This is a genomic window from Tropicibacter sp. S64, from assembly GCF_049803835.1.
Lineage (GTDB): Bacteria > Pseudomonadota > Alphaproteobacteria > Rhodobacterales > Rhodobacteraceae > Pacificoceanicola.
Genome location: NZ_JBNAGK010000007.1, coordinates 1 through 112775, shown reverse-complemented (window position 1 = coordinate 112775; position 112775 = coordinate 1). Strand labels below are relative to the sequence as shown.

The following is a 112775-nucleotide window of genomic DNA, read 5'->3' as shown; positions in this document are numbered from 1 at the left end:
CCCGAAACGCCTGCCGCCCCGCCGCCGCAGGCGGTCTCCGCGCCCGAAGATGCGGTCATGGCGCCCAAGGCGCCTCCGCCGCTGGTCATGGAGGAACCAGTCGTGCCCGCGGTCCCGGCGCTGGCCCCGGCGCGCGGAGGGCGTGTCAAGACGCGGCTGCTCGGCTTCCACACGGACGCGGCGGAACCCGACGTCTTTGCCGCGGAGAAGGTCACGCCGGCAGGCCGGTCCATCACCTGCCCGATCGGCTGGCTGGTCATCGTAGACGGCCCGGGACGCGGGCAGGCCTTCACCCTGGCGCAAGGGCTTTCGACCATCGGGCGCGGCACGGACCAGAGCATCCCGCTCGACTTCGGCGACGATGCCATCTCGCGCGACAACCACGCCGCCATTGCCTATGACGAGGAGGAAAACACCATCCTGATCGGCCACGGCGGCAAGTCCAACCTTGTCCGTCTCAACGGCAAGCCGCTGGTCTCGACCACCGAGCTTGCCACCGGCGACCTGATCCGCGTCGGCAAGACCACGCTGCGATTCACCGCGCTGTGCGGTCCGGATTTCAGCTGGGCCGAGAGCGCGGGCGAGGGGGGCACCGATGGCTGACGTCCCCGCCGATGTCGCCACGGCCATCGCCCTCGGACGGCGCGACCGCCAGGAGGACGCGGTGCTGGCGCAGTTCGCCGACGGTGCCGAGACCGGCTTTGCGGTGCTGTCCGATGGCATGGGCGGCCACGACGACGGCGACCTGGCGTCGCGGGTCATCGTCTCGGAGGTGTTCCGGGCCATGAGCCTCACCGGGCGCGAGGCCGCGCCGGACCAGCTGACGCTGCGCAGCCGGTTGCGGCAGGCCATCCTCGCCGCCAACCGCTCCCTGCGTGACGCGGTCGAGGCAGGGACCGGGCAGGAGGGCATGGGCGGCACGGTCGTGGCGGCGTTCGTGCAGGAGGACCGGCTCAGCTGGATCTCCATCGGCGATTCCGCACTCTACCTTTACCGGGACGGGACCCTGACGCGGCTGAACGAGATCCACTCGCTGGCGCCGCAGATCGACCTGATGTTGAGCCGTGGCGAGATCGACGCGGAAACCGCGCGCGCCCATCCGCAGCGCAGCTGCCTGACCTCGGCCCTCGTGGGCGGTGCGATCAACCGGATCGACTGCCCGGAGGCCGCGCTGGATCTGGAACCCGGCGACGTCGTGCTGCTCGCCAGCGACGGGCTGGAGGCGCTGCGCCCCGAGGCGCTCCGCGACCTTCTGGAGCGGCACCGGGCCGCGCCGAGCCAGGCCATCGCGCGCGCGCTGATGCAAGCGGTGGAGCGCCACGATGCCCCCGAGCAGGACAACACCGCGCTGATCGTGATCAAGCCGAGGATCGTGCATGCGGAGCCCGCCACCAGTCCGGTCGCCCTGCGTGCCGCGACCCCGGCGGGGGCCGCCTCGATGTTCGCCGGCCTGTCCGGCCTGTGCCACGCCATCATCGCGCAGCTGACACGGGGGTCCGCGCTATGAACGCCCAGCCGTCTCCGCTTGCGCAGTTGCAGGCCATCGCCGCGCTGGACAGCCTGCCGGCGCGTGCCGCCGCCCGCTGTGCGGCGCTGATCGAACGGTTGCAGACCCCGGTCCGCGTGGCCGTCTTCGGCCTGCCGGGCTCCGGCAAGACGGCGGTGGTCCACGCGCTGGCACAGACCGCCGTATTCCGCCCGGGCACGCTCACCGCGCCGGTCCTGCTGCGGTTTGCCAGCCGGAACGATCTGTCACTGACCTATGCCGATGGACACAACGAGACCTCGCCCGTGACGCTGCCGGTCCGGATCACACCGGAGGCGGCCTTTGCCGAGGTCGCCCTGTCGCTCGAACCGCTGCGCGTCATGTCGCTGCTTTGCGTGGTTTCCGACGGCTCGCCCGCGGACATGGCGGCCGGATTGGCCTGGGCCGCAAGGCGCTGCGATATCGCGATCTGGTGCACCAGGGACTGGAGCCGCGCCGAGCAGGCGCTCTGGCGCGGTGCGCCGGACAACCTGAAGAACCATGGCTTCATCGTGGCCACGGGGCAGTCCGCCACCGTCCCGGAGCCTCCCGAAGGCGTGCCGCTGCTTCGGTGCCCCACCCTGTCGGATGCCCCCGGTGCGGCGCTGCTGATCCCGTCCGCGGACGCGCTTCGGCGGCACCTTGGCGAGATCATCGGCGAGGCGCGGGCGGAGGACAAGGACGCGGCCGCCTGGCTCATCGAAAAATACGGCACTCTCCCGGTCGCGCGCCCTGTCACCCGGACCGACCCTGCGCCCGTTCAGGCCCCGGTCGAAACCCCGGCGCATCCCGATTTGTGCGGACCTGCCGACCCGGCACCCCAGGTTGTGCCCGCCGAAGCCCGGGCTGTCCTGTCGCGGTTGTTTCACCGCACCCGGCAAGCCGCCCGTTTGGTGCTAACGGATGGCACCGGGAATGTGAGCGCGGATGCGCTTCTGCCTGCGGTTCAGCAGACCTTCGACGACTTGCTGGACCTGGCCGAGGACGAACCGGCCTTTGTCGAAAGCTGGCCCGGGCTCCACACGAGCCTGCGTGACGCGGGGGAGCTGACCCTGCTCATGGGCATGGAAGGCGGCACCGCAGCGGGCACCGACGCCGCGGCGCTGCTGGCTCAGGTGCGCCAGGACATTGAAACGGCCTTGGCCGCGTGATCAGGGGGAAAACGCAATGCAGGACCTGCAGGACGACACCGCCGCCCTTCTGGCAGCCACCTACAGTGGCTTTCGCCCGCTGGCAGACCGACTGTCGGCGCTCGATGCGCGGCTGAAGGCCATCGGCGCGTCCGAGACCGCCGCCATCGCCTCCAAGGCCCGCGCCCTGCGCCGCCGCATCCACGCTTTCGAGCCAAGCGTGACGATGATCGGGCAGGTCAAGGCCGGCAAGACCACGCTGGTCAACGCCATGACGGGATGGCAGGATCTTCTGCCCGCCGACGTGAACCCCTGGACCTCGGTGGTCACCGCGCTTCACCTGCACAAAGGCGCGCGCCGCCGCACCCGCAACGCCCGTTTCCAGTTCTTCACCGAGGAGGAATGGAGCCACCTCGTGCAACGCGGCGGGCGCATGGGCGAGCTGGCGAGCCGCGCCGGTGCGGATGACGAGCTTGGCAAGGTGCGGGCCCAGCTCGAGGCGATGCGCGAGAAGTCCCGCGAACGTCTGGGCAATCGTTTCGAGCTGCTGCTCGGTCAGTCGCACGACTACGACAACTTCGACGCGGAGCTGATCGAGCGGTACGTCTGTCTCGGCGATGACTTCTGGGACAGCGCCGGGAGCGACGACAAGAAGGGCCGCTTCGCCGACATCACCCGCACCGCCGATCTGTGGTTCGAGCAGCCCGGCCTGCCGGTCAACCTGTGCATCCGCGATACGCCGGGGGTGAACGATACCTTCATGATCCGCGAGCAGATCACCATCAACGCGCTGCGCGGCAGCCGGCTTTGCGTGATGGTGCTGTCGGCGACGCAGGCGCTGACCTCCGTCGACCTGGCGCTGATCCGGATGATTTCCAACGTCGCGTCGCGGGACGTGATCATCTTCGTCAACCGAATGGACGAATTGCGCGATCCGACCCGCGAGGTGCCGGAGATCCGCGCCAGCATCGTCGAGACCCTGCGCAAGCACGGCGGTCCTTCGGACGCGCAGATCATCTTCGGGTGCGGCCGATGGGCCAGCGAGGCGCTGAGCGGCGGCATAGAGGGGCTGGGCCAGGCCAGCGCGGAATCGCTGCTGAACTGGGCCGAGTCCCAGGTGGGTGAGGAGAACCCTTTCGACACGCTGGAGGACATGGTCTGGCACCTGTCCGGCGTCGGGGCGCTTGGCGTCGCCATCGCCGAGCGGGTGGCCGAAGGCGCCGGGGCGCAGATCCTGCAGGAGATCGAGGCCGAGGCCGGGAACCTCGACCAGAGCCGCACCGCCGCCGCGACCATCGCCCGCAAGGCCCGGACCGGCGGCGGGTGCCGGATGGATGCGGCGACCCTGGCGGCGCGCCTCGACGCCATCGAGCAGGCGGCCCGATCGCGGCTGGTTTCCGGTCTGGTGCCGGTGCAGGAGTCCCTGGTCGAGCGCATATCCGCATCGCGACAGACCTTCGTCGCCCGTGCCGCGGAGGCGGCGGTCAAGCATCTGGAAACCTACGGCGAAATGGAAGTCTGGACCTACGATCCCTGCGGTCTGCGCGTCCTGCTGCGCTCCAGCTATCAGCGCTATGTCCATGCCGTGGCCAAACATGGCACCGCCAGCATGGCCGAGGCCGCCGCCGGGATCAGCGCCCTCTATGACGAGGCCTTCGACCTCGAGGGCGCGAAGCCCGAGATGGCCCCGCCGCCGCTGCCGCAGCCCGATCCGCCGGTCGTGCTGGGCCAGACCATCGCGCTCGACCTGCGCGGCACCTGGTGGTCGCGGTTCTGGCGGCGCCGCAAGGGCCACGCCGCCCGCGCCGACGACTTCGCCCAGCTGATCCAGAGCGAGACCCAGCCGATCCTGAACCGGCTGGTCTCCGAGAACGCGCAGCAGTTCGAGGACGCCATGATCGAGACCCTCGCCGGCTTCCTCGCCTCGCACCGGCGCATCCTGCTCGACATGGCCGGGACCGCGAGCCCGGCCGAGACCGAGACACCGCCGCTGACGTTGCCGCAATCCGCCCGAATCCTGTCCCGCCCCGCACCACAGGCGGGCTTCTGAATGGAGATCAGCCGATGAACGCTGCCCCCTCGCCCCAGCAGGACTGCTCCAACGCAAACCGCCGCCCGCGCATCGCGCTCATGGGAGAGTTCAGCGCGGGCAAGAGCACCCTCGCCAACCTCCTGCTCGGCCAGACCGTCTCGCCGGTCAAGGTCACCGCCACGCAGTTGCCGCCGGTCTGGTACGCCCATGGCCCGCAATGCGTGATGCGGGTGGACAATTCCGGCGCGGAGGAAGTCATCGACCCAGAGGACCTGACCCGGGTTTCGCATCAGCAGACGCAGGCCGTGCGCATCCTCCTCGATGCCGAGGTGCTGGAGTTTTGCGACGTGATCGACATGCCCGGCACCTCCGATCCGAACATGCCGCAGGACATCTGGGACCGGATGCTGGCGCGAATCGACGGCGTGGTCTGGTGCACCCCCGCGACGCAGGCCTGGCGGCAGTCCGAGGCGGCCCTCTGGGAGAGCCTGCCCGCACGCCTGCATGACAACAGCCTGCTGCTGATCACCCGCATGGACACGCTGCAATCCGCCACCGATCGCGACCGGGTCACCGCCCGGGTACGGCGCGAGACGCAGGGGTTGTTCCGCAAGGCACTGCCGATCTCGTTGACCGAGGCCATGGCCGATCCCGAGAACCCCGAGGTTCTGGAACGCTGCGGTGCCGATCTGTTCGTGGAAAGCCTCGTGGAGCTGGTCGAAGGACTCGGCCTGCGCCGCTGCGACGCGGATCCCGTCCGCTTCGACGCGGTCGACACAACCGGCGCGCCTGGAAGGCAGGCGGCGCCGCGTCCGCAGGTGCAGCCTCCCTCCGAGCCTGAAACCGACAGCGTCGTGCCCCGCCGCGTTGTTCCCCGGCGGGTGCGGCGCGTGTCCGTACGGCCTGAAGCCTCCGCCTGAGAAACCACGCGAAACGCCAAATTAACGACTGATCTGGCAAGACTGTCCCGGACAACCTTCGAGGACCGATGACAGTCGCGGCGCTTTCAACCTTCAGGCAGGCTCTCTCCGGATGCGAGATCGCGGTGCTTGCGGATATCTCCGCGGGCTCGGTCCTCGCCTGGGATTCGGCGCTGAAATGGCCGCAGGAGCAACTCGACGCCCTGTGCGACCTCGCTAGCCGGGCGTTGTCGATTGGCGCCCCCCTGCCCACCACCGCCGTTGTCGCGGATGCGCTCGGATGCCAGGTGTTCATCCGGATTGCGGCAAACTCGGACGAGGTTCTGTGCGGCGTCTTCGCCCCGGACCAGGACCTTGACGATGTCCTCATGGAGGGCCGCAGGTTCTGCACGGTTCTCGACGCGCAGGACACAAGTGAGGGGCCGACATGAGCAGCGCCGCCCTGAGGCGCGCCGCGGCCTTCGGAGTCGGGGCATCGGGCCATCGCAAGGTGCGCGGCCCGGGTGATGCGCTGCGCTTCCTCCACGACCAGATCGCCATCACCGTGCTCCCCCGCCAGTTGGAGTTCTTCCGGGACGGCGCGCCCTGGCTGACCTGCACCGCCGCCGCGCGGCGGCTTTCCGGATACCGGACCGAAGCGGGCGAAACCGGCTTTCCCTCCACCCCGGATGAAGCCACGGCGCGGCAGGCGCTCGATGCCGTGAAGGATTTCGTCGCGCGGACCTGTCCGACCGGCAGCGTTATCTCGGTCCGCAGCATGCCGCCCGATCCGCCCCCCGCGCCGGGGCAAGGCGGCGTGCCGGTCGACTGGATCGCCGCCGCCTTTGGCCTGACCCGTGGCCAGCCCGCCTCAGCCAGCCTGCTGGAGACCTTCGCGACCACGGCGGGCGATGTCGTCACCGCCGCCGCGCTGCTGGAGGGCGAGCTGCTGTTTCCCTTGGCGGGCGAGGACGCGCAGATCGACGGGCTCACGATGCTTCTCGAAGCCCTGTTGCCCCAGCTCGACGCCCTGCCCCGGTTCCCGCAGGACAGCGCCGCAGGGCCAAGGCTGGTTCTGCTCGCTGCCGCCGAGCACGGCGAGCCCGTCATCGCCGCCGCCACGAACGCAGACCGGACCCTGCTGGTGACCGGCACCCCCGGCTCTGCCGGTGCGCTTCTGCGGCATTGGCAAGCCTTGATCGGCTGACAGGGGGCGGATCGGCACCGGTCCATCGCGCACGGCACGCAGAATGACCATCGCTAGCCGGTCACGTTTGCCGCCTGTCTCTTGTGGAGTCCTGCCGTTGCATGGCATGACGTGCCCCAAGTTCAGCGAAAGGAAGCAGACCCATGCCCCGTTTACGTTCCTTCACCACGACCCATGGCCGCAACATGGCCGGGGCGCGCGGCCTGTGGCGGGCCACCGGCATGACCGACAGCGACTTCGGCAAGCCGATCGTCGCCATCGTCAACAGCTTCACCCAGTTCGTGCCCGGCCACGTCCACCTCAAGGACCTCGGCCAGATGGTCGCCCGCGAGGTCGAGGCGGCCGGCGGCGTGGCCAAGGAATTCAACACCATCGCGGTCGATGACGGCATCGCCATGGGCCACGACGGCATGCTCTACTCCCTGCCCTCGCGCGAAATCATCGCCGATAGCGTCGAGTACATGGTCAATGCCCATTGCGCCGATGCCATGGTCTGCATCTCCAACTGCGACAAGATCACCCCCGGCATGCTGATGGCCGCGATGCGGCTCAACATCCCCGTCGTCTTCGTCTCCGGCGGACCGATGGAAGCGGGCAAGGTGGTCTGGGAGGACAAGGAAAAGGCGCTCGACCTGGTCGACGCCATGGTTGCCGCCGCCGATGACAAATACTCGGACGAACAGGTTCAGGCCATCGAAGAGGCCGCCTGCCCGACCTGCGGCTCCTGCTCCGGTATGTTCACCGCCAACTCGATGAACTGCCTGACCGAGGCGCTCGGCCTGTCGCTGCCCGGCAATGGCTCGACCCTGGCCACCCATGCGGACCGCAAGCGGCTGTTCATCGAGGCGGGCCACCTGATCGTCGATCTGGCCCGGCGCTACTACGAGCAGGACGACACCTCTGTCCTGCCGCGCTCCATCGCCAGTTTCGAGGCCTTCGAAAACGCCATGTCGCTGGACATCGCAATGGGCGGGTCGACCAACACCGTGCTGCACCTGCTCGCCGCCTCGCACGAGGGCGAAGTCGGCTTCACCATGGAAGACATCGACCGGCTGAGCCGCAAGGTGCCTTGCCTGTGCAAGGTCGCCCCGGCGAAGAACGACGTCCATATGGAAGATGTGCACCGCGCGGGCGGCATCATGGGCATCCTCGGCGAGTTGGACCGGGCGGGTCTGCTGCACCGCGACCTGCCGACGGTGCACGCGCCAACCATGGGCGAGGCGCTGGCCCGCTGGGACGTCAAGCAGACCGATGCCAACTCCGTGCACGAGTTTTTCTCCGCGGCGCCGGGCGGCGTGCGCACCACGCAGGCCTTCTCGACCGACCGCCGCTATCCCGAACTGGACCTCGACCGCGAAAAGGGCGTGATCCGTTCGAAGGATCATGCCTTCAGCCAGGACGGCGGTCTCGCCGTGCTGTTTGGCAACCTCGCCGAGCAGGGCTGCATCGTGAAGACGGCGGGCGTGGATGACAGCATCCTGAAGTTCTCCGGCCCGGCCTATGTGGTCGAGAGCCAGGACGACGCGGTGAACGACATCCTCACCGGCAAGGTGAAGGCGGGCGATGTGGTCATCATCCGCTACGAGGGGCCGCGCGGTGGTCCGGGGATGCAGGAGATGCTCTACCCGACCTCCTACCTCAAGTCCAAGGGCCTCGGCGCGGCCTGTGCGCTTGTCACCGATGGCCGCTTCTCCGGCGGCACATCGGGTCTGTCGATCGGACACGTCTCGCCGGAAGCGGCGGAGGGCGGCACCATCGGCCTCGTCGAGCATGGCGACCTGATCGAGATCGACATCCCGAACCGGATCATCAACCTGGCCGTCGATGACGCCACTCTCGCCGCCCGCCGGGCGGCGCAGGAGGCGAAGGGGTGGACCCCGGCCAAGCCGCGCAAGCGCAAGATCACCACCGCGCTCAAGGCCTACGCCGCGCTGACCACCAGCGCCGCACAGGGCGCGGTCCGGCAAGTCTGAACCGGCGAACCCCGAACAATTGGAAAAGCCCGCGGTTGCCGCGGGCTTTTTTTGTTGCGCCCGGGGTGATTCAGATCACAGCGCGGATTTAGCCGAACCTGATACCGATTGATCAACCTTTGCGATTTTTTCTATATGGATCGCAACACAAACGATACCATTTAAGGCAAGGCGCGGCAGAATATTGATTTCAAACGTCTAATTTTGATTTCTGCCATTGGTGGCCGGATAATTCAGGCAGGGAATTGCGAAGATTTTCCGGTGCCATGGCCTTTTTACCGCAAAAGGAGTTGCCTTAACGTCAACTTCAACTCAGAATAGAGAAACAGGAGCGAGGAAATTTTATGGACCGAAGACGCTTCATCCTGACTGCCGGCGCGATGACCTCCGCCGGGACGCAGGCTCTTTGTGCGTATCTTCCGGCCCCGCCCCCGGCCCCGCCGCTGATGGCGTTGCTTGCCGCTTCGGTCCGGGCTGACTTCGGTCCCGGTTTCTCAGTGTGCGCCGCCGACATCACGGGCGCCCTAACCCGCGCCACAATCGAAAATCACGGCAATCGCTACGTGATCGAACGCACCGGCACAGCAGACTGGATCATTCGACACAGCTCGGACCTCTGAGCACCGCGCAGGCCCTGACCCAACCCCTTGGGAGACGACCATGGCAGGCAGCATCACCCGGATCAGGATCTATCCCGGTATCGGAATCGCGCGCCTTGGCGACAGCGACGACTATTTCATCGGCCCGGAGGCCCCCGGACAGGTGGTCGACCCCGGTCTGCCGCCCGAAGGCCCGCCGGGTCCCGGCCCCGATGGCGGCACCTACCGCGATCCGCAGATGCGGCTGAAACGGCAGGCGCAGCGGTATCGCATCTATGGCTATGACGAGACCGGCGCGGTGGTGGCCGAACTGACGTCCGACCTGTGCCAGGATATGCGCTGGCGGGTGCATGTGCGCAACATGAAGGCGGCGAATTACGCGTTCCAGGGCGCGTATCTGTTCGATCCGACGCAATTACGAAATCCCAACATCCAGGGCGACAAGACCGATCCCATCGACAGGACGGACCTCATCATCGACCCCGGCCCGCAGACCATCGCGCTCAGCGAGAATACCAATCAGGTGATCCTTGCCGGGGACTGTTTCACCAATGTCGGGGAAAGCCAGCTGCCCGGGTATCTGGATTATGACGATGCCGCGCTGTGTACCCGCGACCCGGCAAAGCCGGTCGACGTGACCTATACCCCCGCGACGGATATCGAGATCGGGCGTCTGAGGCTTGATGATCTGGGGCGTCTGGTCTTCCTCGCCGGGCCGGGCAAGGCGGCGTGCGTGACCACGCCGAAGATCAAGCTGTCGAACCCCTCCGAACGCTACATGCCGCCCAATGGTCCGGTGATCGACCACGCCTATCAGCCGCTGGTCAACCAGTTTGCCTATTTCAACGTGCCGGGCTGGTGGGATGACACCTGTGGCGGCGAGATCGACGTGACGGTGACGTTGAAGGACGGCACCGTGCTCAGCACCCGGGACGGGGTGACAACGCCCTCGGACGAGGGCACACGGAACGCGGCCAACGGCGGCTGGATCGTCACCGCTCCGCCAAAATATGCCCCCTACATGTACCACGTCGTCAGCATCAAGGACCGGGTGTTCGAGGCGTTCCCGGAGGCCGACCCGAACCACGGCAAACCGACCGAGTTCTACCGCGACGTCTACCCGATCCTCGCCCGTGCAGTGAATTACGGCTGGGTCAGCGCGGAGGCGGCGGGGGTGACACCGCAGAACCGCAACCTCGCGCATGGGCCGAAGCAGGCGGGCAACATGCTGAGCGCGGCCAATCTGTCCGTCTTCGAGGACCCCTCGGAGGCCGCGAAGCCGGTGCGCACGCAGATCTACCGGCTGATGCGCGTGGCAGAGGGGGGCAAGCTCATCGACACGCTCCCCCCCGCGCCCCCGGCCCCCGCCGGACCGCCCCGCGTCGCCACCCGCACCGCGCGGGGCAACAAGATGCCGAAGCTCTGGGGCACGGCGGGCAAACCCCTGCAGAACCAGCAGCTTGGCAACGACCTGCCGAACCAGTACCTCAGCCTGACCGCCAATGACCTCGCCCGTCTGAAGGACTGGGCCGAGGGCAAGTTCACCACCGGCACGCCGTTCGTGCCACAGCCGCTCGACGCCTATCCGCTGGCGGAGCAGCCCACCGCCATGGACATCGCAGCGCTGGAGCCGACCATCGGCGGCGGCTTTCACCCGGGTATCGAGTTTCCCTACCTGATCTGCTACCCAGAGCTCTTCGCCGAGGGGTTCCGGGTGAAGGCGGGCACGGAGCCCGGCTCCGTCGCGGCCTACATGTCGAGCCCCTGGCACGGCGATTACTGGTCCTGCAACACCGCCTGGTGGCCGGTGCAGCGTCCGGAGATCGTATTCAAGTTCGACGCCGAGACCGGCACCCGCACCTACCGCGAATGGTTTCGGGGCTATGATCAGTACGGGCAACCGCTGTCCGGAACCGATGGCTATGACCAGATGGTCTATGCCTGGCCCAAGCTTGGCATGGTGCTGCCAAAGAAGGACGCCTCCGGCAATCCGGTCGTGCAGAACGGCTCGACCGTCTACGAAGAGTTCGAACGCGACCCGAGTCTGAACGCGCCGCCGTCAAACCTGCTCCCGGTCGCCTGCGGCAAGAGCGACAGTGATGCGTGACGTCGACGTTCTCATCGCCGGGGCCGGTCCGGCGGGCTGTGCTGCCGCGATCCCGCTGGCGCGGGCGGGCCTCTCGGTGCGCCTGCTCGAACACCGGGTTAACCCGGGTTTCTGCATCGGCGAGACACTGCCGCCGAAATCCGTCGATCTGGCGCAGGACCTGCTGGGCGATGCGCTGCTGCCGGTCTCCTACCCGTCGCGCGGCGTGACTTCGGCCTGGGGCGAGTCGGCGAGCCATGTCCTGGATTACTTCTACACGCCGAAAGGTTACGGTCTGTGCCTGGATCGCTGCGGTTTCAACAAGGCGTTGCGGCGGGTTGCGCGGGACGCCGGCGCGACAGTGACCGCCGGTGCGCGGATCACGGCCATCGACCGAAGGTCCGACGGTCTTTGGGGCGTGGCCTGCGAGACCGAATACAGGAGCGAGCCGCTCTCCGCCCAGGTGCTGATCGACGCCACCGGACGCAGCGCGGCACTTGCCCGGCTGCTCTCGTTGCCGCGGCAGGCCGACGATCCGATGTTTGCCTACGCTCTGGCCTTCATCACCGCCGACGCCGACGCCAATGACAGATTCACCCGCATCGAGGCCGCGCCGTTCGGATACTGGTACAGCAACGCCGTACCCGGCACCCCCGAACACCGGGTCGTCGTCCTGCACACCGACCGGGACCTGCCCGAGGCCTGGCTGGCGCGGGAACCCGCCGGGTTCCTCTCCCTGCTGCGGCAAAGCACGCTGATCCGCCCACATCTGGAGCGGCATGGTTACGAGGCGACGGGCAGCATCCGCGGGGCGCAGGCCGGTGAGACGCAGTTGAGACCACACGGGCTTCCCGGCCTCCTCGCCATCGGCGACTCCGCACAAAGTTTCGATCCGTTGTCCTCCCAGGGAGTCACCGAAGCGCTGACAAGCGGCGCGCAGGCGGCCGCGCTGCTGATCGAGGCCTTCGCGGACGACGACCGCGCGGCAGCGCTTGCCGGCGCCCGGCAGACCCTGGCCGCGCTGCAGGCCCAGGCATATGGCCAGTACCGTCACAGCTACGCCCGCATCTACGCGATGGAGACCCGCTGGCCCGAGGCGCCGTTCTGGGCGCGCAGGCACGCGCGGGGACTGTCCGCACCACCGTTCACACAAGGAGCGCATTGGCATGACACGGGTATTCGGCAAGGCACTTCTCACCGCGCTGCTTCTCATCGGGACGTCAGCTCGGGCCAATGACGGGCTGACCGTCCCGCCGCCGGTGTTCCAGACCGGCGACACCCCGAGTGTGCCCTTGCCCGAGGGCGGCGCGGCGGCGCAGGGGTTCGTCGACTTCTTCAACCGCACCTATCTCAAGGACGCCCCGCAGATCCCGCTTCTGAGCAAGGATCAGGTGGTCTGGTTCCCGCCGCAGAGCGCCGGGGACACCTCGCTGGAACTGGTGGTCCGCGCCACGCCGGGCAATCCGCCGAACTGCAACCCCGGTGATGAGGGCTACCCGCCGCAGGGCTATCCCATCGTCTGCCGCGACGATTTCTCGACCGGACAGTTCTGCCAGGCCTGCCATGACAGCGCCCTTTTCGTCGAAGGCGGCGGCCTGCCAGAGATGATGTATTCGACCTCCAGGGAGGATCACGACGTCTGGCTCGCCAACTGGTCGCAATACGGCGACTGGAACGCCAATATCATGCGCCTCGCCACGCGCGATCCGATCTGGCAGGCGCAGATCGAGACGGAGACGAACACGCATCCGTGGGCCGACCCGCATGTCATTCAGGACGTTTGCTTTTCCTGTCACGGCGAGATGGGTGAGCGGCAGGTTGAGTATGATTTTGGCACGGAGCAGCCGTTCTGCACCGATCTGTTCTACGCCACCCTGCCCGGCATCCTCTCCGACCATGAACGCGGCAAGCCGTTTCCGCCGGATCTGAGTTGCGCGCCTATCCCCGGCAAACCGGTGGCGGAGAACCCGGAGCTTTACGCCAAATACGGCAGCCTTGCCCGCGATGGCGTCTCCTGCGAGACTTGTCACCGCATCGGACTGCCGAACGAGAACGGCCAATGGACGCCGACGCCCGATCCGACGAGTTATGACGTCTTCTACGGGCCGAACAAGTACGACGTGGACATGCGCCAGCCCTCCGAACAGAAGCGCCCGCTGCAACACGAGTTCACCGCCACCTTTGCCTATGACATGGAAACCATCATGACGCCGGACCCGGTGGAGACATTGGACCCAGCGCCGATGTGGGACGACGACCGCCTTGCCATCGCGCAGGCGTTCAATACCGGCACAAAGACCAGTTACCTGCGGCAGGCGGTGCTCTGCGGGGCTTGCCATGTGCTGATCGTCCCGGAAATCCCCACCAGCTACAAGCCCGGCGGCCCGCTGCCCGACAGCACCCCGGAGCTGAAGGCGCAATATCCCTATTACGACCGTCCCGCCGCCTGCACCGCCGACCGGACCACCTTCGCCCCTGCGACGCGGGACCAGTTCGGCAATCCGCTGACCGATCCTTGCGTGACGCTTGGATATGAACAGGCGACCTATCTCGAATGGATCAACAGCGCCTTCGCCAGCGAGGAGGACAACGGCAACACCTGTCAGGGCTGTCACATGCCGCTGGTGACGAACCCGGCGAATGGCAGCGACCATGGCGCGATCATGGCGCAATCGACCGCCGGGCTGACGGCCAAGACCTACCGCCGCCACCGGCTGATGGGCATCAACCTGCCGGTCTTCGAGATGTTCGTGCAGTTCCCGGATGTGCTCGGCGTGGACATGCATGACGACAACGTGCCGGACTTCGCCACGACGCCCATGGGCGAGGAGATGGCGGTCATCCAGAACTACCTGCTGAACGGCCAGATGGCGATTGTCGAGCAAGCCACGAGCCAGGCCAACGGCACCGGCCTGCCCGAAGGCACCACCACGGTGGAGCCGCAAGCCGCCATCGAAATTGCCATCGACGGCGTGGAGATGCGCGGCACCGTGGTGCAGGCGGACCTGCTGATCACCAACAACGCCGGGCACAAGTTCCCCTCCGGCGCGGGCTTCCGGCGCGGCTTCCTTCGGGTCGAGGTGCTGGACGCGGCGGGTAAGACCCTCTGGATTTCCGGCGACACCAACCCCTACGGCGCGATCTGTGACGGCGCCTGCATGCAGGCGGCGGACGGGTCGTGGAACCTGCTCCCCAGCGAGACACCGGACGGCAACCCCGCCAACCTGCAACCGCACCGGGAGACTGTGACCAAGGAGAGCGAGGTGCAGATCTACGAGGTGCAGGCGGTGGACGACACCGGCACGCTGACCTCGCGCACGCTTGCCCTGTTCCACGATGCGAAGGACAACCGCATCCTGCCACGTGGGTACATGTCGGTTGCGGCGCTCGGCTGCGGCGATGCCATCGTCCAGGACAGCATTTTCGGCATCGAGAAATGCACCGCCGCCTATGCCACCGAGCCTCAATTCGACAGCCTCGTCCCCGGCAGCGCGATCAAGGCCGACCCGCATTACAGCGACGACACCCTCGCCGGGTCCGACGCCATCAGCTACGTCATCGACCTGCCCGAGGGCAGCGCCCCGGCCTCCGTGCGGGTGGCGATGCTGTACCAGACCATCCCGCCCGGCTTCCTCGCCGGACGGTTCAAGGACGGCCATGACGGCACCGCTTTCCTGCCCGCGACGGAACGGGCGATCTACCTGACCAGCCACCTGAACACGAACCTGGACCTCAGGAGCGAGCATCCGGACAACACGGATGTGCTGTTCAGCAAGGACTGGACCACGACGATCTTCACGGCGACGGCGGCGCTGGAGTGAGGCTCAACTCCCGGTGAGGCCGGGTGAAACATCTGGACGCGGGGGCGGGCCATGCCTACGCCCGCGGCCATGACACAGTATCATTTCATTCGCCTGACCGAGGTCGCCCCGGAGGCGATCCTCGCTCATATGTCGGACCCGCGCGTGGCGGACCACATGCCCCTGCTCACGGCGGCGTGGGACGCGGCGATGGTCCGGCAGTTCATCGCCTTGAAGGAAGCCACATGGGCCCGCGACGGCCTCGGGCATTGGGCAATCCTTGCGGATGGGGAGTACATCGGCTGGGGCGGCTTCCAGCGCGAAGGGGAGGAATGGGACTTCGGCCTCGTGCTGCGCCCCGACCGCTTCGGCCATGGCCTCGCCCTCGCCCGAAGGATGCTGGACATCGCCCGGACCGATCCACGCATCCCCTTCGTGACCTTCCTGCTGCCGCCGTCCCGCCGCCACCTCGGGGCGCTGAGGCGCATGGGCGCGCAGCAGATCGCGGATATCGACTATGACGGCGAACGCTTCCTCAAATTTCGGCTGGAGACGAATTCTTGAAAAGAATTCGACCCGGAAACTTTGAAAGTTTCCGGGCCGCTCAATTCGCAAGACAGTCTGCTTATCAGACCGAGTCCACCCGCACCGGCGCACCGCCACTCTTCGCCGATGCCGTCGCCGCCTCGGCCATCGCCAACGCATCGACGCCATCGCGCAGGGTCACCGGCATCGAGCCGCCGCCCTTGACCGCCTCCACGAAGGCCGCCCATTCCGCCGCATAGGCGGGCATGTAGCGTTCGAGGAAGAAATAGGTCGGCTTCGCCCCGGTCACGCCGTCGGCCGTCGATTTCACAACGGTGTTTTCCAGCATGTTCTGTGCCTGCAACAAGCCCCTGGAGCCGAGCAGTTCAACCCGCTGGTCATAGCCATAGACGGCGCGGCGGGAGTTCTTGATTACCGCGATGCGGCCATCGGCGTAGGTCATGCTCACCACGGCGGTGTCGAAGTCGCCGACCGAGCCGATCTCCGGATCGACGATGGAGGAGGCGGTCGCGGCAACCGTGACCGGCGCTGCGCCCATCAGGAAGTTCGCCATGTCGAAGTCATGGATCATCATGTCGCGGAAGATGCCGCCCGAAACCTTGACATAGGCCACCGGCGGCGGCGCGGGGTCGAAGGAGGTGATGGAGAGCAGTTCGGCCTTGCCGATCTCGCCCGCTTCCAGGGCCTTCTTCAAGGCACCGAAATTCGGATCGAAGCGGCGGTTGAAGCCGATCATCACCGGCTTGCCGGTCTTGTCCGCATGGGCGAGGCAGGCGCAGGCGCGCTCCAGCGACAGGTCCACCGGCTTTTCGCAGAGCACGACCTTGCCCGCGCTGGTGGCGGCTTCGATCAGGCCGGAGTGGGTGTCGGTCGACGTCGCGATCAACACCGCGTCGATCGACGGATCGGCGATGATCTCCTCTGTGCTCCGCGCCGCGCAGCCGTATTGCGCCGCGATCTTCTCGGCATTGGCCGGGAGATAGTCGGAGACGGCGACCAGCGTGCTGCCGGGGTGCGCCGTGATTGCGGTGGCATGCACACCGGCGATGCGCCCGGCGCCAAGAAGGCCAACTTTCAGCATGGGGTCTGTCCTGTAGAGGGATCGGGTCCGATCCGGGGTTGAGGTCTGGTAGCGTGCTGCCCTGGCAGCTCTGCCGTGCCGCCTTCGGATCCGCAAGGGGTTTCGCGCCCTGCCCGGCGCTGTCCGCAGCCCGGGCTGTCCCATGCAAACCGCGGCGTCGAAGGGCCGCCTCCTGTTACGTTCGCTCGTAAAATGCGGGCCGGGCAATCAGATCGACGCTCTTGCGGACACCTTCGGTCAGCGCCGCCGCGCCCGTCGCGGCGATCACGGACGCGCAATAGCCGTCCCAACTGTCCGCCGCCAGCGCAGGATAGGCGCCACCGCTTGCCCAGGACACAAAAGCCTTGTTCTGTTGGCGATAGGCCTGCGCATAGCGATCCCGCCAGTCCGGATCATGGCCGACGGACTTCCGGGCGTTCTGGTCCATCAGCGTGTAGGAGACATGGTTGGTGGCGATGCTGCCGGTCTCGCCCACCAGTTCCGCCTTCACGTCATAACCGTAGGCGGCGTTGTTGTTCACCTCGATAGTGACAAGCTGATCGTCCGTGGTCTCGATGACCATGACCACCGGGGCGACCTTGGAATCCGAACGCTTCGGCTGGCTGGCGCTGATCGTGCGCACCTCGGAGCCAAGCACATAGCGCAGCACGTCGAATTCATGCGGCGCGGAATTGGTGATCGCCATGGCGCCGGTGAAATCCGCCGCCGGGGTCACCGCGTTGCGATGCCAGTTGTGCATCATCAGCGCGCGACCGATGCGGCCCTCGTCCAGGGCGGCCTTCATCTGGATGTAAGCCGGGTCATAGCGGCGCATGAAGCCCACCATGACGAACCGTTCGCCCGCCGCTTCTTCGGCCTTCATCACGTCGAGGCACTCCCCGGCCTCTTGCGACAGCGGTTTCTCGCACAGCACCTTCTTGCCTGCCGCGATGCAGGCGAGGCTCAGCGGCGCATGGGTGAAATCGGGGCTGGCCAGGATCACCGCGTCCACGTCCTCGCGGGCGATGGTGACTTCGGGATCGGTGGCAGAGTCGGCACCGTATTTGTCGGCAATAGCCCGGGCCCGGGCCGCGTCCATGTCGCAGACCACCTGCAAGTTTGCGCCCGGCAGATCCTCGGCGACGATCCGGGCGTGGTCCGCCCCCATGATACCAGCGCCGATCACGGCAATTCGAAGAGTCATCTCGGTTTCACCTGTCCAAGGTATTTCTGTCATGGCAAGGCGGCTCGGCCCGCGAGAGGACCGGACAGCCGCCCGTTCGCTCCGACACCATGCGCTGGCGAGGCGGCGCTTGTACAGTCGGCGGCGCGGTGACGTGGGCGCCGGACGGTGCAACCCCATCCGGCGCGCGCGAGAGAGTTGACAGTGCGCAAGCCCGCGCAGGACGGCGAGGCGATGGAGTCAGCGCGCCCCGAGTCTTACGCCTTCGAGCGCACGTTCGACGTTCGTGGCGTCGACAATGGCCGGGCCGGTCAGCACCGGATCGGTAGCCAACTCGGTGCCGAATTTGAGGTGCGCGAACAGCAAGGACGTTGCGAGAAACCCCTGCAGGTAAGGCTGCTGGTCGATCGCCATGGTCTGGCTGCCGTTGGCGATCCGCTCCAGAACCGACGGGCTCAGATCGAATGTGCCGATCATCTGCTTGCCCCCGATCCGGGACACGGCGCTGGCGGAGGCGTCGGAGGCCCAGGCCGCCAGGTTGATCACCGCGTCGATGGACGGATCGCCCATCAGTGCGGCCTGGATCACCTCAGCCGTGCCCGCCACATCCCCATCGAGGCTGGCGGGAACGCGCAGCGTGGTCACACTCGCACCGGCTTCGGCGGCCCCGTCGATCACCCCCTGGCACCGGGTCTCGTGGTTGACGGCACCGGGAACCTGGATGTGGCACAGGATGTGCGTGGCTCCCTTGCCGGCCATGTACTTGCCGGCGGCAACACCCGCGACATATTCGTCGGAGCCGATATAGTTGATCGCACCGAGGTCATCCTTGACGGACTGACCGGCGTTGTACTGCATGATGACGACACCTGCCGCCGCGGCCGCCTGCAGCGCCGGGACCTGCGCCTCCGGGACCCAGACCGGGATCGCAATCCCCTCGGCGCCCTGCGCCACGGCCTGGTCGATCAGGGTCACGAGGTCCGGACCGAAGTTGTCGTAGTTTGGTGTTTGCAGGTAGGTCACGGTGCCGCCGTTGGCCTCGACCATCAGGGTTGCATCCTCGACCCCCATCCGGATGAGGTCGAAGAAGCCGTCTTCGATGGAGCCGGCAATCACCGCAATGTCCTGCGCCAGAACGCCGGAGGCCAGCGTGGCGAGGGTTCCGAAGGTGGCGAGCAGGGGTTTCATGGACGTCATTCGGTTTCCTCCCTTGAACCCGCTTCGGCAGCAGGAATGACACGCGATGCGGTATTACGCCCGGAGGCACGTATAGTATAAGTAGCAGACCCCGGGGTGGCTTTCGAGGGGCGGACCCTCGGAAATCCCGATCCTGTCCGGGCAGGCCTGGTTGCCCGTTGCGCCATCCTTTTTGATCCTTCCGGAGGCTGAACACGACCGCGCCGCGAAGTGGCCGTCGAAAAGAGCGCAATATTGGAACCCGAGACTCATCACATCGCGGTCTGGCAGGAAGCCCGACGACCTTGATCTCGAAACTCATGACGCATCGCGCCCGGCGGCACGATGGAACAGACCCCTGTCAGTAGGAACCAGAGCGCGATCTGGCCAATCTGACGGGTGATTTGCCACGCCACGGGCCCTGTCCCGTTTCGACGGCGTGGTTGGCTTGAGCCTGCATTCAGCCTCACATGGAATCGCTAATTATGGGTGAAACTTCGGCATTAAATGCGCCGGGACGGATTACGACACCCCGGTCAGACGTGTGCCACCGCAGGGCATCGAACGTGTTCGAATGACCCGCAGACAGGGCGCAGAAGCGCCAGGCCTCGCAAGTGCCAAGGGTTCAATCTCTATCCGGCGCACGGCGGACGCCCCGGCCCTTGCGCGGTTTTGCCAAACCGCGCACGTTGCAAATTACTGCAACCCTTGGCCCGGATCGCCCTTGGTGCTCTCTGTGCCGCCGGTCTCACCATCGACAGGCATGTCGAGATCCGCGGTGATTTCCCCCGGTGGCAGCAGGATAGTCCGGTCTCCGGTCTGCGGCACCAGGGTGACCGGATCGACGATCACCGGATCGATGATCTCCTCCCCGTCCTGACCGAAGGTTTCGGGAGTTTCCGTCGCAGGCACCGCGGCGGCGGCCATCGACCCATCCTGCGGCCCGGCGGCGGCTTTCGTCGCGCCGATCTTCGGATAAGCCGTAATCAGCGCCGTATCCTGCGTTTCGAGGAATTTAATCAATCGATTGATCGGCGGGTCTTCGCGTTCGATGAAGGCTTTCGCCTTGCGCATAGACTGCTGCCGTGCCGCGACCGGGACATGATCCAGCGTCAGGCTCGTCTCCCAGCGCGGCCCGCCCAGCCAGACCGCTGCGAACATCAGCTTGGCCACCCCCGGCGCGGCCCCCCCGACGACCAGCCCGTCATAGAACATCTTGTGCACGTCCTGCCACCGCGCCTTGTGGAACATCCCGCCTGTCTCGTTGCCGATGCCGCAATAGGCATCGTGCATGGCCGCCGCATTGCGGAACTCGGGGCTGGTCGGATCGCCGACGATGGAGATGAAGATCTGCGGCACGGAGGCGCCATCCGTCAGGGTCCGCCGCGGCGCAATCCACGTCGTGCCGTCCGCATCCACGAAATTCAACTGGCTCGCTGTCGGAAAGAACTGGTACGGTCGCCCGCCGATCGTCACCGGCTCCGGCAAGACCCGCAGCGGCGCCTTGTCGAACGTGCAGCGCGGCCCGCTGTAGCGGTCGCAACTGGCCACCGGCGCGTCCACCTCGCGCGCCTTCTCCAGCACCGCAAGCGGCGAGCAGGCCGGGAGCAGGGCCGCGCAAAGGCCCGCGATCAGGGTCAATCGAGTCATCGTCTATCCGTTCACATGAATGCGTGGCCCCGTCTTACCCGAGCCCGATCACAACCATCAAGAGATTCGCCCCCGATCCGTCTTGCGGCGCCGGATCGTGATGCAGATCAAGGCAGACACATCAGAAATATCATATGTATCCGGAATACCCGAAGACAGGAGGACCCTATGCTGCGTCTCGCCGGACTACTTTACTCGCTGATTTCGACAACCCTCGCGGGCACCTTCATCATCGCTGTTCTGGTCATGGGCTATGGCACCCTGATGCCGATCCTCTGGGCCGCCGTCGCGGGATTTGCCGTTTCCTTGCCGGCCGCCTGGCTGGTGGCCAAGGCACTTTACAGCTGATCGAGAAGCCCCGCCGCGCAGGTTTCGACAACGTCCAGCGTCCCGTCGAAATCGCGGGTGTAATAGGGGTCCGGCACCCCGGCGATGCCGAGGTCCGGCGCGAAATCCGTAAACAGTTCCAGCGCAGCCCGAGAGCCCTTCGGCTGCATCCGCCGCAGATCGGCAAGGTTGCCTGAATCCATGGCAACGATCCGGTCGAACCGGGAGAAATCCGCCGGGGTCACCCTGCGTGCCCGCTGCGCCGACAGATCGTAGCCCCGCGCCTTCGCGGCGGTCTGCATCGGCGCATAGGGCGGCTCGCCCACGTGCCACGGCCCTGTGCCCGCGCTGTCGAGCGTCAGCTCAAGCCCCCGCGCCGCCGCCATCTGCCGCACCACCCCCTCGGCACTCGGGGAGCGACAGATATTGCCGAGACAGACGAAGAGGATACTTTGTGCCATGCCCCCGGCCTACCTTTCCGGCCGGGCCGGGACAAGAGGACACCCTGCCATGGACAAGATCGTCATCCTCACCGGCGCCGGCCTGTCCGCCGAAAGCGGCCTTGGCACATTCCGCGACGAGGGCGGTCTGTGGGCGCAACATCGCATCGAGGACGTGGCCACTCCCGAAGGCTATGCCCGCGATCCCGCGTTGGTCCATCGCTTCTATACCGCCCGCCGGATTCAGGCGTCGGAAGCCCGGCCCAACGCCGCCCATGACGCCCTTGCCCGTCTGCAAAGGGCGTTCGGCGGGGAGGTCGTGCTGATCACGCAGAACGTCGACGGGCTGCACGAAAAGGCAGGGTCCGAGGCCATCCACATGCACGGCACCCTCGCCGGGGCGCTCTGCGCCGCCTGCGGCCATCGCTGGACCGCGCCACTCGACATGACGCCGGACACAGCCTGCCCCGCCTGTCACGGCACGACCGCACGGCCGGACGTGGTCTGGTTCGGCGAGATGCCCTATTTCATGGAGGAGATCGCGGACCACCTGGCCGATTGCACCCTCTTCGCCGCCATCGGCACGTCAGGGCAGGTCTATCCTGCCGCGGGCTTCGTGCAGGAGGCGCGGCAGGCCGGAGCCCAGACCATCGAGTTGAACCTCGAACCGACCGACCTGTCCCGGCTGTTCCACAGCCGCCGCATTGGCCCAGCCACCCGTGTCGTGCCGGAGTGGGTGGCGAGTCTGCTCGGCTGAGGGGACACCGCCCGGACGGACCCGGGCGGCGCGATCCTGTAGGGCGGGGCTGCGCCCCGCTCCCCTGTGTCAGTTCGATGGCGTCATGCCGTGCTGCATCATGCCATGGCTTTCCTGCCTATCGAGGTCGACGGGAATCTCCACGACCCGCTCGCCCGCCTTCTCGAACACCAGCGTGACCGTCACCGTCTCGCCCTGCACCAGCGGCTGCTTCAGCCCCATGAACATCACGTGATCGCCGCCCCGCGCCAGCCTGTGGACGTCACCAGCCGGAAGGGCAAAGCCTTCCTCCACGTGCACCATCTTCATCACACCGCCGCCCTGATCGAGATGCGTGTGCAGTTCCACCTTTGCCGCCACGTCCGAACGCACGTCGATCAGCCGGTCCGGCTCCGGGCCGGTGTTCTCGATCACCATGAAGGCCGCGCCGGTCGGTGCCCCGGGCATGGCGGAGCGCACATAGGCATCCGTCACGGTGATCTCCGCCATCGCGGGAGCAGCCAGCATCAGGGCCGCGAAGCCCGCAAACATCATCGTCTGTGTCATTGTCTTGTCCTTTATGGCCGGTGTTCGGCCGCGCGGGCCTGCTCCACCGGGCAGATGTCCTTGCAGTCTCAGGGAATCAGGACAGGACAGGTGGCCCCCGCGCCTGCTGCACCGGCGCATCGCGCCCGGCGCTGCGCGGTTCGGAGAGATCACGCGCCAGCGTGACAACGATCGCCACCGGCTCCACCGGCTGGAACCCTCCCCCCGCGTCAACGAAGAGCGACAGTGCAATATCAGGGCAGAGGTGCGCGTCACCCTCGGTGGGCTGGCCGTCGGCATCCACCGCGACGGTCATCACCGTCTGGCCAATGCAGATCACCATTGTCCCGACGGCGGGCGATTCCCCCCGCGCCGCCGCCACCTGCACCGAGGTGAAGGCCAGCAGCAGGGCAAGGCCGAGGCCGAACCATCTGGACATGAGTCGCGTCATACGCTCCGGAATAGCCCCTCGCCGGGCCCGAGGTAAGCCCCCGCACACGCGGCCTTTCGCCTCGCAGCAGGACGCCGCTCCCGGACCAAACGGAAACAGCCCCCGGCCATGGGCCGGAGGCTGTCTGAAAACTCTCTGGAAACAGATCAGGCGGAGGCGGCCTGCGCCTTCGCGATCTCTTTCTTGACCTTCAGTGCGCGGTCGGACAGTTCGACGTCCTTCGCCTTTGCAAGGAACTTGTCGAGACCGCCACGGTGGTCCACCGAACGCAGCGCGCTTGCGGAGATGCGCAGCTTGACGCCACGGCCGAGGGTCTCGGACTGCAGGGTCACGTCGTTCAGGTTCGGCAGGAAGCGCCGACGGGTCTTGTTGTTGGCGTGGCTGACATTGTTGCCAGTCATCGGGCCTTTTCCAGTCAGTTCGCAAACACGCGACATGGGTCTATCCTCATCTTCTTATGGGCGCGGCCCGCCGATCCCGGTGGATACGCCAATATCAAAGGGCGCCACCCCGGCGCCCTGAATCTGGTTCGGTGTCTTTAGGCACATCGCCTTCCCGCGTCAAGCGTGAATCCCGCGCCTTGTCCCCTACATCATCAGGTATTCGCGCATCAGCTGATCCGCCGCCGCCGCCGGGCTGAGATGACCGTCCTCGACCTGCCCGGCCAGCGCCGTCATCGCGCCTTTCACCGGCTCGCGCTTGAGCCTTGCGAGAATCGCCTCACGCACTTCCGCCTCGAACCAGTACCGCGCCTGAGCCGCCCTGCGTTGCGTGAAATGGCCGTGCTCCCGCCGCCAGTCCGCCAGCGCCTGCATCTCGCCCCAGGCTTGCTCCAGTCCGGACTGTTCGACCGCCGAAACCGTCATCGCCTTGGGGAAGCCCTGTGGGTCCTGCGGACGCTTCCTGAGCAGACGCAGCGCCCCGGCATAATCGGCACAGGTCCGGATCGCCGTGGACTTCAGATCACCGTCCGCCTTGTTGACAAGAAGGATGTCCGCCATCTCCATGATGCCCCGCTTCACCCCCTGCAGCTCGTCGCCGCCCGCAGGCGCAAGCAGAAGCAGGAACAGGTCCGCCATCTCCGCGACCATCGTTTCCGACTGGCCCACGCCGACCGTCTCGATCAGCACCGCGTCGAAGCCCGCCGCCTCGCAAAGGTCGATTGCCTCGCGCGTCCGCCGCGCCACACCGCCGAGTTGGGATTGCGACGGCGAGGGACGGATGAAGGCATTCGGATCGCGTGCCAGCCGCTCCATCCGCGTCTTGTCGCCCAGGATCGACCCGCCCGACCGCGCCGAACTCGGATCGACCGCCAGAACGGCGACCTTCAGGCCCTGCCCGGTCAACAGGCAGCCAAACGCCTCGATGAAGGTCGACTTGCCCACCCCGGGCGTTCCCGAAAGCCCGATCCGCAAAGCCTCGCGCCCATGCCCGCGCAAGTGCTCCAGCAAGGCCGTCGCCTGCGCCCGATGATCCGCGCGTCCCGATTCGACCAGCGTGATCGCCCGCGCCAGCGCGCGCCGCTCCCCGGCCAGGATCCGCTGTGACATCTCTTCCATATCCATGGCCGGACTCTTCCCCCGCGCGAAACGGAATGTCCAGAAGCCGCGGCCGATGTTCGCGCAACCACCGCTTCTTTGGTCCCCAAATACCTCCGTGCGGAGCACCGGGGGTGGGGGGGGCGGGGCCCCCCCCCCCCCCAAAAACCCCCCCGCCCCCCCCCCGGGGCGGCCGCGCCGCGGGCGCCCCCCCCCCCCCCCCCCCCCCCCCTTTCCAAAGCGCCCGCCCCTGACGCATAAGCGCCGCATGACCCAAGCCTTGCCCATCGACGCCGCCCTGCCGGATCTCATCGCAGCCCTGCGCAGCCACGGCCGTGCCGTCCTGCAAGCACCTCCCGGCGCGGGCAAGACGACGCGCGTGCCGCTCGCGATGCTCGATGCGGGGTTGACCAAGGGCAGGATCCTCATGCTCGAGCCCCGCCGCCTCGCCGCCCGCGCCGCCGCGCAGCGCATGGCCGAGACGCTGGGCGAGGAGCCGGGGCAGACCGTGGGCTACCGCATCCGCGGCGAATCCAAGGTCGGCAAGACAACCCGGATCGAAGTCGTCACCGAAGGCATCCTGACCCGCATGATCCAGTCTGACGCCGAACTGCCCGGCGTCGGCGCGGTGATCTTCGACGAATTTCACGAGCGCAGCCTGAACGCCGATCTCGGCCTTGCCCTCTGCCTCGAAATCGCAGGCGCGCTGCGCGACGACCTGATCCTGCTCGCCATGTCCGCGACGCTGGACGCCCAGCCCGTCGCCGACCTCATGCAGGCCCCGATCCTCACCTCCGAAGGCCGCGCTTTCCCGGTGGAGACCCGCTGGCTCGACAAGCCCCTGCCAAAGACCACCCGCTTCGATCACGCCATGGCGGACCTCATCGCGCAGGCCTATTCGGAGACCGAAGGCGGCCTTCTCGCCTTCCTCCCCGGCGAAGGCGAGATCCGCCGCACCGAGGCGCTCCTAAAAAACCGCCTGCCAATGGACGCCGTCCTGCGCCCGCTCTTCGGCGCCATGCCCTTCGCCGACCAGCGCGCCGCGATCCGCCCCGAAACCACCGGGCGCAAGGTCGTCCTCGCGACCTCAATCGCCGAAACCTCCCTCACCATCGAGGACATCCGCGTCGTCGTCGATGGCGGCAAATCCCGCCGCGCCCGCTTCGATCCCGGCTCCGGCATGTCCCGCCTCGTGACCGAACGCGTGACCAAGGCCGAAGCGACCCAACGCGCGGGCCGCGCCGGACGCGTCGCCGAAGGCACGGCCTACCGACTTTGGACGAAAGGTGAAGAAGGCGCGCTAAGTCCCTATCCTCCAGCAGAAATAGAGGCGGCGGACCTCTCCGGCTTGGCGCTCGAACTGGCGCAATGGGGCGCCGATCCCTCAGAGCTTCCGTTCCTCACAAAACCGCCCTCCGGCGCGTTTTCCGAGGCTCAGGCGCTCCTGCGCATGCTCGGCGCTTTGGACGAAAACCACCGGATTACCGCCCACGGAAGGGACCTCGCGCGGATTCCTCTTCACGCCCGCCTTGCCCATATGCTGCAAACTTCCGGTTCAAAAGCAGCTATATTGGCAAGTCTCTTGTCCGAACGCGATCCACTTACGAAAGCATCCACAGACATTGCCTTCCGACTGGAAGCGATCCGCGATCCACGTGCCTTCGCGGAACGCCGCCCGTGGCCCGTGAATCGAAATGTCGTTCAAAACATCAAGACAGAGGCGAAACGCCTTGAAAAACTTGTAAAATCTCATGGCGGGAATTTTAGCCCCGCGGAAATGGCCGCCTTGGCTTATCCGGACCGCATTGGCCTGCGCCGCAAAGGGGATGCCCCACGCTATCAGTTGTCAGGCGGAAAGGGCGCGGTCATGGACGAGTCCGACAGCCTCGCAAACGCCCGCCTCATCGTCGTCACCGACACCGACGGCAACCCCCGCGAGGCAAAGATCCGACAGGCCATCGAGATCACGGAAAGCGCCCTGCGCGGGCTCTTTTCCGATCAGATCCGATGGCAAGACACCATCGAATGGTCGAAACGCGAACGCCGCGTCGTCGCGCGCCAGCAGGAGCGCCTCGGGGCCATCGCCCTGGGGGACCGCCTCTGGAAAGACGCGCCGGACGCGGCCTTGTCCCGCGCCATGCTGGACGGCGTGCGCGATCTGGGCCTGAACCTGACGGATGCCGCCCGCCGCTTCACCGCCCGCGTCGCCCTCGCCCGCGACGCGGGTCACGATCTGCCGGACATGGGCCCGGAGGCGCTCATGGAGACGCTGGAAGACTGGCTCCTGCCCTACCTGTCCGGCGTCCGCACCGCCGCTGACTGGAAGAAGTTCGACCCGTTGCCCGCGCTCCGCGCTATGCTGGACTGGGACCAGATGCAGGCACTCGACCGCGCCGTTCCAGCCCATTTCACCACACCGCTCGGGCGGCAGATCCCCATCGACTACGCCGGCGAGCACCCGGAAATCGAACTGCGGCTTCAGGAACTCTTCGGCCAGACCACCCACCCGATGGTTGGAAAGACGCCCCTGAAAGTCACCCTGCTCTCCCCCGCGCATCGCCCGGTGCAGACCACCATGGACCTGCCCGGGTTCTGGGACGGCTCTTATGCCGACGTGCGCAAGGACATGCGCGCGCGTTACCCGCGCCACCCCTGGCCCGAAGACCCGCGCGAGGCTGATCCGACGCTGCGGGCCAAGCCTCGGGGAACGTAGACTATTTCCACCAAGGTCCGTGGAAATCGCCGTCCTGGTCGGTCCTTTCAAACCCGTGACGGCCGAAGAAATCGCGCTGTGCCTGGATCAGGGACGCCGTCCCGCGCCCCTGCCGCAGGACATCCCAAAACGTCAAGGCCGCGGAGAGCACCGGCGTGGCATAGCCCGCCTCCGCTGCCCGCGTCACCACCTCCCGCAGGGCCGGGATGCCCTGCATCAGCACACCGGAAAAGCGCGGCGCGAGGAAGAGTTGCCCTTCCGGCGGCTCCTCCGCCAAGGCCTCCGCAATGTCATCCAGAAGACGCGCCCGGATGATGCACCCTGCCCGCCAGATCTGCGCGATGCGCACCGGATCGAGGCCCCAGTCGTATTCCTGCGAGGCCGCCGCCAGAATGCGGAACCCCTGCGCATACTCCAACACCCGCGCCGCCAGCATCGCCTGCTCCAGAAGCCCCACGTCGAGGTCCAGATCCGCCCGATCCGCGCCGAACGTCTCCTCCACCACGCCGCGCAGGGCCTTCTCCGCAGACCACGCCCGCGCGGCGACCGCCGCCTCGATCATCGACGCGCTCTGACCGAGCCGTACCGCCTCAATCACGGTCCAGCGCCCGGTGCCTTTCTGCCCCGCCTTGTCCTCGATCAGGTCGATGAACGGCAGGTTGGTCGGCGCATCGGCATAGGAGAGCACCTCGCCGGTGGTCTCCATCAGGTAGCTCTCCAGCCGCCCCGCGTTCCAGTCCTTGAATATCGCACTGACGTCCCGTACATCGCGTCCGCCCCCAAACCGCAGGAGATCATAAACCTCTGCGATCATTTGCATATCCGCGTATTCGATGCCGTTGTGCACGGTCTTGACGAAATGCCCTGCCCCATCGGGACCACAGCGCACCACACAGGGATCCTCCCCATGCTTCGCCGCGATGCGCGTCAGGATCGGCTCCAGCCCGGCCCAGCTTTCCGGGCTGCCGCCCATCATCATCGACGGCCCGTGCCGCGCGCCCTCCTCGCCGCCAGACACGCCCAGTCCGACGAAATGCAGCCCATGCTCCGCCAGCCGCGCCGCCCGGCGCCGGGTGTCGTGAAAATCCGCATTGCCGGCGTCGATCACCGTGTCGCCCGGCGACAACTGGCCGATCACATCGTCCAGAAACCCGTCCATCGGCGCTGTCGAGGGGATCATTGCCACCAGCAGACGCGGCGCGGGCAAACCGGCGATCAACCCGCCAAGCGTCTGATGCCCCTGAATATTCTCCGCCAGCGATCCAGCCCGGTCCATGAACCGCAACACGGCAGAGGCCGTCCGGTTGGCGACTTGCACGGACACGCCCTTCTCCGCCATGTTGAGCGCCAGCGCCGCCCCCATGGTGCCCAGGCCATACAGGCCGATCGTCGGTGCCGTCATCGGGGCTTTCCTTTCTGTTTGGAAAGATCAGGCTAGTCCGCCGGTGCGCCTTGGCAAGGCCCTACTGTCTTAGCCCGGCCTTAAGAGGCGGCGTGGTATCGCTCGCGCCGTCGGGGCCATAGGAGACTGCCATGCCTGAAACCCGTTTCGAACGCTCGGCCATCGGACGCCCGCCGCGCGGCGGGCTCGCGCCCTATCAGTTTCGCAGCCACGGCACGCACCTGCGCCATGCCGCGCATCCCGGCGTACCGCTGGCCTGGGGCACGGTGCTGATCGCGGTGCCCCTGTTCTGGCTCACCGCGATCGCGTGGTTTACGCGGATGGTGTTCTAGGCTCAGCCGCCGACACACCAGCGCATGATCGCCTTCTGGGCGTGCAGGCGGTTCTCCGCCTCGTCCCAGATCACCGATTGCGGCCCGTCCATCACCTCGGAGGTCACTTCCTCGCCGCGATGCGCAGGCAGGCAGTGCATGAACAGCGCGTCCTTGCCCGCCGCCTCCATCAGCTTCTCGTTCACCTGGAAGGGCCGCAGCATGTTGTGCCGCCGCTCCCGCGCCGATTGCGCGTCGTGCATCGACACCCAGGTATCCGCCACGACCAGGTCCGCGCCCTCCACCGCCTTGAACGGATCGCGCTCGATCACCACGCTGCTGCCCTTGTTGCGGGCGAAGCCGACGAATTCCATCTCCGGATCGAGCTGCACCGGACCGGTGAAGGTCAGATCGAAGCCGAATTGCCCCGCCGCATGCAGGAAGCTGGCACAGACGTTGTTGCCGTCGCCGCACCAGACGACCTTCTTGCCCTTGATCGGCCCGCGATGCTCCTCGAAGGTCATCACGTCCGCCATGATCTGGCAGGGGTGGGTGCGGTCGGTCAGCCCGTTGATCACCGGCACGGAGGCATATTCCGCCATCTCCTCCAGCACCGACTCGTCGAAGGTGCGGATCATGATCATGTCGACATAGCGGCTGAGCACCCGGGCGGTGTCCGCAATCGTCTCGCCATGGCCCAGCTGCATGTCGCTGCCGGACAGCACCATGGTCTGTCCGCCCATCTGGCGCACGCCCACGTCGAAGGACACGCGCGTCCGCGTCGAGGGCTTCTCGAAGATCAGCGCAACCATGCGGTCCTTGAGCGGCAAGTCGTCATCCGGCGCGGCCTTCGGACGGCCATTGCGGGCGTTTTTCATGGACTTGGCATTGTCGATGATCTGCCGAAGCTGAGCTTCTTCGGTTTTGTGAATATCCAGGAAGTGTTTCATATCGTTATTCTTTTTATCGGGCCGGAGGCAGGGACGCAGGCCCCGGACTCCCGGCATATCGGAAGCATGAGGAAAATCAGGCGCTCTCGAGCGCGGTTGCGGCCTTGTCCAGACGGTCGATGGCCTCGGCGATTTCCTCTTCGGTGATGTTCAGCGGCGGCAGCAGGCGCACGATGTTGTCCGCCGCCGGGACCGTGATCACACCGGCGTCATAGCCCGCTTTGACCACATCCGCCGGGGCGGGCTTCGTCTTGAGACCGATCATCAGCCCGACCCCGCGCACGCTCTCGAAGGTGTCCGGATGCGCCGCGACCAGCCCTTCGAGTTTCTGCCGCAGGAACCCGGCGCGGGCACGGACCGTTTCGAGGAAAGCAGGCTCGGAGACCACATTCATCAGCGCCAGACCCACCGCGCAACCCAGCGGGTTGCCCCCGTAGGTCGAACCATGCGTGCCGACAACCATGCCCGCCGCCGCCTCTTCCGTCGCCAGAACTGCGCCAAGCGGGAAGCCGCCGCCGATGCCCTTCGCCACCATCATGATGTCCGGCGTCACCCCGGCGTATTCATGCGCGAACAGCTTGCCGGAACGGCCAACGCCGCATTGCACCTCGTCGAGAATGAGCAGGATGCCCTTCTCGTCGCACAGCCTGCGCAGCCCCTGCAGGCACTGATCCGGCAGCGGGCGAATGCCGCCCTCGCCCTGGATCGGCTCGATCAGGATGGCGGCGGTGTTGTCGTTTATTGCGGCGTCGAGCGCGTCGTGATCGCCCCACGGCAGATGCACAAAGCCGGGCAGCACCGGCCCGAAGCCCTTCACCATCTTCACCGCACCGGAGGCCGCAATCGCGGCGGACGAGCGCCCATGGAAACACCCGGCAAAGGTCAGGATCTCCACCTTTTCCGGTTTTCCCTTTTCGTACCAATACTTGCGCGCCATCTTGACGGCCAGTTCGCAGGCTTCCGTCCCGGAGTTGGTAAAGAACACCGTATCGGCAAAGGTCTCATCGACCAGCTTTTGCGCCAGTGCCTCTTGCTGCGGAATCTCGTAGAGGTTGGACAGGTGCCACAGCTTGTTCGCCTGCTCGGTCAGCGCCGCCACCAGTTCCGGCGCCGCGTGGCCCAGCGCGTTCACCGCGATGCCGCTGCCCAGATCGAGGAAGCGTCGGCCCGTCTCGTCGGTCAGCCAGGTGCCTTTGCCCTCGACAAAATGCAGCGGCGCACGCGCGTAGGTCGGCAGAACGGGAGAGATCATGTCACGGTCCTCGTGTGATGGGAGACATTTGGGTGCCAAGGCACCCGTGGTCTGTCAAGGATTTAAGAGGGGAATGGATGCAAAAGCGAGAGCCATGCGCAGGGCGCAGGGCAAAAAGAGCTCAGGCTCGTCGGATTCTCGGGGTCTGCATCATGGCGCGGTGTTTACGCCTGCCCCGGAAAAACGCAAGCCAAATGCACGGACCGGACAAAAAAGGGCGCCTGCGGGCGCCCTTCCGTGTCGTCTCAGCCTTGTTTGCGCCGCCGGGCGAGCCCGAAGGCCCCCAGCCCAGCCAGAAGCATCGGCAAGGTTGCGGGCAACGGCACCGCCGAGAGCGCCTCGATCCGGATGTTGTCCAGCGCCGCCCCGGCTGCGGGCGAAAAGGACACCTGCGAGAAGGTCAGCGTCTGTGACGTGCCGGTCGCGATGAAATCGAGCGTCATGGTGTCCCAGTCGAAACTGGTGCTCGTGTCCGTCGCCTTCTTGACGTAGGTGAAGGACTGCGTCGTTCCCCCGATGGTCACGCTCGCCGTCTGCGAGGTCGCCCCCTGAAAGAAGTTGCCGCCCATGTCGAAGAGCAGCCGGTACGAGGCGCCGACGTCGAAGCCGGAAATCGCCTGCGAAATCGCCCCGGGGTTGACCCCGTTCAGATCGAGACTGCGCACCCCTTCCGAAGCCGTCCAGGCATCCACCGTCTCCACGTTTCCCGCGATAACGGACCACCCCGGCAGAGCGCCCTGCGACGGAATTGAGAAGGTGCCCGAATATGCCGGATCCTCGAACCCGGCGTTTACAATCACCGGCAGCGCCTGCGCTGCGTTCGCTGTCATGAAGGCGGCAACAGCGGCCAAAATTATCTTCATTCCTGTTCCCCCGGATACGGGTAAATCATCCCGCTGAAGCCGATCATACCGCAGAGCTGCAAGGCGTAAAGTCATAAAAACAAGGCGTAAACCGTGCTGCGCGGCGAGCACTCAGGCAAATACAGCCTCAGGGTAACCAACCCCCATCAGATACAACCCGAACGGCGGACACACAGGTCCGCAGGCGGCGCGGTCCCTTACCTCCAACGCATGTTTCACGTCCTCCGGCGCCCAGGCCCCGGCCCCGACCCGCTCTAGCGTGCCGACGATGCTGCGCACCTGGTTGTGCAGGAAGGAGCGCGCCCGGAGCGAGAACTGCACTTCCGGCCCCGCGAACCCGTCAACCCGTTCCACCCGGATCTCGTCCAGCGTCTTCACCGGCGACTGCGCCTGACACATGACTGACCGGAAGGTAGTAAAGTCATGGTTTCCAATCAGAAATGCCGCTCCGGCCTGCATGGCCGCAACATCGAGATCATGGTTCACCCGCCAGACCATGCCGTCCTCCAGCGTCGCGGGTGCCCGGCGCATCAAGAGGCGGAACAGATAGCGCCGCTCCACCGCCGAGAACCGCGCATGCCAGTCCTCCGCCACCCGGACACAGCCCCGGATCGCCACCGGATCGGGCTTCAGATGGTAGTTCAGTGCCTCCGACAGGCGGAACGGCTCCCAGTCCCTGACCATATCGCAATGGGCCACCTGCCCGCGGGCATGTACCCCGGCATCGGTGCGTCCAGCGGCGGCAATCGTGTGGTCACGCGGCTCCAGCTTCGCCAGCGCGGCCTCGATCGCCCCCTGAACCGAAGGCAGGTCCGCCTGCCTCTGCCATCCGGCAAAGGGGCGTCCGTCATATTCCACGAGCAAGGCATACCTGGGCATGACCCGCGCCATACCCCGCCCCGCGACCCAAGGCAATTCCCGCCGCGCCTCTGGCCCTTCGGCGAAACCGTGCCTATCTTGCCGTCAAAGGCAAGAACCAAGGGGCAGTCACCCGTGATCATGGGAACCATCGCTGACACGCTCTCCCGCAGCGTCGAGAACGTCACGGATACGGTGTCCGGCGTGTTTTTCGATCCTGTCATCCGCCTCGGCGTCACCGGGCTGTCCCGGGCGGGCAAGACGGTCTTCATCACCTCCCTCGTTGCCAATCTTCTCGATCGTGGACGCATGCCCCAGCTGGTCGCCCAGACCGAAGGCCGCATCCTCGCCGCCTATCTCCAGCCGCAGCCCGACGACACGCTGCCGCGTTTCGACTACGAATCCCATCTCGGTGCGCTCACCGCGAGCACCCCGCATTGGCCCGACAGCACCCGCGCGGTGTCCGAGCTGCGCCTGTCGCTCAAGGTCCGGCCGAACGGCATGCTCTCCGGCCTGCAAGGCCCGCGGACCGTGCACCTCGATATCGTCGATTACCCGGGGGAATGGCTGCTGGACCTCGGGCTTCTGGAGAAGTCCTATACCGACTGGTGTGAAGAAATGCTGAACCGCATGGCGCAGCGGCCGGAAGGGCCGGAGTACGTCGCCATGGCGCAGGCCGAAGACGCGACGCAAGAGCTTGACGAATCCCGCGCCCGCGTCCTCTCCGACGCCTACACCAAGGCTCTGCATGCCGCGAGAAATGCCGGGTTTTCAGACTGTTCGCCCGGTCGCTTCCTGCTCCCCGGCGAACTGGCCGGCTCGCCCGTCCTGACCTTCGCCCCTCTGCCGCCGCAGTCGAATCCGCCGCGCAAATCGCTCTGGCGCGAGATGGAGCGGCGCTTCGAGGCGTACAAATCCCGCGTCGTGCAGCCCTTCTTCAAGCAGCATTTCGCCCGCATCGACCGGCAGGTCGTCCTCGTCGACGCTCTTGGGGCGATCCACGCCGGGCCGCGCGCGGTTGAGGACATGCGCCGGACGATGGCCGACATCCTGACCGCTTTCCGCCCCGGCGCCAACGCCTTCCTCAGCCAGCTTCTGCTTGGCAAACGCGTCGAAAAAATCCTCTTCGCCGCCACCAAAGCCGACCACCTGCACCACACGCAGCACCCCCGCCTGACGGCCATCATGGAGGCGCTGGTGCGCGATGCCCGCGACCGCGCGCGGTTCGTAGGGGCGCAGACGGACGCCATGTCCATCGCCGCCCTCCGCGCCACCACGGAGCAGACAATTCCCCATTCCGGTCAAGAGCTTGACTGCGTGCGCGGCACCTTGCTCGACAGCGGCAAACAGGCCGCCTTCTACCCCGGGACCCTGCCGGAAGACCCTGCGCACCTGCTGGCGCCCGCCCGCGAAGGTGCCGAAAAATGGCTCGATCAGGACTACCGCATCATGCGCTTTGCCCCGGCAAGGCTGACCCTGAAACCGGGCGAGGGGCCACCACACATACGGCTCGACCGCGCGGCGCAATTTCTGATTGGAGACAAGCTGTGATCACAGTCTCCCTCCGCCCGGCACACCCCGGAGACGCGCTCCGCCTCGGAGCCATCCTGTCCAGCTTCACAGACGAAGCCGACTGGCTGCCGCGCGTCCATTCCCGGGCCGAGGACATCGCCCATGCCGGGGATCTGATCGAAAAGGGCTGGGTTACACTGGCCGAAACCCCGGCTGGCCCCTGCGGCTTTCTCGCCCGTGATCACAAAACTGTCCACGCGCTCTACGTTTCCCCGGACCATCGTGGCAGGGCCATCGGCACCGCGCTTCTGAACGACGCCAAGACCGCAACGGGCGCCCTCGAACTCTGGACCTTTCAGGCCAACCACGGCGCGCAGCGTTTCTACGAACGCGCCGGATTCGCCGAGGCCGAACGCACGGACGGCGCCGCAAACGACGAGGGACTGCCCGACATCCGCTATGTCTGGTCCGCGCTCGCAGGAGAGTCAAATGCCTGATCCCAAAGGACCAATCCTGATAGACCTCGAGCCGGACGACACCGCGCCCTCCCCCTCCGAAGCCCCGCCGGTGCCCGATCTGCACCTTCAGGAGACGCCCAAGGGTCAGGCCATGGCCACCGCCGCCGCCCTCGCCGCGCGGCAGCCGTCACGCCTCGCCCGCTGGTTCTGGCGGCTGCTTCTGACGCTGGTCAGCACGCTCATCACCATCGCCGCGTGGAACTACGTCACCGGCCTGATCGCGTCGGTTCCGCTCCTCGGATATACGGTTGCGGTGCTGATGATTCTGTTTGTGATCACACTCCTGATGATCGCCATCAAGGAAATCTCCGCTTTCGCCCGCCTCGCCCGGATCGACGCACTGCACCACGCGGCGGAAAGTGCCCGTGCGAACGACGACATCAAGGCCGCCCGCGCCACGGTGGACAAACTCAAAAGCCTCTACGCGGGCCGCGACGATACCCGCTGGGGACGGGAGCGGCTCGCCGAACGCGAGGCGGAGGTTTTCGACGCGGGCGCACTACTGACCCTTGCGGAGCACGAACTCCTGAGTCCGCTCGACGCCGCCGCCCGCTCCGAAGTCGAAGCCGCCGCGCGACAGGTGGCCACCGTCACCGCCCTCGTCCCGCTCGCACTTGCCGACGTCATGGCCGCGCTCACCTCTAACCTGCGGATGATCCGCCGGATTGCGGAAATCTACGGCGGGCGGTCCGGCACGCTTGGCTCAATCCGCCTCACCCGCGCGGTCATGTCCCACCTGGTGGCCACCGGAGCCGTGGCCGTGGGCGACGACATGCTCGAGCCGATCCTCGGTGGTGGTCTTCTTGGCAAACTGTCCCGCCGCTTTGGCGAGGGCCTCGTCAACGGCGCGCTCACGGCCCGTGTCGGCGTGGCCGCCATGGAAGTCTGCCGCCCGCTGCCCTTCTCTGAAGGCAAGCGCCCGTCCACCCGGGGCATCGTCCGCACCGCTCTCAGCGGGCTGTTCTCCAAGGAGAAATCCTGACACCGGTGGGGAATTAAGGACCTTACGCCGCCGCGTGGCGCAGCTATCCTGCGCCAAACTGCGCAAGGGTCCTTCCCGTGAATGACGACGCCATCATTGCCCTGATCCTCGCCACGCTGCTGGCGATTCCGTCCACGATCATTTATCTCCTGATCGTCGTGGCAAAACTCAAACGCCGCGTCAACGCATTGGAAAGCCTTGCATTTCCGGAACCGCAGCCTGCGGAGGCGCCGCAAACGGTGGCCCCGGTCGCACCTCTTTCTGAGGCGCCGCAAACCCGCACGCCCTGGGTCGGCCTGCCCGCAACCGACCGGTCGAGGCCGCAACCGCAGCCGAAGCCCGACAAACCTTCCCTCTTCGCCACGCAGATGGCCCGCCTCTCCCGCTGGCTCAAGGAAAACTGGTTCTACGCCGCCGCCGCCGCCTCCCTCGCGCTCGCCGGGCTGTTCCTCGTGCAATACGGCATCGAAAACGGCCTGCTGCCGCCGGCAGCCCGCGTCGCCGCCGCGCTCGCCTTCGGCGCGCTGCTCATCGCGGGGGGCGAGGTAATCCGCCGCCGCTACGGCGATTCCGAAGCCAGTTCAACCGCTTACCTGCCTTCCGTTCTCTCCGGCGCGGGGCTTGTCTCGCTCTTCGGCGGGATCGTTGCGGCGCGGATGCTCTACGATCTGATCGCCCCCACCCCGGCCCTTCTCCTGCTCTTCGTCACCGCTCTCGGCGGTCTCACGCTGGGCTGGCGGCACGGCCCGCTGCTTGCCGCCATCGGCCTGATCGGCGGCATGGCCGCGCCCTTTCTCGTCGGGGGCGAGACCGATACGCCGCAGCTGCTCTTCGCCTATTTCCTCATCCTTGCCGCCCTCGGTCTTGGCATCGACACGCTGCGCCGCTGGGCGTGGATATCAGTGCTCTCGGTCATTCTCGCCACCGGCGCGGCATGGCTGTTGGTCGCGGGTCTGCCAACGACGGATGAAACCGGCCTGACCTTCGCCGCCTTTGCCGCCGTCCTCACCATTCTCGCCACGCTGATCCCGGCCCGCAGCCTGACTCCGGACCACCAAGGCCCCTGCCTCGCGGAAGCTCTTGTCCGCAAGGGCAAAAAACCGATCTTCCCGGTCTTCCTCTCGCTCGGCACCCTCGCTGCTGCCCTCGTCACCTCTCTGCTGATCGCCGGTCACAGCCTCGCCTCCACATGGGGGGCGCTTACCCTGCTGACCGCGCTTGGCATGCTTTATGCCCTATGGTCGCTGAAGGCCCTGGCCTTGCAGGACCACGCCCTTCTGCCAACCGCCGGTGTCGTCGCGATCTGCGCAGACCGGGGGCTGAACAGCCCGATCTTCTCTCGCCTCTACACCCATCTCGAAACCGCAGCGACCCAGACCGAGACTCGCATGCCCCTCGACATCACCGGAATGCTCGCGCTGGCCACGATCCTGTCCCTGACCTTCGCCTGGCGTGCCCTGCGCGGAGCAGAGAACCGGACGCTCTGGGCAGGGGCCGCCGCGCTCACCGCGCCGCTCGCCGGCCTGCTGCTCGAGGCAACGCGCCAACCCGCGGATCTCATCGGAGCATACCCCTGGGCGCTGCACGGCCTCGCGCTTGCGGCCCTGATGACGCTCATGGCCGAACGCCTCGCCCGCCAGAACCCGCAGGACAAGGCCAGCATCGCCCTCCCGGTGCTCTCCGCCCTCGCCTGCCTCGCCTTCGCGCTGGCGATCATCCTGACCTCCACCGCGCTGACCCTCGCCCTTGCCGTCACCGTCACCGCCGCCGCCGCGCTCGACCGGCGGTTCGATCTGCCGTTGATGGGGGCCTACATCGCCGCCGGGGTGGTCGCGCTCGGGCTGCGCCTCACGCTCGATCCCGGTCTCGACTGGGCGACGCGAACCAGTTTCCTGCAAATGCTGCTCGCCTACGGCGGCACCCTCGCGGCGCTCCTCGCCGCCCAACGGCTCCTGCAAACCCGCGAAAGGCTGACGCCCAAACTCTTTCTCTCCTCCGCCGCATGGTCCACCGCAGGCATGACCCTCAGCCTCACGCTCTACCACGCCATCAAGCTGGCCGACCCGCTGGCGGATACGGACACCCATTGGGGCCATGGCCTGATGGCGACGATCTGGATCGGCGTGGCGCTGGCCCAGGTGCAACGGCTCCAGCTTGGCGGCTGGACGGCCTATGTCCGCATCGGCCTAGCCTCGCTGTTCGGCCTCATCGCCGCCGGGCTGCTGCTGCTGGCCGTTACGGACCGCAACCCCCTGATAAGCAATGAAACCGTCCTCGGCCTGCCCCTCCTCAACACGCTGATCCCGGCCTACCTGATGCCTGCACTGGTCCTCGCCCTCGGCGCGCTCCGCTTGACGGATCAGCCCAAAGCCCTGCGCCTCACCCTTGCGGGCCTCGCCGTCGCGCTTGGCACGCTCTGGGCGGCGCTGACGATCCGTCACTTCTGGCAGGGCGGCACCGCCATGCGCCTGACTGAAGGCGTCACGCAGCCGGAACTCTACAGCTACACCGTCGCGCTCCTGCTCACCGGGGCGGCGCTGTTCTATCAGGCACTGGCGAAACGCTCAGACCGGCTCCGCCGCGCCGGGTTGATCGTCATCGGCCTCGCCGTGGCGAAGGTCTTCCTGATCGACATCTCGGGTCTCTCGGGCCTCGTCCGGGTGTTCTCTTTCCTGCTGCTCGGCCTGTCCCTCGCGGGCCTCGCCTGGCTGAACCGATGGCTGCAGACCCGGGCGAAGCCCTGACCCGGCTCACCCCGGCAACGACCCCGACGGCGGCAACAGGTCGCCGCAGACCAGCCGCGTCAGCACCGAAGGGATCGGTCGCAGTTGTGACAGCGGGAACAGGACCCGGTCCCGCAGCACCGGAAGTACCCGGCTATCCGACTGATATTGCGGCGTGAACGCCCGGCTCATCGCCTGGTATCCCCAGACATGCCAGCGCCGCGCCCGGGCATAATGCAGCGCAGCGAGGTCGACATCCCCCCGCGCCACCTCCAGCGCCCGCACCAGCGCAGAGGCATCCAGCAAGGCCATGTTCGCCCCCTGCCCCAGCTGCGGCGAGGCCCGGTGCGCGGCGTCTCCGATGTGGACGATCCCCTTGCCGAACGGCTTCGCCAGAGTGCCGTGCGAGTACCGCGCCATGGTCATCTGGCCCGGATCGGTGATCTGCGCGGCAAAGGGCGCGTAGGCGGGCCAGAGCGCGATGGCCTCCTCCCGCCACGACGCGACTCCGCGCTTGAGCCAGCCGTCATGGCCACCCCGGGGCAAGGACCAGAAAATCGCTGCCTTCTTGCCCACCTGCCCCGGCACCGTGCCGATCGGCAGGACACCCAGCATCCGGTCCGCCCTGCGATAGACCTGCCTCAGTTCATCGCGCGGCAAGTCCGTCTGCGGCCAGTCCACCGTCGCCCACAGCGCGCCATACCCCAGCGCCTTCGCCTTGAGTGGCGACAAGGGCGAGCCCGCGCCGCAGGCGTCGACGATCATGTCGAACGGCCCGTCCTGCCCACCATCGAACCGCACGAAGCCCTCCGAGGCCGAAACCACCCGCCGCCCCGCCGCAATCTCGACGCCCGACGCCTGCACCACGCCAAGCAAGGCGTCGAACAACGCCGCCCTGTGGATCGCCAGCCCGAACCGTGTGCGCCGTTTCGAGACGTAGGAGACATCCAGCACCGGTCGCCCGCTCGCCGCCTCGTGGCCAAGCATCCGCACCACGCGGTTGCCCTGCGCCAGCGCCGCAGCGCTCGCCCCGAGCCGCTCCAGCACGGCAAGGCCCACCGGCTGGATCACCAGCCCGGACCCCACTGGTGCGGGTGCGTCGAACTGGTCGAAGACGGTGACGGCATGCCCCGCCTGCGCCAGCCCTGCCGCCACTGCAAGGCCTCCGATCCCCGCCCCTGCCACCGCTATGCGCACCGTCGCACTCCCTCGCCGCACCCGGAAATTTGGAAAATTTCCGGTCCGATTTCTTCAAAAGAAATCGGCACCCCTCACCGCAGGATCGGAACCCCGTCCGGTCCCCGCATCTTCTCCACCACCCCGGCCCGGAGCGATCGCCCGATCCGATGCGCCAGCGCCGACCAGGCTTCGGCCTGCTCCGGCCGCAATTCCCGCCTGAGCACGCTGTCGAACAGCCCCAGCCAGGCATCGAACATCCCCGGCCGCACGTTCCCTGCATCCCGGTGAACCGCCACCGGATTCCCGTCATAGGAGCGTTCGTGCAGGATCGCGTTGGCCCAGAAATCGGCCACCTTGGCTTCGTGCGACGGCCAGTCGGTTACATGCACCGCAAACACCGGTCCGAGCCCGGGATGCACCCGCACCGCCGCGTAGAAGGCGGCGACCACGCGGGTAATCTCGTCCCGCGTAATCTCGAACTTCGGTGGCATCGCGGGGTTGGTCATGGCAGGTCTCCTTGCCGCCAGTCTGATCCGCAGGCGTGCCGGGACGCAAGGGACGCAAAGCCGCAGCTTACGTCCGCGCCCATGAAAAAAGGCCGGGGCGCTCCGCCCCGGCCTCCGACGTGTCCATGTGCGCGTAACCGCGCCTTATTGGGCCGGTGCCGGAGCCGGTGCCGGTTCCGCCGGGCTGATCTCGCCCCCGGTCGCCGGGGCTGTCTGCTCCACCGGAGCCGGAGGCGCCGCGTCGTCTGCCGGGGCGCTCATCGGGGCGCTCGCCGCCGGGTCCTGCACCCGCGCCGGATCGACCTGCTCGGTGGTGCCGAAGAAGGCGATCACGATCAGCGCAAGGATGGCAAAGATGGCTGCCGCAAGGCCGATCACCGATCCCATGCCGCGCCGTGCAGGCGGCACGCGGTCGTGCACCGGGTCACGATGGTCGGGGTTGACCGAGACGCTCGGCCGGGGCTTCGTCACATAGGGGTCTCTTGCTTCGTAGGCCATGATGGCTCTCCTTTCATCAAGGGGCACCGCCCGCTTCAAGGCGCCGGTGCGGGATCACTCATGCCCTGCAAACGCGGCCCTGTCGTCCCCGGATCCATGGCTCCCCGGGCATGGGCCAAACCCCACCGAAACCGCCCGCCGCCCTGCGCAGGTTCCCGCCTTTCGCACTCGCAGCACGCGCAGCGCACGCGCCTTTCCGCCGCGCATCGGCAGGCCTCCGCCGGGCTGGACGCCGCCGCCAAGCAGCGCTAAAAGGCGCGCATGATGAAACGGCACCTGATCATCATTCGAATTACATGCCCGGCGCTCTGACCAGACGAGCCGCCGGGACAAGGCGTATGGACTTTCGCGCCGCCCACACCCCCTGACATCCCAAGACTATCCGAAGGACGCCACAGATGTGCGCCGATACGCCCGAGTACAAAGACACGCTCTCCCTGCCGAAGACCGATTTCCCCATGCGCGCCGGCCTGCCGCAGCGCGAGCCCGGCTGGCTCGACCGCTGGGAAAAGCTCGGCATCTATGACCGCCTGCGCGACAAGGCTGCCGCCGCCGCGGCCTCCGGCACGCCGCGCCCCGATTTCGTCCTGCACGACGGCCCGCCTTACGCCAACGGCAACCTGCACATCGGCCATGCGCTGAACAAGGTGCTGAAGGACTTCATCGTCCGCTCCCAGCAGATGCTCGGCCATGACGCCCGCTACATCCCCGGCTGGGACTGCCACGGCCTGCCGATCGAGTGGAAGATCGAGGAGCAGTACCGCAGACAAGGCAAGAACAAGGACGAGGTTCCGGTGATCGACTTCCGGCAGGAATGCCGCAAGTTCGCCGAGGGCTGGATCGACGTGCAGCGCTCCGAGTTCAAGCGCCTCGGCGTCACCGGTAACTGGCCAAAGCCCTACCTGACCATGGACTTCCACGCCGAGCGCGTCATCGCCGAGGAATTCATGAAGTTCCTGATGACCGGCACGCTCTACCAAGGTTCGAAGCCGGTGATGTGGTCGCCGGTCGAGAAGACCGCTCTGGCCGAGGCGGAGATCGAATACCACGACCACAAGTCGCACACGATCTGGGTGCCGTTTAAAGTCGTTTCTTGCCTGGTGGATACCGTCCCGGGCGTCGTACCGCCGAGCGGGCTGCTCGACGCCCGCGTCGTCATCTGGACCACGACCCCCTGGACCATCCCGTCCAACAAGGCCGTCGCCTTCAACCCCGCCATCGCCTATAGCCTCTACGAAGTGACCGGCACACCCGAAGAGTCCTGGGTCAAGGTCGGGGACACCTACGTCCTTGCCGACAATCTCGCGGAGGAAGTCCTGACCAAGGCCCGTCTCGAAGCAGGCCAGTGGAAGCGTCTTCGGAGCGTCGAAGCTCAGGAGCTTGCCTCCCTCACCCTCGCCCACCCCTTCCGCAATCTCGACGGTGCGGATGGCTTCTGGGACTACGATGTGCCGATGATCGACGGCGAGCATGTCACCGACGACGCAGGCACCGGCTTCGTGCATACCGCGCCCTCCCACGGCGCGGACGACTACGAGTGCTTCGTCAAGCGTGGCTGGATGGACCGCATGACGCACAACGTCGGCGAGGACTCCGAATTCCTGCCGCACGTCCCGCTCTTTGCGGGCCTCAGAGTCTTTGATCACAAGGGCAAGGAGGGCAAGGCCAACGCCGCCGTGATCGACAAGCTGGTCGAAGTCGGTGGTCTGATCGCCCGGGGCCGCATCTCCCACAGCTACCCGCACTCTTGGCGCTCCAAGGCCCCGGTGATCTTCCGCAACACGCCCCAGTGGTTCGCCGCCATCGACCGTCCCGTCGGCGACGGGCAGGACACCTATGGCAAGACCATCCGCGAACGCGCCCTGACCTCCATCGATCAGCTCGTCGAATGGACGCCGCAGACCGGTCGCAACCGCCTCTATTCGATGATCGAAGCCCGCCCGGACTGGGTGCTCTCGCGCCAACGCGCCTGGGGCGTGCCGCTCACCTGCTTCGTCAGGAAAGGTGCCCTGCCGACCGATCCCGATTTCCTCCTGCGCAACGAGGAAGTGAACCAGCGCATCGCCGAAGCCTTCGAAGCCGAAGGCGCGGATGCCTGGTATCAGGAGAACGCCAAGGAGCGTTTCCTCGGCAATATCGTCAATCCGAACGACTACGAACAGGTCTTCGACATCCTCGACGTCTGGTTCGACTCCGGCTCAACCCATGCGTTTGTACTCCGTGACCGCGAGGACGGCGCCAAGGACGGCATCGCCGACCTCTACCTCGAAGGCACGGACCAGCATCGCGGCTGGTTCCATTCCTCCATGCTGCAAGCCTGCGGCACCAAGGGCCGCGCGCCCTATCGCGGCGTGCTCACCCACGGCTTCACCCTCGACGAAAAGGGCAACAAGATGTCCAAATCGCTGGGCAACACCGTCGCCCCGGAGGACGTCACGAAGCAGTATGGCGCGGACATCCTGCGTCTTTGGGTCGCGCAGTCCGACTACACCGCAGACCTGCGCATTGGGGCGGAGATCCTCAAGGGCGTGGCGGACAGCTACCGCCGCCTGCGCAACACCATGCGCTACCTGCTCGGCGCCGTCGCCCACTATGACGACAGCCAGAAGGTCGAGCCGCAGGACATGCCGGAGCTGGAGCAGTATATCCTGCACCGGCTCGCCGAACTCGACAAGACCGTGCGCGAGGGCTATACGAAGTACGACTTCCAAGGCGTCTTCTCCCAGATCTTCCACTTCTGCACGCTGGACCTCTCGGCCTTCTACTTCGACATCCGCAAGGATGCGCTCTATTGCGACGGCGACACGCACCGCCGCCGCGCCGCGCGCACCGTCATGGACATCCTTTTCCACCGCCTGACGACCTGGCTCGCGCCGATCCTCGTCTTCACCATGGAAGAAGTCTGGCTCGAGCGCTTTCCGGGCGAGGACAGCTCCGTGCACCTGACCGACATCCCCGAGACCCCGGCGGACTGGCTCAACCCCGCGCTTGCGAGCAAATGGCAGACCATCCGCCGCGCCCGCCGCGCCGTCACCGCCGCGCTGGAAGTCCAGCGCACGGAGAAGGTCATCGGGGCGTCTCTGGAGGCTGCCCCGGTGGTGCATGTGCCCGCCGAGATGCTCGAGGCTCTGAAGTCCGTCGACTTCGAGGACATCATCATCACCTCGGACGTCAACCTGACCGCCGATCCTGCCCCCGCCGAAGCCTTCCGGATGCCGGAGATCGAAGGCGTCGGCGTGGTCTTCGAGAAGGCCGAGGGCGAGAAGTGCCAGCGCTGCTGGAAGTTCCTGCCGGACGTCGGCCAACACCAGCACCCGGGCACCTGCAAACGCTGCAACGACGCGCTGGGGTGAGGGCCGTCTTGGAAACGCTCCAGTGGAGCGTTTCAGGCCCGAACGGGCGGAGCCCCGGATAGACCCTGAAACAAACGAAGCCCCGCAAGCGACTGCGGGGCTTTGTCTTTCTACAGCGGAAGTTTCAGCCCCAGCCCTCACCGTTCCGCTCCCGGCGCGCCAGCGCCGAGCCCGACCTCCCCCCGGGGGAGGGCTTTCCTGCGAAGGTCCATATCACGAGAGCGAGGCAGAGGCGGCAGCGGTGGTTCGCCTGAGACATCATTCGAAGCCCACCCCGAGGTCGGGCTTGGCGCTGGCAGCCTGCTCATCCCCCGAGCCGGGGCCTCCCGACCAAGGGTATCCTACGCTCGACACAGCGCAAACCGTCGCCCGATACCGCCAGACCCCCTGTGCATTCACGCACGCCAATCCCCCTTGCACCACCCAATTGCGCGCGCATATCCTGACACAAACAATCAGGATAGATTCCATGACCACCGAGACCGGCACCTTCGCCACCCCCAACGCCAGCAAGTACCTGCAACAACTCTGCAAGCATTTCGCCCACAAGACCGAAGTAGACTTCACCGAAACCGAGGGCGCGATCAGCTTCGGCCTCGGCACCGCCCGCCTGAGCGCAACGGACGGCCTGCTGACCTGCCACTTCGAGCTGACGAACGCCGAGGACGCCACGAAGGCGCATCACATCATCGACAAGCACCTCGCCCGCTTCGCGTTCCGCGAGGCGTTCACCGCGATGGACTGGACGACGACAGCCTGACGCAGCGCCTCCTGTTCGCCAGTGGGTAATCCATACAAAACTCGCACGGACCCGCACCAAACCAGGCTCAATGCCATGATGCGGCGGCATGCCCAGTCAATCCCTCGGGGACAGCACGCGGTCCAGCCACACCATCTGGCCGCTCCGCCCCACCGCGCCATTGATCAACCGTCGTTCGCCACATCAACAAAATGCCAACCAAACCGGCACGTCACGCGGCTGTTAACCAATTTCGGCGCCAAAACGAAGCGGCCAACCGTCCCCGACCCGTGCGCCTTGCAGCGAAAACCCGGATATGATACCCGCAACCGACCGCGTGAAGGAGGTACGATTGGCCACATATCTCAAGGGCTTGAGCCTCTGCGAGCTGCGTGACCTCTATGTCATGAACTCCGTCGGCATGCGTGGCCGCATCACAAACCTCATCGAAAAGATGACGGACGCGGAAAGAGAAATCGTCGCACGTCTTGGCTGCCCGGTGTCCGATATGGACGTCCTTGAAATCGGTCCAGGACAGACATCGCCGTATCAATACTATTTCGCAACGCGCAATCGCTATATCGGAATCGATATCGAACCGATTCAACGCCAGAATATCGTGGCCGGTCTCCTGGACGACCTGCGCAATCGCGGTGTGCCGCGCGCCATAAAGACATTCGGGCGCCGCGCCCTCGGACTCGACCGTCGCTTTGATCGCGAAATGTGCCGGCAGCTCGACATCCCGGCGCGGCAGGGTCGGATCATGTGCATGGACGCGTCGAAAATGGCCTTTGAAGACAACAGCATGGATGTTGTCGTGTCCCGTTCCGTCTTCGAGCATATACCCGACCCGGAACAGGTCATGGCCGAGGTGGCCAGGGTCCTGAGGCCCGGCGGCGTGGCGCATATCATCACCCATCTTTATACCTGCGATTCCGGAATTCACGATACCCGGATCTTTTCCGGGAACCGGGATGAGATTCCCTTCTGGTCACACCTGCGCCCGCAACACCGGGACAAGGTCAGGCCCAATAGCTACCTCAATGAAATCCGCCTCGCAGACTACCGCGAATCCTTTGACCGCACTTGGCCCGGCGTCAATCATATCCTGATCGAGGACGCCCCGGCGGAACAGCGGACCGCACTTGCGGAATTGCGGAAATCAGGGGAATTGCGCGACTACAGCGACGAGGAATTGCTGTCGAGTGCACTGGTGTCGATCTGGAAGAAACCGGAATAAAAGGCCACCCGGACAGCGGCCAACCAGCGCAATCTCCGCGCGAAACCAGCCGCGGCATAATATTGGAATGACGCCGTCAACACCGAGCACGGTCTGCCCGGCATGCTCCCTGCGACACGCCCCGCAACGCGCTGATATTCCGAAACAACGCCGGATTACCGCCGGGGTTCCAAATCACGCGTCCGTATCCAGCGAAGCCAGCGAAACGGCGGAAGACACTGCCGTCCGGATTGTCCGAAAGGGCCTGCCAATTGCGACGCTCGAAGAAACGCAATTCGAAACGTGCCATTCATTCGGAAGTATGTTGAGAGGAAGAAGTGGCAGCCCGTAGGGGAGTCGAACCCCTCTTTTCAGGTTGAAAACCTGACGTCCTAACCGATAGACGAACGGGCCACTCTGTGTCCGCCGCGTCGTTGGCAGCGTGTCCAACCCTGCGGCGTGAGGCGGTTTCTATGAAAAGCGCCGCTCCCTTGCAAGCGGAAATTTCAACTTTTTCGGCTTTCGGCGAAGTTTTTTCGACACCCCGCTTCGGATAATATTTTCCCTTGAAAATCAGCCTTTTGAAAGCCGCGATCCCGGCGCGGTCAGTGTGCGGGCGCGGCATCCTCCAACAAAAGCTGCACCGAACGCCGCCCACCCCACTCGTTGACGTCGAGTCGTCCGGCCAGGTGAAAGCGCCTGCCACCGTGATTCATCAAGGCAGTCCCCATCGGCCCATCGAAGGCCCCGAAGGCGATACCATCGAGCCGCGCGCCAAGGCCGTCATTCGCGGAAATCTTCAGATGCCCGCTGCCAACCTGTTTGGCGAACCCGATCTGCGCGTCGGGAATGGCAAACTTGGGACCCGGAGCGCCCTGGCCGAAAGGTCCGGCCTTTTCAAGCGCTTCCAGAAGCTCCAGGCTCGCCGCTCCGGGCATCAACATGCCGTCGAGCCGCAAATCCCTCGGCCCGCCGCTGCCCGCGCCCTGCTTGGCCAGCAGGTCCGAGAGACGCGCCATGGCCGCCTCGAGCTTGTCTTCCTTCACGGTCAGCCCGGCCGCCATCCGGTGCCCGCCCCCCTTGACCAGCAAGCCCTCCGCCGCCAACCTCTGCACCGAAACGCCGAGGTCGACGCCGGAAACCGAGCGCCCGGACCCCTTGCCCTCACCGCCCTCCAGCCCGATCACGACCGCCGGACGATTGGTCAGTTCCTTGAGCCGGCTTGCGACGATCCCGACGACGCCGGGATGCCACCCTTCGCCCGCAGCCCAGACCAGCGGCGCGTCGAGCCCGCGCTCCTCTGCCTGGGCCAGCGCCGCGGCGCGCACCGCCGCCTCGATCTCGCGCCGCTCGGCGTTCAACTGTTCGAGCCGCTCCGCCAAAGCCCGCGCCTCGTGCGCATCATCCGTGGCCAGAAGCCGCGCCCCGAGGTCCGCCTGCCCGATCCGCCCACCCGCGTTCACACGGGGGCCAAGCACGTAGCCAAGGTGGTACGCCGCCGGTGCCGACTCCAGTCGCGCCACGTCGGACAGCGCCACGAGACCGACGCGCTGCCGCCCGGCCATCACCTTCAGACCCTGCTGCACGAGGGCGCGGTTGACCCCCTTGAGAGGCGCCACATCCGCCACCGTGGCCAGCGCGACGAGGTCCAGCATGGCCATGAGGTCGGGGCCCCGCGCCCCTGCCTCCCGCATCTGCCGCCCGGCCTCGACCAGCATCAGGAAGACCACGGCAGCGGCGCACAGATGCGCCAGATCGCCGCTCTCGTCCTGCCGGTTGGGGTTCACGCAGGCCACGCAATCGGGCAGCGTCTCGCCGCCGAGGTGGTGGTCCAGAATGACCACGTCCGCCCCCTTCGCGGCCGCGACGGCGTCATGGGACAAGGTCCCGCAATCGACGCAGACGATCAGGTCGTGGCGGGCGGCAAGGTCCCGCATGGCCGGCTCGTTCGGCCCGTAGCCCTCGTCGATCCGGTCCGGCACATAAAGCGTCGCGGGACGCCCCATGCTACTAAGCCATTGGATGAGGAGTGCCGCGGAAGTGCCTCCATCAACGTCATAATCCGCGAAGACGGCAATCCGCTCCCGGCCCCGCACGGCCCTGAGGAATCGCGCCGCCGCAACTTCCATGTCCCGCAACGACCGCGGGTCCGGCAACAGGTCGCGCAACTTCGGCTCGAGGTATCCGGGCGCGGCGTCCGGTGCCACACCGAGCCGCGCCAACACCAGGCAAAGCCCCAGCGGATAGCCGTGCAGCTGCGCCAGCGCCTCCGCCTGCCGCTCGGTCTCCACCGAAGGACCAACCCAGCGCCGCCCGGTCAGGCTGGCCTCGACACCCAGGTATCCCAAACCGACCCCCTGCTTCTTCTTGGTTCAAATACCCCAAAATCCGCCGAAGGCGGCGGGGGTGCGGGGGCGGAGCCCCCGCCCTGTCCGGGTTCAGACCGTCGGGTTGCGGTAGCTCATGCGCCGCACGGAGCCGGTCTTGGAGCGCATCAGCAGCGTCTCCGTGGTCAGCCAGCCGACCTCCCGTTTGATCCCGGGCAGCAGCGAGCCGCCGGTCACGCCGGTGGCGGCAAAGATCACGTTGTCGGTGACCATCTCGTCGCGCGTGTAGATCTTGTTCAGATCGGTGATCCCGGCCTTCGCGGCGCGACCCTTCTCGTCGTCATTGCGGAACAGCAGGCGGCCGAAGATCTGCCCCCCCATGCATTTCAGCGCCGCCGCCGCGAGCACGCCTTCCGGGGCGCCGCCGGATCCCATGTACATGTCGATCCCGGTGACATGCGGTTCGGCGCAATGCATGACGCCCGCCACGTCGCCGTCGGTGATCAGGCGGATGCCCGCCCCCGTGGCACGCACTTCGGCGATGATCTCCTCGTGGCGCGGCCGCTCCAGGATACAGACGGTGATGTCGGACGGGGCGCAGCCCTTGGCCGCGGCCAATGCCTCGACCCGCTCCTTCGGCGTCATGTCGAGCGATACAACCCCCGCGTCGAACCCCGGGCCGATGGCCAGCTTGTCCATGTAGACGTCCGGCGCGTGCAGCATGGTGCCGCGCGGGCCCATGGCGATCACGGTCAGAGCGTTCGGCATGTCCTTGGCGGTCAGCGTGGTGCCTTCGAGCGGGTCCAGCGCGATGTCCACGCCCGGTCCGTTGCCGGTGCCGACCTCTTCGCCGATATAGAGCATCGGCGCCTCGTCGCGCTCACCCTCGCCGATCACGACGACGCCCTTGATGTCGAGACGGTTCAGCTGTTCGCGCATGGCGTTGACGGCGGCCTGATCGGCGGCCTTCTCGTCGCCCCGGCCAATCCAGTTGGCGCTGGCGATGGCGGCCTGTTCGGCCACGCGGGCGAGGCCCAGCGACAGCATGCGGTCATTGAAATCGACGGGAGAGGGCATCGGTCACGTTCCTTTGGTGCAATAGGCTTGGCCGTGGTGTAGCCTGTCCCGCGTCCCAGCGACAAGGCCCGCTGGCGCTAACGGCCTGCCTGGACCGCGAAAACCCGCACCCTTGGAAGGGCGATCAGACCTCTTCGATCCTGAGCGCCACCGGCTCGGTCGCCACCACGCCGGTCGTCGACATCCGTGCCAGCGCCTCGTCCAGCGCGGCCCGCGTGGTCTTGTGCGTGACGATCAGCACCGGGGCGTTCTCGTTGACGTGGTCGTATTGGCGCATGCGGTTGATCGAGATGCCGGCCTCGCCAAGCGCCGTCGCGATCTTGGCCAGCGCGCCCGGCTTGTCCATCAGCCCCATGCGCAGGTAGTAGGGCGCGGGCGCGGCGGCCTGGGCCGGGGTGGCCTTGGCCAGCGTCCCGGCCTTCTGCCCGAAGGTCGACATCCGGAGGCCCCGGGCGATGTCCATGACATCCCCCATGACCGCGCTTGCGGTCGGGCCTTCACCCGCGCCGGGACCGCGCAGGACGACCTGGCCAATCTGGTCGCCCTCGACCACCACCATGTTGGTGCCGCCTTCCAACTGGCCGAGCGGCGAGCGGGCGGGCACGAGGCAGGGCGCCATGGACTGCTCCAGCCCTCGGCCCGTCATCCGCGCCACGCCCAGCAGCTTGATGCGATAGCCCATGTCGGCGGCCTGCCGGATGTCCTCCAGGCTCACCCGCTGGATGCCTTCGAGTTCCACCGAGTCGAAATCCACCTGCGTGCCGAAGGCGATGGCCGAGAGCAGCGACAGCTTGTGCCCGGCGTCGATGCCGCCCACGTCGAGGTTCGGATCGGCCTCCAGGTAACCGAGCTTGTCGGCCTCCTCGAACAGCGCGTTGTAACCCTGCCCGGTCGCCTCCATCCGCGTCAGGATGTAGTTGCAGGTGCCGTTCATCACCCCCATGACGCGGGTGATCTCGTTGCCGGCGAGGCCTTCGGTCAGCGCCTTGATGATCGGGATGCCGCCGGCCACCGCCGCCTCGAAGCGCAGCACGCAGCCGTTGGCCTCCGCCAATTCCGCCAGCGCCTGCCCGTGGTGGGCCAGCAGCGCCTTGTTCGCGGTGACCACATCCTTGCCGGAGGCCAGCGCCGCCTCCGTCGCCGCCTTCGCCGGACCGTCGCTGCCGCCCATGAGTTCGATGAAGATGTCCACGTCGTCGCGCTTCGCCAGCGCCACCGGATCGTCTTCCCAGTCGTACCCGGACAGCGATACGCCCCTGTCCTTGTCCCGGTTCCGGGCGGAGACGGCAACGATCTGCACCTTGCGCCCGCTGCGGGCCTCCAGCAGCGCGGCCTTCTGGCGGACGATCTTGACCACCCCGGTGCCCACAGTCCCGAGACCGGCGATGGCGAGGCGCAATGGACTGGACATGAGGGGACTCCTGCTTGGATGCGTGCTTTTCGCTCCCCTAGCCTCCCGCGCGGCAAGAGGCAACGGGGACCGTGGGTTTCGCTGCCCTTGTCGCGGGAAAACCTACTGCACCGCCCGCAGCGCCGCCGCCTTCTGCCGCAACTGCGCCAGCCGTGCCGAGACGCCCGGCGGCGCGGCACGCACCCGGCGCAGCCGGTCGGCGCGCGCCTTCAACCCCGACACGCGGCCCTGCACTGCACCGATCATCTCGACCGTGGCCACCGGCTCCGGCCCGACGAGCAGCCCGTCGAGGGAGACCAGCTTCGGATAGGCGGCGGTCTCGATCCCCGGCGTCTGCGCCGCGTCGAGTTCGGGGAAATCGGCACAGCCCGCCAGCGCACCGGCCAGAGCCAGTGGCAGGGCCATCCGTGTCATCCACTGTGCAGCACGCGCCATCATGTCACCCTCATGCCGCAACCGGCGGGGCCGCGCAAGCGGCAGGCTTGATCTGAACGCCCGTTCAGTTACCCTGCGCCGCATGGCACGCACCCAAGGCTCCCGCTCCCAGATCACCGGCCCGCGCGTCCGCGAGGCGGCGCTGCACCTCTTTGCCAAGCACGGCTTCGCCGCCGTCTCCATGCGCCAGATCGCGGCGGAGGTCGGCGTGCAGGCCGGGGCGCTCTACAATTACACGCCGGACAAGCAGGCGCTGCTTTTCTCGCTGATGAAGGGGCATATGGACGATCTGCTGGAGGCCTGGGAGGCCCTGCCGCGACACCCCGATCCGGTGAAGCGGCTGGAGGCCTTCGTGCGGTTTCACATCGCCTTCCACCTGCCCCGGCCCGAAAGCGTCTTTGTCTCCTACATGGAGTTGCGCAACCTCGATCCGGACAATTTCGCCGCGATCGAAGGGCTGCGGCGGAGCTACGAGACCGCTCTGGAGAACATCCTGCGCGACGGGCAGGAGGCGGGCGTCTTTGCCATCGACGACCGCCGCATCGCGACGCTGGCCGTCATCGCCATGCTGACCGGCGTGACCACATGGTATCGCCCCGGCGGGCGGTTGTCCGAAGAACAGGTCTCCGATCAGTACTGGACCATGGTGCGCAAGGCAGTCGGCAGCCAGGGAGCGCCCACGGGATCTTGAAAAGATCCCGGTCCGATTTCCTTGAAGGAAATCGCCGCTCGCCTCCCCCCTTGCACAAACCCCCGCCGCCTGCATAGTGCGGCGCATGACCGCCGGACCCCGATACCCCGCCCTCATCAAGGCCCTGCCTTCCACCGTGCCCTTCGTCGGACCCGAAGTGCAGGAGCGCCAGCGCGGTGCGCCGTTCGAGGCCCGCCTCGGGGCCAACGAGAACGTCTTCGGCCCCTCCCCCTTCGCCGTCGCGGCGATGCAGGACGAGGCCGCCGACATCTGGAAATACGCCGATCCGACGCATTTCGACCTGATGGCCGCGCTCGAGGCGCACATGGGCTGCCCCAAGGGCCACATCGTCATCGGCGAGGGCATCGACACGCTGCTCGGCTACACCGTCCGCCTGCTGGTCGAGCCGGGCGACGCGGTGGTCACCTCCGACGGAGCCTATCCGACCTTCAACTTCCACGTCGCGGGCTACGGCGGCACGCTGCACAAGGTGCCGTTCAAGGACGACCGCGAGGATCTGGACGCGCTGATGGCCAAGGCCGCCGAAGTGGACGCGAAGATCGTCTACCTGTCGAACCCCGACAACCCCATGGGCACCTGGCACAGCGGCGCGGACATCGCGGCGGCGCTGGAGAACCTGCCGGAAGGCACGCTGCTGGTGCTGGACGAGGCCTATATCGAATTCGCCCCCGAAGGCACCGCGCCGGAGATCGCCTGCGACGATCCCCGCGTGGTGCGCTTCCGCACGTTCTCAAAGGCCTATGGGATGGCCGGCGCCCGTGTGGCCTATGCCGTCGGGGCGCGGGACCTCATCACCGCCTATGACAAGATCCGCAATCACTTCGCCATGAACCGCGCCGCGCAGGCCGGGGCGCTGGCGGCCTTGCAGGACGCGGCATGGCTGGAGGAGGTCACCCGGCTGGTCACCGAATCGAAGGCCGAGATTGCCCGCATCGCGGAGGCGAACGGCCTGACCTGCCTGCCCTCCGCCACCAACTTCGTCGCCATCGACTGCGGCCGCGATGGGGACTTCGCCCGCAGGGTGCTGACCGCGCTGATCGCCGAGGGTGTCTTTGTCCGCATGCCCTTCGTCGCGCCGCAGGACCGCTGCATCCGGGTCAGCGCGGGGCGTCCGGAGGACATGGCCGTCTTCGCGGCCGCCCTGCCCCGTGCGCTGAAAACCGCTGACGGCGGCACGAATTAACCAATTCTTCAAAGCGTTGAGGCAGTCTGGCAGACGCCGGATGCGCGTCCGGCGGGACACAGTTCTTTGTGGGAAGAAAGATGGAAAAGCATTTCAAGGCCGTCGCGGAGTACACCGCTGCAAACCTCGTGCTGGTCTTCGTCAACGTCCTCTGGATCTTCGCGGCGATCTGGTCGGCCTGGGGCCTTGGCCCCGTGCTGATCCTCGCCGCGCTGCTCAACCACGCGATCACCCGGATCGACTTCCACCAGCGCCGCGTCGCCGCGAAATTCGAGAAGATCGAGGAAATCTGACCCGGCGCGGTCACCGCCACCGGGCCAGTCTGCGTCAAACCGTCGCCAGATAGGCCGCCGCCGCGCTCACGCCACCCGGCTGGTGCACGACGTCGAGCGCCGCAAGACCCGTCTCCACCACACCCAGCAGGCCCAGGATCATGTGACCGTTCACATGCCCCATATGGCCGAAGCGGAAAAAGCCGGTGCCGTTCGGGTCGCCCGGATCGCTCATCCCGATACCGAGGCCAAGCGTCACGCCCATCTCCTCCGCGCACCATTGCCGAAGCCGCTCGCCGTGTGGCGCACCGAGGCGCATGGACGTCACCGCATGCGAGCGCAGCGCCCGGTCCCGGATGTTCAGCGTCAGCGGACCCTGTTCGCCCCAATGCTCCACCGCCGTCCAGATCGCACCGGCCAGCGCCGCATGCCGCGCCCAGACCGCCTCGATTCCCTCGTCCCGGATCATGTCGAGCGCCGCGCGCAATCCGTAGAGGTGATGCGTCGGCGCGGTGCCGTTGAAAAACTGGTAGAACTGCGCCGGATTCGCGCGATTGGTCCAGTCCCAGTAGCGCGACACCTGCGTCATGCCCCGCCTTTGCTCCGCCGCGCGCGCGTTGAAGAAGGCAAAGCCCAGGCCCGGCGGCGTCATCAACCCCTTCTGCGAGGCAGTGATCATCACGTCGACGCCCCAGTCGTCCATGCGGAACTCATCGCAGGCCAGCGAGGCGATGCAGTCTGCCATCAGGAGCGCCGGATGCCCCAGATCGTCCAGCACCGCCCGAAGCGCCGCCACGTCGCTGCGCACGGACGTGGACGTATCCACATGCACCGCCAGCACCGCCTTGATCTCATGCGCCTTGTCCGCCTCCAGCGCCGCTCGAACCCGCTCCGGGTCGATGGCGCTGTGGCGGTCGTGGTCGATCAGCTGCACCTCGATCCCCATCGCCTGCGCGCAATCCGCCCAGCCGTACCCGAACCGCCCGGAGGCCGGGACCAGCACCTTCTGCCCCGGGGCAACCGTGTTGGCGAGCACCGCCTCCCACATGCCGTGGCCGTTGGTGATGTAGATCGCCACGTCGCCCGAGGTCTGCGCCACGTACTTCAGGTCCGGCACCATGCCATGCACCATCTCCGGCAGCGCGCCCTCGTAGATGTTCGGCGCGGGGCGGTGCATCGCCTGCAGGACGGCGTCAGGCATGACGGACGGGCCGGGAATCGCCAGGTAGGGGCGACCGTTCGATAAGCGCATGGGAGTCTCCATCTGTCCGGAAATTGGACCCGGCAGACCCTACGCATCGCGGCGCGGGCGTCAATGCCGTGCTTGCATGAGGCCGCCCGAGCCCTTACATCCCGCCCCTGATGATGACAGGTAAGGCCTGATGCTGCGTAAACTCTGGACCTCGCTCGACAATGCGGAGCGCCGCTTCCGCCGGTCGTGGGGCAAGGACATCTCGACGCCATCGGCCCGGCGGCTCTCCAAGCTGCATTACCACCTGTTCGACCACGCCTTCCTGCGCATCTTCTGGACCAACTTCTGGCCAGTGGCCCCGGGCGTCTGGCGCTCCAACCAGCCGACCCACGCGCGGTTCGAGAAATACGCCGCCATGGGCATCCGGACCGTGGTGAACCTGCGCGGCGAGGACAAGCACGCGCATTACCTGTTCGAGAAGGAAAGCGTCGAGGCGCTCGGCATGACCCTCGTCAATGCCAAGCTCTGGGCCCGCGAGGCCGCCCCGCGCAAACGCATCGTCGCGGTGATCGACGCCCTGCGGGAGGCGGAAAAACCGCTGATGTTCCATTGCAAGAGCGGCGCGGACCGGGCCGGGTTCGTCGCGGCAATGTACCTGATGGTCTTCGAAGGCGCCTCCATTCAGGAGGCGAAGAAGCAGCTCGGCCTCAAGTACATCCACCTCGATTTCACCGCGACCGGCGTGCAGGACTACATCCTTGACCTCTACGAGGCGCGGCTGTCCCTCGGATCCATCGGCTTCGAGGACTGGATTCGCAGCGAATACGCGGCAAAGCCGATCCAGGCGGCCTGGGAGGCGCGCAGACCGGCGGCCGAGACGGCCCGGGCCCTGATGGACGCGGCCCATGCCGCGTGACACAGTGACGGCATGAGCCGCAAACCGAAGGATCCCAGAAAGCAGATCGCGCCCGACGCCGCGCGCGGGCTGTTCCTGTGGCTCTGGCGGGGGTATCTCAAGCGCTACACCGGGCTGATGATCATCGCGATGATCTTCATGTCGCTCGAAGGGGCGATGTTCGGCATGCTGTCCTACATGATGAAGCCGATGTTCGACGATGTCTTCGTCGGCGGCAACGCCTCGGCGCTGACCTGGGTGGCCTTTGCGGTCATGGGGATATTCGCCGTCCGTGCCGTGGCGGGGATCGTGCAGAAGGTGCTGCTGACGCGGATTTCGCAGCTGTCCATGGGCGTGATGCGGCAGGACATGCTCGATCACATCATGGCGCAGGACAGCGGCTTTCACCAGATCAACGGGCCGGGGCTGATGATGCACCGGGTGGAGGGCGACGTCTCCGCCATCGGCCGGGTCTGGACCACGCTGATCACCGGCGCCGGGCGCGACGCGGTGGCGCTGATCTCGCTGTTCTGGGTGGCGCTGACCATCGACTGGCGCTGGACGCTGGTGGCGCTCGTCGGCGCGCCGCTGCTGGTGATCCCATCGGTCTTCCTGCAGCGCTACGTCCGCGCGACGTCCCGGGTGCTGCGCGACGTGACCGCCGCCATGTCGACCCACCTCAACGAGGTCTTTCACGGCATCACCCCGGTCAAGCTCAACACCCTCGAAGGCTATCAATCGAAACGCTATCGCAGCCTGACCAAGGGCCGCGTCCGGTCGGAAACGAAGGCGGCGGCGGGCAAGGCCGCCCTGCCCGGCCTGATCGACATCATGAGCGGCATCGGCTTTGTCGGCGTGCTGTTCTACGGCGGCAACGAGATCCTGTCGGGAACCAAGACCGTCGGCGATTTCATGGCCTTCTTCACCGCCATCGGCCTCGCCTTCGAGCCGCTGCGCCGGCTCGGGGCGGTCAGCGGCGCCTGGCAGCAGGCGGCGGCGAGTCTCGAGAGGATCAAGGGGCTGATGGACACGCAGCCCGCGCTGCAGGACCCGGTCTCCCCGGTGCCCCCGCCGCAGGGCGTGCCCCGGATCGAACTCAAGGACGTCCACCTGAGCTTTGGCGACGCCCCGGCGCTGCGCGGCGTGACCCTGACCGCCGAGCCCGGCCAGACCACCGCCCTCGTCGGCGCCTCGGGTGCGGGAAAGTCCACGATCTTCAACCTGTTGACCCGGCTATTGGACACCGATCAGGGGGAGGTTCTCATCGGCGGCGTCGCCACGAAGGACATGAAGCTGGCGGACCTGCGCCGCCTGTTCTCCGTGGTCAGCCAGGACAGCCTCCTGTTCGACGAAACCCTGCGCGAGAACGTCGTTCTGGGGCAGGACGTGCCCGACGAGAAGCTCCTGCCAGCGCTCGAAGCCGCCCATGTCACCGACTTCCTGTCCCGGCTGGAACACGGTCTCGACACGCCCGTCGGCCCGCGCGGGAGCAACCTGTCCGGGGGCCAGCGCCAGCGCGTCGCCATCGCCCGCGCCTTGCTGCGCGACACGCCGATCCTGCTGCTGGACGAAGCCACGAGCGCCCTCGACGCCCAGTCCGAAGCGGTGGTCCAGGCGGCGCTGGAACGGCTGTCGCAGGGGCGGACCACGCTGGTCATCGCCCACCGCCTCGCCACCATCCGCAGCGCGGGAAAGATCGTCGTGATGGACCAGGGCCGCGTGGTCGACCAGGGGACACATGATGAATTGATCGCCCGCGACGGCCCCTACCAGGACCTCTACAGGCTGCAGTTCGACACGGACTGACCGTCAGCCCGCGAACAGATCCGCGCCCGGAGCCACGCTGCGCATCAGCACCTCCGCGCCTTCAGGCAGGGGCTCGCCGATCACCACCAACTCGCAGGCCTCCATTTCGCCCGCGAACCAGGCCGCCAGCGCCACGGAATCGCGCGGCTGCGCCTTCGGACCCTGCGTCGCGTCCAGCACGATCTTCGACGGTGCCCAGACGCAGATCTGGCCGTTCTTCATCGCCCAGTCGAGTTCCGTGCGCGTCGCGACCACCTTGCAGCGGAAATCCCGCGCCGCCAGCATCCAGCCGTTCTGCTCGATGGACAGCAGGTCGATCCGCCGCTGGGTCATCTTGTGCCCGGTCTGGGGCGCCGGCAGATCGGGACGTCCGACGCAGAAGATCACCGGCTCGCGCTTCGCCGACAACGTGTCGATCCAGTCGCCCAGACGCGGGTCCATCATCGCGGCGTTGGAGATGTAGACCACCCGCGGATGCGGCCGCTCCTGCGCCACTTCCCCGGCCATCGCCTTGAGGTGCTCGCCGAAATCCCGGCGGCTGCGCACGATCTCGACCCCGAGCGCCCCCGGCCCCCGGTCCAGCTTCTCGATCCGCACGAAGGCCCGCGCCGCCTGCGGCTCCAGCAGGATGCGCTCCGCGATCCGCTCGGCCAGCGTCTCCAGGAGGTTCAGCCGCTCCGCCGCGAGCTCATGGGCAATCGCCTCGGTCACCCGGTCGTAGGACAGGATTCGATCGACGTCGTCCTCGATGGTCCCGGTCAGCGGGATCACCTCGACCACGACGTTGAACTGAAGCCGCTGCGTGGTGCCGCGCTCCGCCTGGAATGCTCCGATCTCCGCCTCGACCACGTGATCGCGCAGGCTGATGCGGTCGCGCGGCTCGTCGCCCGCGGTGGCGATGGCGCGCTCCGATGGATGCGCGAAGGCGAGGCGGATTTCATCGGCCATGTGAAAGCTCCCGGTCATGGGCGGTCTGGCACCGTCAATACGGTCCTTGGTCCCGAGCGCCCCGCGAGAGGCGTCCTTTCATGGCGTCATAGCGACCAATCAGCGGCTGTAGAACAGGTGCGTGCCGATCTTTGCCGTCTTGCGGAACTTTTTTGCCCATGTCGGGCGCACGGCCGTCGTGTGGTAGAAGGTCGCGCCTTGGGTCAGCGGACGCGGCGCGCCCTGCAGCATGATCCGCGCAACCTTGCCGACGCGTTCCCAGGCGGCGGGCTCGGTGATCCGCTCCGGACGGCCATCGCAGGTATAGGTGAACTGGCAGGCGAATTTCTTGCCGGTGCCCTGGTTGATCACGCCGCAGACGGAATTAGGATAGCGCGGGCTGTCGACGCGGTTCAGGATGACCTCGGCAACGCCGAACAGACCTTTTGCGGTCTCGCCCCGCGCCTCGAAATAGAGCGCTTCGGACAGGCAGCGCCACTCGGCCCCACCCTGCGCGCGCGGCTGGCGGGCGAGCCAGTCATTGGAGTAATTGAGCCTGGAAGAGCCGGCACCGACCTCAAGCGCCACGGGGGTCACGAGATCGCCGAGATGCGCCGATCCGGCGCGGCCGAGAGCCTTCTGTTCCATCAGGTAGAGGCGCTTGGCGGTGGTGTTCATCTCCGCCTGGGCGGGAATCGCGGGAATCGCAAGGGTTAGTGCTAGAAATAAGGAACGCCACATCGACTTGTGTCTTTTCGCTGTTTCGCGCCCCGAAAGGTCATTCCGGAACTCGTGCCCTATAGCGGAAGAGTCAAATTGCGTAAAGTTTGAGCGGTTTTTTAGGTTTCCACTGCGTCAATGTGCCGGCCCGCAGCGACGGCGGAGGACCAGGCCCATTGGAAATTGTACCCCCCGAGCCAGCCGGTGACATCGAGCGCCTCGCCAATGAAATAGAGCCCCGGAACAGTCTCGGACATCATGGTCTTCGAGCTGATCCCCCGGGTGGAGACGCCGCCCAGCGTGACCTCCGCGGTGCGGTAGCCCTCCGAGCCGGTGGGTTTGAGCGTCCAGCCGTGCAGGGTCTCGGACAAGGCGTCGATCCGCCGGTCGGCGAGGTCCGCGAGATTGCCCGAAAGGTCCATCTCCTGCGCCAGCAGCGAGACCAGCCGCGCGGGCATGAGTGCGCCAAGCTCCGTGGTCAGCGCCCGCCGGCCGTGTGTCCCGCGCTGTGCCCGCAGATGCGCCGCGAGTTGCTGCCCCGGCAACAGGTCGATGCGGATCTCCTCGCCCTCACGCCAGTAGGACGAGAGCTGCAGGATCGCGGGACCGGAGAGGCCCCGATGCGTGAACAGCAGCGCCTCGTCGAACCCGGTGCGCGCGTTGAACGCCCGCACCGGCAGCGAGACACCCGAAATCGGCGCAAACCGCGTCTTGTCGAAGGTCAGCGGCACCAGCGCGGGGCGCGTTTCCGTCACGGAGTGGCCGAACTGCCGGGCAATGTCATAGGCCAGCCCCGTGGCCCCCATCTTCGGGATCGATTTGCCGCCGGTCGCCACGATCAGGTTCTGCGCTGTCACCGTCTCCCGTCGCCCCTCGCGGTCGAGACTGGCGTGGAACAGCCCGCCCGCATGGCGCAGCCCCTTCACCTCGGTCTGCAGCCAGAGCCGCGCTTGGGCCCGCTCCATCTCATCGAGGAGCATCGCCACGATCTGCGTCGCCTTCTCATCGCAAAACAGCTGCCCCAGCGTCTTTTCATGCCAGGCGATGCCGTGCCGTCCGACGAGATCGAGAAAATCCCATTGGGTATACCGCGCCAGGGCGGACTTGTGAAAATGCGGGTTCTCGCCGAGGAAGGCGCCCGGCGCACAGTGCATATTGGTGAAGTTGCACCGCCCGCCGCCGGAAATCCGGATCTTCTCGCCCGGCGCCTTGGCATGGTCGATAAGCAGCACATCGCGACCGGCATAGGCCGCCGCCATGAGGCCCGCCGCCCCGGCCCCGAGGATGAGTGTCTTCACCTGCATCCCTGCGACGTGTCACGAGCCGGGCGCACGTGCAAGAGCGGGCACGGGTCCCTGGCTTTCTTCTCTTGGAAAATACTCGAAAATCCTGACCTGACGGTGCACGCCACGCCGGAGACCAGCCCCAAAAGCCTTCCAAGGCTTTTGCAAAACGCTTCGAAGCGTTTTGCCGCCCGCCTCAGCAGTTTGGCACGTTCACTGCCAGACCGCCCAGGGACGTCTCCTTGTAGTTCTCGTGCATGTCCCGTCCGGTCTGACGCATGGTCTCGATCGCCGAATCCAGCGGTACGAAATGCGTGCCATCCCCGCGCAACGCCAGCGAGGCAGCCGAGACCGCCTTGATCGACCCAAGCCCGTTGCGCTCGATGCAGGGTACCTGCACCAGACCTTTCACCGGATCGCAGGTCATGCCGAGGTGATGCTCCAGCGCAATCTCCGCCGCATTCTCGATCTGCTCAGGCGTGCCGCCCATCACCGCGCAAAGCCCCGCCGCCGCCATGGCCGAGGCGCTGCCGACCTCCGCCTGACAGCCCGCCTCCGCGCCGGAAATCGACGCGTTGTACTTCACCAGCCCGCCAATCGCCGCCGCCGTCAGCAGGAACTCAGGCACCTTGGAGGCCGTCGCCCCCGGCACGAAGTCGAGCCAGTAGCGGATCGTCGCCGGCACCACACCTGCCGCGCCGTTGGTCGGTGCCGTGACCACCTGCCCGCCCGCTGCGTTCTCCTCGTTCACCGCCATGGCATAGCAGCTCATCCAGTCGTTGATGGTATGCGGCGCGGTCAGGTTCATCCCACGCTCCGCCAGCAACTGGTCATGGATCGCCTTCGCACGCCGCTTGACCTTCAGCCCGCCGGGCAGGATGCCCTCGCCTTCCAGCCCGCGCTGGATGCAGCCGTTCATCACCTCCCAGATCCGGGCAATGCCGCTGTCCAGCCCCTCCGCGGGACGCCGCGACAGCTCGTTTGCCCGCTTCATGCCTGCAATGCTCAGCCCGGACGCCTTCGCCATTTCCAGCATCTCCGCCGCCGACTTGAACGGATAGGGCACCGGGTCGCCCTCGTCCGTATCCTTGCCCGCAGCAAGCTCCGCCTCCGTCAGGACAAAGCCGCCCCCGACAGAGTAATACGTTTCCTGCAGGATCACGTCGCCCTGCCCGTCCAGCGCGCTCAGGATCATCCCGTTGGCATGGCCGGGCAGCGCCGGGCCGAAGTCGAACTTCAGGTCGGTCTCCGGGTTGAACCGCAACGGCGGCAGTCCCTCCGGCGTCACCTCCCCCGTCTCCCGGATCCGCGCAAGACAAGCCTCTGCCTTTTCCGCGTCATAGCTCTCTGGCACGAACCCCGCGAGCCCCAGCACCGTGGCCCGGTCAGTTGCGTGTCCCACACCCGTGAAGGCCAGCGAGCCGTGCAGCGAGGCTTTCAAACCATGCGCAGCGAAGGGCGCCGCCCGCAGGCGCTCAAGGAATTTCGCCCCGGCCACCATCGGCCCCATGGTGTGTGAGGACGACGGGCCAACCCCCACCTTGAACATGTCGAAGACGGACAGAAACATGCGCATTCCCTTTCGTGTCTTGCCCCTGCATACGGCGTGTTCGGCCCGTTGCGCGACACGAAAGCGACAGGATGCCGGGAACTTGCGGCGGCCCGCTGCGCAATCGAGCGCCGCCCGTCAGAGCGCCGAGCCCTCCGGCGGTTGGCAGGTCTGCGGATCGGTGAACGGTCGCGGCCCAAGCCCCTCCGCACGGGCGACGGCCTGTGCGGATTCCCGCGCCTCGAAAGCCGCCGCCATGCCCCTCAGCGCCGCATATGCGCCGAGATCGAACCATCCGGTCTGCCCCTCCGGATAGAGACCGCACCACCGCAGAACCGCCGCGGCATAGGCGTCGATCACCGACGGCGCCGCGCCGCCGAAATACACCGCGCCGGTCGGCGCCAGCCAGCCCTCCAGCTGCGCCAGCGCCCGGGGCAAGGTCATGAACGCCTCCCCCGGACCGCGCAGCGTGTCCCGCAGGGCCTGCCGCGCACCGGCATCGCGCCCCACGTATTTGCCCGGGTAGAAGCTCATGCGCAGCATCGGGTGCAGCGTGTTCGACAGGAAGAACAGACGATGCAGGAACGCGCCCCGCTCCGGGCTGTCCACCGCCGGGGCCATGCGCCGGTGCCTGTCCGCCAGCCAGAGCAGGATCGCTCCGGTCTCGGCCATCACGCCATCCGGCGTCTCCAGCGCCGGGATCAGCCCCGCCGGGTTTAGCGCCCGGTAGGCCGCACTGCCCTGCGCCCCGCTGGCGCGATCCACCAGCCGGGTCTCGTAAGGCAGCCCAAGCTCCTCCAGCACCAGCCGCACGATCATCGAGGCATTGTCCGGGGCGTAGTGCAGGATCAGGGACTCGGGCATGGCAAGGGCTCGCAGCAGTTGGCTCCGTTTCGGTTGACTCGTTGCACCACGGCCCGATAGCCTTCAACCATTAATTTCCAGGCTAAAATCATTCGGATCGGAGACGGCCATGCGCTCTCTTGCCCTGCTTTCCCTCATGCTCGTCGCCGGTGGTGCGTCCGCCGCGACCTTTGCCGACATCGACATGACCAGCCAGACCTTCGAGCGGCTGACCAACGGCACAAGCGTCGCGACCGGCACCTCGAACGGCATCGGCTGGTCCATCACCCCCGGCGGCTTTGCCCTGCTGACCGGCACAGCCAGCTACACCATCGGTGCCGACACCTACGTCTATGACGATGTGCACATGGGTGACACCTTCGTCATCACCTTCGACCAGGCGATCACCAGCCTGCTGTTCCTCGCGGTGAACGACAACTCCTCGGCGGTGCGCAAATCCGGGATCGACCTCGGCTTTGCCGCCTCGGACTCCGCGACCTTCGTGCAGGAAGGCACCGCCTATATTATAAGCGATCTGGCCGGGTACATACTCTACGAGTTCGCCGCCCCGGTGCTCACCGTCGAAGGGCTGAACGTGACCGACGTGGAGGAGGGTTTCGACATCAGTTTCTTCGCCAACGCGGTGCCGTCTCAGGTCCCGCTGCCCGCCAGCGGTCTCCTGCTCCTCGGCGGGCTGGGTGCCCTCGCCGCGCGACGCCGGAAACCGCGGGCGCGCTGAGCCGTCCCGACCCGGCCGGTGCACGCCGGTCGCGGCGAATTGGCACTCGCCTGCCGCGGGTCCAGGGCCTATAACGCTCGGGAAACCCTGACAGGAGCCCCCATGTCCGAGCTGTCTCCCATCGACAAGGCCAAGTTCGTGGCCGCCAAACGGGCCGCCGCCTTCGTCGAGGATGGCATGCGTGTCGGCCTCGGAACCGGCTCCACGGCCGCCTGGCTGGTGCGCTGCCTCGGCGAGATGGTCCGCGAGGAGGGCCTTCGGATCAAGGGTGTGCCGACCTCCACGCGCACTGCGGACCTCGCCCGCGACGTCGGCATCGACGTGATCAGCCTCGACGAGGCGAAGTGGCTCGACATCACCATCGACGGCGCCGACGAGTTCGACGGCAACCTCAGCCTCGTCAAGGGCGGCGGCGGGGCGCTGCTGCAGGAGAAGATCGTCGCCACGGCCTCCGACCAGATGGTGGTGATCGCCGACGCGGCGAAAGAGGTGGAGAACCTCGGCAGCTTCCCCCTGCCGGTGGAGATCATCCCCTTCGGCTGGCGCACCACCCAGACGCTGATCGAGGAAACGCTGGTCTCCATGGACGTCATGGGCCGCCAGACCAGCCTGCGCATGACCGGCGAGCGCGCCTACATCACCGACGAGGGCAACCACATTCTGGACCTGCACCTCGGGCGCATCGGCAACCCCCGCCAGCTGGCCATGGTGCTGAACCAGATCCCCGGCGTGGTGGAGAACGGCCTGTTCATCGACATCTGCGACCAGGTGGTCATCGGCTACGGCGACGGCCGCGTCGAGGTGCGCGACATCAACAACGGCACGGTGGACGAAGGCCGCGTGGACTTCGTCGAGGATGACAACCTATTCCGGGACATCTGAGCGGGTGATCACCGACCTTACCCTCTTCGCCGACTACCACCAGCTGTACCTCATGGACGACGCCGAAGTGGACCTCGCGCCGGAGCGCTGGACCACCGACGACATGCTGCGCAGGACGGTCTTCGGCGGCGATCACATCGTGGTCTTCACCGCCCGCAACATGGACGTGCCGCTGCGCGTGGAGATTCTGCCGGAGGCGCCGCCGCTGGAGCTGACCGGCTGGGATCACATCGTCGACGGGGCGATCCGATGCGCCTCGGGGCGGCTGATCGCCATGGGCTGCACGGATTTCGAGCCGGATGCGGCCCGCCTGCCCCTCGCCCCGGGCACATACCGGGCGCGGGTGTCCATGACCGGGCTGGACAGCCTGTCCGAAGACGGTCTGGACGGCGAAGACCGCTACCGCGTCCAATTCTGGCCCGGCCCGCCGCAGGAGACCCGGGTGCGGCGGATGCACGATCCGGAGGCCGGACCGGACCTCCCGTAGGCCGGGGCTGCGCCCCGGCTGCCGGTTTCTTTCAAAGAAACCGGACCGAAGTCTTTGCAAGACTTCGTCGCCCTACCGATACAGCAGCGATTTGCCCTCGGCGAAGAGGTGCACCTTCTCCGGCGCCGCCGTCAGACGCACGGTTTGGCCCCGCACCTCGCGGTGGATGCCCGGCAGCTTGCCGATCACCGCCTGTGCGCCGCCCTGCTTCTCGAAATACAGCAGCGTCACCTCGCCCAGCGCCTCGGTGATCTCAACCTTGCCCTCGAAGATCGCCGGTCCGTCTGCGGTCACGAAATCCTCCGGCCGCACGCCCACGTTGACCTTCAGGCCCATGTCCGCGTCTGACGTCGGATAATCAGACAGCGCCTCTCCGCCTCCGGCAAGCCTAACGCGGGTCTGTGCGCCGGTGCCGATCACCTCACCCGGCAGCAGGTTCATCGACGGGGAGCCGATGAACTGCGCCACGAACTCGCCATTGGGGCGCTCATACAGCTCCAGCGGCGTGCCCACCTGCGCGATGCCCTTGTTCGCCAGAACAACGATCCGCGAGGCCAACGTCATCGCCTCCACCTGATCGTGGGTGACGTAGATCATCGTCCGGTCGGGCATCTGCTCCTTCAACTGCGCAATCTCGATCCGCGTCGCGACACGCAGCGCCGCGTCGAGGTTCGACAGAGGCTCGTCGAAGAGGTAGACCTTCGGGTCCCGCACGAGGCTCCGCCCGATCGCCACCCGCTGCCGCTGACCGCCCGACAAGGCCTTCGGCAGGCGGTCGAGGTACGGCTCCAGCTGCAGCATCTTCGCCGCCCGGGTCACCGCCGCGTCAATCTCGCTCTGCGACTTCTTCGCCAGCTTCAGCGCGAAACTCATGTTCTCCCGCACGGTCATGTGCGGGTAAAGGGCGTAGCTCTGGAACACCATGGCAATGCCGCGCTGCGCGGGTGGCACGTCGTTGACCACCACGCCGTCGATCTGCAACTCGCCGCCGGTGATCTTCTCCAGACCGGCGATCATCCGCAGCAGGGTCGACTTGCCGCAGCCGGACGGGCCGACGAAGACGATCAACTCCCCCTGCTCGATATCGAGGTTGATGTTGTTGAGCACGTTGACCGTGCCGCCGTAGGTCTTCTCGACGTTGGTCAGCTTCAGATTGGCCATGTCTCCCCCTCCTCCCTTACGCCTTGGGCGTGTGCTTGAGTGCCAGCGCGGGCTGCCACGGCCCGAGATGCAGTTTGCCGTCCGGCGCCGGGCCGGTGCTGCCCAGTTCGATCCCGATCTGGTGCCAGTCTCCCTCCGGCATCTCGATCGTGTAGGGATCGCCCGAAAGGTTCACCGCGACGAAGATCTCCTCACTCTCCGACTTGCGGGTGAAACAGACCACGGTGCCCTCGGCCCGGACGGTGTCATGCGTGCCCTTGACCAGCGCCTCATGCGAGTGCCGGAAGTGGATCGCCTTGCGGTAATGGTGCAAGAGCGCCCCCGGGTCCTTCTCCTGCTCCGACACCGCCCGCGGCAGGTGGTCATGGCTGACCGGCAGCCACGGGTGGCCGCTGGAGAAGCCGCCGTTCTGGTTGTTGTTGTCCCAGACCATCGGCGTGCGGCAGCCGTCGCGGCCCTTGAACTCCGGCCAGAACTGGATGCCGTAGGGGTCCTGCAGGTCCTCGAAGCGCAGCTCCGCCTCCGGCAGGCCCAGCTCCTCGCCCTGGTAGATGCAGACCGAGCCGCGCAGGCACATCATCAGCGTGGTATAGGCCCGCGCCGCCGCATCGGTCAGCTTCCAGCGCGAGATGTGGCGCGGCACGTCGTGGTTGGAGAAGGCCCAGCAGACCCAGCCTTCCGGGGCCTTCTCGTCAACCGCGCCCATCACCTCGCTGACGTATTGCGCCGTCGGCGGCACCGAGGAGAGCAGCTCGAAGGCATAGCTCATCTGCACCTTGTCGCCGCCGGAGGTGTACTCGCCCAGGATGTCGAGGCCATACAGGTCGTCCCCGACCTCGCCCACCGCCGCCGCGCCGTACTGGTTCATCAGCGTCCTGAGCTTGCGCAGGAACTCGAGGTTTTCCGGGCGGTTCTTGTCGTACTGGTGATCCTGCCAGGTATAGGGGTTCGCCGCCGGGGCAGTGATCGGGTTGCGCCGCTCTGCTGGCAGGGCCGGGTTGTCGCGCAACTCCTGATCGTGGACGTAGAAGTTGATCGTATCGAGGCGGAAGCCGTCCACCCCGCGCTGCAGCCAGAACTCCGCCACTTTCAGCAGCGCGTCCTGAACCTCCGGCTCGTGGAAGTTCAGGTCCGGCTGGGTGGTCAGAAAGTTGTGCAGGTAATACTGGCACCGCTGCGCGTCCCACTGCCAGGCCGAGCCGCCGAAGATCGACAGCCAGTTGCTCGGCGGTGTGCCGTCCGGCTTGGCGTCGGCCCAGACATACCAATTGGATTTCGGATTGTCCTTCGACACCCGGCTTTCCGCGAACCACGGGTGGTCAATCGACGTATGCGACAGCACGAGGTCGATCATCACCTTGACGCCCAGCTGATGCGCCATGGAGATCAGAGCGTCGAAATCCGCGAGGCTGCCGAACATCGGGTCGACATCGCAGTAATCGCTGACGTCATAACCGAAATCCCGCATCGGGGAGGTGAAGAACGGCGAAATCCAGATCGCATCAACGCCCAGCGAGGCGATATGCGGCAGGCGGTTGGTGATGCCCAGAAGGTCACCGATGCCGTCGCCGTTGCTGTCCTGGTAGGAGCGCGGATAGATCTGGTAGATCACCGCGCCGCGCCACCAATCGGGGTTTTCTGTCAGGGGTCTCAGCATGGAGTGCCTCGATTGTCTTTCGTGTTTCGCTCGCCCCGGACCTGATCCGGGGCCTCATGTTCAAGGTCGCGCCTGCGGCGGGAGATCCCGGACCGCGCTGCGCTTGTCCGGGATGAGGCCTCGCCTCACTTCACCGACCCCGCCAGCAGGCCGCGCACGAGGTATTTCTGCATCGCAAAGAACACCATCAGCGGCACCGCGATGGAGACAAAGGCCGCCGTCGCGAGGATTTCCCAGTTGCCGCCGCGGGTGCCTAGAAGTTCGACGATCTGGTTGGTCATGACCGTGGTCTGGCCCGTCGCGTCGATCAGGAAGACCTTGGCGACCAGCAGGTCGTTCCATGTCCAGAGGAACTGGAAGATCGCGAAGGAGGCCAGCGCCGGGAAGCTCAGCGGCAGGATGATCTTGGTAAAGATCTGGAAATCCGTCGCCCCGTCCACCCGCGCGTTCTCGATGATGTCGCGCGGTAGGCCGACCATGTAGTTCCGCAAAAGGTAGATCGCCAGTGGCAACCCGAAGCCGGTATGCGCCAGCCACACGCCCAGGTAACCCTTGCCGATGCCGATCCCCAGATGCAGCTTCAAGAGCGGAATGAGCGCCAGTTGCAGCGGCACCACCAGCAGGCCGACCACGAAGGCCACCAGCAAGGCCCGCCCCGGGAAATCCATCCAGGCCAGCGCATAGGCCGCGAAGGCGGCGATGACGATCGGGATGATCGTGGCAGGCACCGTGACGGTCAGCGTGTTGAAGAAGGCCTTTGCCATGCCGTCCGTGTTATTGCCGGAGAACAGCACCAACTCGTAATTCTCCAGCGTGAACTCCGGCGGGCTGGTCACGGTGACAAAGACGCGCTGGCCCCGCCCCGACAGCTGCTCGTCACTGCCGCGCCAGACGTAATCGCCGGTCTCGCTCACGCTCATGCTCTCGCCGTCGCCGAGATCGGCGGTATCCCCGGCGGTAAAGGCGGACACATCCCGCGAACTCACGCCCCAGGTGCTGATCGACTTCTCACCGACCTTTTCGCCCGCCTCGGTGAACAGGTTGCCCTGCACCACGAAACCCGCGCCATCGGCCACGCGCCCGTCCGGATCGGCACTGCGGTACTGCACCGTCTGCTCGGAAGGAAACAGCGCCTTCCACCAGCCGGAACCGCTGATCTGGTCGGCGGTCCGGAAGGACGACACGAAAAGTCCGACCGTCGGGAAAAGCCAGAGGATCACCAGCAGCGCCGTTGCGATATGCACGGCCCAGGTGAGAGAGGACTTGGTTCCTGCGATGTTATCCATGAGCTTTCCTTTTGCGCTACCGCTTCGCTACTTGAGCGCGGTACCTCTCCCTTACCGCATCTCTTTGCGGGCGTTGTACACGTTCCAGACGAGGATCGGCGTCACCAGCACCATGATGACGATGGCCGAGGCACTGCCCACCCCCCAGTCCAGCGAGCGGAACAGCTTGTCGTACATGTAATTCGCCAGAACCTGCGTCTCCCACTGGCCGTTGGTCATGGCAAAGACGATGTCGAAGACCTTGAGCACCACCAGCGTGATCGTCGTCCAGACGACCATGATGGTGGACATGATCTGCGGCACCTTGATCTTGAAGAAGATCTGGAACGGGTTGGCCCCGTCGACGATGGCCGCCTCGATGGTCTCTTCCGGGATGCCGCGCAGGGCGGCGGAGAGGATCACCATGGCAAAGCCGGTCTGGATCCAGATCAGCACGATCATCAGGAAGAAGTTGTTCCAGAACGGAATAGTCAGCCAGGTCTGTGGATCGTTGCCCGTGAAGAACACATACAAGGCGTTCAGCACGCCAATCTGCTCGGAGCCGGGCGGGCGCGCGTCATAGACCAGCTTCCAGATCACCGCAGCGCCGACGAAACTGATCGCCATCGGCATGAAGATCAGCGATTTCGCGATGTTGCCCCACTTGATCCGGTCCGTCAGCTGCGCCGCCAGCAGACCGAAGGCGGTGGACATGGCGGGCACCACGATCAGCCACAGCATGTTGTTGCGCATGGCCTCCCAGAACTTCGGGTCGGCCATCATCTGGCTGTAGTTGTCGAACCCGACGAAGGCGCCGCCCGCGTCGCGATCGGTCAGCGACAGGCGGAAGGTCTCGAATACCGGGTAGGCGAGATAGAGTGTCAGGGCAAAGAGCGCCGGAAACAGGAACAGCCAGGGCCGGATCATGTTGGCGCGGTTGATGTTGCGCCCGGCGTTCGGCCCCTTCGCGGGGTAGAGCACCTTGTCGAGGAACTGGTTGGAAAAGTAGAAATAGGCGAGGCACCCGCTGACCCCGATGACAATGGTCAGAATGCCCTGAAGTGCCGGATGCATCGCGCCCTCCCCCGCCGCCAGGCGGCAAAAATCTTTCGAGATTCTTGCAAAACCCATCCACGGATCTTGCAGCGCACCCCTCCCCGGGTGCGAAAGGCGGCCCCCGCAGGAGCCGCCCCCGTCCGCTTACTTCAGCGCGTCCCAGCTGGCCTGGATCTCGTCCGCCACGGTCTGCGCGTCCTTGCCACCGGCGTAATCGACCATGCCGGTCCAGAACGAGCCCGCGCCCACGCCGCCCGGCATCAGGTCGGAGCCGTCGAAACGGAAGGTGGTCGCGCCCAGAAGGATCTCGTTCATCTTCTTCAACGTCGGGTCGGAGAAGGCATCCGGGTTCACGCCCTTGTGCGGGGTCAGGAAGCCCTTCTGCGCCATCCACGCCTCATGCGCCTCGACGGTTTCGAGGAACGCGATGAACTGATGCGCCGCGTCGTTCTCGCTGGTGATCGCCCAGAGCGTGCCCGCGCCGAGCACCGGAGCGCCGAGGTCCTTCTCCGCGTAGGCCGGGAAGTAGAAGAAATCCACATCCGTGCCGACCTCGGTGCCTTCCGGGAAGAAGGCCGGGATGAACGACGCCTGGCGGTGCATGTAGCACTGCGGCGGCGCGTCGAAGAGGCCCTTCGGCGAGTCGCGGAAGTCGGTGGAGGCCACGGCACCCCGGCCGCCCGCCACGCGGTTGTCCTCGATGAACCAGCCGAACTCCTCGATGGCGGCCACCACCTTGGGATCGTTGAACTTCAGCTCGTTGGACACCCAGGCGTCATAGTCCTCGGGGGACTGCGTGCGCAGCATCATGTCCTCGACCCAGTCGGTCGCCGGCCAGCCGGTCGCGCCGCCGGAGCCCAGACCGATGCACCACGGCGTCTCGCCATCGGCCACGATCTGGTCGGTCAGCGCCTTGAGCTCTTCCATGGTCTGCGGCACCTCGTAGCCCGCATCCTCGAAGTTCTCCGGGATGTACCAGACCAGCGATTTCAGATCGACCTTGTAGAAGAAGCCGTAGAGCTGATCGTTGCCGTCGGCGTCCGCGTAGGTGCCCAGATCGACCCAGCTCTGCCCGGCCGCGTAATTGTCGCGGATCCAGTCGGCGGTGCCGTCCTTGAGCGGCGTCAGGAAGCCGCGCTTCGCCATGGTCGCGGCAAGGCCGGGCTGCGGGAACACCGCGATGTTGGGCGCGCTGCCCGCCTCGGCGTCCACCACGATCTGCTGCTCGAAGCTGTCGGAGCCGACATAGCTCACGTCGAGGCCGGACTGCTCGCGGAACAGGTCGAGAACCTTCTGCACCTGCGCCTCGTCCGGGCCCGTCCAGGGGCCGGCGATGGTCAGGTCGGCCGCCTGCGCGGAGCCGGCCATCATGGCCAGCGCGGCCACGCCAAGAAGATAGTTGCGTTTCATGAATTCAGACCTCCCGATGTCTTTTTTCGTCTTCATCGTTTTCCCGTCATCTCCGTGCACACGAACGACAATCTCCCTGAACGTGCGCATCCCGGTTTGACATGGGCCAGTCGCGCTCAAAGGCAAACCGGAGTTTTACCAAAGCGCTTTGGATACCGCAGCAATCGCCCGATTCTCGCTTCCTGTCAATCGCGCCCATGCAAAATCCGCTTTATTCTTATGCTGCAGTGCAGCCAGAACCGGATCTTCTGCAAATATTTCCTACAAAAATGAGTCGCGCAAACCTTTACAAATCCAAACCGCTTTGGTTCCTATGAGTCATGAACCTGAAGGAACTCTCCGCTCACCTGGGCCTGTCCCCCACAACCGTCAGCCGTGCGCTGAACGGCTATCCGGAGGTCAGCGAAACCACCCGGGCGCGGGTGGAGAAGGCGGCGCAGGCGCTTGGCTACAGCCCGAACGCCCGGGCGCAGGGCCTGGCCACGGGCCGGGCGCGGGCCATCGGGCATATCCTCCCGGTCTCGCACCAGCACGAGATGGTGAACCCGATCTTCGGCGATTTCGTGCAGGGCGCGGCGGCGCTCTATGCCCGGCACGGCTACGAAGTGGTCATCAGCCTTGTCGAGGACATCAAGGAAGAGGCCGCCTATCGCGCGATCAAGGCGCGTGGCAACGTCGACGGCATCATCGTGCATGGCCCCCGCATGGCCGACGCCCGCATCGGCCTCCTGCAGGAGCTGAACATGCCCTTTGTCGTGCATGGCCGCGCCTCGGACATCCATACGCCCTACAGCTGGCTCGACACCAACAACCACCGCGCCTTCCGCCGCGCCACGGACTTCCTGCTGGACCTCGGACATCGCCGCATCGGGCTGGTGAACGGCCTGGAGTTCATGGACTTCGCCCACCGCCGTCGCGCCGGCTTCGAGGAGGCCCTGCTCGCCCGCGGCCTCGCCCCCGACCCGGCGCTGATGCGCTCCGGCGAGATGACCGAGAACTACGGGTTTGCCTCTGCCGATGCCATGCTGTCGGGCGCGGCACCGCCCACGGCCTTCCTCGTCTCCTCGATGATCGCCGCCATCGGCGTGCGCCGCGCCATTCAGGACCGCGGCCTGACCATGGGCCGCGATGTCTCCGTCATCACCCATGACGACGACCTGAATTACCTGCGCAACGGCATCGACGTGCCAATCTTCACCGCCTCGCGCTCTTCCGTGCGGCAGGCCGGGCGGCTGGCGGCGGAGATGCTGATGAAATTGATCGAAGACCGGGGCCTGCCCCCGCAAACCCACCTTCTCGAAGCCGAGCTGATCATCGGCTCCTCCACCGGCCCCGCGCCTCTCTGAGAGTTCCTCCCATGTTGTTCACCCGCAAGGATTTCCCCGAAGGATTCGACTTCGGGGTTGCCACCTCCTCCTACCAGATCGAAGGCAGCCGTTTCGGCGGCGCCGGGCGCTGCCAGTGGGACGACTTCGCCGCCACCCCGGGCAACACGAAAAACGCCGAAAACGGCAGTATCGCGGTGGACCACTATCACCGCTACGAATCCGACCTCGATCTCGTCGCGGCGGGCAATTTCGACTGCTACCGCTTCTCCACCTCCTGGGCGCGGGTCATGCCGGACGGCTTCACGGTCAACCCCGAGGGCCTCGACTTCTATGACCGCCTCACCGACGCCATGCTGGCGCGCGGCATCAAGCCCTGTGCGACGCTCTATCACTGGGAACTGCCGGTTCCGATCCTCGACCGGGGCGGCTGGCGCAACCGCGACATCGCCGACTGGTTCGCGGAGTACACCCACGCCATCATGTCCCGCATCGGCGACCGGATGTTCTCCGTCGCCCCGATCAACGAACCGTGGTGCGTGGCCTGGCTTTCGCACTTCCTCGGCTACCACGCGCCCGGCCTCAAGGACATCCGCGCCACCGCCCGGGCGATGCACCATGTCCTGCTCGCCCATGGCCGGGCGATCCAGACCATGCGCGACCTCGGCATGACGAACCTCGGCGCGGTGTTCAACTTCGAATGGGCCGATCCGGCGGACCACAGTCCGGAAGCGGCGGAAAAGGCGGCGCTTTATGACGGCATCTACAACCGCTGGTTCCTCGGCGGGGTGTTCAGGGGCGAGTACCCGGCGAATGTCCTCGAAGGTCTCGGCCCGCATATGCCGGACCGCTGGCAGGACGATTTCCCCACCATCACCACGCCAGTGGACTGGTGCGGCCTCAATTACTACACGCGCAAGCTCATCGGCCCGGACGGCGGCGCGTGGCCGGGTCTGAAGGAAGTCGAAGGCCCGCTGGAAAAGACCCTCATGGGATGGGAGATCTACCCCGAGGGGCTCTACAATTTCCTCACCCGCACCGCACGCGAATACACCGGCACCTTGCCGCTGATCGTCACGGAGAACGGCCTCGCCTCCCCGGACGTGATCGAGAATGGCACCGTGGACGACCCCCAGCGCAGCGCCTACATCGAAAAACACCTGCAGTCGGTGCGGCGGGCGATTGCCGAGGGCATCCCGGTCAAGGGCTATTACCTGTGGTCCCTGATGGACAATTACGAGTGGGCCTGCGGCTACGAACAGCGCTTCGGGTTGGTCCACGTCGATTTCGACACCCTTGAACGCACGCCCAAGGCGTCATACCACCAACTGGCACAGAACCTGAGGCGCTGACATGACAGAACCCCTTGCGGTCGTGGCCGACATCGGCGGAACCAACACCCGCGTGGCCTTTGCCCGTGGCACCACGGTGCAGATGCACACGGTCAAACGCTACCGCAACGCCGACCAGCAGGGGATCGAGCCGATCCTGAGCGATTTCCTCTCCGGCTCCGATGCGAAGCCGGAGGCGGTCTGCGTCGACATGGCCGGACCGGTGAAGAACGGCGTCGGGCAGATGACCAACCTCAGCTGGACCATCGCATCGGAGGCCATCGCCGAGGCCACCGGCGCGCATACCGTTTCCGTGATCAACGACCTGCAGGCGCAGGGCTTCGCTGTCGCCCACCTCGACGCGTCATCGCAAAAGCCGGTCCTGCCGGGACGCCCCGCGGAACCCGGCGCGACGCGCCTCGTGGTCAATGTCGGCACCGGGCTGAACATCGCGATCGTGTATTACATGAACGGCCACACCTTCGTGCCCGCCGCCGAAGCGGGGCACATCAACATGGCGCCGCAGACCGATCTCGAACACCGGCTGAAGGACTGGGTCGCGGCGAAACACGGCACGCCGGGGATCGAGGACGTGCTCTCCGGGCGCGGCTTCGAACGCATCCACGCCTTCCTTTCCCATGAGGCAGGCGACACCGCCACCCCGCTGGACGCGAGCGCCATCATGGAGGCCTTCGGCAACGGCGATCCCCGCGCGACGCAGGCGGCCAAGCTGTTCGTGCGCTTCATGGGCCGCTATGCCGGGGATATGGCGCTCGCCACCCTGCCCTTCGGCGGCATCTACCTCGTCGGCGGCGTGGTCCGGCACTTCGGCCCGCACCTGCTGAGCCTCGGCTTTGCCGAAAGCTTCGCCGACAAGGGCCGCTTCGGCCCCTACATGACGCAATTCCCGGTCCATCTCGTGGACGACGACTACGCCGCCCTCACCGGATGCGCCGGGCATCTGGCGGAGCGGCTGGCCGGGTAGAGGCGCGGGCCGCGGCCGCACCAGGGAGCCAGGGGGGCTTGGCCGGGCCGAACCTGCCCCCGTTCCAGGTCAGGGGCGGTCGTTACCCGGCGAGCAGCAGGTTGCTGCCGTCCAGCACCGCCATGTCGACATTCTGGAGCGTCAGCGTCCCGCCCCCCGGCGCGGTGATGACCACATCCGGGCCGACCTGCACCATGGCGTCGTAAAGGTCCTGCCAGACGGCGAAACCCGCCGCCGGGCTGACCTGCACCACGTCGCCCTCGCCCAGCGGGTCGAAATCGGTGATCACCGCCGACCCGAGGTGCCGGAACAGGAAGGTATCGGCCCCCGCCCCGCCGGTCACGGTGTCATTCCCCATCTCGGACTCCAGCCAGTCGTTGCCCGCTCCGCCATCCACGGTGTCTTCGCCCTCGTAGACATGGACGGTATCATCCCCCGGCCCGGCGTCTATGAGACCATCCGCAAAGGACCGGATCAGGTCGTTGCCATCGCCGCCCCGGATCGTGTTGTAGACCCCGCCGCCGGTGATCGTGTCATTGCCGGTGCCGCCGGTCAGCACGTTCGTGCCGTCCCGGTCCCAGATCACCCCGTCGCCGGGGCCCCCGGACAGGGTGATCGTGTCGTTGCCCTGCACATCCACCAACGTGTCGTATCCGCCGCCCGACTTGATCCAGTCGTCGCCCGGACCGCCCTCGATCCAGGAACTGCCAAAGTCGTCCTTTACCTGTACCGGCCCGCGGCTGTCAGGGATGAAGAACCCGTTCCCGCCGCCATCGAAGATCACGTCGTTGCCGGGTCCGCCGTCCACGAAATTGCTGCCAAGCCCGCCTTCCAGCGTGTCGTTGCCGGGTCCGCCGATCACCCGGTCGTCACCGGCACCCGCAATGATCGTATCGTGGCCGTCTCCGCCCTGAAGGCTGTTGTTGCCCTGCGTATCCTCGATGACGTCATTGCCGGGGCCACCCCCGATGAAGTCGTCGCCGCGACCACCGAACAGGAAATCGTATCCCCAGCCGCCAAGCAGCGTGTCGTTGCCCGCGCCTCCTTCGACAAAGTTCAGGCTGCCGCCGTTGGCATAGATCCAGTCGTCTCCGTCACCGCCGTCCACGGAATCCTGCCCGCCGCCGGTGAAGATCGTGTCGTTGCCCGGGCCGCCATTGATGTAGTCACCATCTGCGCCAGGGCCATACTCGTCATCGTCGCCGCCCCAGATCCTGTCGTCGCCGGGACCGCCGTAGAGCGAATCCGCACCCCGACCGCCGGAAATCGTGTCGTCGCCAGGCCCGCCGTCCACCCAGTCGTAGCCAAGCCCGCCGGACAACTCGTCGTCACCGTCTTCGCCCAGAAGGCTGTCGTTCCCTGTGTTTCCGAACAGGTGATCGTCGCCCGCCGCGCCGAACAGCGTGTCGTTTCCGGCGTCGCCCCAGGCCCAGTCCGGCCCCAAAGCGCCCCGCACGAGATCGTCACCGGCATCCGAGACGATGACTGTCTCCGGCCAAAGCCCCCAGAGCGTCTCCCCCGCCGGCGTCCCGGTCACGGTTGCCGTCGCCCGGATTGCATCCACCTGCGGATGAGGCGTGATCTGGCGGACGAGGACTGCCTGCGTGACATCCGTCCCATCCGGCTTGCGCTGGTGCTTCATAGGTACCCCTTTCCTGACAAAATCTCCGCCAGCTCCATGCCGACGGGCGAGGTATGGACCATGCCGCCAAGGCTGTCCTTGACACCGATCAGGAACCTTTCCGCTGTCCGCCGCGTTGACAGACCAAAGGAACACTTCACTCCCGCGAGACGGAAAGGACACCTCCCATGGATCTCATCCGCATCATCTTCGCCATCATTCTCCCGCCGCTCGGCGTCTTCCTGCAGGTCGGTTTCGGCAAGCATTTCTGGCTGAACATCCTGCTGACCCTTCTCGGCTACATCCCCGGCATTGTGCATGCGATCTGGATCATTGCCCGCACCGGCTACGAGCCGCAGAAGGCCTGAGCCATGAGCATCCATCCCGATCATGACCGCGTCCGGACGGCGGAGACCATCGCCCGGCGCATGGACTCGGCGCTGCGGGTGCCGTTCACCCGCATCACCTTCGGCCTCGACAGTGTCATCGGCCTGATCCCGGGTATCGGCGACGCGTTGGCGGTGGCACCGTCCCTGTGGATCGTCAAGCTGGCGCATGATTGCGGGGCACCGACGCATCTCAAGGGCCGGATGCTGGCGAACATCGGCACCGACTGGCTGATCGGCCTCGTGCCGCTGATCGGTGACCTGTTCGACGTCGGTTTCAAGGCCAACCTGCGCAACGCCGCCCTGCTGCGCGCGCACGTCGAGGCCAAGCATCAGACCGCGGCACAGCCGCGCCCGGCCAGCAACCCGCGCCTGGCCGCCCGCACGCCGCTGCCGGCCTGACACCGGATCCCCTGCAGACATCTGCCTGTATGTCTGCCTCTGACTGGCGCCCCCTTCTGCCGGGGGCGCCATTTTTCCGCGCCCAACAAAAAAGCGCCCCGCGGGGCGCTTTTCCGTGTCTTGTCCGTCAGCCTGCGGCTCAGCCGACCAGTTCGAGGCCGGAGAAGAAGTAGGCGATTTCGACGGCGGCGGTTTCCGGCGCGTCGGAGCCGTGCACGGAGTTCTCGCCAACCGACTCGGCGAACTCGGCGCGGATGGTGCCCGGGGCGGCGTCGGCCGGGTTGGTGGCGCCCATCACTTCGCGGTTCTTCGTGATGGCGTTCTCGCCTTCGAGAACCTGGGCCACGATCGGCGCGGAGGCCATGAACTCGCACAGCTCGTCATAGAACGGGCGGGCGGCGTGCACCTTGTAGAACTCGCCGGCCTGCGCCTTGGTCAGGTGGATGCGCTTCTGTGCGATGATGCGCAGACCGGCTTCCTCGAACTTGGCGTTGATCTTGCCGGTCAGGTTGCGGCGGGTTGCATCGGGCTTGATGATCGAAAAGGTGCGCTCAAGGGCCATGTCGTGCTCCATCGTCAGGCTGCCCCGGACACCGTGTCCGGAGGGTTTTCCATTGCGCGGGGCGGTAACACGGCACGGGCGGTTTGAAAAGCCCCGGGATGGCGGCGGCGATCGCGGGGCCACCCGGCCGCCCCCGGCGCGGCCGCGTTCCGTGACACATTGACTTCCGGTGCCGGGGAAACAACTGTCCCCGTGACAGGCACGCTCCGCCTGCCGCAGCCGGAAACCCCAATGTTCGGATCCAGGAAGAAGCCCGCCGAGAAACGCAACACCTTCGCGGTCATCGGCCTTGGCAACTTCGGCTTCACCGTGGCGCAGGAACTCACCCGCTTCGGCAATCACGTCATCGGACTCGATACCCGCCCGGAGCGCGTCGGCCAGGTCGCCGAGGCCGTCTCGCAGGCGCTGATCGTCGACGCCCGGGACGATGTCGCCCTGCGCGAGGCCGGGATCGGCGATTGTGACGTGGCGCTGGTCGCCATGGGATCGGACCTCGAAGCCAGCATCCTCGCCGCCATCAACCTCAAGACCATCGGTGTGCCGGTGGTCTGGGCCAAGGCGACGACGAAGACGCACCACCGCATCCTGTCGCGGCTCAAGGTCGACCGCGTGGTGCACCCGGAGGTGGAAATGGGCCAGCATATCGCCCAGATGCTGCACAACCCGCTGGTGCGCGACTATGTCAGCCTCGGCAACGGCTACCACGTGGCGAATTTCAAGATCCCCGAGTCGCTCGAAGGCAAGTCCCTGCTCGAGGTGCCCTATGCCTCGGAGTACGACCTGCGCTGCATCGGCGTGATGCGCGGAACGGAGTGGATCGGCGATGGCACCACGGGCTGCACGCTCGCCGCCGACGACCTGCTGCTGCTGCTCGGCAAACGCGCGGACCTGCGCCACTTCGCGTCGAGCCTCTGAATGGCCGCAAAGCCGAAACGCCTGCTGACCCGGCTGCGCCTGTGGTTCGGCACGCTCCAGCCGCCCGCGGTGCTGACCGTGCTCTACGCCGCCTGCGTGCTCGCCGGCGCGGTGCTGCTCTGGCTGCCGATCGCGCATCACGGCACCGTCACCGCCGGGGCGGCGCTGTTCACCTCGGTCTCCGCCGTCACCGTCACCGGACTGGCGGTCGCGGACACCGGCACGGACTTCACCCTCTTTGGCCAGATCGTCATCGCGCTGCTCATCCAGCTTGGCGGGCTGGGGCTGATGACTTTCGCCGTGATGCTGCTCTCGGCGCTCGGCATTCCGGTGGGCATGCCGCAACGGCTGATCCTGCGCGAGGAGATCGGGCACACGTCGACCGCCGGGCTGGCGCTGATCGCACGGCTGATCATGCGGGTGGCGCTGATCTGCGAAGGGATCGGGGCGCTGCTGCTCATGATCGTCTTCGTCCCGGAGGAAGGCTTCTGGCGCGGGCTCTGGTTCTCGGTCTTCCACAGCATCTCGGCCTTCAACAACGCCGGGTTCGCCCTCTACCCGGACAGCCTGACCCGCTTTGCCGGAAACCCGGTCATGAATGTGACCATCCCGGCCCTGTTCATCCTCGGCGGCCTCGGGTTCATCGTGGTGGGCGACGTCTACCAGACCCGGCGCTGGCAGGGGCTGGCGCTGCATTCCAAGCTGATGATCGCCGGAACGCTGGCGCTGATCTGCTTTGCCTTCGTCACCTTCGCGGCACTGGAATGGGGCAACCCGCGCACGCTGGGCGGCCTGCCGGACTGGGAGACGAAAGTCTGGGCCAGCTGGTTCCAGGCCGTCACCCCGCGCACCGCCGGCTTCAACACGCTCGACTACGGCGCGATGCACGACAGCACGGCGTTGATGACCATGCTGCTGATGCTGGTGGGAGGTGGCAGCACCTCGACGGCGGGCGGGATCAAGGTCACGACGCTGATCGTGCTGATGCTGGGCACGCTCGCGTTCTTCCGCCGCACGGAGGAGCTGCACGTGTTCGGGCGCAGCCTCGGCGTGGACGAGGTGATGAAGGTCATGGCGCTGACGACGATCAGCCTTCTCGTGGTGCTGACAGGCATGTTCGTGATCTCGATCTCGCATGATGCCGAGTTCCTCGACCTTGCGTTCGAGGTGACCTCGGCCTTCGGCACCGTGGGCCTGAGCCGCGGGGCGACACCGCATCTCGATGGCATGGGGCGCACTGTGGTCATGGTGATCATGTTCCTTGGCCGGGTCGGGCCGCTGACGCTGGGCTTCTTCCTCGCCACGCGCAGCACGCCCCGGGTGCGCTATCCACGCGGCGAGGTCTATCTGGGCTGAGCGGTTTCGGTGCGCAGGGCGCACCGACCGGCGCGCGCTGCGCGCGCGGTGAAAATTTTGCCGGAACAAAATTTTGGTTCGGGGCGCTGCCCCGGACCCCGAGGGTATTTGAGGACCAAAGAAGCGCAGGTTTCCCGTGCCTCGGGCGGATCGCATTGACAAGCCAGACGCCCTCTGCCACCTGCCTCAGCCATGTTACGCATTCAGGACATCTCCTATTCCGTCGAGGGCCGCCCGCTGTTCGAGGGCGCCTCCGCGACCATCCCCGAGGGTCACAAGGTCGGCCTCGTCGGCCCCAATGGCGCGGGCAAGACCACGTTGTTCCGGCTGATCCGGGGCGAGCTGACGCTCGACAACGGGGACATCTCGCTGCCCTCCCGCGCCCGCATCGGCGGTGTCGCGCAGGAGGTGCCCGCGTCGGAGACCTCCCTGATCGACACCGTCCTGATGGCCGATACCGAGCGCCACGCGCTCATGGCCGAGGCCGACACCGCCACCGACAGCGGCCGCATCGCGGAAATCCAGACCCGGCTTGCCGATATCGACGCCTGGTCCGCCGAGGCCCGCGCCGCGACCATCCTGCGCGGCCTCGGGTTCGACCCGGAGCAACAGCTCATGCCCTGCTCCGCCTTTTCGGGGGGCTGGCGGATGCGGGTAGCGCTGGCCGGTGTGCTGTTTGCCGAGCCGGACCTGCTGCTGCTCGACGAGCCGACCAACTATCTCGACCTCGAAGGGGCGCTCTGGCTGGAGAACTATCTCCAGAAGTACCCCCATACGGTCATCGTGATCTCCCACGACCGCGGCCTCCTGAACCGCGCGGTGGGCAGCATCCTGCACCTCGAGGACCGCCAGCTGACCTATTACGGCGTGCCCTATGACGGCTTCGCCAGGCAACGTGCCGAGAAGCGGGCGCAGGCCGCCGCCATGGCCAAGAAGCAGGACCAGCGCCGCGCCCACCTGCAGAGCTTCGTCGACCGTTTCCGCGCCAAGGCCTCCAAGGCCAAGCAGGCGCAATCGCGGCTCAAGATGATCGAGCGCATGGACATGATCTCCGCCCCGGAGGAGGCCGCCAAGCGGGTGTTCAACTTCCCGCAGCCGGACGAGCTGTCGCCGCCCATCGTGAATATCGAAGGCGGATCAACGGGGTACGGCGAGGCCATCGTTCTGAAAAACCTCGACCTGAGGATCGACCAGGACGACCGCATCGCGCTTCTGGGCAAGAACGGTCAGGGCAAGTCGACCCTGTCGAAGCTGCTCTCCGACCGCCTGCCGTTGATGAGCGGCCGGATGAACCGCTCCTCCAAGCTGCGCATCGGCTATTTCGCCCAGCATCAGGTGGATGAACTCCATCTGGACGAAACGCCGCTCCAGCACCTTCAACACGAGCGCCCCGGTCAGACCCCGGCGAAACTGCGCGCGCAGCTGGCGGGCTTCGGCCTGATGGCGGCGCAGGCGGAGACGGAGGTCGCGCGTCTGTCGGGTGGCCAGAAGGCCCGCCTCTCGCTGCTGCTCGCGACGCTCGACGCGCCGCACATGCTGATCCTCGACGAGCCGACCAACCACCTCGACATCGAGAGCCGCGAGGCGCTGATGGAGGCGCTGACCGCCTATTCCGGCGCGGTGATCCTCGTCAGCCACGACATGCACCTGCTATCGATGGTGGCGGACCGGCTCTGGCTGGTCTCGAACGGTACGGTGAAGCCTTACGAGGAGGACCTCGACGCCTACCGCGCCATGCTCCTCGCCCGCGACACCCCGGTGAAGGCCGAGAAGCCGAAGGAGAAGCCCAAGCGCCCCTCCCGCGACCAGATCCTCGAACTCCGCGCCGAGGCCCGCAAATGCGAGGACCGCGTCACCAAGATCGAGGACATGCGGAGCAAGCTGGCGAAGAAACTGGCCGATCCGGAACTGTACGAGACGTCCCGCAAGGGGGAGCTTGAGACCTGGAACAAGAAGTACGCCGAGGTCATGGACGGGCTGCGGCGGGCGGAGGCGCTCTGGGAGGCCGCGCTGGAAAAGCTTGAAGCGGCGGAGAGCGCTTAAAGTGTCAGCTGTGAGCCAGATCACAAGCAAATGATGTAAAGTCATCCCTAGGATTGACAGACAGGGAACCCGGGCCGCACCATCGCGTCCGGGTTTTTCTTTTCCCTTTCCATTCATTCAAAGGTTGCACCCGCGCCCCAAGCTTCAGGACCTTGCCATGACCCATTCTCCGGATGACGCTCCCTTCAACCGCTATGACGGCACGCTGTTTCACGCCGGGCCGGTCCCCGGCCCGACCGTTCCCGAGCATGATGCGGGAGGCGACCTGCATTATGACGTCGACCAGATTCTCAACGCCGCCCAGAAAAGTCTGATCGCCTCCAGCGGACTCCTCGCCTTCCACACCTTCGGGGACAGCGGCACCGACCATGTCGCGAAACACAATGGCAATCCGAACACGCGCCAGTCCGTCGCCGACGCCATCACCGCGGAATGTGCGGCCCTCGCGGGGACGCCCGAGCGGCCCGCCTTCTGTTACCACCTCGGCGACCTGATCTACCCGGACGGCAACAGGCACAAATACGAGGACGAGTTCTACAAGCCATTCGAACACTACCCGAACGCCATCGTCGCGGTGCCCGGCAATCACGACTATTACGGCGACCATCTCGAGTCATACCGGCTGAATTTCATGCAGCCGGTTCTGGAGCACAAGCCACACGTCCGGCCGCGCATGAACCTGCCCTATTATCACTGGACGCTCGACACGCCTGTCGCCACGATCATCGGCCTTGCCACCACCTCGGATTACGTCTCGCAGTCTCAACAGGACTGGTTCGACTCCGAGATGAAAGCCGCCTCGCGCGACAAGGCGCTGATCGTGGCGACGCATTATCCGCCCTATTGCGCCGACGGGTCAAACAATCGCGGCGTGCGTCATAGCATCGCCCGCGCCATCAGCGCGGCAACGCGCACGCCCGATCTGGTCATCAGCGGCCATTCGCACAACTATCAGCGGATCGAGGGGCCCTATCCCGTGCTTGTCGTCGGCACCGGGGGCGTGAGCGCCGATCCGGTCAGTCGCAGCGTCGCGAACGACGGGGCACGGCTGATGGCCAGCTCCGGCGACAGCTTCGGCGCGGTGACGCTGACGGTGAACAAGAACACCCGCACCATCGAAGGCCGCTTCGCCACCGCCTCCTGGCATGCGACAGACCTGCTCGCTCCGGGGCAATCCCCTTCGGCGCCGGTGCTGCCGCACGGTCAGGCGCCGAACGCCGCAGGGACGCCGGTGCTCGACCAGTTTTCCTATCCCTGGAATGTCTGAGCCAGCGCTCCCGTAGGGCGGGGCTATGCCCCGCACTCCAGACAAGACCCAGCGGGGCCATGCCCCGCACTCCAGACCAGACCCAGCGGGGCTGTGCCCCCCTTCCCCGCTCTGGACAGCCCTGCCGGAACCGCCTACCCCTGTGCCATGGACAGCGCCTTTCTCATCACTGCCTTCGTGACGCTCTTCGTGGTGATCGACCCCATCGGTCTCACCCCGCTGTTCATCGCCCTGACCAGCGGCGCGGACAGCGCCCACCGCCGGGCCGTTGCGCTCCGGGCCTGTATCATCGCCTTCATCCTGTTGACCCTGTTCAGCTTTCTCGGCGAGGGACTGCTCGGCTTCATCGGCATCTCGATGCCCGCTTTCCGCATCGCGGGCGGCATCCTGCTGTTCCTGACCGCCCTCGACATGCTTTTCGAGCGCCGCACGAAGCGCCGCGAGGACCAGACCGAGACCGAGGATTTCCCGGACCCCTCCGTCTTTCCCATCGCCATCCCCCTGCTTGCCGGACCCGGTGCCATCGCCACCATCATCCTGCTGACCGGCCAGTCGGACGATCTCCTCGGCAAGGTCTCGGTGCTCGCCGTCATGGCCTCCGTCCTTGCGATCGCCCTTGTGCTGTTCCTGTCCGCCGGGGTGATCGAACGCGCCCTCGGCAAGACCGGCATCACCGTGGTGACCCGTCTTCTCGGCATGCTGCTCGCCGCGCTCTCGGTGCAATTCGTGCTCGACGGGCTTCGGGCTTTCGGTTTTGCAGGCGGCGCGGGGTGAAAACCGCCACCCCCGCGCCTAAGTAGGTATCGGGTGACTTCGGTGAGGGACCGCTCATGGACGACTGGCAAATCGGCCGCTTTATCTATCTCGCCATCCTGGCGGGGGCGCTGCTGCTGTGGTTTTTCGTCGAAAACCGGGACAGCATCGGCACCAAGGTCAAGCACATGGCGGCCTGGGGGCTGATCTTCCTCGGCACTGTCGCGGCCATCGGCCTCTGGGGCGACATCCGCCAGACCGTGCAGCCCCGGCAAGCGGTTTTCGAGGACCAGGGCCGGATCGAACTGCCCTTGCAGGCGGACGGGCATTATTACGCCGTGCTCGACATCAACGGTGCGCAGACCCGCTTCGTCGTCGACACCGGCGCGTCAGGTGTCGTGCTGACCCGCGAGGATGCGGAGCGGGCGGGCCTCGACACAAAGGACCTCGCCTTCTATTCCGAGGCGATGACCGCCAATGGCGCGGTGCGCACCGCGCCGGTGCGGCTCGATCAGGTCGCGCTCGGGCCGTTCACCGACCGGGGCGTGCAAGCCTTCGTGAACGCCGGGGAAATGGACACATCCCTGCTGGGCATGACCTACCTGCAACGCTTCTCCCGGATCGAGATCGCAAACGGCAGGCTGGTTCTGGAGCGCTGAGGGGCCACGCCACGCAGTCCCGGCCTTGCCCCGGGACCTCATGCCCGGCGCACGGTGCCGCAAGGTTCCGTTCACCTCTCCCCGGCACAGTCACCCCCGGTACCAACTGAAAAACCGGATTGATGCGCCGATGGCTTCTGGCAAAGGCCAAGGCGTCTGCCCCGAAGGGGGATATTCGATCTGATCAGACGAATAAGCCGGGAGATAAACGCCCCGGACCTGATGATCCGCAATCGGCGGCCGCCCTTTTCAGGCTTTCACAGCAAGGACAACGCTTCCCCGTCCGGCACCCGGTGCCGTGGCGGGCAAAGGCGCGTGCGCTCAGGCCTCCGCCTTCATCTCCCAGCGCCCGCTTTCCTCGGACCAGTACTTCGCCTTGCACCCCGCGTCGGTCAGCGCCCGCCATTGCCCGCGCGCCACGTCCAGCGCCGCCTCGTCGTGACCGTCGAACAGCACGCTGACCCGCGCCAGCCGGGTGACCTCCTCCGGCGACACGCTGGCGCCATCGACCGAAATCAGGCAGTGCGGATCGTTCGGCAGGTCCGGCCCCGCCGTCAGCAGGATCGGCTGCAAGGCGTCATGCGGCCCGCCCGCCAGCCCATGCGGCAGGAAGCCCTCCTCCGGTCCCTGCCAGAGCTTCTGGTCGAGCCAATCCATCCGGCCCGGCTCCTGTCCCCGCACCGCGACACGCCAGCCCTCCTTGAGCGAGCGCTCCAGCAGCACCGCCAGGGTCTCGTCCATGGGACGGCGGGTCAGGTGGTAGAAATACGCCTCGCCCATGGGCCTCAGCCCTTCTCGTAGTGGTCCCGCACCAGCCGGTCGAGCGCCATCACCCCCCAGCCCGTCGCGCCCTTCGGGGCCAGCACCGTCTCGGACGAGACCTGCGCCACCCCGGCGATGTCGAGGTGAATCCACGGCATCCCGTCCTCGATGAACCGTTCGAGGAAAACCGCCGCCGTGCTCGCCCCCGCGGGCCGCCCTCCGGTGTTCTTGATGTCCGCTTTCAACGTCTTGATCTGGTTGTGATACCCCTTGCCGAGCGGCAGCCGCCACGCGCCCTCGCCCTCGGCCTCCGCCGCCTTGAGGAACTGCCCGGCAAACCCGTCGTCGTTCGAGAACACCCCGGCGTTGTCATGGCCCAGCGCGATGATGCAGGCCCCGGTCAGCGTCGCGAGATCGACGATGGCGGCGGGCTTTTCGGTCTGCTGGCAGTGCCAGAGCACATCCGCCAGAACCAGCCGCCCCTCGGCATCGGTGTTGACGATCTCGATGGAGACCCCGCGCATCGACTTGACGATATCGCCCGGGCGGGTGGCCTTGCCGTCGGGCATGTTCTCCACGAGCCCCACCAGACCGACCACGTTGGCCTTCGCCCCGCGCAGCGCCAGCGTCTTCATCACGCCGGAAACGACCCCCGCGCCGCCCATGTCCATGGTCATCTCTTCCATGCCCGCCGCGGGCTTGATCGAGATGCCGCCGGTGTCGAAGACCACACCCTTGCCGACCAGCGCCAGCGGGGCCCCCTCGCCGCCCTTCCAGCGCATGACGACCACCTTCGACGGGCTCTCGGAGCCCTGGCCAACCGCCAGCAGCGCCCGCATGCCCAGTTCGGCGAGCCGGTCCTCCTCCAGCACCTCGACCTCGACGCCCAGTGCCTTCAGCCCCTCCAGGCGTTTGGCAAATTCCGTTGTGGTCAGCACGTTGGCCGGTTCGGAGGTCAGATCGCGGGTGAAGAACACCCCTTCGGCCACCGCCAGCGCATCGCTCACTGCCTTGGCCTCCGCGCCCGGGTCCTTGACCCAGATCACCGCGTCTCCCGGCGCCTCGGCCTTGTCGGTCAGGTGCTCGTCGAACTTGTAGCCGCGCAGGGCCAGCCCCAGCGCCACATCCGCCAGACGCGCCGTGCCTTCCGCCAGCACGGTGACCGCCTTTGCCCCCGTCGCCTTTGCCAGCGACGCCCCCGCCTTGCGCGCCGCCGTCACCTCCGGCTTGCGCTCCAGCTTCATCAGCACAATCGCCTCCGCCTGCAAGCCGACCGGCATGGCGAGCGTCAGGACATCGCCCTCCGCCAGTTTGCCCCAGGCCTCGGTCTCGACCGCCCGCGCCACCGCGCCCTTGCACAGCCGGTTGACCCGCCGCGCCGCCGGGCTGAGCGTGCCCGCCGCGTTGATCAGAACCGCTATGGTGCCCTGCATGGCATCGAGATCGTCCAGTTTCGTCTCGGCGAAGGTGATCTTGCGCAGCTGGGTCATGTCCGTCTCCATCAGTGGGTTTTCGCCAAGAGGTAACGACCCGGGCAGGCAAAGACCAGAGTCAGCTTTCCCCGCCTGACCCGATCCGTTAGTCTTCGCGGACAAGACCAAGGCTCCGGGGGGCGCGACGTGCAGAGATTCGACCGCTACATGCTGTCGCAATTGATGGTCTTGTTCGGATTCTTCGCGCTGGTCCTCGTCTCCGTCTACTGGGTCAACCGCGCCGTGGTGCTGTTCGACCGGCTGATCGCGGACGGCCATTCCGCCGGGGTCTTCCTCGAATTCTCCGCCCTCTCCCTTCCCTCCGTCATTGCGCTGGTGCTGCCGATGGCGTCCTTTGCCGCCGCCGTCTACGTCACCAACCGGCTTTCGAGCGAAAGCGAGCTGACCGTGGTGCAATCGCTGGGCTATTCGCCCTGGCGCCTCGCCCGCCCGGTGCTGATCTTCGGCGTGCTGATCGCGGCGATGATGGCGATGCTGACCCATGTGCTGGTGCCCGCCTCGCTGGAGCAGCTGCGTCTGCGAGAGCGCGAGATCTCCGGCTCCCTGACCGCGCGGCTCCTGCGCGAGGGGGTGTTCCTGCATCCGTCGAAGGGCGTGACCTTCTACATCCGCGACATCTCCGACCGGGGCGAGCTGAGCGACGTGCTGCTCTCCGACCGCCGTCAACCGGGGCGCGAGGTGACCTACACGGCGGAGAAGGCCTACCTGATCCGCGACGACGACGGGCCGAAACTGGCGATGGTCGAGGGCATGGCGCAGACGCTGGACCTCGAGACCGAACGCCTGTCCACCACCAATTTCGCCGATCTGACCTATGACGTCTCGGCCCTCGTCACGCAGGCCGGCGTCGGGCGGCGCAAGGCGAATTTCGTGCCGACCTGGGAGCTGCTGACCCGCACCGACGCGGTGGCCGAGGAGGTCAATGACGAGCCGGGCGAGGTTCTCGAAGAGGCGCACATGCGCTTCCAGAACCCGCTTTTGTGCATCGTTGCGGCGCTCATCGGCTATTCCGGGCTGATGGTCGGCGGCTATTCGCGCTTCGGCGTGACGAAACAGATCGTCGGGGCGATCTTCCTGCTGGTGGTGGTCAAGCTGGTCGAGAGCGGCGTGACCGATCCCGTCCGCGCCAATGCCCGGCTCTGGCCGCTGGTCTACCTGCCTTCCGTGGTCGGCTTCGGCATCGCCTTCGGCCTGCTCTGGACCGCCAGCCGCCCGTTCCGACCCAAACGCGGCGCGACGCAGGAGGCCCCGGCGTGACCCTGCACTACTACTTCGCCCGCCGCTTCCTCTGGCTGTTCCTGTCGATCGCCGCGGTCTTCGCGCTGTTCCAGGCCTTTGTCGACCTGATGGACGAGATGCGGCGCCTCGACGGCGATCCGACCATGGGACAGCTGCTGCAACTGGTGGCGCTGAAGCTGCCCGAAGGCATGTACCAGATCCTGCCGCTGGTGATGATCCTCTCGACCGTCGCGCTGTTCCTCGGCCTTGCCCGGTCCTCCGAACTGGTGGTCGCCCGCGCCGCCGGGCGCTCGGGCATGGCGGCGCTCATGGCCCCTGTGAGCGTGGCCGTGATCATCGGCGGGCTGACCGTGGCAATGCTCAACCCGGTGGTCGCGGCCACCTCGAAACGCTATGCCGACCTGCGCGAGACCTACGAGAACGGCGGCGCCTCGGCGCTCTCCATCGGCGCCGAAGGGCTCTGGCTGCGGCAGGGCGGCCCGCAGGGGCAATCGGTGATCCGCGCCGCGAGCACCAATGCCGAAGGCACCGTGCTCTATGATGTCAGCTTCGTGATCTACGCCCCCGGAGGCGGCCCGGCGCAGCGGGTGATTGCCGACAAGGCCGAGCTTGGGGACGCGGAGTGGGTGCTGACCAAGGCCAAGGCATGGCCGCTGGCGGCAGGGCTGACGCCGGAGGCCGGGGCCAAGATGCACGAGACGCTGCGCATCCCCTCGACCCTGACCCGCGACAGCATCCGCGACCGCTTCGGCAAACCCTCGGCCATCGCGATCTGGGACCTGCCGGGCTTCATCGCCGATCTCGAAGAGGCCGGGTTCTCCGCCCGCCGTCACGTGGTCTGGCTGCAGATGGAACTGGCCCGCCCGGTTTTCCTCATCGCCATGCTGCTGGTCGGTGCGGCCTTCACCATGCGCCCCACGCGCCTTGGCCGCACCGGCCTTGCGGTGCTCTCGGCGGTGCTGCTGGGCTTCGGCCTCTACTACGTGCGCAACTTCGCGCAGATCCTCGGCGAGAACGGCCAGATCTCCCCGGCGATGGCGGCCTGGGTGCCGCCTGTCGCATCGGTCTTGCTTGCGCTGGGGTTGATACTGCATATGGAGGATGGATGACTCGCACCCTCCATATCTTGGCCTTGCTTGCGGCACTGGCCTGCCCCCTGCCCGCCGCCGCGCAGCAGGGACAGGCGAGTAATGCCAATCCGCCCGCGCTGCTCGTCGCCGATCAGGTCTTTGTCGAGGGCGAGGACCTGCTCATCGCGACCGGCAACGTCGAGGCGTTGCACGACGGCATCCGCCTGACCGCCACGCGCATCACTTACACCAAGTCCACCGACACGCTCAGCATCGACGGCCCCATCCGCATCACCGACGAAGCGGGCAACATCCTGCTCGCCGACTACGCCGAGATGGACCAGGCGCTGCGCAACGGCCTCCTGCGCAGCGCCCGGATGATCATGGACCAGCAGTTGCAGCTTGCCGCCGTCGAGGCGCGGCGGGTCGAGGGACGCTATACCCAATTGTCCAAGGTGGCGGTGACCTCCTGCCAGGTCTGCGGCGACGACAGCGCCCCGCTCTGGCAGATCCGCGCGACACGGGTGATCCACGATCAGGAGGAGCGCCAGCTCTACTTCGACGACGCGCAACTGCGCATTCTCGATGTGCCGGTGTTCTACCTGCCCCGGATGCGCCTGCCCGACCCGACGCTGAAACGCGCGCGCGGCTTCCTGATCCCCTCGCTGCGCTCCTCCACGCTGCTCGGCTTCGGCATCAAGCTGCCGTACTTCATTCCGATCGGCGATCATCAGGACATCACCCTGACGCCGTATCTCTCGCCCAAGACGCGGACGCTGGAGTTCCGCTATCGCCGGGCCTTCCGCAACGGCAATCTGGAGGTCAACGGCGCCCTGACCGGCGACACGCTGATCCCGGACACGGCGCGGGGCTATCTCTTCGCCGAAGGGCAGTTCGACCTGAAACGCGATTTCAAGCTGGCCTTCGACCTCAAGACCACAACCGACCCCTCCTACCTCAACGACTACGGAATTGCCGGGGCCGACCGGCTCGACAGCACGATCACCCTGACCCGCGTGCGCAAGGACGAGTTCATCGAGGCGGGCCTCGTGCATTACGAGTCGCTGCGGGCGTCGGAGGACAACGACACCCAGCCGACGATCATCGGTTTCGCCCGTGCCGAGCGGCGGACCTTTCCGGCGATGATGGGCGGCGAGCTGCGGCTGTCCGGCGAGGCGCACAGCCACTACCGTTACAGCTCCATCCCCTTCGACAGCGCCGATGCCGACACCGAGGTGGACGGCCGCGACGTGGTGCGCCTGAATGCCGAGGCGGCCTGGCTGCGGCGCTGGACCCTGACCGGCGGTATCCGTGCCGGGGTGGACGCGCATCTCTGGGTCGACCACTACAGCATCCGGCAGGACGTGACTTCCCCCGGCACCGTCTCGCGCGCGACGCCGGGCCTCGCCGTCGAGCTGCGCTGGCCCTGGCAGAAGCAGGGTCCCGCCGGCGGCAGGACCCTGATCGAGCCGGTGGTTCAGTTCGGCTGGATCGGCGGCGACCGCCCGGGCAATCCCAACGACGAGAGCACCCGCGTGGAATTCGACGAGGCCAACCTGCTGAGCCTTTCGCGCTTTCCCGCCGCCGACCGCCACGAGCATGGCAAGACGCTGGCCGCCGGGCTGCGCTGGATGCACCAGGCGCCGCAGGGCTGGTCCGCCGCGCTCACCTTCGGCCGGGTCTGGCGCGAGGAGGCCGATCCGGACTTCACCCGCTCCTCCGGCCTCGACTCCCGGGAAAGCGACTGGCTCGTCGCCGGGCGCTTTGCCAATGCCTCCGGTCTCAGCCTCGTCGCCCGGGGCCTGCTGGACGACACCTTCCGCTTTTCCAAGGCCGAGGCGCGGGCGGGCTGGACCAACGCCCGCATGGATCTCGGGGCGTCCTACCTGCTGCTTGTCACCGATCCGGCAGAGAATCGCGCAACCGCCCAGTCGGAATGGACTTTTGACGGCTCCTACCGGATCAGCCGTCACTGGACCGGCTCGACCGAGTGGCGCTATGATCTGGCGGGACGAAACCTTGACCGCGTGGGTCTGGGCCTGCAATACCGCAATGAATGCGTTCAGGTGGATTTCGGGGTGCAGCGCAAGTATGCCTCCTCGACCAACTTTGAGCCGAGTACGGATTTCGATTTGACTGTCGCGCTGACGGGCTTTGGCACCAGCGACAGCGCCAAGGAGTATCGACGCACATGCAAGTACTGACCCGCCTGTTCGCCCCGCTGGCAACCGCCGTGGCCCTCGCCGTCCTGCCGATGGCCGCCCCGGCCCCGGTGGCAGCGCAGGGGCTGTTCCAGCCCGCGATCATCGTCAACGACGCGATCATCACCGGCTACGAGCTGCAGCAGCGGGCCGAGATGCTGCGCCTGCTGAACGCGCCGGGCGATTTGCAGAAACTGGCGCGACAGCAGCTGATCGACGACCGTCTGCGGCTGCAGTCCGCCGCCGCGCTCGGCATGTCGCCGACCTCGGAGGACATTCTCGACGGCATGTCGGAATTCGCCGGGCGGGCCAACCTGACCCGAGACGAATTCGTCAAGGTGCTGGAGGCCAACGGCGTCTCCGCCCAGACCTTCCGCGACTTTGTGAAGGCCGGCATCGCCTGGCGCATGGTGGCCGGGGCCCGGTTTGCCGCGCGTGGCGCGGTGAGCGAGGCCGAGGTCGACCGCGCCCTCTCCGCCGGGGGTGGCAGCTCCGTGCGGGTGCTGCTGTCCGAGATCATCATGCCGATGCCGCCGCAGGAGCAGGAGGCCGTCCGCGCCCGCGCCGCCCGGATTTCGCAGATCACTTCCGACTCCCAATTCTCCGCCGAGGCCCGCCGCTATTCCGCCGCGCCTTCGCGTGGTCAGGGTGGCCGCCTGCCGTGGCGCGACATCAAGGAACTGCCGCCGGTGCTGCAGCCGCTGGTGCTGAACCTCAAGCCCGGCGAGGTCACCGACCCGCTGCCGCTACCCAACGCCATCGCCCTGTTCCAGCTGCGCGACATCGAGGAGACCGGCTACAGCGCCCCGGAAATCGCGTCGGTGGAATATGCTGCCTACTACATGCCCGGCGGGCGCTCGGCGGATACGCTGGCCAAGGCGCGGGTTCTGGAGAGCCGCGTGGACCGCTGCGACGACCTTTATGGCGTGGCCAAGGGCCAGCCCGCCGAGGTACTCGAACGCGGCACCCTGCCGCCCGCCGACATCCCGACGGACATCGCCTACGAGCTGTCAAAACTGGACCCCGGCGAAGTCTCGACCACGCTGACCCGGGCGAACGGGCAGACGCTGGTGTTCCTGATGCTCTGCGGGCGCACCAACAAGATCGCCGAGGACGTGGACCGCGAGGAATTCACCATCGGCCTGCGCAACCGCCGCATCGGCTCGCTGGCCGAAGGCTACCTCGCGCAGCTGCGCGCCGACGCCCGCATCATCGACAAATGAGCCCGCTGCCCATCGCGGTCAGCTGCGGCGAGCCTGCGGGCATCGGTCCGGAGCTGATCGAGGCCTGCTGGCGGGAGGTGTGCGGGACACTGCCGTTTTACTGGATCGGCGATCCGGCGCATTTGCCGGGCGCGGTGCCGCATGTGGTGATCGACAGCCCCGATGCGGCGGCGGGCGTTGCGGCGGAGGCTCTGCCGGTGCTTGCCCTGCCCTTCGACGGTCCGCGCGTCTGCGGCACGGCGCAGCCCGCCCATGCGGCGGGGGTGATCGCCTCGATCGAGCGCGGCGTCGCGGATGTCATGGCGGGCAAGGCCTCGGGCCTGTGCACCCTGCCGATCCACAAGCAGGCGCTGGCGGAGGGGGCGGGCTTTGCCTACCCCGGTCACACCGAGTTCCTCCAGCATCTCGCCGGGGTGGACGAGGTGGTGATGATGCTCGCCTCCGAGCAACTGCGGGTGGTGCCGGTGACCATCCACATCGCCGTCGCGCAGGTGCCGCGCGTTCTGACCCCGGCGCTGCTGGAGCAGCGGCTGCGGATCACACACGCGGCGCTGCAGACGCAATTCGGCCTCCCCGTCCCCCGCATCGCCGTCTCCGGCCTTAACCCCCACGCGGGCGAAGGCGGGCGCATGGGGCGCGAGGAGATCGAGATCATCGCGCCGGTGCTGGAGCGGCTCCGCGCCGAGGGCATGGACCTGATCGGCCCGCTGCCCGGCGACACCATGTTCCACGCCGCCGCCCGCGCCCGCTATGACGTGGCGGTCTGCATGTACCACGATCAGGCGCTGATCCCGATCAAGACGCTGGATTTCGACCGGGGCGTGAACGTGACTTTGGGCCTGCCGTTCATCCGCACCTCGCCGGACCACGGCACCGCCTTCGACATCGCGGGCAAGGGGCTTTGCAATCCGTCCTCGACGCTGGCGGCGCTGCGCATGGCATGGCGGATGGCAGGGGGATCGCTCTAAGGGCGCCCCGCCTTGAACTTGAGACATTCGTGTCACTGGTTGCGTCAGGTAAAAGGCGGGACGCTTTAGCGATACCGCTTCGCCAGCCTCTCCGGGTCGACCCCGGCGAAGTACCGCGCCAGCGTTATCATGTTGCGCCCGCCCCGGCGCAGCCAGCCTTGCGATCGGTACTTCTCCGCCGAGGTCACGGCCGCCACGGGCAAGACCCGGAGCCGCCCCTTCGCCCGCCGCGCCAGCGCCACGTCCTCCATCAGCGGCATGTCGTCGAAACCGCCGAGCGCGTCGTAGAGGCTGCGGTGAATGAGCAGGCCCTGATCGCCATACGGCAAGCCGAACAGCCGCGACCGCAGGTTCGCCCAGCCCGCCACGAGACGCGGCATCACGCCCTTCGCGTCAAACCTCAGGCGGAAATGATACGCGCCGGGAGTGGCCAGAACCGCCAGAACCGCCTCGCTCCAGCCCTCCTCAAGCACCGTGTCGGCATGCAGGAACAAGAGCCAGTCCCCCTGCGCGACCTCCGCCCCCCGCCGCAACTGCCCGCCCCGCGACGCCGGGCCGGATACGAGTTCCGCCCCGGCGGCCTCGGCCATCCGCACTGTGCCGTCCGAGGAGCCGCCGTCGGAGACGATCAACTCCCGGATCAACCCGGCGCTCAGCCCTTCGCCCAGGGCCGATAGGCAGGCCGGCAGGCCGCGTTCCGCGTTCAATGTCGGGATGATGATGGTAATCGGGGCGCGCATGGGGCCTGTTCGCTCGTCGCTTCGGCCCCTATATGACAAGGACAGGACAAAAGATCAAAAGGGGACGGACATGAGCGGCGAGGAACGGACGGTCCTGCGCGTCAGTGGCGGGACGGCGGCGGAATTCCTGCAAGGTCTCGTGACCAACGATGTGGCGCGGCTGAAGGACGGGCTGGTCTATGCCGCGCTGCTGACACCGCAGGGCAAGTACATCGCGGATTTCTTCCTTGTCCCGGATGGCGCGGACATCCTGCTCGACGCGGACGCGGGACAGGCTCCGGCGCTGGCACAGCGGCTTTCGATGTACAAGCTGCGCTCGAAGGTGGAGATCGCGCCGACCGACATCACCGTGACCCGGGGCCTTGGAGAGCCGCCCGAGGGCGCCTTCGCCGACCCGCGCGATCCGTCTCTGGGTTGGCGCGGCTATGCCGGGCAGCCGGGCGAGGCGGCGGATTGGGACGCGCTGCGCGTCGCCGCCTGCGTGCCCGCCAGCGGCATCGAACTGACCCCCGACACCTTCATCCTCGAAGCCGGGTTCGAGCGGCTGCACGGCGTGGACTTCAAGAAGGGCTGCTATGTCGGACAGGAAGTCACCGCGCGGATGAAGCACAAGACCGAACTGCGCAAGGGGCTGGCCAAGGTGGCCGTGGACGGCGCCGCGCCGATCGGCACGGAGATCCTCGCGGGGGAGAAATCCGCCGGGACGCTCTACACGCAATCCGGTGGCACCGGCATTGCCTACCTGCGCTTCGACCGCGCCGGGGAGGCGATGACGGCGGGCGGCGCGACCGTCACCCGCCTGCCCTGAGCCTCACAGCGCAGCGTCCTGCGGCGTCAGCGCCATCGGGTGCCGACGCATGAGCGCGGCGCAGGCGGCATTGACGGCGTGCGCCTCGACCGTCCAGCCGTCGAACGCCTCGGCGATGTCCTCTTCGAACCGCGTCACAAGCCGCGATGCGATCCCCCGCCGCCGCAGGATCGGCTCGACGTGGATGTGATCGACAAGAGCGATCCGGCGCGGGTCCCCGGGAACGAGATGCGGCCGCCACGCGAGGATCCCCCGCACCACGCCCTCCGTCCGGTAGACAAGAAAGCGCGTATCGCCTGCCAGCGCTGCGCGGAGCCTGTGCAGGATGGCGGCATCGCCGCGGCTTTCCGGGACGGAATGGGCGGGTAGCCCCCTGAAGAGCGGCACCAGTTCCGGCAGCTGGGTCTCGGTAACGGTGGATATCATGAAAAAGGCCTCCTGGCTGTCTGAGCCGGAGGCCTTGTCTTTTCCAAATTCGCCCCCGGCGGTTGCACGGGGAACGGATCGGCGCGCGGGTTATGCGCGTTCGGAATATTCCATCGTTTCGGTGTTCACGACGATCATCTCGTCCTGCCCGATGAACGGCGGCACCGTGATGCGCACGCCGTTCTCCAGAACGGCGGGCTTGAAGCTGTTGGCGGCGGTCTGACCTTTGACGACCGGCTCGGTCTCGACGATCTTGCAGGTCACCTTCTGCGGCAGGGTCGCGTTCAGCGCCTCGGACTCGTAGAATTCGACGAGGATGGTCATGCCGTCCTGCAGGAACGGGCGGCGCTCGCCGAGGATCTCGGCGTCGAGCTGGACCTGCTCGTAGGTCTCCGCGTCCATGAAGATCAGCTGGCCCGCGTCCTCGTAGAGGAACTGCATGTCCTTCTGGTCCAGACGCACCCGCTCCACCTTGTCGGCGCTGCGGAACCGCTCGTTGAGCTTGCGTCCGTCGCGCAGGTTCTTCAGCTCGACCTGGGCAAAGGCACCGCCTTTTCCGGGCTTCACGTGATCGGTCTTCACCGCGACCCAGAGGCCACCGTCATGCTCCAGCACGTTGCCGGGGCGAATTTCGTTTCCGTTGATCTTGGGCATGGGACTAAACCGTGGCGAAAGGTTGACGTATCTTTGACGGCCCCTATATCTCGCGCATCGCGCCCTTGCAAGGCAACGATATATCGTGTGGCATTTGCTTCAAGATATGTCCAAGGCGCATGGTAGCTATGCGTTTATGGGGTATTCGAATCGCGACGAATAGGTCATAACGCCCTCCACGCCCGAAAACACAAGAGCAATAATCAAAGGTCGACTCATGAAAGATTTCGTAGACGGAACAGCCTTCAATGCCGAACAAGGCAACCGCGCGCGCAAGCTTTTTGCCGCTGTGGTTCTGGCTGCTCTGGATGATGCCATCGCGGACGACAAGAAATACGGTAACGGTCCGGAGCAGATCGCCCGTTGGGCGCGTTCGCGTGATGGCCGGGAAGTGTTGTCCTGTGCCGGGATCGACCCGAACGAGCGGGTTGTCGCCGGTCTGATGGATTTCGTCGGCAAAGGTGTGCGCACCTCTGTCGCGCTCTCGCGCGAGGAAAGCGAGCGTCGCAACGCCGCCGCGCAACAGGCCGAAGCCGCCTGATCCAGACCACGTGCTGCCAGGCAGAAAAACGCGCCCCGGGGGGCGCGTTTTTTGTTGCGGTCTCGTCAGGTCGGGACTGGCCCGTCCCCGGCCCCGGTCAGTCGAATTCCTGGGACATGATCGCGCGGTGAATCTCGCGGCGGACCAGTTTGCGCACATTGCGCGTGATCCGCTCCCCCAAGGCACCCTGCAGTTCCTGCCGCACGATTTCCGATACCATGAGACGCAGGCTCGCCTCGTCGAGCGCGGCCAGCGCGTCCTCGCGAGAGGCGCTGTAGGTATCCGCCAGCGACGTGGCCCCAACCGAGGCATCGGCATAGATCCCAGCGGCGTAGGTTTCCTCGCCGTAGTCCTGCCAGTCAAGCGCCCGGGCCGGGCGATGCACGAAGGTGGGCGCTTCGCGGACTTCGGGCTCGTGGCTCGCTGAGGCATCATCCATTGCGGCGCTTCGCAGCTGTTCAGCGGTCTCCGGCTCCGCGGTCTGGACGGGCTCGGCAGCGGCCTCCGCGTCTGCGGCGTCGGGGACGTCGTCCAGCGTATCGAATTCTGTGACGGCCTCTGCGGTCATGGTTTCGGCATCCGGCGCATCCACGGTCTCCGGCTCCGGCGTCTCCACCGGATCGACCAGAGGCGCAGCGTCCGCAGCGGACAAAGGGGCTTCGGCCTCCGGCGCGTCCATGGCCGCGTCGGCCCCGGCCTGCTCCTGCGGCGCCTGAACGGTGTCCGCAGTATCCGGCCCGGTCGTCACCGCGACGGACTTCCCGACCAGCTTTTCCAGCGCCGCGATCTTGTCCTCAAGCGTGAGCGGACGATCCCGCAGGCCGCCCAGCGCGCCGGTTTTCGTAGGTTCGAAAGCCACGATGCCGGCCCCGTCCTCCCCGCCCATGCTGTCCTCGGCCATCAGGGCTTCGAGGTCGCCCGGCTCGAACGCATCGAGGGCGTCGGACAGATCCTCCGCCTCGGCGTGGTCGTGCGGGTCCTCGTCCAGGGCAGCCGACTCGTCCTCCACGGTTTCCGCCAGAACACGGGTGACCTCCCGCTCGACCAACTGGCTGAGAATGGAGGAGGCGGTCACGGCCTCCGTTTCGGGCTCGTCGTCGGTGAAATCGAGGGTGACCGGCCGTTGCCCGGCTTGCCGGACGGACGCGATCATCGCCTCCAGCCTGGGCCGCCCGGTGGGCTCGTCAGGCACGTCCGCTTCCGCGACCTCCGGCTCCTCCGCCTCCCGGCCAGCCTCGGCGAGGCTCCGGGCAAAGGCCATCAGCGGTGCCGTCTCGTCCAGATCCGTCTCGTCCTGATCCGCATCCGCTGCATCCAGCCCGACCGAAGCCCCGCCGTTCAGGCGCGCCTCGGCTGCCGCAACGCCGAAATCCGCATCCATCACCGCCTCATCGACGGGTTCGACGGGCAAAACCGCAGCCTCGGCCGCGGCTGGCTCCGAATCCCCGGGCATCGTCGGATTGGTCAGAAGCACCGGTTCCGCGGGAGCAGGCTGCGCTGCCTCCGCTTCCGACTCCTGTGACACGCGCTGAGCCGGGGTCAGGACCAGCCTGTCGGGCTGCGCCACCGGGCGGGGCGCACTCGGACGCTTCGACCGCGAATCCTCGGAAACCAGACGCCGAATCGAAGACAGGACGTCCTCTATTTCCATGTTCGTAACAGGATCAGACATTCTTTTTATCCACTCTCGCCTCGCGCAAGAGTTTACCTGCGTGCCGGGATTCACACAACAGACAGGAAAAAAGTTAGCTTTTTCTGCAGCACCTGCGGAAAGACGGCCACGGTCGCCCCGGTCGGGGCCGCCGCATCACAGGGCGAAAGCCGCCTGTTTTTCAAAGCCGGACAGCACCGGAGCGGTGCCGTTGAAGGCAAACCGCCAAGTCACGGCGCCGTCGATCTTGTGGCCGATCCGCACCGTTCCAAGCGCATTCTGCATGAAGATCACCGCGATCCGCCCGCCGTCCTTGAGCTGGTCCAGCAGCGCCTCCGGCAGCTCCTCCACCCCCCCCTCGACGATGATCGCATCGTAAGGCCCATGTTCGGCCGCCCCTTCGGTCAGCGGCGCGGCGTGGAGAATCACGTTGTCCGCGTGGATGTCCGTCAGCAGCGTCTGCGCCTCGTCGATCCGGCTCTCGTCGCTTTCCACCGCGACGACCGCCTCGGCGATGCGGGCGATCACGGCGGCGGAATAGCCGTAGCCGACTCCCAGATCGAGCACGAAGTCCCGGTTGGTCAGATTCAGCGCATCGAGCATCTTGGCAAAGGTGCGCGGCTCCAGAAGCACCCGCCCGCCGCCGAGATCGACCGGCGCATCGGCATAGGCCGCCTCGATCTTCTCACGCGGGACGAAGACCTCGCGCGGCACGTTGAGCATGGCGTCGATGATCGGAAACTCCGTGACATCGGACGGCCGAACCTGCGTATCGACCATCATGCGGCGACGTGTGGCGAAATCAGTCATCGACCCGGCTCTCCCGTTCTTGATCATGGGTGCTGCATGCGCATCTGATGCCACAGCCGTCACGAAACAGCAATGTCCACAGACGGGTGCGGGACGATTTGACAGTGTCATGGCAAATGGGCGGTTACCGCAAGCCGTCCGGCGGTTTTATCGACTTGACGAAATCCGGGGAACCTCATAATCAGACCTCCACTCTGGCGAGTTGGCGGAGTGGTGACGCAGCGGATTGCAAATCCGTGTACACCGGTTCGATTCCGGTACTCGCCTCCATTTACTTTCAAACACATGGCGTCACCCGATCCAAAGCGCAGCCTGCGCTGGTGATACTAGTATTGAACGTCACGTTCGTCCTTCTCCCTTGAATGCGCTCCCGCCTGGGCAAATCGGCGTCTGTTTCGGCAGGTGCGATCCCTTCGAGATGCCCGGTGACCCTGGCCGCCTTTCTTGACGTCTTTGAACACTCGACCCCTGTGCGTCGATTGCCTGACTGCCTCCAAAGCCCATCTTGCGATCACCCGCAAATCAGTGCCATGCGTGCGAACCGGCGTGGTCCTTTTCGCCATTTGTCGCGGGACCGTCGGCGTCGGACCTTGAGGAAAGACCCGGCAGGCGCGGTCGCCCCTCAGTACGGATGCGCAAAAGCGGTGCACCGCGCCACCCGCCGCCACGAGGCCCAACGGGACGATTCCAGCGCGTGGCGGCCATGCTTGCTTGGTTGGGTGCAAAGCGCACACCGCATCGTGCCGCGCCGATCCGCCGTCCCGGGCGTTGCCTCGGATGTGTTTCTAATTCTCCGGACTCTGCTGTCCTGAGTGCGCGGGACACCCGGATGTCGCTCGCCGAGGCTGCCCAGTGCGGCATGACCCGCCGGCCCATGCACTCGGAACTCTTTTCAGTATCAATGACTTGAAAAACCTCCCGCAGGGCAGAGCCACACCGCAGGGCAGCCCGGTCGCGCCGCAATCCATCTCGAAGAACCGCAACAAGACAGGCCGGAAATCCGCAGTTTCCGGAACACTTTATTAAGGGAGGAGCCGTATTTCTTCTGACTGTCAATTGTGCCGAACACTGGTGCGCATGGGCCATGAAGGAGCGTTTTCAGAATGCAGGACTTAAACTTTCACGCTCTCGGGGCGGCGCGGGCAAGGTCGGGCGAGGATCCGCTCGTTCCCTTCCTGCTGAGCGCCCGAAACGCGCCGGTCTCGATTTCCGCGCGGAATGTCCAGCGTCTCGATGCGCATCGGCTGCAACTTCTGCTTGTAGCAGAGAAACAATGGATGGCCGATGGTGCAGATTTCCGGGTCACGGACATGACGCCGGTTTTTCGCGAAGGCCTGGAGCGACTGGGGCTCAAGCCCGATCATTTCGACAAGGAGATGCCGCAATGACAACGAAGGTTCTTGCCATCGATGATTCACGCACGATCCGAAACCTCCTGCGCGTCTCGCTGGAGGGCGCCGGTTTCGAATTTCATTCCGCCGAAGACGGTCAGGAAGGGGTCGAGGTCTTTCCCGATGTCGATCCGGACGTGGTGATCACCGACATCAACATGCCGCGCATGGACGGTTTCGGCGTGATCGACACGCTCCGAAGCGGCCCAAACAAGACGACGGTGCCGATCCTCGTCCTGACGACGGAAAGCTCAGACGAGCTGAAGCGGCGGGCGCGGAATTCCGGGGCGACCGGATGGATCGTCAAACCGTTCGACGACGCCTCGCTGGTGTCGGTTCTCAAGAGATTGACGGGGCACGTGGGCTGATGTCTGTAAATTCCATTCGAGATACCTTCTTCGAGGAATGTGAAGAACTCCTCGAAGCCCTGGTCGAAGGACTCGCTCACATGGAGGAGTCGCCCGACGACATGGAGGTCGTGAACGCGGTCTTCCGGTCGGTGCACTCGATCAAGGGCGGCGCGGGCGCCTTTGCGCTCGATCGCCTCGTCAACTTCGCCCACACGTTCGAAACGGTCATGGACAAAGTGCGCGGCCGGGAACTTGGCGTCGATGAAAAGCTGATCAGCCTGTTCCACAGGTCCGGGGACATGCTGTCGGATCTCGTGGCCTCGGCCCGTGACGAGACCGAGATCGACGATGCGAACGAGGCCGGACTGATCAAGGAACTCGAAAGCTATCTCGGACCAGGTGGTGCCGAGGAGGAGTTCTCGTTCGAGGCCATGACTTTGGACATCGGCGATCCGGCTCCCCTCGAACTCGACCTGCCGACGGACGGACCGGGCGGCGAGCGGCTCTTTCACATCTCTTTCAGGCCACACAAGGCCTTGTACGAAAACGGTCACGAGCCTTTGCTGATCTTCGATGCGCTGGCCGAACTGGGCAGCCTGTCAGCGACGGTCGATCTGAGCCGGATTCCGGCCTTCGATGATTTCGATCCATCCGACTCCGTACTTGGCTGGACGCTGGAACTGAGCACGTCGGAACCGGAAACCACGCTGCACGAGGTCTTCGAATTCGTCGAAGGCCTGTGTGATCTGGACATTTCCGTCGGCGATGCAACTGCGCGGCCTGCTGCGCCCGCGGTTCTTGTCGCGGCCGAACCGATGATCGCCGCAGCGGAAGCCGCCGAACCCGGTGTACCGCAAGCCGCGCCCGCGCCGCGGGCCAGCGACACGGGCAAGACCGCCCCGAACCCGGCTTCCCAGGCCAACGCGCAATCAAAGGAGTCGCGCGGTCCGAAGCCTACCCTGAGGGTTGATCTCGATCGCGTCGACCGGCTGATCAACACGGTTGGCGAGCTGATCATCAACCAGGCCATGATTTCGCAGCGCATCGAAGAGCTAGACCTGCCGACAGTCGCGCACCTGACCAACGAGCTGGAAGCCTACAAGCTGCTGGCGCGGGACATTCAGGAAGGGGTCATGGCCATCCGCGCCCAGCCGGTCAAACCGTTGTTCCAGCGGATGTCCCGGATCGTGCGCGAGGCGTCCGATGCAACGAACAAGAAGGCCAAGCTCGTCACCGTCGGCGACTCGACGGAGGTGGACAAGACGGTCATCGAGCGCCTGGCCGACCCGCTGACGCACATGGTGCGGAACGCCGTCGATCACGGGCTCGAACAGTCCAGGGATCGCGAAGCTGCAGGCAAGGATCCGACGGGAACGATCCGTCTTTCGGCCTCGCATCGCTCCGGCAGCGTCTTCATCGAAATTGCCGACGATGGTGCCGGCCTCAATCGCGAACGCATCCTCGCGAAGGCAATCGAAAAGGGTCTGGTCGCCCCGGAGGCGGAGCTGTCCGAGCCCGAGATCGACAACCTCCTGTTCTTGCCAGGATTTTCCACGGCAAGTCAGGTGTCGAGCCTTTCTGGCCGTGGTGTCGGCATGGACGTTGTCAAGAACGCCGTCCAGGCCCTCGGCGGGCGCGTTTCGATCAGTTCCACACCAGGCAAAGGGACGACCTTTACCATCGTCCTCCCCCTGACCCTGGCCGTGATGGACGGCTTCGTTATTTCGGTTTCGGACCAGACCATGGTCATTCCGATTGCATCGATCCTCGAAACGATCCGTCCGAATGCGCGTGACATCCACGTGATCGGCACGGACTCCGAAGTCGTCAGCGTGCGTGGCTCCTACGTGCCCATCGTCGATGTGGCGGAATCCCTTGGGCTCAGAGACAGGCCGGATCGCAGCAAGACCGGGATCCTGTTGCTTGTTTCTACCGAAGCCAACGGCCTGACGGCACTTCGCGTGTCCTCGATCCACGATCAGCGCCAAGTGGTCATCAAGAGCCTCGAGAGCAATTATACCGCCATTCCCGGCGTCTCCGCGGCGACTATCCTCGGCGACGGCAAGATCGCCTTGATCCTCGATCCCGAAGAACTGATCCGCCTTGGCCACGGTGGTGGCATGGATCCCCTTATGCAGCAGACCAGATTGGAGCTTCGTCATGGCTGAACCCGCAGAAGTCCGCAATGACTCGCAATTCGAGTTCATCACCTTCTCGGCCGGTGGGCAGAGTTTCTGCCTCGAGATCACGCAGATCAGGGAAATCAGACGATGGACGCCGGTGACCGCGCTGCCGCATACGCCGGCGGACGTGCTGGGGGTCATGAACCTGCGCGGTGCGGTGATCCCGATCTTCGACCTTGCCGCCCGCTTTGGTCTCGGCACGACGCCGGCAAACGAACGCAACGTCGTCATTGTGGCAGCCGTCGGCGGAACCACGATCGGGCTGCTGGTCGAATCCGTTTCGGAAATCCTGTCGGTCGAGAAGAGTGCGATTCAGGAAACGCCGGACATCAAGTCCGATGCCACCAAGCACAGCATTCTTGGCATGATCTCCGTCGATGAAGCCATGGTCCGGGTCGTCAACCTCGACGCCGTCCTCGATGCCGGAAAGGGCCTTGCCTGATGAACCAACCTCTGGGCAGACCGGGAACCGCGGATGTGCCGTTCAGCGACGCCGACTTCCAGGCGCTCGCCGAGTTGGCGCATCGCGAATTCGGTCTCAGCCTCGCGCAGAGCAAGAAACCTTTGGTCTACTCCCGGCTGTCCCGGCGCCTCAAGGCACGAAACATCGCGAGCTTTCCCGCGTATCTGAAGCTCCTGAACGAAGCCAACGAGACCGACGAGCGGCTGGAACTGATTTCGGCGCTGACCACCAATGTGACGAGCTTTTTTCGTGAGAACCATCACTTCGAAATGCTGCGTGCCGACTGTTTGCCGGCGGCGATCGAACGTGCGCGGGGCGGAAAACGGCTCCGAATCTGGTCCGCCGGATGCTCGTCGGGTCAGGAGCCGTACTGCATTGCCATGACCCTGCTGGACATGATGCCCGAAGCCCGCCGTCACAACGTCAAGATATTGGCGACGGACATCGACCCACAAATCGTCGCCAAGGCGAAAGCAGGCCGGTATCCAGCCGAGGAGGCCAGTTCGATTCCGGATCGGTTCCGGCAGAAATGGGTGAAACTCAGCGTCGAGGATAACGCCCGGATCGTCATCAGCGAGGAACTGAAGGGCCTCGTTACCTTCGCCGAGCTTAACCTTATTGCCGAATGGCCGTTCCGTGGTCCTTTCGACGCAATCTTCTGTCGAAACGTCGCCATCTACTTCGACCAGGCGACCCAACAACGGTTGTGGCACCGGTTTGCGGACATGCTCGCACCGGGCGGTCTACTCTTCATCGGCCACTCCGAACGTGTGACCGGCCCCGCCATGCAGATGCTCAGCGGCGTCGGCATTACCAGTTACCAAAAAATTGCGCCCCACCGGGCCGCGCACATGCAATAGGAGAGCATCATGGGTTTGAAAGAATCCCTTCGTATCATGGTTGTCGATGACATGGCGACCAGCCGGGGCCTGATCACCCAGGCGCTCGATGAAATCGGCATCAAGAATTACGTGACCGAGAATGATGGCAAACGCGCACTCGAACGGCTTGCCTCCACCCCGGTTCACCTTGTTCTCTCGGATTTCAACATGCCCGGCCTCGATGGCCTGGGTTTGCTGAAGGCTGTTCGAACGACACCGGCCACCCAGAAGATGGGCTTCATCCTGGTGACCGGCCGGCCTACACCGGAAATCGTGAACGAGGCCAAGCGCCTCGGCCTGAACAACATGATCAAGAAGCCTTTCACGTCCGCGTCCATGAAGCAGTGCATCGAAAGCGTTGTGGGGCGCCTATGAAGGATGTCGAAAAGCACCTCCAGCCCCTGTCTTTTGCGACAGGCCGCGTGGCAGCCGAGCTGCGCGGTTTGCAGAACAGGCTACAGCGGCTCGAGGATACGCTCGAGGTGATGTACCAGAATCCCGCGGTCAAGCTCGATGCGCAGTCGATCGGCACGCTACAGGACGTTGATTTCCTGCTGCAGTCGATCACAGCTCTGTCCATCTATCTCGAACATCTCTCGATGAACACGACCGATATCGGAGAAGTCTGCGTCAAGGATGCCCTGGCAACCCTGACGCTCCGCGATATGGCCGCTCGACTGAGCGGCGGCTGTGACGAGACGGCGTCGAGGAGCAACCACGCCGAGTTGTTTTGAGCGCCCGGCAGGCGCTGGCGATGACGTGAAATCAAGAAGGCGCGGCCGGGTTTTCGTGACCGCCGCGCACAAAGGAGCGAGACGTGACGACAGTCAAGCCTACGATCGTGGCAATTGCCGATCCCGCGCAGCGCAATCGTCTCGCCGCGCTTGTGGAAAACCTGCCCGACTTCAAGGTCATCGCCTGTACTGCCGATCTGATGAACACCTACAACGAGGTGGAAATCAGCCTGCCGAAAGCCGTCCTGATCTCGAGCCGTCTTGCGGCACTGCCCGAGTTCGAGGTCATGCGCGGGCTGTTTTCGGCGCTTGATGTACGGTGGCTGGTGGTGACCGATCCGGACCACAGGCAAAGCCTGCGGCGGCCGATAGCGGCCGGGGCACCTCAAGGCTCCGACCTTTTCGCCGTACCGTCGGAGTCGACGCCGCAGGTCATAGCCAACCAGTTGCGCAGCCTCACGCGGTCGAACACCCACCCACACACCCCGCAAATCCCGCGACGGCCAACCGATACGCCTGCCCCGAACTTGACGTCGACGATGCGCGTCACAAGCGTGCCGCATGAGAACGCCTGTGAAAAGGTCATCCTTATCGGCTCAAGCACCGGTGGCGTGGATGCGCTGATAACAGTATTGTCCACTTTCCCCGCGGATTGCCCACCAACCGTGATCGTACAGCACACAGGCGCCGGGTTCGGCCACAGCCTCGCCAGCCTGCTGGATCGACAATGCGCCGCCTCGGTCACGCTCGCCTCCGGTCGGCACATGCTGCAAAGAGGCGAGGTCCTGATCGGCGCGGGAACGCGCAGTCACCTGGTTCTCGAGCCAGGAAGAAGCCTTGCCGTGACGATGCAGGACGGGGACCCGGTGTCGGGCCACCTGCCCTCGGTGGATATGTTGTTCCGCTCCGCCGCCCCGATTGCCCCCAAGGTCTCTGCGGCGCTGCTGACCGGGATGGGACGCGACGGCGCCGATGGATTGAAGGTTTTGAAAGACGCCGGGGCGCATACCATCGCGCAGGACGAAGCAACATCCGTCGTGTTCGGCATGCCCAGGTCCGCAATCGAGCTCGGTGCCGCCGAAGCGGTGCTGCCGCTCGACCGGATCGGGCCGGCCCTGCTCAAACCGACGCGGGTCATACAGAGGGCGCAGCCATGACTACGACAGCGGAAAAACTGGTCAATGTGATCCAGGGGGACTATGTCATTTCCAACGATCCATCGACGATCCTGACCACGGTTCTGGGTTCGTGCATTGCGGTCTGTCTCTTCGACGCGACGGCAAAGGTCGGGGGTATGAACCATTTTCTTCTTCCCGAAGGCGAAGGCAGCGATGCGGGCAACGTGCGATACGGGGCAAACGCCATGGAACTGCTGATCAACGGGCTCCTCAAGAAGTCGGCGGAGCGGCATCGGCTCGAGGCGAAGATCTTCGGCGGCGCCAAGATGATGGGCAACCTGCGCAACATCGGCGCGTCGAACGCGGCATTCGCGCATCAGTTCCTGAAGGACGAGGGCATCCGTTGCCTTGCGGAGAGCACCGGCGGCACCTCCGCGCGGCGCATCCGATTCTGGCCGACGACGGGACTTGTCCGGCAGTTGACCGTGCAGGGCCAGATCGAACAGGTCGCTCCGGTCAAACCCGTTGCGGTCCCGCGGCAGAAGCAGGACGACATCGTGTTGTTCTGACACGGGCGGAGGCTGTCGGCGTCCAGACGCCGCCAGGCAAGCGGGACCCAGCCGCGGTGAATGCGACACGACACCCCGGGGCAATTGTCGCCGGATTGTGGCATGGCTTTGCTGTCCGCGCCCTCCGGTCCGGACAAGGAAGCCGGGAGCCGCAAACCATGCAAGACACCATGCCGTTCACAAGGGACCTCGTTCTGATCGGTGGTGGTCATACCCATGCCCTCGTTCTGCGCATGTGGGGGATGCGCCCTCTGCCCGGCGTACGGCTGACGGTCATCAATCCCGGGCCGACGGCCCCTTACTCCGGGATGCTGCCCGGCCATCTTGCCGGACACTACACACGCGAGGCGCTCGACATCGACCTTGTCAAGCTGGCCCGTTTTTCCGGTGCGCGCCTTGTGCTCGGCGCAGTGTCGGGCGTTGACCGAAAGGCGCGGCAGGTCTTCGTACCGGGTCGCCCCGCGATCGGCTACGACCTGGCGTCGATCGACATCGGGATCACCAGCCGGATGCCAGACCTGCCGGGATTCGCCGAACACGCCGTCCCGGCCAAGCCGCTTGGCGCCTTCGCGCAGGCTTGGCGGGATTTTCGCGAGAGTGATGCGCCGCGGTCTGTCGCGGTCATCGGTGCCGGGGTCGCGGGTGCCGAAATCGCGCTGGCGCTGGCCCATGCGATGAAATTCGAAGCCCGGGACAGCCGCGTCACACTCGTCGACCAGAACACGGCCCTGTCCACCCTGCCGAAACAGACCGCGACCCGCTTGCGCGACGCCCTGAACGCGGCAGGCGTCGCGCTGCGCGAACAGGCCCGCATAACGCGGGTTTCGGACGCGGGCCTGCACCTGGCGGACGGGACGCTTGTCCCGGCCCGGTTCATCACCGGCGCGGCGGGCGCACACCCCCACGGTTGGCTCGCGGACACCGGACTCGCCCTAACGGAGGGCTTCATCGACGTCGATGCCACTCTTGCCACCTCCGATCCCGCGATCTTCGCCACGGGCGATTGCGCGCACATGGTGACCAATCCGCGCCCGAAGGCCGGGGTCTATGCCGTGCGCCAGGCGCCGGTGCTTTTCGACAACCTGCGGGCAAAATTGACCGAGACCGGCACGCTCCGCCCCTACAGACCGCAGAAAGATTACCTGAAACTGATCTCGCTCGGCGCGAAGTCGGCCCTTGCTGATCGGTTCGGGCTGACCCTCTCCGGCCCGCTGCTCTGGCGCTGGAAGGATCACATAGACCAGACCTTCATGCGAAAATTCAAAGACTTGCCAAAAATGCCCGCCCCCGCCATCCCGCGGGAACACGCCGCCGGCGTGGTGCAGGCGCTTGGGCCCAAACCGATGTGCGGCGGCTGTGGCTCGAAGGTCGGCCGCGGTGCCCTGAGCGCCGCGCTGACTGCCCTGCCGGACGCGGCCCGCCCCGATGTCACGACCGTCAGCGGCGACGACGCAGGCCTGCTCACCATGGGCGACACCCGACAGGTGATCAGCACCGACCACCTGCGTGCCATGATGGACGACCCGGTTGTCATGACCCGCATCGCCGCGATCCACGCGCTTGGCGACATCTGGGCCATGGGCGCGGACCCGCAGGCCGCAACCTGCAGCCTGATCCTGCCACGCATGTCCCCTGCCCTCGCGGAACGGACCGTGCGCGAGATCATGGAAACGGCGCAGGCCGTCCTGACCGAAGCCGGCGCCGCCATCGTCGGCGGCCACACCTCGCAAGGATCGGAGCTGACCATCGGCTTCACGGTCACCGGGCTGTGCGCGCGCGCGCCGATCACCATCGCCGGAGCCCAGCCGGGTGACACGTTGATCCTGACCAAGCCGATCGGGGCAGGCGTGCTCATGGCAGCCGAAATGGCGGGCGAGGCGGAGGGCGACTGGATCGCCGCCGCCTATGAGGCCATGACCCGCCCGCAGGGCGACGCCGCCCGCCTCCTCGCGAGCGCCAACGCCATGACCGATGTCACCGGATTCGGTCTCGCCGGGCACCTCCTTAACATCTGCGAAGCCTCGGGCGTGGGCGCGTCGCTGACGCTGGAGGCGGTCCCGCTCATGGCGGGCGCGCTCGCGCTGTCCGGCCGCCGCGTGCGCTCCACGCTCTATCCGGAGAACCGCGCCGCGCTCCCCTGGCTTCCAGACTCCCCGCGCCACGCCCTCTTGTTCGACCCGCAAACCGCTGGTGGACTGCTCGCCTGCGTGCCGCCGCAGCAGGCCGCCGGGTGCCTGGCCGGGCTGTCAGCCACCGGGCACCCGGCCGCCATCATCGGGTACATCACGGATGTGCCGGGTCAGATCACCGTGGTCTGAACCACCTCGGCGATACGGCCCGCGAGGACATCCAGCGCCGCCTCATCCAGCCGTTCCGTCTCCACCTGCGCCAGGTAGCGCGGCGCAACCGCCCGCATCGAGCGGCGATAGGCCGGGTCGTAATGATCCTCGACGAGGCTGGCGCACAGGGCCAGCCGGTCATCGGCCCCGATCAGCCCGTTCCAGTGGTCGACCACCTCGTGCCCGCGATGAAAGCGCAGCGGCGCGAGCTTCGCACGCAGGCCCTCCGCGTCCGACAGGATGTCCTCGTAGGCCTGCGCAAGATAGGCCGCCCGCGCCCCGACCGGCGCAGAAACCTCGATCCAGGGGGCGCGTTTCATGGCGTCCCAGAGACTTGGCGGAAGGACGATTTCGCCGATCTTGCTGCTCTCGGCCTCCACCACCACGGGGCGCCCCCGATCGAGATCGAGCAGCGCACAGGCAAGCGCGGTTTCGAAAGCCTTCTGGGACGGCTGACCACCGGGCATGTCCCCGAGCAGGGACCCGCGATGGCAAGCCAAGCCTTCGAGATCCAGAACCTGGACCCCTCGCGCACGCAGACGGGGCAGCAAGGCGGTCTTGGCGGTGCCGGTGTAGCCGCCAAGCTGGATCAGCGACACCGGCAGCGGCGCCGTGTAAAGCGCCTCGTTCACCAGCCGCCGGAAGGTCTTGTAGCCGCCGGCGATGGTCTCGGAGCGCCAGCCGATTTCCTTCAGCATCCACGCAAAGGACCCCGAGCGCTGCCCGCCGCGCCAGCAATAGACCAGCGGCCGCCACGCCCCATCGTGATGGGACAGCGCGGTCTCGATGGCATTGGCCGCGTTGCGGAACACCAGCGCGGCCCCGAGCTTGCGCGCCTGGAACGGCGAGACCTGCTTGTACATCGTCCCGACCCGCGCCCGCTCCTCGTTGTCGAGCACCGGCAGGTTGATGGCGCCGGGCACGTGATCCTCGGCATATTCCGCCGGGCTGCGCACGTCGATGACGGTGTCGTAACCGTGGTCGAGAAGGGTTTGAAGGGTATCGAACTGCAAGGCCATGGGCGTAGCCATAGCGGCTTGGAGCGATCTTCGGAAGGGGTGAGAAAGCGGACTGAAATTTGTTGTCGCGAAGGTCGAAAAAGGCACTGGACACTTCCCCGAGCCTCGACTAAACCGCCTCCACCCGAAGGGCAGCGCCCTTCCCCGTGCCCGGGTAGCTCAGGGGTAGAGCAGTGGATTGAAAATCCTCGTGTCGGTGGTTCGATTCCGCCCCCGGGCACCAAAAAATCAAACAAAAACAATGATTTGTTGAGTTTTGAAATCTGGCTCGCAGTTACATCAGCGCGCTGGGTGTCGCATGGGTGCCAACGTAGACTTACGGATCGTTTTCTTGGGAATTGCCTCCAACCAACGGAACGCGATGCGAGGAGTGGGAGGTTTCTTCTCGTTGGAAGCCAAGCTTTGATGATTTTCGTGTCGAGTACTCAAGGGTGGACTCACTCATCCCGGTGGAAATCATGAAGTAGATGAATGAGCTCCTCCCCGAAAATCGGACAGTGACGGAAGCTACTATCTGACGTCTGCTGGTCTCTAAGAACGAGGAGATCAGAACATGTCGAAACGCAGGAACCATGACGCGGGCTTCAAGGCTCGCGTGGCGCTGGAAGCCCTGAAGGGCGAGCGCACGGTGTCGGAGCTGGCCGCGGAATACGGCGTGCATCCGACCATGATCCATCAGTGGAGCGAGCCATTGTGCGCCATTGGTTCAAGAACAATGGCGAGCGCGCTGCTTGAAGGCGCATCTGACATTTTCGAGCGCGGCGGGAAGAAGAAGGCCGAGGTCGACGAGGAGACGGTGCGGTCGCTTCACGCCAAGATCGGGGAACTGGCCGTCGCCAACGATTTTTTGTCCAGAAAGCTCAAGCCTTGGACCGGCAAGTGAGGCGCGGGATGATCGAACGCTCTCACCCCACGCTGTCGGTCGGGGCGCAATGCCGCCTGCTGTCGATCTCGCGGTCGTCGTTCTACTACGCACCGCTGGGCGAGACCGCAGTGAACCTGGCGCTCATGCAACTGATCGACCGGCAGTTCCTCGAAACCCCGTTCTACGGCGTCCAACAAATGACCTGGCACCTGCAGAACGAGGGCCACGCTGTGAACGTGAAGCGTATCCGGCGGCTGATGCGGCTCATGCGTTTGATGCCGATTTATCAGAAGCCGAACACCAGCAAACCGGCCAAGGGGCACAAAACCTACCCCTACCTGTTGGGTGGCCTGCGGGTGGAACGGCCCAACCAGGTCTGGTGCGCCGACATCACGTACCTTCCGATGCGGCGGGGCTTCCTCTACCTGGTTGCCATCATGGACTGGTTCACCCGCAAGGTGCTGACTTGGCGCATCTCGAACACGCTCGAAGCCGACTTCTGCGTCGAGGCGCTGAACGAGGCGGTCCACCGCTTCGGCCCGCCCGAGATCATGAATACCGATCAGGGGTCGCAGTTCACGTCCTTCGCCTGGACCGACCGGCTGAAACGGATCGGCACCCGGATCTCGATGGACGGCAAGGGCCGGTGTCTCGACAACATCTTCATCGAACGCCTCTGGCGGTCCCTGAAGTATGAGTGCGTCTATCTGCACGCCTGGGAGACGGGCTCGCAGGCGAAGGCCGGGGTTGGCCAATGGATCACCTTCTACAACCACCAGCGGCCTCACGCCGCCCATGGCGGACAGCCGCCCGCCGTGGTCTACTTCAACCAGATCGAAACCGACCAGCAGGGGCAGAGAGTAGCTTAAACCACCCCGGAAACTGGCCAAAAGATGGGGAG

Annotated in this window: 103 protein-coding genes and 3 tRNA genes (1 of these 106 running past the window's edge); 63 read left to right on the top strand and 43 right to left on the bottom strand. The window is 66.2% G+C overall.

Annotation, left to right across the window (positions count from 1 at the left end):
- The 13 genes from ACP159_RS12845 to ACP159_RS12785 all read left to right on the top strand — a co-directional run.
- On the top strand, nucleotides 1–603 hold the 3' portion of the coding sequence (locus tag ACP159_RS12845; RefSeq protein WP_425100124.1) for an FHA domain-containing protein. The gene continues 387 nt to the left of window position 1, outside the view; the window shows 603 of its 990 coding nt (coding positions 388–990); its start codon lies off the left edge, out of view; it ends in the stop codon at nucleotides 601–603.
- Nucleotides 596–1507: a PP2C family protein-serine/threonine phosphatase gene (locus ACP159_RS12840; protein WP_425100123.1), complete on the top strand. Its 912-nt coding sequence runs from the start codon at nucleotides 596–598 to the stop codon at nucleotides 1505–1507. The genes ACP159_RS12845 and ACP159_RS12840 overlap by 8 nt, the downstream gene beginning before the upstream one ends.
- A complete protein-coding gene (locus ACP159_RS12835) occupies nucleotides 1504–2676 on the top strand; it encodes a hypothetical protein (RefSeq protein WP_425100122.1) in 1173 nt (390 codons plus the stop codon). The genes ACP159_RS12840 and ACP159_RS12835 overlap by 4 nt, the downstream gene beginning before the upstream one ends.
- A gap of 16 nt (nucleotides 2677–2692) precedes the next feature.
- Nucleotides 2693–4705, top strand: a complete 2013-nt coding sequence (locus ACP159_RS12830) for a dynamin family protein (RefSeq protein WP_425100121.1) — start codon at nucleotides 2693–2695, stop codon at nucleotides 4703–4705.
- 14 nt (nucleotides 4706–4719) lie between these two features.
- Nucleotides 4720–5607, top strand: a complete 888-nt coding sequence (locus ACP159_RS12825) for a dynamin family protein (RefSeq protein ID WP_425100120.1) — start codon at nucleotides 4720–4722, stop codon at nucleotides 5605–5607.
- Between the two features lie 68 nt (nucleotides 5608–5675).
- Nucleotides 5676–6038, top strand: coding sequence for a hypothetical protein (locus ACP159_RS12820; protein WP_425100119.1), 363 nt, complete (start codon nucleotides 5676–5678; stop codon nucleotides 6036–6038).
- Nucleotides 6035–6793 (top strand): hypothetical protein, encoded by a 759-nt coding sequence (locus ACP159_RS12815; RefSeq protein WP_425100118.1) that lies wholly within the window; start codon nucleotides 6035–6037, stop codon nucleotides 6791–6793. The genes ACP159_RS12820 and ACP159_RS12815 overlap by 4 nt, the downstream gene beginning before the upstream one ends.
- 143 nt (nucleotides 6794–6936) lie before the next feature.
- On the top strand, nucleotides 6937–8766 hold the full coding sequence (gene ilvD / locus ACP159_RS12810) for a dihydroxy-acid dehydratase (RefSeq protein ID WP_425100117.1): 1830 nt from the start codon (nucleotides 6937–6939) through the stop codon (nucleotides 8764–8766).
- Nucleotides 8767–9110: 344 nt separating this feature from the next.
- On the top strand, nucleotides 9111–9386 hold the full coding sequence (locus tag ACP159_RS12805) for a hypothetical protein (protein ID WP_425100116.1): 276 nt from the start codon (nucleotides 9111–9113) through the stop codon (nucleotides 9384–9386).
- A 40-nt stretch (nucleotides 9387–9426) separates the two neighbouring features.
- Nucleotides 9427–11472: a LodA/GoxA family CTQ-dependent oxidase gene (locus ACP159_RS12800; protein ID WP_425100115.1), complete on the top strand. Its 2046-nt coding sequence runs from the start codon at nucleotides 9427–9429 to the stop codon at nucleotides 11470–11472.
- Entirely contained in the window at nucleotides 11465–12688 is a 1224-nt protein-coding gene (locus ACP159_RS12795; protein ID WP_425100114.1) for an FAD-dependent oxidoreductase, read from the top strand. Before ACP159_RS12800 ends, ACP159_RS12795 begins: the two co-directional genes overlap by 8 nt.
- Nucleotides 12618–15272 carry a hypothetical protein gene (locus tag ACP159_RS12790; protein ID WP_425100113.1) on the top strand — a complete coding sequence of 885 codons (2655 nt, stop codon included), beginning with the start codon at nucleotides 12618–12620 and terminating at the stop codon, nucleotides 15270–15272. The genes ACP159_RS12795 and ACP159_RS12790 overlap by 71 nt, the downstream gene beginning before the upstream one ends.
- Before the next feature lie 69 nt (nucleotides 15273–15341).
- Complete coding sequence (locus ACP159_RS12785; protein WP_425100112.1) at nucleotides 15342–15815, top strand: GNAT family N-acetyltransferase; 474 nt, start codon at nucleotides 15342–15344, stop codon at nucleotides 15813–15815.
- A gap of 64 nt (nucleotides 15816–15879) precedes the next feature.
- On the opposite strand, the gene iolG is transcribed toward ACP159_RS12785, so the two are convergent.
- The 4 genes from iolG to ACP159_RS12765 all read right to left on the bottom strand — a co-directional run bounded on the left by iolG (nucleotide 15880) and on the right by ACP159_RS12765 (nucleotide 20866).
- Nucleotides 15880–16878, bottom strand: coding sequence for an inositol 2-dehydrogenase (gene iolG, locus ACP159_RS12780; protein ID WP_425100111.1), 999 nt, complete (start codon nucleotides 16876–16878; stop codon nucleotides 15880–15882).
- A gap of 175 nt (nucleotides 16879–17053) precedes the next feature.
- Nucleotides 17054–18061, bottom strand: coding sequence for a Gfo/Idh/MocA family oxidoreductase (locus ACP159_RS12775; protein WP_425100110.1), 1008 nt, complete (start codon nucleotides 18059–18061; stop codon nucleotides 17054–17056).
- Nucleotides 18062–18280: 219 nt separating this feature from the next.
- Complete coding sequence (locus ACP159_RS12770; protein WP_425100109.1) at nucleotides 18281–19237, bottom strand: substrate-binding domain-containing protein; 957 nt, start codon at nucleotides 19235–19237, stop codon at nucleotides 18281–18283.
- A 675-nt stretch (nucleotides 19238–19912) separates the two neighbouring features.
- Nucleotides 19913–20866, bottom strand: coding sequence for a DUF1353 domain-containing protein (locus ACP159_RS12765; RefSeq protein WP_425100108.1), 954 nt, complete (start codon nucleotides 20864–20866; stop codon nucleotides 19913–19915).
- A gap of 168 nt (nucleotides 20867–21034) precedes the next feature.
- Between ACP159_RS12765 and ACP159_RS12760 the strand changes: the two genes are divergently transcribed.
- The gene (locus ACP159_RS12760) at nucleotides 21035–21214 is read left to right on the top strand and encodes a CTP synthetase (RefSeq protein WP_425100107.1); all 180 of its coding nucleotides are present in this window, start codon (nucleotides 21035–21037) and stop codon (nucleotides 21212–21214) included.
- On the opposite strand, the gene ACP159_RS12755 is transcribed toward ACP159_RS12760, so the two are convergent.
- The gene (locus ACP159_RS12755; protein ID WP_425100106.1) at nucleotides 21205–21654 is read right to left on the bottom strand and encodes a low molecular weight protein-tyrosine-phosphatase; all 450 of its coding nucleotides are present in this window, start codon (nucleotides 21652–21654) and stop codon (nucleotides 21205–21207) included. The two genes, ACP159_RS12760 and ACP159_RS12755, sit on opposite strands and share 10 nt — an antisense overlap.
- Before the next feature lie 49 nt (nucleotides 21655–21703).
- Between ACP159_RS12755 and ACP159_RS12750 the strand changes: the two genes are divergently transcribed.
- Nucleotides 21704–22390, top strand: a complete 687-nt coding sequence (locus ACP159_RS12750; protein ID WP_425100105.1) for an NAD-dependent deacylase — start codon at nucleotides 21704–21706, stop codon at nucleotides 22388–22390.
- Between the two features lie 69 nt (nucleotides 22391–22459).
- Here the strand turns inward: ACP159_RS12750 and ACP159_RS12745 are convergent, their stop codons facing one another.
- The 4 genes from ACP159_RS12745 to meaB all read right to left on the bottom strand — a co-directional run bounded on the left by ACP159_RS12745 (nucleotide 22460) and on the right by meaB (nucleotide 24931).
- Nucleotides 22460–22936 (bottom strand): copper chaperone PCu(A)C, encoded by a 477-nt coding sequence (locus tag ACP159_RS12745; RefSeq protein ID WP_425100104.1) that lies wholly within the window; start codon nucleotides 22934–22936, stop codon nucleotides 22460–22462.
- Nucleotides 22937–23012: 76 nt separating this feature from the next.
- On the bottom strand, nucleotides 23013–23354 hold the full coding sequence (locus tag ACP159_RS12740) for a hypothetical protein (protein ID WP_425100103.1): 342 nt from the start codon (nucleotides 23352–23354) through the stop codon (nucleotides 23013–23015).
- Between the two features lie 158 nt (nucleotides 23355–23512).
- Complete coding sequence (gene rpmB / locus ACP159_RS12735; protein WP_425100102.1) at nucleotides 23513–23803, bottom strand: 50S ribosomal protein L28; 291 nt, start codon at nucleotides 23801–23803, stop codon at nucleotides 23513–23515.
- A gap of 150 nt (nucleotides 23804–23953) precedes the next feature.
- The gene (gene meaB, locus ACP159_RS12730) at nucleotides 23954–24931 is read right to left on the bottom strand and encodes a methylmalonyl Co-A mutase-associated GTPase MeaB (RefSeq protein WP_425100101.1); all 978 of its coding nucleotides are present in this window, start codon (nucleotides 24929–24931) and stop codon (nucleotides 23954–23956) included.
- A gap of 241 nt (nucleotides 24932–25172) precedes the next feature.
- Between meaB and hrpB the strand changes: the two genes are divergently transcribed.
- On the top strand, nucleotides 25173–27617 hold the full coding sequence (hrpB, locus tag ACP159_RS12725; protein WP_425100100.1) for an ATP-dependent helicase HrpB: 2445 nt from the start codon (nucleotides 25173–25175) through the stop codon (nucleotides 27615–27617).
- Between the two features lies 1 nt (nucleotide 27618).
- Here the strand turns inward: hrpB and gndA are convergent, their stop codons facing one another.
- A complete protein-coding gene (gene gndA / locus ACP159_RS12720) occupies nucleotides 27619–29019 on the bottom strand; it encodes an NADP-dependent phosphogluconate dehydrogenase (protein ID WP_425100099.1) in 1401 nt (466 codons plus the stop codon).
- 131 nt (nucleotides 29020–29150) lie between these two features.
- On the opposite strand from gndA, the gene ACP159_RS12715 reads away from it, so the two are divergent.
- Nucleotides 29151–29351, top strand: a complete 201-nt coding sequence (locus ACP159_RS12715) for a hypothetical protein (RefSeq protein ID WP_425100098.1) — start codon at nucleotides 29151–29153, stop codon at nucleotides 29349–29351.
- Between the two features lie 2 nt (nucleotides 29352–29353).
- Here the strand turns inward: ACP159_RS12715 and argF are convergent, their stop codons facing one another.
- From argF to truA, 4 genes are all read right to left on the bottom strand, one after another.
- Complete coding sequence (gene argF / locus ACP159_RS12710) at nucleotides 29354–30280, bottom strand: ornithine carbamoyltransferase (protein WP_425100097.1); 927 nt, start codon at nucleotides 30278–30280, stop codon at nucleotides 29354–29356.
- A 76-nt stretch (nucleotides 30281–30356) separates the two neighbouring features.
- A complete protein-coding gene (locus ACP159_RS12705; protein WP_425100096.1) occupies nucleotides 30357–31532 on the bottom strand; it encodes an aspartate aminotransferase family protein in 1176 nt (391 codons plus the stop codon).
- A 245-nt stretch (nucleotides 31533–31777) separates the two neighbouring features.
- Nucleotides 31778–32395, bottom strand: a complete 618-nt coding sequence (locus ACP159_RS12700; RefSeq protein ID WP_425100095.1) for a DUF642 domain-containing protein — start codon at nucleotides 32393–32395, stop codon at nucleotides 31778–31780.
- Nucleotides 32396–32506: 111 nt separating this feature from the next.
- Nucleotides 32507–33274 carry a tRNA pseudouridine(38-40) synthase TruA gene (gene truA, locus ACP159_RS12695; protein WP_425100094.1) on the bottom strand — a complete coding sequence of 256 codons (768 nt, stop codon included), beginning with the start codon at nucleotides 33272–33274 and terminating at the stop codon, nucleotides 32507–32509.
- A gap of 114 nt (nucleotides 33275–33388) precedes the next feature.
- Here truA and ACP159_RS12690 point away from each other — a divergent pair, with 114 nt between their 5' ends.
- The 4 genes from ACP159_RS12690 to ACP159_RS12675 all read left to right on the top strand — a co-directional run bounded on the left by ACP159_RS12690 (nucleotide 33389) and on the right by ACP159_RS12675 (nucleotide 39009).
- The gene (locus ACP159_RS12690) at nucleotides 33389–34804 is read left to right on the top strand and encodes a YcjX family protein (RefSeq protein ID WP_425100093.1); all 1416 of its coding nucleotides are present in this window, start codon (nucleotides 33389–33391) and stop codon (nucleotides 34802–34804) included.
- Nucleotides 34801–35262, top strand: coding sequence for an N-acetyltransferase family protein (locus tag ACP159_RS12685; protein ID WP_425100092.1), 462 nt, complete (start codon nucleotides 34801–34803; stop codon nucleotides 35260–35262). The genes ACP159_RS12690 and ACP159_RS12685 overlap by 4 nt, the downstream gene beginning before the upstream one ends.
- Complete coding sequence (locus tag ACP159_RS12680; protein ID WP_425100091.1) at nucleotides 35255–36265, top strand: YcjF family protein; 1011 nt, start codon at nucleotides 35255–35257, stop codon at nucleotides 36263–36265. Before ACP159_RS12685 ends, ACP159_RS12680 begins: the two co-directional genes overlap by 8 nt.
- A gap of 77 nt (nucleotides 36266–36342) precedes the next feature.
- Nucleotides 36343–39009, top strand: coding sequence for a DUF2339 domain-containing protein (locus ACP159_RS12675; RefSeq protein WP_425100090.1), 2667 nt, complete (start codon nucleotides 36343–36345; stop codon nucleotides 39007–39009).
- A 6-nt stretch (nucleotides 39010–39015) separates the two neighbouring features.
- Here the strand turns inward: ACP159_RS12675 and ACP159_RS12670 are convergent, their stop codons facing one another.
- The 3 genes from ACP159_RS12670 to ACP159_RS12660 all read right to left on the bottom strand — a co-directional run bounded on the left by ACP159_RS12670 (nucleotide 39016) and on the right by ACP159_RS12660 (nucleotide 41171).
- Nucleotides 39016–40185, bottom strand: coding sequence for an FAD-dependent oxidoreductase (locus tag ACP159_RS12670; protein ID WP_425100088.1), 1170 nt, complete (start codon nucleotides 40183–40185; stop codon nucleotides 39016–39018).
- A 74-nt stretch (nucleotides 40186–40259) separates the two neighbouring features.
- Complete coding sequence (locus ACP159_RS12665; protein WP_425100087.1) at nucleotides 40260–40673, bottom strand: group III truncated hemoglobin; 414 nt, start codon at nucleotides 40671–40673, stop codon at nucleotides 40260–40262.
- A 144-nt stretch (nucleotides 40674–40817) separates the two neighbouring features.
- Nucleotides 40818–41171 carry a hypothetical protein gene (locus ACP159_RS12660; RefSeq protein ID WP_425100086.1) on the bottom strand — a complete coding sequence of 118 codons (354 nt, stop codon included), beginning with the start codon at nucleotides 41169–41171 and terminating at the stop codon, nucleotides 40818–40820.
- 398 nt (nucleotides 41172–41569) lie between these two features.
- On the opposite strand from ACP159_RS12660, the gene ileS reads away from it, so the two are divergent.
- The 3 genes from ileS to ACP159_RS12645 all read left to right on the top strand — a co-directional run bounded on the left by ileS (nucleotide 41570) and on the right by ACP159_RS12645 (nucleotide 46503).
- Entirely contained in the window at nucleotides 41570–44524 is a 2955-nt protein-coding gene (ileS, locus tag ACP159_RS12655; RefSeq protein ID WP_425100085.1) for an isoleucine--tRNA ligase, read from the top strand.
- 469 nt (nucleotides 44525–44993) lie between these two features.
- Nucleotides 44994–45284, top strand: coding sequence for a DUF2218 domain-containing protein (locus ACP159_RS12650; RefSeq protein WP_425100084.1), 291 nt, complete (start codon nucleotides 44994–44996; stop codon nucleotides 45282–45284).
- A 331-nt stretch (nucleotides 45285–45615) separates the two neighbouring features.
- Entirely contained in the window at nucleotides 45616–46503 is an 888-nt protein-coding gene (locus ACP159_RS12645) for a methyltransferase domain-containing protein (RefSeq protein ID WP_425100083.1), read from the top strand.
- Nucleotides 46504–46821: 318 nt separating this feature from the next.
- Here ACP159_RS12645 and ACP159_RS12640 read toward each other — a convergent pair.
- The 5 genes from ACP159_RS12640 to ACP159_RS12620 all read right to left on the bottom strand — a co-directional run bounded on the left by ACP159_RS12640 (nucleotide 46822) and on the right by ACP159_RS12620 (nucleotide 51735).
- A tRNA-Glu gene (locus ACP159_RS12640) sits at nucleotides 46822–46896 on the bottom strand.
- Between the two features lie 191 nt (nucleotides 46897–47087).
- Entirely contained in the window at nucleotides 47088–48830 is a 1743-nt protein-coding gene (recJ, locus tag ACP159_RS12635) for a single-stranded-DNA-specific exonuclease RecJ (protein ID WP_425100082.1), read from the bottom strand.
- A 90-nt stretch (nucleotides 48831–48920) separates the two neighbouring features.
- On the bottom strand, nucleotides 48921–49886 hold the full coding sequence (glpX, locus tag ACP159_RS12630) for a class II fructose-bisphosphatase (protein WP_425100081.1): 966 nt from the start codon (nucleotides 49884–49886) through the stop codon (nucleotides 48921–48923).
- Between the two features lie 124 nt (nucleotides 49887–50010).
- Entirely contained in the window at nucleotides 50011–51297 is a 1287-nt protein-coding gene (locus ACP159_RS12625) for a homoserine dehydrogenase (RefSeq protein ID WP_425100080.1), read from the bottom strand.
- A gap of 102 nt (nucleotides 51298–51399) precedes the next feature.
- Nucleotides 51400–51735 (bottom strand): hypothetical protein, encoded by a 336-nt coding sequence (locus ACP159_RS12620; protein WP_425100079.1) that lies wholly within the window; start codon nucleotides 51733–51735, stop codon nucleotides 51400–51402.
- Between the two features lie 79 nt (nucleotides 51736–51814).
- Between ACP159_RS12620 and ACP159_RS12615 the strand changes: the two genes are divergently transcribed.
- The 3 genes from ACP159_RS12615 (at nucleotide 51815) to ACP159_RS12605 (ending at nucleotide 53920) form a co-directional block, all read left to right on the top strand.
- Nucleotides 51815–52423, top strand: coding sequence for a TetR/AcrR family transcriptional regulator (locus tag ACP159_RS12615; RefSeq protein WP_425100078.1), 609 nt, complete (start codon nucleotides 51815–51817; stop codon nucleotides 52421–52423).
- Nucleotides 52424–52508: 85 nt separating this feature from the next.
- Nucleotides 52509–53627 carry a pyridoxal phosphate-dependent aminotransferase gene (locus ACP159_RS12610; RefSeq protein WP_425100077.1) on the top strand — a complete coding sequence of 373 codons (1119 nt, stop codon included), beginning with the start codon at nucleotides 52509–52511 and terminating at the stop codon, nucleotides 53625–53627.
- 80 nt (nucleotides 53628–53707) lie between these two features.
- Nucleotides 53708–53920, top strand: a complete 213-nt coding sequence (locus ACP159_RS12605) for a histidinol phosphate aminotransferase (protein ID WP_425100075.1) — start codon at nucleotides 53708–53710, stop codon at nucleotides 53918–53920.
- 34 nt (nucleotides 53921–53954) lie between these two features.
- Here ACP159_RS12605 and ACP159_RS12600 read toward each other — a convergent pair whose 3' ends face one another.
- Complete coding sequence (locus ACP159_RS12600; protein ID WP_425100074.1) at nucleotides 53955–55151, bottom strand: pyridoxal-phosphate-dependent aminotransferase family protein; 1197 nt, start codon at nucleotides 55149–55151, stop codon at nucleotides 53955–53957.
- A gap of 130 nt (nucleotides 55152–55281) precedes the next feature.
- Between ACP159_RS12600 and ACP159_RS12595 the strand changes: the two genes are divergently transcribed.
- Together ACP159_RS12595 and ACP159_RS12590 are read left to right on the top strand one after the other, a co-directional pair.
- Nucleotides 55282–56007 (top strand): fused DSP-PTPase phosphatase/NAD kinase-like protein, encoded by a 726-nt coding sequence (locus ACP159_RS12595; protein ID WP_425100073.1) that lies wholly within the window; start codon nucleotides 55282–55284, stop codon nucleotides 56005–56007.
- Nucleotides 56008–56019: 12 nt separating this feature from the next.
- Nucleotides 56020–57792: an ABC transporter ATP-binding protein gene (locus ACP159_RS12590; RefSeq protein WP_425100072.1), complete on the top strand. Its 1773-nt coding sequence runs from the start codon at nucleotides 56020–56022 to the stop codon at nucleotides 57790–57792.
- A gap of 3 nt (nucleotides 57793–57795) precedes the next feature.
- Here the strand turns inward: ACP159_RS12590 and ACP159_RS12585 are convergent, their stop codons facing one another.
- From ACP159_RS12585 to ACP159_RS12565, 5 genes are all read right to left on the bottom strand, one after another.
- Nucleotides 57796–58740 (bottom strand): dihydroneopterin aldolase, encoded by a 945-nt coding sequence (locus ACP159_RS12585; protein ID WP_425100071.1) that lies wholly within the window; start codon nucleotides 58738–58740, stop codon nucleotides 57796–57798.
- 99 nt (nucleotides 58741–58839) lie between these two features.
- Entirely contained in the window at nucleotides 58840–59397 is a 558-nt protein-coding gene (locus tag ACP159_RS12580; protein WP_425100070.1) for a cell wall hydrolase, read from the bottom strand.
- A gap of 161 nt (nucleotides 59398–59558) precedes the next feature.
- Nucleotides 59559–60743, bottom strand: a complete 1185-nt coding sequence (locus ACP159_RS12575) for an NAD(P)/FAD-dependent oxidoreductase (protein ID WP_425100069.1) — start codon at nucleotides 60741–60743, stop codon at nucleotides 59559–59561.
- A 175-nt stretch (nucleotides 60744–60918) separates the two neighbouring features.
- Complete coding sequence (locus ACP159_RS12570; protein ID WP_425100068.1) at nucleotides 60919–62292, bottom strand: L-serine ammonia-lyase; 1374 nt, start codon at nucleotides 62290–62292, stop codon at nucleotides 60919–60921.
- Between the two features lie 117 nt (nucleotides 62293–62409).
- A complete protein-coding gene (locus ACP159_RS12565) occupies nucleotides 62410–63135 on the bottom strand; it encodes a glutathione S-transferase family protein (RefSeq protein WP_425100067.1) in 726 nt (241 codons plus the stop codon).
- Nucleotides 63136–63244: 109 nt separating this feature from the next.
- Between ACP159_RS12565 and ACP159_RS12560 the strand changes: the two genes are divergently transcribed.
- The 3 genes from ACP159_RS12560 to ACP159_RS12550 all read left to right on the top strand — a co-directional run bounded on the left by ACP159_RS12560 (nucleotide 63245) and on the right by ACP159_RS12550 (nucleotide 65222).
- Nucleotides 63245–63853, top strand: a complete 609-nt coding sequence (locus ACP159_RS12560) for a VPLPA-CTERM sorting domain-containing protein (RefSeq protein WP_425100066.1) — start codon at nucleotides 63245–63247, stop codon at nucleotides 63851–63853.
- A gap of 102 nt (nucleotides 63854–63955) precedes the next feature.
- A complete protein-coding gene (gene rpiA / locus ACP159_RS12555; protein WP_425100065.1) occupies nucleotides 63956–64735 on the top strand; it encodes a ribose-5-phosphate isomerase RpiA in 780 nt (259 codons plus the stop codon).
- Nucleotides 64710–65222, top strand: coding sequence for a hypothetical protein (locus ACP159_RS12550; RefSeq protein ID WP_425100064.1), 513 nt, complete (start codon nucleotides 64710–64712; stop codon nucleotides 65220–65222). The genes rpiA and ACP159_RS12550 overlap by 26 nt, the downstream gene beginning before the upstream one ends.
- A gap of 72 nt (nucleotides 65223–65294) precedes the next feature.
- Here ACP159_RS12550 and ACP159_RS12545 read toward each other — a convergent pair whose 3' ends face one another.
- The 5 genes from ACP159_RS12545 to ACP159_RS12525 form a co-directional block, all read right to left on the bottom strand.
- Nucleotides 65295–66383, bottom strand: coding sequence for an ABC transporter ATP-binding protein (locus ACP159_RS12545; RefSeq protein WP_425100063.1), 1089 nt, complete (start codon nucleotides 66381–66383; stop codon nucleotides 65295–65297).
- 16 nt (nucleotides 66384–66399) lie between these two features.
- Nucleotides 66400–68040 carry an alpha-amylase family glycosyl hydrolase gene (locus ACP159_RS12540; RefSeq protein WP_425100062.1) on the bottom strand — a complete coding sequence of 547 codons (1641 nt, stop codon included), beginning with the start codon at nucleotides 68038–68040 and terminating at the stop codon, nucleotides 66400–66402.
- Between the two features lie 125 nt (nucleotides 68041–68165).
- The gene (locus tag ACP159_RS12535) at nucleotides 68166–69326 is read right to left on the bottom strand and encodes a carbohydrate ABC transporter permease (RefSeq protein ID WP_425100061.1); all 1161 of its coding nucleotides are present in this window, start codon (nucleotides 69324–69326) and stop codon (nucleotides 68166–68168) included.
- A gap of 51 nt (nucleotides 69327–69377) precedes the next feature.
- Nucleotides 69378–70379 (bottom strand): carbohydrate ABC transporter permease, encoded by a 1002-nt coding sequence (locus tag ACP159_RS12530; RefSeq protein WP_425100060.1) that lies wholly within the window; start codon nucleotides 70377–70379, stop codon nucleotides 69378–69380.
- A 126-nt stretch (nucleotides 70380–70505) separates the two neighbouring features.
- On the bottom strand, nucleotides 70506–71771 hold the full coding sequence (locus ACP159_RS12525; protein WP_425100059.1) for an ABC transporter substrate-binding protein: 1266 nt from the start codon (nucleotides 71769–71771) through the stop codon (nucleotides 70506–70508).
- A 320-nt stretch (nucleotides 71772–72091) separates the two neighbouring features.
- On the opposite strand from ACP159_RS12525, the gene ACP159_RS12520 reads away from it, so the two are divergent.
- The 3 genes from ACP159_RS12520 to ACP159_RS12510 are packed head-to-tail and all read left to right on the top strand — an operon-like array spanning nucleotide 72092 to nucleotide 75412.
- Complete coding sequence (locus tag ACP159_RS12520; RefSeq protein ID WP_425100058.1) at nucleotides 72092–73117, top strand: LacI family DNA-binding transcriptional regulator; 1026 nt, start codon at nucleotides 72092–72094, stop codon at nucleotides 73115–73117.
- Nucleotides 73118–73128: 11 nt separating this feature from the next.
- Nucleotides 73129–74448, top strand: a complete 1320-nt coding sequence (locus ACP159_RS12515) for a GH1 family beta-glucosidase (protein ID WP_425100057.1) — start codon at nucleotides 73129–73131, stop codon at nucleotides 74446–74448.
- A gap of 1 nt (nucleotide 74449) precedes the next feature.
- Nucleotides 74450–75412 carry an ROK family protein gene (locus ACP159_RS12510; RefSeq protein WP_425100056.1) on the top strand — a complete coding sequence of 321 codons (963 nt, stop codon included), beginning with the start codon at nucleotides 74450–74452 and terminating at the stop codon, nucleotides 75410–75412.
- An 82-nt stretch (nucleotides 75413–75494) separates the two neighbouring features.
- Here ACP159_RS12510 and ACP159_RS12505 read toward each other — a convergent pair whose 3' ends face one another.
- On the bottom strand, nucleotides 75495–77054 hold the full coding sequence (locus ACP159_RS12505) for a calcium-binding protein (protein WP_425100055.1): 1560 nt from the start codon (nucleotides 77052–77054) through the stop codon (nucleotides 75495–75497).
- 167 nt (nucleotides 77055–77221) lie between these two features.
- On the opposite strand from ACP159_RS12505, the gene ACP159_RS12500 reads away from it, so the two are divergent.
- Nucleotides 77222–77401: a YqaE/Pmp3 family membrane protein gene (locus ACP159_RS12500; protein ID WP_425100054.1), complete on the top strand. Its 180-nt coding sequence runs from the start codon at nucleotides 77222–77224 to the stop codon at nucleotides 77399–77401.
- 3 nt (nucleotides 77402–77404) lie between these two features.
- On the top strand, nucleotides 77405–77821 hold the full coding sequence (locus ACP159_RS12495) for a DUF4112 domain-containing protein (RefSeq protein WP_425100053.1): 417 nt from the start codon (nucleotides 77405–77407) through the stop codon (nucleotides 77819–77821).
- Nucleotides 77822–77960: 139 nt separating this feature from the next.
- Here ACP159_RS12495 and ndk read toward each other — a convergent pair whose 3' ends face one another.
- A complete protein-coding gene (ndk, locus tag ACP159_RS12490) occupies nucleotides 77961–78383 on the bottom strand; it encodes a nucleoside-diphosphate kinase (RefSeq protein ID WP_425100052.1) in 423 nt (140 codons plus the stop codon).
- A 231-nt stretch (nucleotides 78384–78614) separates the two neighbouring features.
- On the opposite strand from ndk, the gene ACP159_RS12485 reads away from it, so the two are divergent.
- The 6 genes from ACP159_RS12485 to ACP159_RS12460 all read left to right on the top strand — a co-directional run bounded on the left by ACP159_RS12485 (nucleotide 78615) and on the right by ACP159_RS12460 (nucleotide 85376).
- A complete protein-coding gene (locus ACP159_RS12485; RefSeq protein ID WP_425100051.1) occupies nucleotides 78615–79298 on the top strand; it encodes a potassium channel family protein in 684 nt (227 codons plus the stop codon).
- Nucleotides 79299–80654 (top strand): TrkH family potassium uptake protein, encoded by a 1356-nt coding sequence (locus ACP159_RS12480; protein ID WP_425100050.1) that lies wholly within the window; start codon nucleotides 79299–79301, stop codon nucleotides 80652–80654.
- Between the two features lie 192 nt (nucleotides 80655–80846).
- Nucleotides 80847–82697, top strand: coding sequence for an ABC-F family ATP-binding cassette domain-containing protein (locus ACP159_RS12475; protein WP_425100049.1), 1851 nt, complete (start codon nucleotides 80847–80849; stop codon nucleotides 82695–82697).
- Nucleotides 82698–82854: 157 nt separating this feature from the next.
- Complete coding sequence (locus ACP159_RS12470; RefSeq protein WP_425100048.1) at nucleotides 82855–83964, top strand: metallophosphoesterase family protein; 1110 nt, start codon at nucleotides 82855–82857, stop codon at nucleotides 83962–83964.
- 147 nt (nucleotides 83965–84111) lie between these two features.
- A complete protein-coding gene (locus ACP159_RS12465; protein ID WP_425100047.1) occupies nucleotides 84112–84738 on the top strand; it encodes a MarC family protein in 627 nt (208 codons plus the stop codon).
- Between the two features lie 56 nt (nucleotides 84739–84794).
- Nucleotides 84795–85376 (top strand): retropepsin-like aspartic protease family protein, encoded by a 582-nt coding sequence (locus tag ACP159_RS12460; RefSeq protein ID WP_425100046.1) that lies wholly within the window; start codon nucleotides 84795–84797, stop codon nucleotides 85374–85376.
- 321 nt (nucleotides 85377–85697) lie between these two features.
- On the opposite strand, the gene ACP159_RS12455 is transcribed toward ACP159_RS12460, so the two are convergent.
- Both ACP159_RS12455 and ACP159_RS12450 read right to left on the bottom strand, forming a co-directional pair.
- On the bottom strand, nucleotides 85698–86156 hold the full coding sequence (locus tag ACP159_RS12455) for a DNA polymerase III subunit chi (RefSeq protein WP_425100045.1): 459 nt from the start codon (nucleotides 86154–86156) through the stop codon (nucleotides 85698–85700).
- Between the two features lie 5 nt (nucleotides 86157–86161).
- On the bottom strand, nucleotides 86162–87628 hold the full coding sequence (locus ACP159_RS12450; protein ID WP_425100251.1) for a leucyl aminopeptidase: 1467 nt from the start codon (nucleotides 87626–87628) through the stop codon (nucleotides 86162–86164).
- Between the two features lie 150 nt (nucleotides 87629–87778).
- Between ACP159_RS12450 and lptF the strand changes: the two genes are divergently transcribed.
- Genes lptF through pdxA form a run of 5 tightly spaced genes read left to right on the top strand, consistent with a single transcriptional unit; the run spans nucleotide 87779 to nucleotide 94332 of the window.
- A complete protein-coding gene (lptF, locus tag ACP159_RS12445) occupies nucleotides 87779–88888 on the top strand; it encodes an LPS export ABC transporter permease LptF (protein WP_425100250.1) in 1110 nt (369 codons plus the stop codon).
- Nucleotides 88885–89979, top strand: coding sequence for an LPS export ABC transporter permease LptG (gene lptG / locus ACP159_RS12440; RefSeq protein WP_425100044.1), 1095 nt, complete (start codon nucleotides 88885–88887; stop codon nucleotides 89977–89979). Before lptF ends, lptG begins: the two co-directional genes overlap by 4 nt.
- A complete protein-coding gene (locus ACP159_RS12435; protein ID WP_425100043.1) occupies nucleotides 89976–92144 on the top strand; it encodes an LPS-assembly protein LptD in 2169 nt (722 codons plus the stop codon). The genes lptG and ACP159_RS12435 overlap by 4 nt, the downstream gene beginning before the upstream one ends.
- Nucleotides 92132–93364, top strand: coding sequence for a peptidylprolyl isomerase (locus ACP159_RS12430; protein WP_425100042.1), 1233 nt, complete (start codon nucleotides 92132–92134; stop codon nucleotides 93362–93364). The genes ACP159_RS12435 and ACP159_RS12430 overlap by 13 nt, the downstream gene beginning before the upstream one ends.
- Nucleotides 93361–94332, top strand: a complete 972-nt coding sequence (pdxA, locus tag ACP159_RS12425) for a 4-hydroxythreonine-4-phosphate dehydrogenase PdxA (RefSeq protein WP_425100041.1) — start codon at nucleotides 93361–93363, stop codon at nucleotides 94330–94332. The genes ACP159_RS12430 and pdxA overlap by 4 nt, the downstream gene beginning before the upstream one ends.
- Nucleotides 94333–94397: 65 nt before the next feature.
- Here the strand turns inward: pdxA and ACP159_RS12420 are convergent, their stop codons facing one another.
- Entirely contained in the window at nucleotides 94398–95072 is a 675-nt protein-coding gene (locus tag ACP159_RS12420) for a TIGR04283 family arsenosugar biosynthesis glycosyltransferase (protein ID WP_425100040.1), read from the bottom strand.
- Between the two features lie 70 nt (nucleotides 95073–95142).
- On the opposite strand from ACP159_RS12420, the gene ACP159_RS12415 reads away from it, so the two are divergent.
- Nucleotides 95143–95880 carry a YgfZ/GcvT domain-containing protein gene (locus tag ACP159_RS12415; protein WP_425100039.1) on the top strand — a complete coding sequence of 246 codons (738 nt, stop codon included), beginning with the start codon at nucleotides 95143–95145 and terminating at the stop codon, nucleotides 95878–95880.
- 3 nt (nucleotides 95881–95883) lie between these two features.
- On the opposite strand, the gene ACP159_RS12410 is transcribed toward ACP159_RS12415, so the two are convergent.
- Both ACP159_RS12410 and efp read right to left on the bottom strand, forming a co-directional pair.
- On the bottom strand, nucleotides 95884–96306 hold the full coding sequence (locus ACP159_RS12410) for a GNAT family N-acetyltransferase (protein ID WP_425100037.1): 423 nt from the start codon (nucleotides 96304–96306) through the stop codon (nucleotides 95884–95886).
- Between the two features lie 90 nt (nucleotides 96307–96396).
- Nucleotides 96397–96960 (bottom strand): elongation factor P, encoded by a 564-nt coding sequence (efp, locus tag ACP159_RS12405; protein ID WP_425100036.1) that lies wholly within the window; start codon nucleotides 96958–96960, stop codon nucleotides 96397–96399.
- Nucleotides 96961–97177: 217 nt separating this feature from the next.
- On the opposite strand from efp, the gene ACP159_RS12400 reads away from it, so the two are divergent.
- Nucleotides 97178–97501: a DUF6280 family protein gene (locus ACP159_RS12400; protein WP_425100034.1), complete on the top strand. Its 324-nt coding sequence runs from the start codon at nucleotides 97178–97180 to the stop codon at nucleotides 97499–97501.
- 97 nt (nucleotides 97502–97598) lie between these two features.
- On the opposite strand, the gene ACP159_RS12395 is transcribed toward ACP159_RS12400, so the two are convergent.
- Nucleotides 97599–99173, bottom strand: coding sequence for a hypothetical protein (locus ACP159_RS12395; RefSeq protein ID WP_425100033.1), 1575 nt, complete (start codon nucleotides 99171–99173; stop codon nucleotides 97599–97601).
- A 135-nt stretch (nucleotides 99174–99308) separates the two neighbouring features.
- A complete protein-coding gene (locus tag ACP159_RS12390) occupies nucleotides 99309–99962 on the bottom strand; it encodes a protein-L-isoaspartate O-methyltransferase family protein (protein ID WP_425100032.1) in 654 nt (217 codons plus the stop codon).
- A 196-nt stretch (nucleotides 99963–100158) separates the two neighbouring features.
- Between ACP159_RS12390 and ACP159_RS12385 the strand changes: the two genes are divergently transcribed.
- The 11 genes from ACP159_RS12385 (at nucleotide 100159) to selD (ending at nucleotide 109969) form a co-directional block, all read left to right on the top strand.
- Nucleotides 100159–100232 (top strand) — tRNA-Cys (locus tag ACP159_RS12385).
- A gap of 833 nt (nucleotides 100233–101065) precedes the next feature.
- Nucleotides 101066–101350 carry an STAS domain-containing protein gene (locus ACP159_RS12380; protein WP_425100031.1) on the top strand — a complete coding sequence of 95 codons (285 nt, stop codon included), beginning with the start codon at nucleotides 101066–101068 and terminating at the stop codon, nucleotides 101348–101350.
- On the top strand, nucleotides 101347–101721 hold the full coding sequence (locus ACP159_RS12375; RefSeq protein WP_425100030.1) for a response regulator: 375 nt from the start codon (nucleotides 101347–101349) through the stop codon (nucleotides 101719–101721). The genes ACP159_RS12380 and ACP159_RS12375 overlap by 4 nt, the downstream gene beginning before the upstream one ends.
- Entirely contained in the window at nucleotides 101721–103871 is a 2151-nt protein-coding gene (locus ACP159_RS12370) for a chemotaxis protein CheA (protein ID WP_425100249.1), read from the top strand. Before ACP159_RS12375 ends, ACP159_RS12370 begins: the two co-directional genes overlap by 1 nt.
- Nucleotides 103864–104328: a chemotaxis protein CheW gene (locus tag ACP159_RS12365; protein ID WP_425100029.1), complete on the top strand. Its 465-nt coding sequence runs from the start codon at nucleotides 103864–103866 to the stop codon at nucleotides 104326–104328. Before ACP159_RS12370 ends, ACP159_RS12365 begins: the two co-directional genes overlap by 8 nt.
- Entirely contained in the window at nucleotides 104328–105209 is an 882-nt protein-coding gene (locus ACP159_RS12360) for a CheR family methyltransferase (RefSeq protein ID WP_425100028.1), read from the top strand. The genes ACP159_RS12365 and ACP159_RS12360 overlap by 1 nt, the downstream gene beginning before the upstream one ends.
- 9 nt (nucleotides 105210–105218) lie before the next feature.
- The gene (locus tag ACP159_RS12355) at nucleotides 105219–105605 is read left to right on the top strand and encodes a response regulator (protein WP_425100027.1); all 387 of its coding nucleotides are present in this window, start codon (nucleotides 105219–105221) and stop codon (nucleotides 105603–105605) included.
- Nucleotides 105602–105964 carry a hypothetical protein gene (locus ACP159_RS12350; RefSeq protein ID WP_425100026.1) on the top strand — a complete coding sequence of 121 codons (363 nt, stop codon included), beginning with the start codon at nucleotides 105602–105604 and terminating at the stop codon, nucleotides 105962–105964. Before ACP159_RS12355 ends, ACP159_RS12350 begins: the two co-directional genes overlap by 4 nt.
- Nucleotides 105965–106047: 83 nt before the next feature.
- On the top strand, nucleotides 106048–107121 hold the full coding sequence (locus ACP159_RS12345) for a CheB methylesterase domain-containing protein (protein WP_425100025.1): 1074 nt from the start codon (nucleotides 106048–106050) through the stop codon (nucleotides 107119–107121).
- The gene (locus ACP159_RS12340) at nucleotides 107118–107651 is read left to right on the top strand and encodes a chemotaxis protein CheD (protein ID WP_425100024.1); all 534 of its coding nucleotides are present in this window, start codon (nucleotides 107118–107120) and stop codon (nucleotides 107649–107651) included. The genes ACP159_RS12345 and ACP159_RS12340 overlap by 4 nt, the downstream gene beginning before the upstream one ends.
- A 158-nt stretch (nucleotides 107652–107809) precedes the next feature.
- Complete coding sequence (selD, locus tag ACP159_RS12335; RefSeq protein WP_425100023.1) at nucleotides 107810–109969, top strand: selenide, water dikinase SelD; 2160 nt, start codon at nucleotides 107810–107812, stop codon at nucleotides 109967–109969.
- Here the strand turns inward: selD and mnmH are convergent.
- Nucleotides 109951–111009 carry a tRNA 2-selenouridine(34) synthase MnmH gene (mnmH, locus tag ACP159_RS12330; protein WP_425100248.1) on the bottom strand — a complete coding sequence of 353 codons (1059 nt, stop codon included), beginning with the start codon at nucleotides 111007–111009 and terminating at the stop codon, nucleotides 109951–109953. The genes selD and mnmH overlap by 19 nt on opposite strands.
- Nucleotides 111010–111157: 148 nt before the next feature.
- Between mnmH and ACP159_RS12325 the strand changes: the two genes are divergently transcribed.
- Nucleotides 111158–111232, top strand: a tRNA-Phe gene (locus ACP159_RS12325).
- Between the two features lie 330 nt (nucleotides 111233–111562).
- A protein-coding gene (locus tag ACP159_RS12320; protein ID WP_425098180.1) for an IS3 family transposase occupies nucleotides 111563–112743 on the top strand; the annotation gives its coding sequence in 2 pieces (ribosomal slippage) (nucleotides 111563–111860 and nucleotides 111860–112743; 1182 coding nt in all).
- Nucleotides 112744–112775: the final 32 nt, after the last annotated feature.

What these genes read in the sequence shown, in the direction of transcription:
- ACP159_RS12840 (WP_425100123.1), top strand. Translation starts at nt 596, where the DNA reads ATGGCTGACGTCCCCGCCGATGTCGCCACGGCCATCGCCCTCGGACGG.
- ACP159_RS12835 (WP_425100122.1), top strand. Translation starts at nt 1,504, where the DNA reads ATGAACGCCCAGCCGTCTCCGCTTGCGCAGTTGCAGGCCATCGCCGCG.
- ACP159_RS12830 (WP_425100121.1), top strand. Translation starts at nt 2,693, where the DNA reads ATGCAGGACCTGCAGGACGACACCGCCGCCCTTCTGGCAGCCACCTAC.
- ACP159_RS12825 (WP_425100120.1), top strand. Translation starts at nt 4,720, where the DNA reads ATGAACGCTGCCCCCTCGCCCCAGCAGGACTGCTCCAACGCAAACCGC.
- ACP159_RS12820 (WP_425100119.1), top strand. Translation starts at nt 5,676, where the DNA reads ATGACAGTCGCGGCGCTTTCAACCTTCAGGCAGGCTCTCTCCGGATGC.
- ACP159_RS12815 (WP_425100118.1), top strand. Translation starts at nt 6,035, where the DNA reads ATGAGCAGCGCCGCCCTGAGGCGCGCCGCGGCCTTCGGAGTCGGGGCA.
- ilvD (WP_425100117.1), top strand. Translation starts at nt 6,937, where the DNA reads ATGCCCCGTTTACGTTCCTTCACCACGACCCATGGCCGCAACATGGCC.
- ACP159_RS12805 (WP_425100116.1), top strand. Translation starts at nt 9,111, where the DNA reads ATGGACCGAAGACGCTTCATCCTGACTGCCGGCGCGATGACCTCCGCC.
- ACP159_RS12800 (WP_425100115.1), top strand. Translation starts at nt 9,427, where the DNA reads ATGGCAGGCAGCATCACCCGGATCAGGATCTATCCCGGTATCGGAATC.
- ACP159_RS12795 (WP_425100114.1), top strand. Translation starts at nt 11,465, where the DNA reads ATGCGTGACGTCGACGTTCTCATCGCCGGGGCCGGTCCGGCGGGCTGT.
- ACP159_RS12790 (WP_425100113.1), top strand. Translation starts at nt 12,618, where the DNA reads ATGACACGGGTATTCGGCAAGGCACTTCTCACCGCGCTGCTTCTCATC.
- ACP159_RS12785 (WP_425100112.1), top strand. Translation starts at nt 15,342, where the DNA reads ATGACACAGTATCATTTCATTCGCCTGACCGAGGTCGCCCCGGAGGCG.
- iolG (WP_425100111.1), bottom strand. Translation starts at nt 16,878, where the DNA reads ATGCTGAAAGTTGGCCTTCTTGGCGCCGGGCGCATCGCCGGTGTGCAT.
- ACP159_RS12775 (WP_425100110.1), bottom strand. Translation starts at nt 18,061, where the DNA reads ATGACTCTTCGAATTGCCGTGATCGGCGCTGGTATCATGGGGGCGGAC.
- ACP159_RS12770 (WP_425100109.1), bottom strand. Translation starts at nt 19,237, where the DNA reads ATGACGTCCATGAAACCCCTGCTCGCCACCTTCGGAACCCTCGCCACG.
- ACP159_RS12765 (WP_425100108.1), bottom strand. Translation starts at nt 20,866, where the DNA reads ATGACTCGATTGACCCTGATCGCGGGCCTTTGCGCGGCCCTGCTCCCG.
- ACP159_RS12760 (WP_425100107.1), top strand. Translation starts at nt 21,035, where the DNA reads ATGCTGCGTCTCGCCGGACTACTTTACTCGCTGATTTCGACAACCCTC.
- ACP159_RS12755 (WP_425100106.1), bottom strand. Translation starts at nt 21,654, where the DNA reads ATGGCACAAAGTATCCTCTTCGTCTGTCTCGGCAATATCTGTCGCTCC.
- ACP159_RS12750 (WP_425100105.1), top strand. Translation starts at nt 21,704, where the DNA reads ATGGACAAGATCGTCATCCTCACCGGCGCCGGCCTGTCCGCCGAAAGC.
- ACP159_RS12745 (WP_425100104.1), bottom strand. Translation starts at nt 22,936, where the DNA reads ATGACACAGACGATGATGTTTGCGGGCTTCGCGGCCCTGATGCTGGCT.
- ACP159_RS12740 (WP_425100103.1), bottom strand. Translation starts at nt 23,354, where the DNA reads ATGTCCAGATGGTTCGGCCTCGGCCTTGCCCTGCTGCTGGCCTTCACC.
- rpmB (WP_425100102.1), bottom strand. Translation starts at nt 23,803, where the DNA reads ATGTCGCGTGTTTGCGAACTGACTGGAAAAGGCCCGATGACTGGCAAC.
- meaB (WP_425100101.1), bottom strand. Translation starts at nt 24,931, where the DNA reads ATGGATATGGAAGAGATGTCACAGCGGATCCTGGCCGGGGAGCGGCGC.
- hrpB (WP_425100100.1), top strand. Translation starts at nt 25,173, where the DNA reads ATGACCCAAGCCTTGCCCATCGACGCCGCCCTGCCGGATCTCATCGCA.
- gndA (WP_425100099.1), bottom strand. Translation starts at nt 29,019, where the DNA reads ATGACGGCACCGACGATCGGCCTGTATGGCCTGGGCACCATGGGGGCG.
- ACP159_RS12715 (WP_425100098.1), top strand. Translation starts at nt 29,151, where the DNA reads ATGCCTGAAACCCGTTTCGAACGCTCGGCCATCGGACGCCCGCCGCGC.
- argF (WP_425100097.1), bottom strand. Translation starts at nt 30,280, where the DNA reads ATGAAACACTTCCTGGATATTCACAAAACCGAAGAAGCTCAGCTTCGG.
- ACP159_RS12705 (WP_425100096.1), bottom strand. Translation starts at nt 31,532, where the DNA reads ATGATCTCTCCCGTTCTGCCGACCTACGCGCGTGCGCCGCTGCATTTT.
- ACP159_RS12700 (WP_425100095.1), bottom strand. Translation starts at nt 32,395, where the DNA reads ATGAAGATAATTTTGGCCGCTGTTGCCGCCTTCATGACAGCGAACGCA.
- truA (WP_425100094.1), bottom strand. Translation starts at nt 33,274, where the DNA reads ATGCCCAGGTATGCCTTGCTCGTGGAATATGACGGACGCCCCTTTGCC.
- ACP159_RS12680 (WP_425100091.1), top strand. Translation starts at nt 35,255, where the DNA reads ATGCCTGATCCCAAAGGACCAATCCTGATAGACCTCGAGCCGGACGAC.
- ACP159_RS12665 (WP_425100087.1), bottom strand. Translation starts at nt 40,673, where the DNA reads ATGACCAACCCCGCGATGCCACCGAAGTTCGAGATTACGCGGGACGAG.
- ACP159_RS12660 (WP_425100086.1), bottom strand. Translation starts at nt 41,171, where the DNA reads ATGGCCTACGAAGCAAGAGACCCCTATGTGACGAAGCCCCGGCCGAGC.
- ileS (WP_425100085.1), top strand. Translation starts at nt 41,570, where the DNA reads ATGTGCGCCGATACGCCCGAGTACAAAGACACGCTCTCCCTGCCGAAG.
- ACP159_RS12650 (WP_425100084.1), top strand. Translation starts at nt 44,994, where the DNA reads ATGACCACCGAGACCGGCACCTTCGCCACCCCCAACGCCAGCAAGTAC.
- glpX (WP_425100081.1), bottom strand. Translation starts at nt 49,886, where the DNA reads ATGCCCTCTCCCGTCGATTTCAATGACCGCATGCTGTCGCTGGGCCTC.
- ACP159_RS12625 (WP_425100080.1), bottom strand. Translation starts at nt 51,297, where the DNA reads ATGTCCAGTCCATTGCGCCTCGCCATCGCCGGTCTCGGGACTGTGGGC.
- ACP159_RS12620 (WP_425100079.1), bottom strand. Translation starts at nt 51,735, where the DNA reads ATGATGGCGCGTGCTGCACAGTGGATGACACGGATGGCCCTGCCACTG.
- ACP159_RS12615 (WP_425100078.1), top strand. Translation starts at nt 51,815, where the DNA reads ATGGCACGCACCCAAGGCTCCCGCTCCCAGATCACCGGCCCGCGCGTC.
- ACP159_RS12610 (WP_425100077.1), top strand. Translation starts at nt 52,509, where the DNA reads ATGACCGCCGGACCCCGATACCCCGCCCTCATCAAGGCCCTGCCTTCC.
- ACP159_RS12605 (WP_425100075.1), top strand. Translation starts at nt 53,708, where the DNA reads ATGGAAAAGCATTTCAAGGCCGTCGCGGAGTACACCGCTGCAAACCTC.
- ACP159_RS12600 (WP_425100074.1), bottom strand. Translation starts at nt 55,151, where the DNA reads ATGCGCTTATCGAACGGTCGCCCCTACCTGGCGATTCCCGGCCCGTCC.
- ACP159_RS12595 (WP_425100073.1), top strand. Translation starts at nt 55,282, where the DNA reads ATGCTGCGTAAACTCTGGACCTCGCTCGACAATGCGGAGCGCCGCTTC.
- ACP159_RS12590 (WP_425100072.1), top strand. Translation starts at nt 56,020, where the DNA reads ATGAGCCGCAAACCGAAGGATCCCAGAAAGCAGATCGCGCCCGACGCC.
- ACP159_RS12585 (WP_425100071.1), bottom strand. Translation starts at nt 58,740, where the DNA reads ATGGCCGATGAAATCCGCCTCGCCTTCGCGCATCCATCGGAGCGCGCC.
- ACP159_RS12580 (WP_425100070.1), bottom strand. Translation starts at nt 59,397, where the DNA reads ATGAACACCACCGCCAAGCGCCTCTACCTGATGGAACAGAAGGCTCTC.
- ACP159_RS12575 (WP_425100069.1), bottom strand. Translation starts at nt 60,743, where the DNA reads ATGCAGGTGAAGACACTCATCCTCGGGGCCGGGGCGGCGGGCCTCATG.
- ACP159_RS12570 (WP_425100068.1), bottom strand. Translation starts at nt 62,292, where the DNA reads ATGTTTCTGTCCGTCTTCGACATGTTCAAGGTGGGGGTTGGCCCGTCG.
- ACP159_RS12565 (WP_425100067.1), bottom strand. Translation starts at nt 63,135, where the DNA reads ATGCCCGAGTCCCTGATCCTGCACTACGCCCCGGACAATGCCTCGATG.
- ACP159_RS12560 (WP_425100066.1), top strand. Translation starts at nt 63,245, where the DNA reads ATGCGCTCTCTTGCCCTGCTTTCCCTCATGCTCGTCGCCGGTGGTGCG.
- rpiA (WP_425100065.1), top strand. Translation starts at nt 63,956, where the DNA reads ATGTCCGAGCTGTCTCCCATCGACAAGGCCAAGTTCGTGGCCGCCAAA.
- ACP159_RS12550 (WP_425100064.1), top strand. Translation starts at nt 64,710, where the DNA reads ATGACAACCTATTCCGGGACATCTGAGCGGGTGATCACCGACCTTACC.
- ACP159_RS12545 (WP_425100063.1), bottom strand. Translation starts at nt 66,383, where the DNA reads ATGGCCAATCTGAAGCTGACCAACGTCGAGAAGACCTACGGCGGCACG.
- ACP159_RS12540 (WP_425100062.1), bottom strand. Translation starts at nt 68,040, where the DNA reads ATGCTGAGACCCCTGACAGAAAACCCCGATTGGTGGCGCGGCGCGGTG.
- ACP159_RS12535 (WP_425100061.1), bottom strand. Translation starts at nt 69,326, where the DNA reads ATGGATAACATCGCAGGAACCAAGTCCTCTCTCACCTGGGCCGTGCAT.
- ACP159_RS12530 (WP_425100060.1), bottom strand. Translation starts at nt 70,379, where the DNA reads ATGCATCCGGCACTTCAGGGCATTCTGACCATTGTCATCGGGGTCAGC.
- ACP159_RS12525 (WP_425100059.1), bottom strand. Translation starts at nt 71,771, where the DNA reads ATGAAACGCAACTATCTTCTTGGCGTGGCCGCGCTGGCCATGATGGCC.
- ACP159_RS12520 (WP_425100058.1), top strand. Translation starts at nt 72,092, where the DNA reads ATGAACCTGAAGGAACTCTCCGCTCACCTGGGCCTGTCCCCCACAACC.
- ACP159_RS12515 (WP_425100057.1), top strand. Translation starts at nt 73,129, where the DNA reads ATGTTGTTCACCCGCAAGGATTTCCCCGAAGGATTCGACTTCGGGGTT.
- ACP159_RS12510 (WP_425100056.1), top strand. Translation starts at nt 74,450, where the DNA reads ATGACAGAACCCCTTGCGGTCGTGGCCGACATCGGCGGAACCAACACC.
- ACP159_RS12505 (WP_425100055.1), bottom strand. Translation starts at nt 77,054, where the DNA reads ATGAAGCACCAGCGCAAGCCGGATGGGACGGATGTCACGCAGGCAGTC.
- ACP159_RS12500 (WP_425100054.1), top strand. Translation starts at nt 77,222, where the DNA reads ATGGATCTCATCCGCATCATCTTCGCCATCATTCTCCCGCCGCTCGGC.
- ACP159_RS12495 (WP_425100053.1), top strand. Translation starts at nt 77,405, where the DNA reads ATGAGCATCCATCCCGATCATGACCGCGTCCGGACGGCGGAGACCATC.
- ndk (WP_425100052.1), bottom strand. Translation starts at nt 78,383, where the DNA reads ATGGCCCTTGAGCGCACCTTTTCGATCATCAAGCCCGATGCAACCCGC.
- ACP159_RS12485 (WP_425100051.1), top strand. Translation starts at nt 78,615, where the DNA reads ATGTTCGGATCCAGGAAGAAGCCCGCCGAGAAACGCAACACCTTCGCG.
- ACP159_RS12480 (WP_425100050.1), top strand. Translation starts at nt 79,299, where the DNA reads ATGGCCGCAAAGCCGAAACGCCTGCTGACCCGGCTGCGCCTGTGGTTC.
- ACP159_RS12475 (WP_425100049.1), top strand. Translation starts at nt 80,847, where the DNA reads ATGTTACGCATTCAGGACATCTCCTATTCCGTCGAGGGCCGCCCGCTG.
- ACP159_RS12470 (WP_425100048.1), top strand. Translation starts at nt 82,855, where the DNA reads ATGACCCATTCTCCGGATGACGCTCCCTTCAACCGCTATGACGGCACG.
- ACP159_RS12465 (WP_425100047.1), top strand. Translation starts at nt 84,112, where the DNA reads ATGGACAGCGCCTTTCTCATCACTGCCTTCGTGACGCTCTTCGTGGTG.
- ACP159_RS12460 (WP_425100046.1), top strand. Translation starts at nt 84,795, where the DNA reads ATGGACGACTGGCAAATCGGCCGCTTTATCTATCTCGCCATCCTGGCG.
- ACP159_RS12455 (WP_425100045.1), bottom strand. Translation starts at nt 86,156, where the DNA reads ATGGGCGAGGCGTATTTCTACCACCTGACCCGCCGTCCCATGGACGAG.
- ACP159_RS12450 (WP_425100251.1), bottom strand. Translation starts at nt 87,628, where the DNA reads ATGACCCAGCTGCGCAAGATCACCTTCGCCGAGACGAAACTGGACGAT.
- lptF (WP_425100250.1), top strand. Translation starts at nt 87,779, where the DNA reads ATGCTGTCGCAATTGATGGTCTTGTTCGGATTCTTCGCGCTGGTCCTC.
- ACP159_RS12435 (WP_425100043.1), top strand. Translation starts at nt 89,976, where the DNA reads ATGACTCGCACCCTCCATATCTTGGCCTTGCTTGCGGCACTGGCCTGC.
- ACP159_RS12430 (WP_425100042.1), top strand. Translation starts at nt 92,132, where the DNA reads ATGCAAGTACTGACCCGCCTGTTCGCCCCGCTGGCAACCGCCGTGGCC.
- pdxA (WP_425100041.1), top strand. Translation starts at nt 93,361, where the DNA reads ATGAGCCCGCTGCCCATCGCGGTCAGCTGCGGCGAGCCTGCGGGCATC.
- ACP159_RS12420 (WP_425100040.1), bottom strand. Translation starts at nt 95,072, where the DNA reads ATGCGCGCCCCGATTACCATCATCATCCCGACATTGAACGCGGAACGC.
- ACP159_RS12415 (WP_425100039.1), top strand. Translation starts at nt 95,143, where the DNA reads ATGAGCGGCGAGGAACGGACGGTCCTGCGCGTCAGTGGCGGGACGGCG.
- ACP159_RS12410 (WP_425100037.1), bottom strand. Translation starts at nt 96,306, where the DNA reads ATGATATCCACCGTTACCGAGACCCAGCTGCCGGAACTGGTGCCGCTC.
- efp (WP_425100036.1), bottom strand. Translation starts at nt 96,960, where the DNA reads ATGCCCAAGATCAACGGAAACGAAATTCGCCCCGGCAACGTGCTGGAG.
- ACP159_RS12400 (WP_425100034.1), top strand. Translation starts at nt 97,178, where the DNA reads ATGAAAGATTTCGTAGACGGAACAGCCTTCAATGCCGAACAAGGCAAC.
- ACP159_RS12395 (WP_425100033.1), bottom strand. Translation starts at nt 99,173, where the DNA reads ATGTCTGATCCTGTTACGAACATGGAAATAGAGGACGTCCTGTCTTCG.
- ACP159_RS12390 (WP_425100032.1), bottom strand. Translation starts at nt 99,962, where the DNA reads ATGACTGATTTCGCCACACGTCGCCGCATGATGGTCGATACGCAGGTT.
- ACP159_RS12380 (WP_425100031.1), top strand. Translation starts at nt 101,066, where the DNA reads ATGCAGGACTTAAACTTTCACGCTCTCGGGGCGGCGCGGGCAAGGTCG.
- ACP159_RS12375 (WP_425100030.1), top strand. Translation starts at nt 101,347, where the DNA reads ATGACAACGAAGGTTCTTGCCATCGATGATTCACGCACGATCCGAAAC.
- ACP159_RS12370 (WP_425100249.1), top strand. Translation starts at nt 101,721, where the DNA reads ATGTCTGTAAATTCCATTCGAGATACCTTCTTCGAGGAATGTGAAGAA.
- ACP159_RS12365 (WP_425100029.1), top strand. Translation starts at nt 103,864, where the DNA reads ATGGCTGAACCCGCAGAAGTCCGCAATGACTCGCAATTCGAGTTCATC.
- ACP159_RS12360 (WP_425100028.1), top strand. Translation starts at nt 104,328, where the DNA reads ATGAACCAACCTCTGGGCAGACCGGGAACCGCGGATGTGCCGTTCAGC.
- ACP159_RS12355 (WP_425100027.1), top strand. Translation starts at nt 105,219, where the DNA reads ATGGGTTTGAAAGAATCCCTTCGTATCATGGTTGTCGATGACATGGCG.
- ACP159_RS12350 (WP_425100026.1), top strand. Translation starts at nt 105,602, where the DNA reads ATGAAGGATGTCGAAAAGCACCTCCAGCCCCTGTCTTTTGCGACAGGC.
- ACP159_RS12340 (WP_425100024.1), top strand. Translation starts at nt 107,118, where the DNA reads ATGACTACGACAGCGGAAAAACTGGTCAATGTGATCCAGGGGGACTAT.
- selD (WP_425100023.1), top strand. Translation starts at nt 107,810, where the DNA reads ATGCAAGACACCATGCCGTTCACAAGGGACCTCGTTCTGATCGGTGGT.
- mnmH (WP_425100248.1), bottom strand. Translation starts at nt 111,009, where the DNA reads ATGGCCTTGCAGTTCGATACCCTTCAAACCCTTCTCGACCACGGTTAC.